This window comes from Tenacibaculum sp., assembly GCF_048269885.1.
Lineage (GTDB): Bacteria > Bacteroidota > Bacteroidia > Flavobacteriales > Flavobacteriaceae > Polaribacter.
Genome location: NZ_JBLWTZ010000001.1, coordinates 1 through 115,343, shown reverse-complemented (window position 1 = coordinate 115,343; position 115,343 = coordinate 1). Strand labels below are relative to the sequence as shown.

Annotated in this window: 92 protein-coding genes and 1 tRNA gene (1 of these 93 running past the window's edge); 56 read left to right on the top strand and 37 right to left on the bottom strand. The window is 32.4% G+C overall.

Annotated features, from left to right (window positions below):
* Positions 1-624: the 5' end (the start) of a catalase/peroxidase HPI gene (katG, locus tag ACN0WY_RS00465; RefSeq protein WP_417799206.1), read on the bottom strand. It extends 1,659 nt beyond the left edge of the window; 624 of the gene's 2,283 nt are visible here — the first part of the coding sequence; the start codon lies at positions 622-624; its stop codon lies off the left edge, out of view.
* Positions 625-1,055: 431 nt separating this feature from the next.
* On the opposite strand from katG, the gene ACN0WY_RS00460 reads away from it, so the two are divergent.
* The 8 genes from ACN0WY_RS00460 to ACN0WY_RS00425 all read left to right on the top strand — a co-directional run bounded on the left by ACN0WY_RS00460 (position 1,056) and on the right by ACN0WY_RS00425 (position 9,896).
* A complete protein-coding gene (locus tag ACN0WY_RS00460; protein ID WP_417799205.1) occupies positions 1,056-1,478 on the top strand; it encodes a helix-turn-helix domain-containing protein in 423 nt (140 codons plus the stop codon).
* A 185-nt stretch (positions 1,479-1,663) separates the two neighbouring features.
* Positions 1,664-2,212: a Crp/Fnr family transcriptional regulator gene (locus ACN0WY_RS00455; RefSeq protein WP_330488846.1), complete on the top strand. Its 549-nt coding sequence runs from the start codon at positions 1,664-1,666 to the stop codon at positions 2,210-2,212.
* Positions 2,213-2,318: 106 nt separating this feature from the next.
* Positions 2,319-3,032: a DUF4386 domain-containing protein gene (locus ACN0WY_RS00450; protein WP_417799204.1), complete on the top strand. Its 714-nt coding sequence runs from the start codon at positions 2,319-2,321 to the stop codon at positions 3,030-3,032.
* Between the two features lie 44 nt (positions 3,033-3,076).
* Complete coding sequence (locus ACN0WY_RS00445; RefSeq protein WP_417799203.1) at positions 3,077-4,330, top strand: alpha/beta hydrolase-fold protein; 1,254 nt, start codon at positions 3,077-3,079, stop codon at positions 4,328-4,330.
* A 35-nt stretch (positions 4,331-4,365) separates the two neighbouring features.
* Entirely contained in the window at positions 4,366-5,394 is a 1,029-nt protein-coding gene (locus tag ACN0WY_RS00440) for an alpha/beta hydrolase (RefSeq protein WP_330488843.1), read from the top strand.
* Between the two features lie 262 nt (positions 5,395-5,656).
* Positions 5,657-6,301 carry a type II CAAX prenyl endopeptidase Rce1 family protein gene (locus ACN0WY_RS00435; protein ID WP_417799202.1) on the top strand — a complete coding sequence of 215 codons (645 nt, stop codon included), beginning with the start codon at positions 5,657-5,659 and terminating at the stop codon, positions 6,299-6,301.
* Positions 6,302-6,557: 256 nt separating this feature from the next.
* Positions 6,558-8,063 (top strand): hypothetical protein, encoded by a 1,506-nt coding sequence (locus ACN0WY_RS00430; RefSeq protein ID WP_417799201.1) that lies wholly within the window; start codon positions 6,558-6,560, stop codon positions 8,061-8,063.
* A 618-nt stretch (positions 8,064-8,681) separates the two neighbouring features.
* Positions 8,682-9,896 (top strand): tyrosine-type recombinase/integrase, encoded by a 1,215-nt coding sequence (locus tag ACN0WY_RS00425; protein WP_417799200.1) that lies wholly within the window; start codon positions 8,682-8,684, stop codon positions 9,894-9,896.
* Positions 9,897-10,063: 167 nt separating this feature from the next.
* On the opposite strand, the gene ACN0WY_RS00420 is transcribed toward ACN0WY_RS00425, so the two are convergent.
* The 5 genes from ACN0WY_RS00420 to ACN0WY_RS00400 form a co-directional block, all read right to left on the bottom strand.
* Positions 10,064-10,759, bottom strand: a complete 696-nt coding sequence (locus tag ACN0WY_RS00420; RefSeq protein WP_417799199.1) for a hypothetical protein — start codon at positions 10,757-10,759, stop codon at positions 10,064-10,066.
* Positions 10,753-11,523, bottom strand: a complete 771-nt coding sequence (locus ACN0WY_RS00415) for a hypothetical protein (RefSeq protein WP_417799198.1) — start codon at positions 11,521-11,523, stop codon at positions 10,753-10,755. The genes ACN0WY_RS00420 and ACN0WY_RS00415 overlap by 7 nt, the downstream gene beginning before the upstream one ends.
* 1 nt (position 11,524) lies before the next feature.
* Positions 11,525-12,736 (bottom strand): hypothetical protein, encoded by a 1,212-nt coding sequence (locus ACN0WY_RS00410; protein ID WP_417799197.1) that lies wholly within the window; start codon positions 12,734-12,736, stop codon positions 11,525-11,527.
* A gap of 2 nt (positions 12,737-12,738) precedes the next feature.
* Positions 12,739-13,575: a hypothetical protein gene (locus tag ACN0WY_RS00405; RefSeq protein ID WP_417799196.1), complete on the bottom strand. Its 837-nt coding sequence runs from the start codon at positions 13,573-13,575 to the stop codon at positions 12,739-12,741.
* Between the two features lie 260 nt (positions 13,576-13,835).
* Positions 13,836-14,354: a TraM recognition domain-containing protein gene (locus ACN0WY_RS00400; RefSeq protein WP_417799195.1), complete on the bottom strand. Its 519-nt coding sequence runs from the start codon at positions 14,352-14,354 to the stop codon at positions 13,836-13,838.
* A 445-nt stretch (positions 14,355-14,799) separates the two neighbouring features.
* Here ACN0WY_RS00400 and ACN0WY_RS00395 point away from each other — a divergent pair, with 445 nt between their 5' ends.
* The 13 genes from ACN0WY_RS00395 to ACN0WY_RS00335 all read left to right on the top strand — a co-directional run bounded on the left by ACN0WY_RS00395 (position 14,800) and on the right by ACN0WY_RS00335 (position 32,685).
* Positions 14,800-15,405 (top strand): tyrosine-type recombinase/integrase, encoded by a 606-nt coding sequence (locus ACN0WY_RS00395; protein WP_417799194.1) that lies wholly within the window; start codon positions 14,800-14,802, stop codon positions 15,403-15,405.
* Positions 15,406-15,683: 278 nt separating this feature from the next.
* Positions 15,684-16,799, top strand: a complete 1,116-nt coding sequence (locus ACN0WY_RS00390; RefSeq protein WP_113786298.1) for a Fic family protein — start codon at positions 15,684-15,686, stop codon at positions 16,797-16,799.
* A 13-nt stretch (positions 16,800-16,812) separates the two neighbouring features.
* On the top strand, positions 16,813-18,453 hold the full coding sequence (locus tag ACN0WY_RS00385; RefSeq protein ID WP_417799193.1) for an ATP-dependent nuclease: 1,641 nt from the start codon (positions 16,813-16,815) through the stop codon (positions 18,451-18,453).
* The gene (locus ACN0WY_RS00380) at positions 18,450-19,562 is read left to right on the top strand and encodes a UvrD-helicase domain-containing protein (RefSeq protein WP_417799192.1); all 1,113 of its coding nucleotides are present in this window, start codon (positions 18,450-18,452) and stop codon (positions 19,560-19,562) included. The genes ACN0WY_RS00385 and ACN0WY_RS00380 overlap by 4 nt, the downstream gene beginning before the upstream one ends.
* A 12-nt stretch (positions 19,563-19,574) precedes the next feature.
* Entirely contained in the window at positions 19,575-21,167 is a 1,593-nt protein-coding gene (locus ACN0WY_RS00375) for a hypothetical protein (protein ID WP_417799191.1), read from the top strand.
* Positions 21,164-22,852, top strand: coding sequence for a hypothetical protein (locus ACN0WY_RS00370; protein WP_417799190.1), 1,689 nt, complete (start codon positions 21,164-21,166; stop codon positions 22,850-22,852). Before ACN0WY_RS00375 ends, ACN0WY_RS00370 begins: the two co-directional genes overlap by 4 nt.
* A 136-nt stretch (positions 22,853-22,988) precedes the next feature.
* A complete protein-coding gene (locus ACN0WY_RS00365; protein ID WP_417799189.1) occupies positions 22,989-23,261 on the top strand; it encodes a hypothetical protein in 273 nt (90 codons plus the stop codon).
* Positions 23,262-23,437: 176 nt separating this feature from the next.
* Positions 23,438-24,259, top strand: coding sequence for a hypothetical protein (locus tag ACN0WY_RS00360; RefSeq protein WP_417799188.1), 822 nt, complete (start codon positions 23,438-23,440; stop codon positions 24,257-24,259).
* Positions 24,229-24,918 (top strand): condensin complex protein MksE, encoded by a 690-nt coding sequence (locus tag ACN0WY_RS00355; protein WP_113786292.1) that lies wholly within the window; start codon positions 24,229-24,231, stop codon positions 24,916-24,918. The genes ACN0WY_RS00360 and ACN0WY_RS00355 overlap by 31 nt, the downstream gene beginning before the upstream one ends.
* Positions 24,911-28,087, top strand: a complete 3,177-nt coding sequence (locus ACN0WY_RS00350) for a hypothetical protein (RefSeq protein WP_417799187.1) — start codon at positions 24,911-24,913, stop codon at positions 28,085-28,087. Before ACN0WY_RS00355 ends, ACN0WY_RS00350 begins: the two co-directional genes overlap by 8 nt.
* A gap of 1 nt (position 28,088) precedes the next feature.
* Positions 28,089-29,009, top strand: a complete 921-nt coding sequence (locus ACN0WY_RS00345; protein WP_417799186.1) for a Wadjet anti-phage system protein JetD domain-containing protein — start codon at positions 28,089-28,091, stop codon at positions 29,007-29,009.
* A 53-nt stretch (positions 29,010-29,062) separates the two neighbouring features.
* Positions 29,063-31,591, top strand: coding sequence for a sacsin N-terminal ATP-binding-like domain-containing protein (locus ACN0WY_RS00340; protein WP_417799185.1), 2,529 nt, complete (start codon positions 29,063-29,065; stop codon positions 31,589-31,591).
* A 2-nt stretch (positions 31,592-31,593) separates the two neighbouring features.
* Positions 31,594-32,685 (top strand): helix-turn-helix domain-containing protein, encoded by a 1,092-nt coding sequence (locus ACN0WY_RS00335; protein WP_417799184.1) that lies wholly within the window; start codon positions 31,594-31,596, stop codon positions 32,683-32,685.
* Positions 32,686-32,921: 236 nt separating this feature from the next.
* Here the strand turns inward: ACN0WY_RS00335 and ACN0WY_RS00330 are convergent.
* Positions 32,922-33,005, bottom strand: a tRNA-Leu gene (locus tag ACN0WY_RS00330).
* 111 nt (positions 33,006-33,116) lie between these two features.
* Between ACN0WY_RS00330 and ACN0WY_RS00325 the strand changes: the two genes are divergently transcribed.
* From ACN0WY_RS00325 to pth, 3 genes are all read left to right on the top strand, one after another.
* Complete coding sequence (locus ACN0WY_RS00325; RefSeq protein WP_330488840.1) at positions 33,117-34,058, top strand: ribose-phosphate pyrophosphokinase; 942 nt, start codon at positions 33,117-33,119, stop codon at positions 34,056-34,058.
* 21 nt (positions 34,059-34,079) lie between these two features.
* Positions 34,080-34,655: a 50S ribosomal protein L25/general stress protein Ctc gene (locus tag ACN0WY_RS00320; RefSeq protein WP_330488839.1), complete on the top strand. Its 576-nt coding sequence runs from the start codon at positions 34,080-34,082 to the stop codon at positions 34,653-34,655.
* A gap of 138 nt (positions 34,656-34,793) precedes the next feature.
* The gene (gene pth / locus ACN0WY_RS00315) at positions 34,794-35,360 is read left to right on the top strand and encodes an aminoacyl-tRNA hydrolase (RefSeq protein WP_417799183.1); all 567 of its coding nucleotides are present in this window, start codon (positions 34,794-34,796) and stop codon (positions 35,358-35,360) included.
* Positions 35,361-35,393: 33 nt separating this feature from the next.
* Here pth and ACN0WY_RS00310 read toward each other — a convergent pair whose 3' ends face one another.
* From ACN0WY_RS00310 to ACN0WY_RS00295, 4 genes are all read right to left on the bottom strand, one after another.
* Positions 35,394-35,843 (bottom strand): 6-carboxytetrahydropterin synthase, encoded by a 450-nt coding sequence (locus ACN0WY_RS00310; RefSeq protein WP_330488837.1) that lies wholly within the window; start codon positions 35,841-35,843, stop codon positions 35,394-35,396.
* A gap of 184 nt (positions 35,844-36,027) precedes the next feature.
* Positions 36,028-36,201, bottom strand: a complete 174-nt coding sequence (locus tag ACN0WY_RS00305) for a hypothetical protein (protein WP_159611134.1) — start codon at positions 36,199-36,201, stop codon at positions 36,028-36,030.
* 2 nt (positions 36,202-36,203) lie between these two features.
* Positions 36,204-36,971: an enoyl-CoA hydratase/isomerase family protein gene (locus ACN0WY_RS00300; RefSeq protein ID WP_417799182.1), complete on the bottom strand. Its 768-nt coding sequence runs from the start codon at positions 36,969-36,971 to the stop codon at positions 36,204-36,206.
* Positions 36,972-36,992: 21 nt separating this feature from the next.
* Positions 36,993-38,327, bottom strand: coding sequence for an MATE family efflux transporter (locus ACN0WY_RS00295; protein WP_417799181.1), 1,335 nt, complete (start codon positions 38,325-38,327; stop codon positions 36,993-36,995).
* 83 nt (positions 38,328-38,410) lie between these two features.
* Between ACN0WY_RS00295 and ACN0WY_RS00290 the strand changes: the two genes are divergently transcribed.
* Entirely contained in the window at positions 38,411-38,866 is a 456-nt protein-coding gene (locus ACN0WY_RS00290) for a hypothetical protein (protein WP_417799180.1), read from the top strand.
* A gap of 2 nt (positions 38,867-38,868) precedes the next feature.
* On the opposite strand, the gene mutS is transcribed toward ACN0WY_RS00290, so the two are convergent.
* Positions 38,869-41,478 carry a DNA mismatch repair protein MutS gene (gene mutS, locus ACN0WY_RS00285; RefSeq protein WP_417799179.1) on the bottom strand — a complete coding sequence of 870 codons (2,610 nt, stop codon included), beginning with the start codon at positions 41,476-41,478 and terminating at the stop codon, positions 38,869-38,871.
* Positions 41,479-41,586: 108 nt separating this feature from the next.
* Here mutS and ACN0WY_RS00280 point away from each other — a divergent pair, with 108 nt between their 5' ends.
* The 7 genes from ACN0WY_RS00280 (at position 41,587) to ACN0WY_RS00250 (ending at position 48,027) form a co-directional block, all read left to right on the top strand.
* Positions 41,587-42,117 (top strand): RNA methyltransferase, encoded by a 531-nt coding sequence (locus ACN0WY_RS00280; protein WP_417799178.1) that lies wholly within the window; start codon positions 41,587-41,589, stop codon positions 42,115-42,117.
* Between the two features lie 217 nt (positions 42,118-42,334).
* Positions 42,335-42,481 (top strand): hypothetical protein, encoded by a 147-nt coding sequence (locus ACN0WY_RS00275; protein ID WP_417799177.1) that lies wholly within the window; start codon positions 42,335-42,337, stop codon positions 42,479-42,481.
* Between the two features lie 76 nt (positions 42,482-42,557).
* Positions 42,558-44,420, top strand: coding sequence for a tetratricopeptide repeat-containing sensor histidine kinase (locus tag ACN0WY_RS00270; RefSeq protein ID WP_417799176.1), 1,863 nt, complete (start codon positions 42,558-42,560; stop codon positions 44,418-44,420).
* A complete protein-coding gene (locus ACN0WY_RS00265) occupies positions 44,389-45,066 on the top strand; it encodes a response regulator (RefSeq protein ID WP_330488830.1) in 678 nt (225 codons plus the stop codon). Before ACN0WY_RS00270 ends, ACN0WY_RS00265 begins: the two co-directional genes overlap by 32 nt.
* Before the next feature lie 672 nt (positions 45,067-45,738).
* Entirely contained in the window at positions 45,739-47,223 is a 1,485-nt protein-coding gene (glpK, locus tag ACN0WY_RS00260; protein ID WP_330488829.1) for a glycerol kinase GlpK, read from the top strand.
* 12 nt (positions 47,224-47,235) lie between these two features.
* Entirely contained in the window at positions 47,236-47,790 is a 555-nt protein-coding gene (locus ACN0WY_RS00255) for a pyridoxamine 5'-phosphate oxidase family protein (RefSeq protein WP_330488828.1), read from the top strand.
* Positions 47,791-47,892: 102 nt separating this feature from the next.
* On the top strand, positions 47,893-48,027 hold the full coding sequence (locus tag ACN0WY_RS00250) for a hypothetical protein (protein ID WP_330488827.1): 135 nt from the start codon (positions 47,893-47,895) through the stop codon (positions 48,025-48,027).
* 100 nt (positions 48,028-48,127) lie between these two features.
* On the opposite strand, the gene ACN0WY_RS00245 is transcribed toward ACN0WY_RS00250, so the two are convergent.
* Both ACN0WY_RS00245 and ACN0WY_RS00240 read right to left on the bottom strand, forming a co-directional pair.
* Positions 48,128-48,793, bottom strand: a complete 666-nt coding sequence (locus tag ACN0WY_RS00245) for a hypothetical protein (RefSeq protein WP_330488826.1) — start codon at positions 48,791-48,793, stop codon at positions 48,128-48,130.
* Between the two features lie 13 nt (positions 48,794-48,806).
* Positions 48,807-49,985, bottom strand: coding sequence for an acyl-CoA dehydrogenase family protein (locus ACN0WY_RS00240; protein WP_330488825.1), 1,179 nt, complete (start codon positions 49,983-49,985; stop codon positions 48,807-48,809).
* Between the two features lie 109 nt (positions 49,986-50,094).
* On the opposite strand from ACN0WY_RS00240, the gene rnpA reads away from it, so the two are divergent.
* The 5 genes from rnpA to ACN0WY_RS00215 all read left to right on the top strand — a co-directional run bounded on the left by rnpA (position 50,095) and on the right by ACN0WY_RS00215 (position 55,868).
* On the top strand, positions 50,095-50,514 hold the full coding sequence (gene rnpA / locus ACN0WY_RS00235) for a ribonuclease P protein component (RefSeq protein ID WP_330488824.1): 420 nt from the start codon (positions 50,095-50,097) through the stop codon (positions 50,512-50,514).
* Positions 50,504-52,123, top strand: coding sequence for a S41 family peptidase (locus ACN0WY_RS00230; protein ID WP_417799175.1), 1,620 nt, complete (start codon positions 50,504-50,506; stop codon positions 52,121-52,123). The genes rnpA and ACN0WY_RS00230 overlap by 11 nt, the downstream gene beginning before the upstream one ends.
* A gap of 40 nt (positions 52,124-52,163) precedes the next feature.
* Entirely contained in the window at positions 52,164-53,843 is a 1,680-nt protein-coding gene (locus ACN0WY_RS00225) for a DUF6909 family protein (RefSeq protein WP_417799174.1), read from the top strand.
* Between the two features lie 160 nt (positions 53,844-54,003).
* Entirely contained in the window at positions 54,004-55,278 is a 1,275-nt protein-coding gene (purD, locus tag ACN0WY_RS00220; RefSeq protein ID WP_417799173.1) for a phosphoribosylamine--glycine ligase, read from the top strand.
* A 17-nt stretch (positions 55,279-55,295) separates the two neighbouring features.
* Positions 55,296-55,868: a sugar O-acetyltransferase gene (locus ACN0WY_RS00215; RefSeq protein WP_417799172.1), complete on the top strand. Its 573-nt coding sequence runs from the start codon at positions 55,296-55,298 to the stop codon at positions 55,866-55,868.
* Positions 55,869-55,906: 38 nt separating this feature from the next.
* Here ACN0WY_RS00215 and ACN0WY_RS00210 read toward each other — a convergent pair whose 3' ends face one another.
* Together ACN0WY_RS00210 and ACN0WY_RS00205 are read right to left on the bottom strand one after the other, a co-directional pair.
* Entirely contained in the window at positions 55,907-56,953 is a 1,047-nt protein-coding gene (locus ACN0WY_RS00210) for a sensor histidine kinase (RefSeq protein WP_330488819.1), read from the bottom strand.
* A gap of 135 nt (positions 56,954-57,088) precedes the next feature.
* Complete coding sequence (locus ACN0WY_RS00205) at positions 57,089-57,787, bottom strand: response regulator transcription factor (RefSeq protein WP_330488818.1); 699 nt, start codon at positions 57,785-57,787, stop codon at positions 57,089-57,091.
* A 173-nt stretch (positions 57,788-57,960) separates the two neighbouring features.
* Between ACN0WY_RS00205 and ACN0WY_RS00200 the strand changes: the two genes are divergently transcribed.
* Together ACN0WY_RS00200 and ACN0WY_RS00195 are read left to right on the top strand one after the other, a co-directional pair.
* Positions 57,961-59,721 (top strand): DUF4153 domain-containing protein, encoded by a 1,761-nt coding sequence (locus ACN0WY_RS00200; protein WP_417799171.1) that lies wholly within the window; start codon positions 57,961-57,963, stop codon positions 59,719-59,721.
* A complete protein-coding gene (locus tag ACN0WY_RS00195; protein WP_330488816.1) occupies positions 59,711-60,427 on the top strand; it encodes a 3'-5' exonuclease in 717 nt (238 codons plus the stop codon). The genes ACN0WY_RS00200 and ACN0WY_RS00195 overlap by 11 nt, the downstream gene beginning before the upstream one ends.
* Before the next feature lie 8 nt (positions 60,428-60,435).
* Here ACN0WY_RS00195 and ACN0WY_RS00190 read toward each other — a convergent pair whose 3' ends face one another.
* The 5 genes from ACN0WY_RS00190 to ACN0WY_RS00170 form a co-directional block, all read right to left on the bottom strand.
* Positions 60,436-62,298: an ABC-F family ATP-binding cassette domain-containing protein gene (locus tag ACN0WY_RS00190; RefSeq protein WP_330488815.1), complete on the bottom strand. Its 1,863-nt coding sequence runs from the start codon at positions 62,296-62,298 to the stop codon at positions 60,436-60,438.
* 75 nt (positions 62,299-62,373) lie between these two features.
* Complete coding sequence (locus ACN0WY_RS00185) at positions 62,374-66,621, bottom strand: GEVED domain-containing protein (RefSeq protein ID WP_417799170.1); 4,248 nt, start codon at positions 66,619-66,621, stop codon at positions 62,374-62,376.
* Positions 66,622-66,860: 239 nt separating this feature from the next.
* The gene (locus tag ACN0WY_RS00180; RefSeq protein WP_417799169.1) at positions 66,861-70,349 is read right to left on the bottom strand and encodes a M4 family metallopeptidase; all 3,489 of its coding nucleotides are present in this window, start codon (positions 70,347-70,349) and stop codon (positions 66,861-66,863) included.
* A 68-nt stretch (positions 70,350-70,417) separates the two neighbouring features.
* A complete protein-coding gene (locus ACN0WY_RS00175) occupies positions 70,418-73,114 on the bottom strand; it encodes a GEVED domain-containing protein (protein WP_417799168.1) in 2,697 nt (898 codons plus the stop codon).
* Positions 73,115-73,324: 210 nt separating this feature from the next.
* Positions 73,325-76,054 carry a GEVED domain-containing protein gene (locus ACN0WY_RS00170; RefSeq protein ID WP_417799167.1) on the bottom strand — a complete coding sequence of 910 codons (2,730 nt, stop codon included), beginning with the start codon at positions 76,052-76,054 and terminating at the stop codon, positions 73,325-73,327.
* Between the two features lie 298 nt (positions 76,055-76,352).
* On the opposite strand from ACN0WY_RS00170, the gene ACN0WY_RS00165 reads away from it, so the two are divergent.
* From ACN0WY_RS00165 to ACN0WY_RS00140, 6 genes are all read left to right on the top strand, one after another.
* Complete coding sequence (locus tag ACN0WY_RS00165) at positions 76,353-78,014, top strand: ABC transporter ATP-binding protein (RefSeq protein ID WP_330488810.1); 1,662 nt, start codon at positions 76,353-76,355, stop codon at positions 78,012-78,014.
* 57 nt (positions 78,015-78,071) lie between these two features.
* Entirely contained in the window at positions 78,072-79,088 is a 1,017-nt protein-coding gene (locus ACN0WY_RS00160; protein ID WP_330488809.1) for a sugar phosphate nucleotidyltransferase, read from the top strand.
* Entirely contained in the window at positions 79,066-80,064 is a 999-nt protein-coding gene (locus tag ACN0WY_RS00155; RefSeq protein WP_417799166.1) for a tetratricopeptide repeat protein, read from the top strand. The genes ACN0WY_RS00160 and ACN0WY_RS00155 overlap by 23 nt, the downstream gene beginning before the upstream one ends.
* Before the next feature lie 20 nt (positions 80,065-80,084).
* Entirely contained in the window at positions 80,085-80,852 is a 768-nt protein-coding gene (locus ACN0WY_RS00150) for a DUF4292 domain-containing protein (protein WP_417799165.1), read from the top strand.
* A gap of 2 nt (positions 80,853-80,854) precedes the next feature.
* The gene (locus ACN0WY_RS00145; RefSeq protein WP_330488806.1) at positions 80,855-82,072 is read left to right on the top strand and encodes a murein hydrolase activator EnvC family protein; all 1,218 of its coding nucleotides are present in this window, start codon (positions 80,855-80,857) and stop codon (positions 82,070-82,072) included.
* Between the two features lie 145 nt (positions 82,073-82,217).
* Positions 82,218-83,252, top strand: a complete 1,035-nt coding sequence (locus tag ACN0WY_RS00140) for an AI-2E family transporter (RefSeq protein ID WP_330488805.1) — start codon at positions 82,218-82,220, stop codon at positions 83,250-83,252.
* Positions 83,253-83,259: 7 nt separating this feature from the next.
* Here ACN0WY_RS00140 and ACN0WY_RS00135 read toward each other — a convergent pair whose 3' ends face one another.
* Positions 83,260-83,772, bottom strand: coding sequence for an acyl-CoA thioesterase (locus tag ACN0WY_RS00135; RefSeq protein ID WP_099214905.1), 513 nt, complete (start codon positions 83,770-83,772; stop codon positions 83,260-83,262).
* Positions 83,773-83,831: 59 nt separating this feature from the next.
* Positions 83,832-84,728 (bottom strand): SPOR domain-containing protein, encoded by an 897-nt coding sequence (locus tag ACN0WY_RS00130; protein ID WP_417799164.1) that lies wholly within the window; start codon positions 84,726-84,728, stop codon positions 83,832-83,834.
* 94 nt (positions 84,729-84,822) lie between these two features.
* On the opposite strand from ACN0WY_RS00130, the gene dprA reads away from it, so the two are divergent.
* Complete coding sequence (gene dprA, locus ACN0WY_RS00125) at positions 84,823-85,920, top strand: DNA-processing protein DprA (protein WP_417799163.1); 1,098 nt, start codon at positions 84,823-84,825, stop codon at positions 85,918-85,920.
* Here the strand turns inward: dprA and ACN0WY_RS00120 are convergent.
* A complete protein-coding gene (locus tag ACN0WY_RS00120) occupies positions 85,917-86,834 on the bottom strand; it encodes a hypothetical protein (RefSeq protein WP_417799162.1) in 918 nt (305 codons plus the stop codon). The two genes, dprA and ACN0WY_RS00120, sit on opposite strands and share 4 nt — an antisense overlap.
* Positions 86,835-86,915: 81 nt before the next feature.
* Between ACN0WY_RS00120 and ACN0WY_RS00115 the strand changes: the two genes are divergently transcribed.
* Positions 86,916-88,001, top strand: a complete 1,086-nt coding sequence (locus tag ACN0WY_RS00115) for a hypothetical protein (RefSeq protein WP_417799161.1) — start codon at positions 86,916-86,918, stop codon at positions 87,999-88,001.
* Here the strand turns inward: ACN0WY_RS00115 and ACN0WY_RS00110 are convergent.
* The 8 genes from ACN0WY_RS00110 to ACN0WY_RS00075 form a co-directional block, all read right to left on the bottom strand.
* Positions 87,998-88,858: a DMT family transporter gene (locus tag ACN0WY_RS00110; protein ID WP_417799160.1), complete on the bottom strand. Its 861-nt coding sequence runs from the start codon at positions 88,856-88,858 to the stop codon at positions 87,998-88,000. The two genes, ACN0WY_RS00115 and ACN0WY_RS00110, sit on opposite strands and share 4 nt — an antisense overlap.
* A gap of 295 nt (positions 88,859-89,153) precedes the next feature.
* Complete coding sequence (locus ACN0WY_RS00105; RefSeq protein ID WP_417799159.1) at positions 89,154-89,447, bottom strand: GIY-YIG nuclease family protein; 294 nt, start codon at positions 89,445-89,447, stop codon at positions 89,154-89,156.
* Between the two features lie 457 nt (positions 89,448-89,904).
* Positions 89,905-93,264 carry a transcription-repair coupling factor gene (gene mfd, locus ACN0WY_RS00100; RefSeq protein ID WP_417799158.1) on the bottom strand — a complete coding sequence of 1,120 codons (3,360 nt, stop codon included), beginning with the start codon at positions 93,262-93,264 and terminating at the stop codon, positions 89,905-89,907.
* 101 nt (positions 93,265-93,365) lie between these two features.
* Positions 93,366-93,785 carry a hypothetical protein gene (locus ACN0WY_RS00095; RefSeq protein WP_417799157.1) on the bottom strand — a complete coding sequence of 140 codons (420 nt, stop codon included), beginning with the start codon at positions 93,783-93,785 and terminating at the stop codon, positions 93,366-93,368.
* Positions 93,786-93,962: 177 nt separating this feature from the next.
* A complete protein-coding gene (locus ACN0WY_RS00090; protein ID WP_417799156.1) occupies positions 93,963-96,317 on the bottom strand; it encodes a DGQHR domain-containing protein in 2,355 nt (784 codons plus the stop codon).
* On the bottom strand, positions 96,318-97,154 hold the full coding sequence (locus ACN0WY_RS00085) for a DNA adenine methylase (protein WP_417799155.1): 837 nt from the start codon (positions 97,152-97,154) through the stop codon (positions 96,318-96,320).
* 453 nt (positions 97,155-97,607) lie between these two features.
* Positions 97,608-97,820, bottom strand: a complete 213-nt coding sequence (locus ACN0WY_RS00080) for a hypothetical protein (RefSeq protein ID WP_330487686.1) — start codon at positions 97,818-97,820, stop codon at positions 97,608-97,610.
* A gap of 62 nt (positions 97,821-97,882) precedes the next feature.
* A complete protein-coding gene (locus ACN0WY_RS00075; protein ID WP_417799154.1) occupies positions 97,883-98,044 on the bottom strand; it encodes a hypothetical protein in 162 nt (53 codons plus the stop codon).
* A 203-nt stretch (positions 98,045-98,247) separates the two neighbouring features.
* Here ACN0WY_RS00075 and ACN0WY_RS00070 point away from each other — a divergent pair, with 203 nt between their 5' ends.
* From ACN0WY_RS00070 to ACN0WY_RS00060, 3 genes are all read left to right on the top strand, one after another.
* Positions 98,248-100,080 carry a histidine kinase gene (locus ACN0WY_RS00070; RefSeq protein WP_417799153.1) on the top strand — a complete coding sequence of 611 codons (1,833 nt, stop codon included), beginning with the start codon at positions 98,248-98,250 and terminating at the stop codon, positions 100,078-100,080.
* Between the two features lie 2 nt (positions 100,081-100,082).
* On the top strand, positions 100,083-100,823 hold the full coding sequence (locus ACN0WY_RS00065) for a LytTR family DNA-binding domain-containing protein (RefSeq protein WP_330487689.1): 741 nt from the start codon (positions 100,083-100,085) through the stop codon (positions 100,821-100,823).
* A 96-nt stretch (positions 100,824-100,919) separates the two neighbouring features.
* Positions 100,920-101,639, top strand: a complete 720-nt coding sequence (locus ACN0WY_RS00060; protein WP_417799152.1) for a hypothetical protein — start codon at positions 100,920-100,922, stop codon at positions 101,637-101,639.
* A 66-nt stretch (positions 101,640-101,705) separates the two neighbouring features.
* On the opposite strand, the gene ACN0WY_RS00055 is transcribed toward ACN0WY_RS00060, so the two are convergent.
* Together ACN0WY_RS00055 and ACN0WY_RS00050 are read right to left on the bottom strand one after the other, a co-directional pair.
* On the bottom strand, positions 101,706-102,935 hold the full coding sequence (locus ACN0WY_RS00055; RefSeq protein WP_417799151.1) for an RNA methylase: 1,230 nt from the start codon (positions 102,933-102,935) through the stop codon (positions 101,706-101,708).
* Between the two features lie 360 nt (positions 102,936-103,295).
* Positions 103,296-103,802 (bottom strand): nuclear transport factor 2 family protein, encoded by a 507-nt coding sequence (locus ACN0WY_RS00050; RefSeq protein ID WP_330487692.1) that lies wholly within the window; start codon positions 103,800-103,802, stop codon positions 103,296-103,298.
* Between the two features lie 404 nt (positions 103,803-104,206).
* Between ACN0WY_RS00050 and ACN0WY_RS00045 the strand changes: the two genes are divergently transcribed.
* Both ACN0WY_RS00045 and ACN0WY_RS00040 read left to right on the top strand, forming a co-directional pair.
* Positions 104,207-104,641 (top strand): TerB family tellurite resistance protein, encoded by a 435-nt coding sequence (locus tag ACN0WY_RS00045; RefSeq protein ID WP_330487693.1) that lies wholly within the window; start codon positions 104,207-104,209, stop codon positions 104,639-104,641.
* A gap of 56 nt (positions 104,642-104,697) precedes the next feature.
* The gene (locus ACN0WY_RS00040) at positions 104,698-105,291 is read left to right on the top strand and encodes a hypothetical protein (RefSeq protein WP_330487694.1); all 594 of its coding nucleotides are present in this window, start codon (positions 104,698-104,700) and stop codon (positions 105,289-105,291) included.
* Between the two features lie 51 nt (positions 105,292-105,342).
* Here the strand turns inward: ACN0WY_RS00040 and gltX are convergent, their stop codons facing one another.
* The 3 genes from gltX to ACN0WY_RS00025 all read right to left on the bottom strand — a co-directional run bounded on the left by gltX (position 105,343) and on the right by ACN0WY_RS00025 (position 108,399).
* Positions 105,343-106,860, bottom strand: a complete 1,518-nt coding sequence (gene gltX / locus ACN0WY_RS00035; protein ID WP_330487695.1) for a glutamate--tRNA ligase — start codon at positions 106,858-106,860, stop codon at positions 105,343-105,345.
* 332 nt (positions 106,861-107,192) lie between these two features.
* Positions 107,193-108,038, bottom strand: a complete 846-nt coding sequence (locus tag ACN0WY_RS00030; protein ID WP_417799150.1) for a hypothetical protein — start codon at positions 108,036-108,038, stop codon at positions 107,193-107,195.
* Between the two features lie 127 nt (positions 108,039-108,165).
* Complete coding sequence (locus tag ACN0WY_RS00025; protein WP_330487697.1) at positions 108,166-108,399, bottom strand: hypothetical protein; 234 nt, start codon at positions 108,397-108,399, stop codon at positions 108,166-108,168.
* A 202-nt stretch (positions 108,400-108,601) separates the two neighbouring features.
* Between ACN0WY_RS00025 and ACN0WY_RS00020 the strand changes: the two genes are divergently transcribed.
* The 4 genes from ACN0WY_RS00020 (at position 108,602) to ACN0WY_RS00005 (ending at position 115,275) form a co-directional block, all read left to right on the top strand.
* Positions 108,602-111,886 carry a DUF4175 family protein gene (locus ACN0WY_RS00020; RefSeq protein WP_417799149.1) on the top strand — a complete coding sequence of 1,095 codons (3,285 nt, stop codon included), beginning with the start codon at positions 108,602-108,604 and terminating at the stop codon, positions 111,884-111,886.
* A gap of 88 nt (positions 111,887-111,974) precedes the next feature.
* The gene (gene ybeY, locus ACN0WY_RS00015) at positions 111,975-112,391 is read left to right on the top strand and encodes an rRNA maturation RNase YbeY (protein ID WP_330487699.1); all 417 of its coding nucleotides are present in this window, start codon (positions 111,975-111,977) and stop codon (positions 112,389-112,391) included.
* A 30-nt stretch (positions 112,392-112,421) separates the two neighbouring features.
* Positions 112,422-114,299, top strand: coding sequence for a tRNA uridine-5-carboxymethylaminomethyl(34) synthesis enzyme MnmG (gene mnmG, locus ACN0WY_RS00010; RefSeq protein WP_417799148.1), 1,878 nt, complete (start codon positions 112,422-112,424; stop codon positions 114,297-114,299).
* Positions 114,300-114,390: 91 nt separating this feature from the next.
* A complete protein-coding gene (locus tag ACN0WY_RS00005) occupies positions 114,391-115,275 on the top strand; it encodes a class I SAM-dependent methyltransferase (protein WP_417799147.1) in 885 nt (294 codons plus the stop codon).
* The last annotated feature ends 68 nt before the right edge of the window (positions 115,276-115,343 follow it).

Genomic DNA, 115,343 nt, shown 5'->3' with positions numbered 1-115,343 from the left:
TACCCAAACATCTTCTCTTCCTCCTGCAAATCCTATGGTTTTTAACCCCATGGATTCTATAGCCACATTTCCTGTTAAAATCATTAAATCTGCCCAAGAAATTTGTTTTCCGTATTTCTGTTTAATTGGCCATAATAATCTTCTTGCCTTATCTAAATTCGCATTGTCTGGCCAACTATTTTGTGGCGCAAAACGTTGAATTCCCATACGAGTTCCTCCTCTACCATCTCCAGTACGATAAGTTCCTGCACTATGCCACGCCATACGAATAAATAAAGGTCCGTAGTGTCCATAATCAGCAGGCCACCAATCTTGGGACTCTGTCATTAATTTTGTGAGGTCTGCCTTTAACGCTGCATAATCTAGCTTATTAAACTCTTCAGCATACTTGAAATTTTCCCCCATCGGATTGGATAATTCCGAGTTTTGTGCAAGTACATCTAAATCTAACTTATTAGGCCACCAGTCTTTGTTTGACTTAGTTTCTGTTAACTGTTCTTTTTTGTGCCCCTTATCAAAACCAAAAGGACATCCTCCCTTTTCTTTTTCTTCTCCATGGTTTTGTTTACCACTACAAGAAAAAAGTAAAGAAGCTACTGCTACACTTAAAATTATTTTTTTCATTTTTAAATTATTAATTGATTTTTAGCAAAACTATATTTGAAATAGTTATGTTTTAGAAAAAATTAATAGATATACCTTATAGTTGTGTAGCTTAGATTTATTCTTCTTTCTAGAAAAAATTAAGTACTGCCTTTTATTTTTTATACGTTCTATAAAAAGCTCCTTATTTTAGCTGTAAGATGGGTGTTATTTCTTCAAAAAATGGAACTGAGTATTAAAAATTCGACCTACACAACAATTAGTAAGATCCATATATTCTTTTAGAAGGTAAACGTACCAATGTAATTCCTAAACTTTAAAAAGGCTGAAACCTTATTTTATAAAGGAAATTAGACTCTAGGTCATCTTACTGTCACATTTCTGTCAGGTTACTGTCAATACCAATATGTTTTCAACTCTTACTTTAGTGCCAAGATTAAAAAATCATTAATATGATGAATTCAAATACAATGAATTTAAGAGATCTAAAAAAATGGAGATTAGATCGACATTGGTCTCAAGAACAACTGTCAGATTTGAGTGGATTAAGCATACGAACCATTCAAAGAATTGAAAATGGAGAAAATGCCGGATTAGAATCTTTAAAGGCTCTAGCCACAGTTTTTGAAACAAACATTGAAGATTCAAATAAAACAGAAGAATCAGAACAGGGTAGAAAAAAAAGAGCTTATATGCAAAAAGTACGTTTTTTTTATATGCTTTTATGCATCGCTATCTTAAGTATGGTTATACCAATTGTAATTGCACTTAATGGTACTTTTTCTTGGCTGTTTGTTTGTTGTATTTTGTTAGGGTGGGTTATAATAATTGGAATTTATTCTCTGAATACTTTTGTTTTTTTTTATAAAGAATAGAAAAAAAATTGAAAGCTACAGCCAATACTGTGTATCGTCGCTTCAGACATTTTCCAACGGAAAGTCTTTTCGGCTAAACTATAGATGTCGACCAATTGCTATCTTTACGATTAGTAACAACGCCTATACAAACCATTCGTCTTTCTTATATAAAGAACATTATGAAAAATGAGTTGATAAAATTTATGTCCCAATTTACAAAACTTACTGAAAAGGAAGCCCAAACAATGATTGACTTTTACCCTGTTAGATTATACAAAAAAGGGGAGGTATTATTACAAGAGGGACAAATTGCACAAGATTCTTTTCTTGTATTATCAGGGTGTATTAGAAAATATTGTATCGTAGATGGTACGGAAAAAACCATAGCCTTTTACACAGAAGAGCAAGTTGCTGTTGAGTTTGAGAGCATGTCTCAACAATCTCCATCAAAATATTATCTAGTTTGCTTTGAAGATTCTAAAATTGCTATAATCAATTCCAAAAAAGAGGAAGAATACTATAAAAAGTTTCCGCGGTTTGAAGAGCTTTCCCGAATTCAAATGGAAGTGATGATGGGCGAAAATTTACAAGCCTTCTCTAAATTTATAACATTAACTCCTGAACAAAGGTATTTAGACTTGTTACAAAACAGGCCTAAATTATTACAACGTGTACCACAGCATTTAATAGCAAGCTGTTTAGGCATAACACCTGAATCTTTAAGCCGAATACGTAAACGGATTTTTAAATAGCTTTTACATAAAACGGGGTTTTCTTAACTTAAGTCAACGAATCTAGTTCTGATGGTACTTTAAATTTGTAGCAACCAAATTTATTCGTGAAGCTAAAATTAAAATATTGAATACTAGAGAAAGAACATTAAATCGCCTATCGAGGAGTACATCAGCAATCATTGCCGGAGCTGGTATTTTAATAATGGCCATCATAGCACCAATTGTAAATTTTTTTATTTTGGAAGAAATGATAAAATCGGATACCCTATCAAAAAACCCTGAAAATATATTAGCTTCAGAAAACCAACTCCGACTAAGTATTGTTCTAAATCTTATAATTGTGATTCTTGACATAATTGTTGCGTGGGCATTATTTATTTTTCTATGCTCTATAAATAAAAGCTTAGCACTACTAGCTGCATGGTTCAGAATAGTGTATTCAATACTTTTTGTTGTGTCTTTATTTTATTTAATACATACATTACCACTAATAATTGATGGTAACCTAGAAGTAAAATATATACAATCACAGGTTGCCCTATCATTAAATAATTTCTTTTTATCATGGGATGTTGCAATGATTCTTTTTGGCTTTCATTTGCTATTAATTGGATACCTGTTTTTAAAAGCTAGGTATATGAAAAAGATTTTAGGCGTTTTATTATTAATTGCGTCGATTGGATATATAGTCGATGGTTTTGGACAGGTACTTTCTTCAGGTTATAAGATTAAGATAACGCTATATACATTTATTGGAGAGGTAGTCCTAATATTTTGGCTACTATTAAAAGGATGGAAAGTTAAAAGTAGTGAACAGAAACAAGAAACGTATTCATAAATAACTGGGAGTAAAACCAAATACAAACGATTAAAGATAATAAAATGGCCGAAAAGTTAAAAATTGTAATAACAATGGGACTCATTGTTTTCTTTCAACAATGTATAAGTGCTCAGGAAATTCAAAATCAGTATTTTTTACAAAAAGTAGGCATTTTAGATAGTCTCTACTCCAAAATACTAAAGGAATCAAGAAAGATTTATGTACAATTACCTACCAATTATAGTTCTGGAAGAAATCAAAAGTACCCTGTAGCTTATATTTTAGATGGAGAGATTTTACTTCCTACTGTACATAATGTGCAAAATTATTATAGTGGTGGTTATACCCCCGAAATGGTATTAGTTGGTATCTCAAATAATAAAAATAGAATAAGAGACCTAACTATTTCAACAATTACCACTAAATATGGAATGCCTTTTAATGAAAAAAATGGAGAGGCTAATAATTTTAGGAAGTTCATTGATACAGAACTTATTCCTTATATAGAAAACAAATATCCAGTTACCAATTACAGAACACTGATTGGTCATTCCTATGGAGGTTTATTTACTATTGCAACACTAATTAATCAACCCAACTTATTTAAAAATTACTTGGCCATTGACCCAAGCCTAGATTGGGACGACCAAAAACTATTGAAAAAGGCAGAAAAAACACTTGCTAATCAAAACTATAAAAACAAAGCTCTATTTATGTCATTGAATGGACAATTACATATGCAAAACTCGCAAATAAAAATAGACAATGTAATGCAAGATACAACAGACTTCACTGTATTCCCTCGTTCGAACATTACCTTTTCAACCATAGTAAAACAAAATGCTAATAATGAATTAGCTTTTGAATGGAAATTTTATCCCAAAGAAATACATGGTACAATACCTCTTCCTTCTCTCATGGACGGTTTAATTTCACTTTTTAAATGGTATCAAATGGAAAATACGGATAAAATAAATTCATTTGACACACCAAGACAAGAGCTTTTGAGTATAATAAAACATCGAGAACAGAAGCTCAAAGAGCATTTTGGATATGCAGAACCTCCTTATCCAGAAGAACTTTTAAATGTGTCAGGTTATATGAGTATGGACATGAAACAACCTGAAAAAGCAAAAATGTACTTTGAACTTGCTACTAAATATTATCCTAAAAGCGCCAATGCTTATGATTCTATGGCTGATTACTATGAAGCACAAGGAGACTTTACTAAAGCTATTAAATATGTAACAAAAGCGTATGAATTAAGTGGTAAAGACTCCTATAGGAACAGAATCCGAATATTGAAAAATAAATAATTAACAGCCCTGTTAGAATTAAAAGAAAATTGATTATGATGAAAAATTTCATTGTGACCCTATTTGTACTTATCAATTTGAAAGTATTCGCAATCCAAGATATCAAGACTATTAAACTAGAGTCAAAAGCATTGAATGAAACGAGAAATGTGATGATTCGCCTTCCTAAAGGCTACTTTAAAAATATATTGAAAAGCTATCCCATTTTAGTTACCTTGAATGATAATGACAATTTTTATTTTGCTTGTAATATAGTTGACATTCAGTCTTCTAGATTTGGCATAGAAGACATGATTGTTGTAGGGCTTCCACATACGGGTAAGTATGAAGAAGATAATTTTCCATATAATGATAATAATAGCGGATTAAACCCACAAGCTCTAAAATATTCAAAGTTTATCAGAGAAGAAGCTCTTACTTATATTCAAGATAACTATCGAACTAACGGAGGACGATTTATCATTGGACATTCACTTTCTGGGTTGTTTGTTTTAAAATTATTCATGCTACACCCAAAATCGTTTTCTTCCTATATTGTACTTAGTCCCTCTGCTCATTATGCTCCTACAATAGCAATAGAATTAACAGAATTTTTATCAACACATAAAGAATTAAATAATCTTTTATTTCTTTCGATAGGTGAAAATGAGCATTCAATTATCCAAAAAGGTTTTAATAATCTCTCTCAATCTTTACAGAAGAATGCTCCAAATAGCTTAAGCTGGAAAGTCTCTTATTTAGATAATACAGATCATCTACTATCAGCATATAAAGGCATTTATGATGGTTTAGCTTGGGTTTATAAAGATTGGTACATTAGTGAATCGAAAATGCAAAGGTATCGTGTAAATGATTATATCATTCATTATCAATCTCTTTCTCAAAAATTGAATTATAATATAAAACCAAGAAAAAAGCATTTAATCGGATTTAGTTGGTTTGCCAAAGAAAAGTTGAATGACTTAGGCTCTGCAATAATAGCGGTGAAAGCTGGCATCCATTTCTACCCCAATTCCGTTGAACTTACAAAAAGATTAACAGAGCTTGATAAGGCTAAAAATTAACAACCGGTTTTCCTTTGAATTTTATCTTTTTATAAAAAAACACAACAAATAATAGTCATTAAATGGCTCAAACAAAAACCAATAAGAAAGTGAAAAAATTATTTACATCATCAGTCGTACAAGACAAAGAAGAAAAAAAAAATATCGCTGGCAAGTCAGCATAAGTGTTTTGGTTATCTTCATTTTTGGTTCATTGCTAAATATCCCTTTCAGTAGAGAAGTAAAGCGATTAAATATCGCGGCGGGAAATACTTCCATTAAGTTGAATGAATCAACGATTAACGACCTAATTCCTGTTTTAATAAGCAGTTTAATTTTAGGCTTGATATTGGTTTTTATTGGTGTGTGGGTTTCTTCAAAAGCCAATTTGGGAGCTCCTGTGATTGCTAGAATGTTTTCAAAAAAACCAATTAGTAAATTAATAAACGGTACGTCAATCATATCAAGTATTCTTCTAGCAATTTTAGTGGCTCTGTTTTTATTAGGTCTTTTTGAGCTGCAAAGTGAATTTTATCCTATTTCAGGTAAAATTTCAAGACCATCCAAATCATTTTATGCCCTAGTATCATTCTCTGCGGGTATTAGCGAAGAAATAATGTTCAGATTAGGATTAATGTCCTTGATTATTGCAGGGATTCAATATTGGAAAAAAGTAGAAAACCCGTCGAATAAAACAATTTGGACTGGCATTATAATTTCTGCAATATGCTTTGGGATTATGCATCTCCCGTTATCTAAAAACTTTGTGGAGTTAACGCCTTTTACAATTGGTGTAACCATGATTGGAAACTTAATAACAGGGGCAACATTTGGGTGGATATTTTGGAAGCGTGGATTATTGGTAGCTATTATATCACATATTGCTTTTGATTTAGTATTTCACGTAATCGGAACACCCTACACATAGCAATAAGAAAAGCTCATACTGTATATAATTAATTGCTGGTATAAGTCTACTTTCAAAAAGTTATTGCGAGCTTACTAACAGTCATCTAATTGTTAACTTTAGTGTTTAAACACGCTACTGATCTTATACTAACCGTTACCTACAAGATAAACAGTACTAACTAGATTTAAAACAAGTAAGAGTATTCTCACAAACTATTTATTTAAATGAGCTGTAATATTAAGGCAGCTATCTTCCATAGATAACCTTTTTAAAAATGAAAAAACTAATATTAATCAATTTACTGTTTCCTTTATTTATTATTGGATACAAAACTGACATCAAACAACTTCAAAGTAAAGAAGATTCCATAAACAATGCATATGTTATAACTATAAGTAAAGACCAACCTCGAGTAGCAAAAGTTAGAGCTAAATTGCATCCAGATGGAAATCTAATTAAAATGAACGAATTTAATGAACATGGTTTAGAGAATGGTTGGGCCACTTTTGTTGAAAATGTTCAGGTAAGCGATAGCCATGGACGTTCTCTTAAAGTTATAGCAAAAAAGAATAGTCAGTGGGAGTTACCAGATTATAAAGAAGGTATTGTAAACCTTTCTTATCAGGTAAATCTTAAACACGATTTACTTGTTCCAGCAATTAAAGGCGGAGATAATGGAGCTGCTTATGCAAATAATGATGGAGTTATGTGGGCGGGAAGAGCTTTGTTCATTGGAGGTAAGCCAACCACGAATATCCGTGTTCAATTTGATTTGCCTACAAATTGGAATGTGACAACACAATGGAGAAAGTTAGCAAAAATAGGAGGTATTTTTAAAGCTGACACAAGCAACGATTTATTTTATTCAGCATTTTTTGCAGGAACGCACAAGCATACTGAACTTATAACAGGAAATGTTTCTTTAAGAATAGCGATGTCTGGAAACTTTACAGATGCAATGTCTACTAAGGTAAAGGAACAAGTTGAACTGTATTTTAAATATTACGGTGATAGGTATAAGTCTCCATTAAAGGCTCAAATGGTTTTAATACTGGGAGATAGAGATTATGGAGGTGGAGAAGTAATGGGAAAAGCTATTTCCATTTCGCTAAGCCCTAGAACAAAAAAAGAAATGGCAATTAATAATGGCATGACAAATAATACATCTCGCCTTATTGCTCATGAGCTTTTTCATAGTTTTGCTTTTGACCAACTTGAGGTTGATGATTCAGGCAAAAAAGCATCACTATATGAATGGTTTAACGAAGGTTTTGGGGCTGAATATGGAGCCTTTACAGCATTAGTTAGAACTGGTGTATTAACTGAATCTGAATTTCTAGACGAAGTTCTTTATAGGATGAAAGAATATCAAACAGCAGTTGATGGTAAATTAACGCTTGTTTCTGCAGGAAACGATAAGTTCAAGCATTCTACCACAGTATATTGGGGTGGACTCATGGCTGCTATTTCACTAGATTTTCTAATTCGAAATGAAACCAATGGTAAAAAAAATCTAGACGACTTATGGGCATACTTGTTAAAAACATATCCTAAAAAAGGTAAGGCATTAACATTCCCTAAGATTTATGATGCTACTTTAAAATTATACGGGAAGAAAATATCTGATGCTCTAAAAAATTATACATGTTCCCCTAATGAAATTCCTTTTTTTGAAAATGCAAAACTTATGGGGCTCAACTTTGAAAATGACAAACTGATTCTTTCTAAAAATACCACCGAAAGACAGAGAAGATTGTGGTACGGTTTTTTATCTAACTAATTTGAACCTCGCAAATACAATTGTTGAAACCAAGCATTGTAATAAAAAATTAAAAGACTATCAAATATACCACAATTTAAATGAGTTAAAATCAAAAGCAAAACACTAAATATAACAACATACATAATACATTGTTTGTTCTAGCTTACTCCTGAAACGCTTCCTTTGCAGGAACTTTAGCATAATAAACAATAATACATTCTTGATTTTGGCGGAGTTCTGCTGGTTTGTAGTCTGCAAAAATTTTTACGGAATTTTCATTTGTAAGCTTAGGTCTTTCTTTATTCCTTTACAAGGATTTGAAAAAGAATAATCAAAAGCCTCAATTCAAACACAGTTTTTTATCTTTAAAAAAATAAATTACTAACGTTGTTTGTGCTTATCACACAGTAATAGTACCAAAGGTGGGACTCGAACCCACACGCCCTTGCGAGCATCGGATTTTGAATCCAGCGCGCTTTGAAGTTATTCAGTTACATTTTTACTAATAATCAATCACTTATGTTGTTTTAACATTTAAACAAATTCGTTAAAACCCATATAAAACCATAATTTGTTTTAGGTATGTTTTAGGTAAAACCATCATTCTTTTATATCTTTATTGAAAATAAAAACGTTATGGCATCAATAAAGATAATACTTTGGAAGCATGATAAAAAGAAAGATGGAACATTTCCAATAGCACTGCGTTTAACTCAAAATAGAAAGACACGTTATATTTTTACTGGAAAGTATCTTTTTGAAAAAGATTGGGATGCATCTGCAAGTAAAGTAAAGAAATCACACCCTAACTCTACACGCTTAAACAACTTTCTTTTAACCAAATTAAAAGAAGCAAATAAAACATTATTAGATTTAGAAACAGAGGATAAATCTATTTCCTCAAAAGAGTTGAAGAAAGAAATTACCAACCCTCTTAGCAGTAAGAGTTTTAATGAGCTATCTCGAATATATCTCAAAGAACTTGAAGATAATAAAAAGCTTACACGGTTCTCTACAGATAGAGCAAGAGTGAACCATTTTATTGAATTTGCAAATTCTGAAAACATAAACTTTAGAGAAATAGATGAAGCTTATTTGCGAAAGTATATGACGTTTTTAAAAGTGCGAAAAAACAACTCTCAACGCTCTATAATCAATTCTTTGATTGTCATTCGTACAATTTATAACAGAGCAATAAAAATGGGTGTTATTGAGCGTAAATATTATCCATTTGGAGCTGATAAAATACGTATTAAATTTCCCGAGACAGAGAAAATAGGTTTATCTGTTGAAGAAATGAAATCATTAGAGTCATTAGAAAACTTAACCCCACAAGAAGAACACGCAAGAAATGTGTGGTTGTTTAGTTTCTTTTTAGCAGGAATGCGTGCCGCTGATATTTTAAAAATACGTTGGAGTGATATTTATGATGGGCGATTACATTATCGAATGAATAAAAATGAAAAAATCCTATCGCTAAAACTACCAGAAAAAATTTATCCAATCCTAAAAGTTTATGAAATAGAAAAGCGAAATGCTGACGACTTTATTTTTCCTGAAATGAAGAAAGCTAATCAAGAAAATCCCAAAGATGTTTTAGCTAAAACCAAAACCGCAAATAAAAAATTTAATAAATATTTAGAAAACATAGCGAAAAAGGCAAAAATCGATAAAAAGTTAACTATGCACATAGCACGCCATACATTTGGTAATATTTCTGGAGATAAAATACCTATTCAAACATTGCAAAGGCTTTACAGGCACTCTTCTATAACAACTACAATTCAGTATCAATCAAACTTTATTCATAAAGATTTTGACGAAGCGTTAGATAACGTAGTTAATTATTAATCTAACTCATTAGTTTTTATATAAATAATAATCTCTTTAGTAACAAAATTTAAAAGACTTAAATTTTACTTATTACTTAGGCTAAAACCTATCTGGGCAAAGCTTTAGAATAAGATTTAATTTAGTAATTAAAAATTCTGTAAAAATGTGATTTTGTAGAGTAATTTCTATCTAAATACTAATAAAAAAATTAGAGGAGAAAGAGCAGACAGTATTATATATAACACTGAGAAATCCTTAATAAAAAACCAAACGCTTCTGTAAGGAAATCTATATCTTGCAGCATACCATCTGAGTAAACCATGAAATAACAGTAAAATAGATGCTACTAAAGTTTGATTAAAGACGTTGGAAAACACAAAACAAATGGCCGTTAGTAATATAACTAAAGTGACAAAAAATTCTCTTTTTTGTAATTTGAAATTATTTTTATTGATTAAAGTTTTATGAATACCACAGCATTTTGATATAGAACAGACAGCTTTTGCCCCCAAATAAGCTAAATTAATCGCTATAGCAAAAAGAAAAAAAACTACTAGATCAACTCTCTTACTGATAATAAAAATGAATGGGATAGTTAATGAGGCAAAAAAATAGCTGTATGTCCAGCTATTTCTTTTTTCAATTGTTTTATTATTTATTATACCATGTATGATTTTTTTTATGTGTCCTCCAGAATAAAGGCTTGCTCCCCAATAAAAAAAGCAAAACGATCCTGTAAAAGCATCTTTCTTGTAGAAAGTGAAAAATACGTAAAAAAGTATTCCTCCAAAAACTCCGCAATAATACCTGTATAGTATACTAAGTTTTTTTCGATAGTGAATCGGAATACTAACATTATTAATTAGTATTAGGCCTAACATTCTTTACAATGACCTTTTTTGATTGCCATAGCTTCACGCTTGATAACACCTGGATGATTTAAATATCTCAGATGTGGAGAAGATTCATATTTAGTAGTTATGAAACAAAAGGGTTTACAGGGTTTAGATTCCCTTAAATTTTGTACAGCATACCAAATAGGTTCGTTCGGATCTCCATTACCACAATCAATATTTGAAGAATCGAAAGAAGAAAATTTTTCAATTCCTTCACTTCCCATTTTACCCATAAGGTTTGATGAACCTTTAGTTAAAGAAGCTTCTATCCAAATAAATTTGCTTGAGTCGATAGTGTCTTTCAAAATCGTTGTAGTTCCATCTAAATTAGAAATTACTTTTTCTAATAGCTGAAAGCTTGAGCGATTAATCCCTAATTCCGTAATTTCTGGGATTTCTAGCTCTAATTTTGAATCAAATTCAATTATAAACTCTTCACTTATATTATCCTTTGTATATTTCCCTGAAATAACTTCGGGAACATCTAAGAAATAGGAGCCAATAGCTGGGTCTGAAAGCTCCATGTTGAAAGCATCACCACTATTTTGGAAATTATTATTATCTAATTCAAAATCTCCTCTTTCTTTCACATCAGAAAGATCTTCATAGTAAAGAGGCATTAATTGAAACAAAAATTCGATGGATACGCTTGAAGATACTTCAAAACTTTCTATTATATATTTTCTACATGCTAAGACTTGATCTAGATGCATTGAAGCGTCCATACGCCAGTGAAAAACATTTCTCATTTTAATATAGTTTTGTTAAAAGTTCAAATCCTGTTTTAGTAAATTTTCCTTGAGATCTAGAAGCATATGAGGTTGTAGATCCTATGTATATATCATACTTTTTGGCATTGTTTATTAAAGGGGTTGAAGCGTCTTTTGCTTTATCAATTACGTCATTGCAAATTGGCCAACATCTTTTGGCTTCAATACTTCTTTTCCATTTTCTCCATCTGGCCTGAATGAAAATATTCCCATATTGAGTACTTACACGGAGATAATAATCCATCCAAACCCTAACGGTAGTACTTATGTGTAAACAACTAGTAGATTTTTTCTTATAAACTCCTAAATCAACATAGTTGTTTTTAAACTCAATTCTGTTTACTCTAACTGCTTGTTTTCTAACTTCTCGTTCTATAAGTGGAGAAAAAAATTCTTTTCTAATAAAAACATATTGATTGAAATATGATTGATGTATTAAGCGAACCAGAGGTAAAGGGTATGCTATTTTTCTTTTGACATCAGCTTTTACAAAGCAGTCTAAAGAATTAGTAATCATAATATCAAAAGGTGATAGTGATAGATTATTAGAGTTTAGTTTAATCGGAGGAATCGATATATTAACATTATTCAGTTCATCGCTTATTACTTTGAGAAAAGTATCACGAATTTTATTTGGATTATTTTGGGAAATTGGAATTGACTCAAAAGGATCAGTCAAATTCATTTCAAGGTCATAAAATACAGGAAGAGAATTTATAAAGAACAAAATATTCTCATTAACACTCTTAGCATAAAGAAATAACTTAATTTTTAAATGTTGAACTTCACTTATATTACCTTTAATAGTTATTGGGCTAAGTAAAGTAAGGGTATTTTCAAATCCATCATTATCTGTATTTCCCTGAATTATGATTCTATTTGAGAAACTAATCGAGTATTTGAAGTTTCCATATTCAAATTGAAAAATTGATTGTGATAATTTTTGACCAATTATATTTTGAACGTAACCAAACCCATAAGAATGAGAAACATCAAATGACCTTGAGGTAATGTTTTTAGACAATTGATTAATAGCTTTGAACTTTAAAGGGACTACTTCATGATTAGCTTTTAAAGCTTCTTTGATTTCAAATTCAGTCTTCAGGACATCTTCTACCACGTCCTGTGTCAATAAAACTTTTTGGTTTAAATCTTCGAGCAATGAATCAATCTCATTAAGTATATTATCCATAACTATCCGATGTTAGAAACATTTGAGTTAATCTTTTCTAAGGTATCTTTTGTAGCCTTATTCGATGTTTTTAACTCTTGTTCGTTTGTTTTTGCTAAAGAATATAAAGGAGTTAAATACTCTTGCCTCAATGTATCAATGGCTCTGGCAATTACTTTCACTGATGATAGAATCTGTTTTACCCTTTTTTCTAATGGGTTTATAACTTCTGTTGTTATTCCTACAAATAACTTTCCATTTGTTATATCTACCTGTGGATTAATTTCCTCTTGAGAAGGAGCAGGACCTGTAGAAAATGTCAAGGTAATACTGTCATCTTCAAAAACAGAATCAAATTCAACATCAATTTTTGTTAATATATTCTTTAATGATACAGCATCTATCTTAATGTATCTATACAGGAATGAAAAAGGGTGCATATTACCACTTCCTCCACCAAAACGTCTTTCTCCAATAGAAGAAATATCATTTATCCAATCTATATTATTATAGTATTTTTCAAGTAGCTCTTTATCCTTAATTAGTTTAGCTTGATCATGTTCAAAATGGGATGCAAACTTTAGGTAGTTTTTAGCACCTTTTCTATAAGCTTGAATTAGATATTCCTTATTTAATTTCTTTAGATTGAAAATTATTTCTTCAAATAAAAGATCAGTTACGTTCAAATTATTAATGTACAATCTAATATCGTTTGGAGATATTAAACCATATGAAGATATCATAGGATCAAGCGAAGGTTTGGTATAAAACGATAAATGAATATCTTTAATCTGAAAGTTTTTACTTTTTTGAACAGGAAATTGAACTTCTCTATTCAGCGGTGTGAAATTTATATCCATAAAGGATAAACTTTTAAGGTTACTCATATTAAAGCTTGTTTATATTAAAAGATTTTATATCCTTTAAGAGTGTTCATAACTATTATCTCGTGTTTCAAAAAGCAAATACTACAGATAAAAATACAAAAAATTGTTTTGTATATAGAATATAAATACGTTATTAAAAATGATATTCTCTCAATTTTAACAACCTAATTCTTTTATATTATTTCTCTATTCAATTGAGAAATTAATAAATACTCTTATTTAAATCAGGCTCATTAAAATCTATTTTGTCGAAATCCTACCAAAGCAAAGTTTTCCTCGTTCTTCCCCCAAGCCTTCCCTGCTTTGAAAACCACTGTTTCTACAATATAATTATTGACTTTTCTTCCTGTTTTTAAAATTGTAAAATGATCTGGTGTTACCCTATATTGCATTTGTTGATTTTTACTTTTGCTAATCTCCATATCCTTGCTAAAGCTTAAATGCTCAAAATCCACTTTATGTTGACCAATCATTTGGGAAGCCCAAACATTGGTATCGTAGTTATCGTTACTGGCAAAATATTTTAAATTTAGGTTCCCTAGTAAACTTTTAGCTCTAGCTTCTGGCTGTTCATTACCCATTATAAAATACATATTATTAATATTTTGAGTAATATAAACCGTTGCCCCCCATGAGCTTCTTGCTGTGGTTTGAAACAAACTATCCCTTCTTGGATTGCAAAAGTTTTGATATTCATCAATCCACAAACCAACAGGTTTTGGAGTTTGTTCAAAATGAGTATTTAAATGCACTTTTTATTGCTTTTAATGCTGATTTTATACCCAAATATATCCACGCCCCTGGCAAGAAGGACAGGTTTCACTTCCTTTTCGGGCATTGTAAATACACCCCGTTCCATTACACATAGAACATGTTTGCTTGTGGCTTGAGCTACACTCTTGTTTAGCTTTTTCCATGATTACAGATTTAAGAATTAGTCTTTTTCAGTTTTCAGGAGGGTTTAAAACACTTCTTTTTGAAAAATATTTTGTACCTCTGTCCTGAGTTTGTCCGAAAATTAGATATACTCTGCCATCATAAGGAGTATCAGAATGCTTTTTCATTAAAATCTCATGTGTTTAGGTTCTTAAAGACCTGATTTTTAGTTAAAATTGAAAAAAACACCTCTTTTTATTTGAATATATGACCGAATATATCTAATAATCAGACAGTTGAATTTTAACCCGAAAAACAAAAATGTATAAACCAACGATCTCCCTACATGACTCTAAAGGGCAGCGTAAATACTTAAACCATGCGGAACGTTTGCGATTTTTGAAATGCACAGCAAGTCGCCCTGTAGCTATAAAATTATTTTGTCAATTGCTCTACTACACAGGCGCACGTATTGCCGAGATACATAATCTTACAGTGGACAGTCTTGATTTATCTAATAAGACAGTAGTACTGGAAACTCTTAAAAAAAGAAAACGTGGAATTTATAGAGAAATCCCTCTACCTGATTTCCTATTGGAAAATTTGGAAACTTATATTCACGAGATAAAGCAAGGAGAAGAAAGTTATCAACGCCTCTGGAGTTTTTCATTACGTAGCGCATCAAGGCATATCAAAACCATTATGATTGAAGCTGGTATTACTGGCGTTAGAGGATGCGCCAGAGGGCTTCGTCACGGATTTGCAATTCATGCTTTAGATAAAGCTCCTATAACGATCGTTAAAAAATGGCTAGGTCATAGTGCCTTGGAGACAACAGCAATTTATTTGAATGTTATTGGTACAGAGGAACGAGAAATAGCGAAAAGGCTTTGGATTAATGGAGGCATTACAGATAACCTTACCTGATATGTTCATAGCTATATAGCCAATGAACTGGTAGAAAGACTACAACATTTTCAATGGTGTTTCTATGATTTTTGGAAAGTTACATTCAATGAATGATGGCTTTTACACTACTTAAACATTGATGTCAAGTATTTTTTTTGAAAAAATGTTGATTTATTTCATCAGTACCCATCCTTCATCCTTTAAATAATAAGTAAATTTTACTTTGAGCTAAAAAAACTTGAAATATGGCTCAAAAAATAGTTATATTTGAGCTATAAGTAAAAAGTTTATAGCTCATGACTGCTTTTAAATGGAATTGGCAACATAAAAATTGGCCTGAATTCACCTATGATGAAACGGCTTTAAAGGAACTGGAATATGAATTTGTTCAATCCAGTGGTATTGCGTTGGGAGCTTTTAAGCATGTTTCTGATGATGAAAAAGAGCAATTACTTATTGAAGTATTGTCTGATGAAGCATTAAAAACCTCTGAAATAGAAGGTGAATATCTTGACCGTGATAGTATTCAAGAATCCATTAAAAGAAATTTGGGGTTATCTATAGAAAACAGAAAGCTTCCTGCTGCTGAGTTTGGTATTTCGGAGATGATGGTAAACCTCTATCAAACTTATGATGAATCATTAACTGATGAATATCTTTTTCAATGGCATAGAATGCTAACAAATGGTCGTAGAGATTTAATAGATATTGGACGTTATCGAACTCATGAAGAACCTATGCAGATAGTCTCTGGCGGAAGAGTGGATAGAAAGACGGTGCATTATGAAGCCCCCCCCTCTAAAAACATGACTGAAGAAATGAACCTTTTTGTTAAATGGTTTAACAAGTTACATTCTAAAGAAAATTCCACAATGTTACCCTTAGCTAAATCAGGTATAGCTCACTTTTATTTTCTAGCCATCCACCCATTTGAAGATGGAAATGGTCGTATAGCGAGAGCTTTGTCAGAAAAATCTATCTCTTTAGATTTAAAGCGCCCTGCCCTAATCTCCCTATCTCAAATGATAGAGAGAAACAAAAAGGCTTACTATGCTTCACTTGAAGCTCACAACTTTAAATTGGATTTAACCGACTGGCTTCTTTATTTTGGACAAACTGTTATTGATGCCCAAAATAACACTATAAAAATTATTGAATTCCTGATTAATAAAGCAAAATTCTTTGATCGTTTTGCTTCAATGATGAATGAACGTCAAACGATTGTTATACGTCGTATATTTAAAGAAGGACATCATGGGTTTAAAGGTGGACTAAGCGCAGTAAATTACACACGTATCGCCAAAACTTCTGCCTCAACTGCAACAAGGGATTTAAAAGATTTAGTTGATAAAAATATTTTGACTAAAACTGGTGAATTAAAAAGCACACGATATTATCTTAATTTAAAATAATACTTATTAAACTATGGAAATCAAAAAAGTTGTTATAACAAATTTCAAAGGCTTTAAAGACAAATTTACTATCATATTAAATAGTGGATTAAACATTATTGTAGGCGACAATGAAGCTGGTAAGTCTACAATTCTTGAAGCTATAAATTTAGCTTTAACTGGTATGTTCAATGGAAGATACATTCGTAATGAACTTTCTCAATACTTATTTAATGAAAAAGCTGTAAGCGACTATATTAAGAGTATTAAAGATGATAGCCCTCTTCCGCCTCCAAGCATTTGTATAGAATTGTTTATTAACGGAAAAGCTGAAGTAGCTCCCTTAGAGGGAGATAAAAACAGTGATGGAATTGGTCATAGTGGTATTTCATTTAGCATAGAGTTTAATGAAATTTATAAGTCCTCCTACGAAGCATTACTAAAAACAGGAGATGTTAAAACAATTCCAATTGAATATTATCACGTAGTATGGAGAAGTTTTGCCAGAGACGCCATTATTGCCAGAAACATACCTCTCAAATCTGCCTATATAGATTCTAGTAGTTCAAGAAACAAAAACGGATCAGATGTGTATATAGGGCGAATTGTCAAAGAACTTTTATCTGAAGATGAGATTGTAAGTGTATCGCAATCACACAGACAAATGAAAGAACAATTTATGGATGCTCCATCTATCGAAGCTATCAATCATAAGATTAGTGAGGCAGGTAAAATTTCAAACAAAGAGATTAAAATATCTGTAGAGTTGTCTTCAAGAAACGCTTGGGAAACAGGGCTAACGACTTATTTAGATAATATTCCTTTTCATTTTATTGGTAAGGGTGAGCAAAGTATTATTAAGACTAATCTTGCTTTAGCTCATAATAAGGCGAAAGAAGCTAATGTTATTCTTCTTGAAGAGCCTGAAAATCATCTATCTCACTCAAAATTAAACCAGCTCATAGATGCAATTAAAGAAGGAGATGATGATAAACAGATAATTGTTACAACTCATAATAGTTATGTGGCAAATAAGCTGGGGTTAGATGATCTAATATTACTTAATGATAGGAAAACATTAAAGCTTGATGATCTTTCACCTGAAACCAAAACGTTTTTTGAGAAAATATCAGGCTATGACACATTAAGATTAATGTTGTGTAAAAAAGCAATCTTGGTGGAAGGAGATTCAGATGAGCTTATTGTTCAAAGAGCTTATCAAGATAGAAATGAGGGAAAGCTACCTATTAACGATGAAATAGAAGTTATTTCCGTAGGTGTGTCTTTTTTAAGGTTTTTGGAAATAGCAGAAAAGTTAAATCAACCCGTTAGTATTGTCACCGATAATGACGGAAATATCGAAGCATTAAAGAAAAAATATAAAGACTATTTAGGGGGTAATACCAAATTAAATATTAAAATTTGTTTTGATAATATAATTGATACTGGGACACTAAAAATTGGTGACAAGCCTTTTAACTATAATACATTAGAACCAAAACTTTTAAAAGCTAATGATTTGACTACAATAAATAAAATGTTTGGAACTGAATATGAAGAAATAAATGATCTTCATAAATTTATGAGGAACAACAAAACCGAATGCGCTTTGAAAATATTCCAAGCAAATGAAAAAATTAAGTACCCTCAATATATATTAGACGCAATAACATGAATAAATTGATTATTGCATCTGCTGGTGCTGGTAAGACAACTTTTATAGTAAAAGATGCGCTTCAAAAAGCATTTCAAGGTAAAAGAATCCTAATTACAACTTTCACCGAAGCTTGTGAAAGTGAAATTTACCAAAAAATCATTGATGAATATGGCTGTATTCCAGAGAACATATTTATACAGACTTGGTTTTCATTTTTAATATCTCATGGCGTGAAACCTTATCAAGGTCAATTGTTTTCATTTGACACTAAAGGTATGATTTTAGTTAATGGTAGATCTGGGTTAAAATTTAAAGGTCGCTTTCCCGTTTATTGGGGTGAAGAAGAAAACTTTGAAAAATTCTATTTCAGTTCTCAACGCAAAATATATTCTGACAAATTAGCTCAACTTGTGATTAAATGTGAAATAGCATCTAAAGGAAAGGTGTTTGATCGTATTTCCAGATGTTTTGATGTTATTTATATTGATGAAGTTCAAGATTTGGCAGGATATGATTTAGAGGTTTTAGACTATCTCTTCAAAATAACTACAAATATTACTTTGGTGGGAGATCCTAGGCAAGCTATATACTCGACTAATAATTCAAGAAAAAATAAAAAATACGTTAAGTCAGAAATTATAAACTTTTTTGAAGATAGTAAGCTTCAAATTGAAACAGATGATACCTCTTTAAAAGTTAATTATAGATGCCCTCAATCAATCTGTGATTATTCAAATCTTCTTTATCCTGATTTACCAAAAAGTAATTCAGAAAACAGTCAAATTACAGGGCATGATGGATTATTTCTGCTTTCAATCAAAAACTTGGATAAGTATCTAAAAAAATATAATCCACTTCAGCTTCGGGATTCTATTAGAACTAAAGTAAACGAAGAATATCAGGCTCTTAATTTTGGTAAATCTAAAGGGTTAACTCTAGAAAGAGTAATAATTTACCCATCTGGACCAATGGTAAAATGGCTCACCAACCAGGATACTTTAATTTCAAAAGCTGCAAGGACTAAACTATATGTGGCTTTGACTAGAGCAAAGCACAGTGTAGCAATAGTATTAAAGGATAAAGACATAAAAAAAATAAGCAATTTACCTGTTTATAACTTTGATTAAAAATGAAAGAAAATGAATGAGACGGAAAAATTCTTATTAGAGATTAGTATTGGCAAAGAGGTTGATCAATTTTGGGCGAAATACAGGAGGTTTTGTGATCAAATTGAGATTATCGAGATCGAAAAGTTAATTGAAATAATGCCGATTCTTATTAAATATTTAAAAGAACAAAATCATTCTACTTACCAATTTTACGAAGGTATAGAATTAGCTTCTTCAAAAGATCAACAGTATGCAGAGAAGCTTTATGAAGAGCTACTAACCCATAAAACTGATGATTTTCAAAATGCTTTAGGTAACATAATCTCTGGTTTATTTAAAATAGACCCAAATTCTGCAAAAGAAAAAACAAAAAAACTTATCACAGATACCGATACTGCTAAAATCGTTCAAGGTATATCTAGTATTGCTCATTTTGATTTTGATAAGCATCCATCTAAAGAGTTTTTAAATTATTTAGATAATAGGTTTTCAGAATTAATTAAAAATGATGAAAGTGTCGATATACTTGCAGCTATTCTATTTGTTTGTCGTTGTAAACGAAACTATCTTCCAAAGTGCGATCAACATATAACTGCATTATTAAATCATGAGCATTCTCAAATCAAAATTCATCTTATAGATATATTGAATTTTGCACTAGATATAAATACTGAAAAAGAATTCTATAAAACTATTTTAACCTCACTTGTCTCTTTTGACATTTCTTTCATTGGTTATTATAGGAGTTTTGATTATATGCTGAGTAGGCTTGTAAAAAATCATCTAGAATTGGTTATGGAGTTTTTGAATGAATGGATAACGTTCAGTAATGAGAATTCAAAGAATATTAAGTTATTTCAATCTGTTTTTAATGAGATCCATGATACATCAATGCCTGATTTTCAAGAAATAATTACACGTTGGCTAAATGATGATAATGTCTCTTTTCAAATAGCGACATTTAACCTTATGAGGGAAATGAGCTATAGAAATATTTCATCAATAGAATTATCTACATCACTTTTAAAAGATTATAGCTTCTATGACATTGAGTATATAACGTTTAAAATAATTGGTTTTGTTTATGACCGAAAGCTTTCTAGGTCAATGCTCTATTCGATATTAAATTCCAAGTATGAAGATCCTGAAATAATACCAATCATGAAATGGGTTTTTGTCGATTATTTAATCTTTAATTATTATTCAACTATTGATTTTCTTAAAGAAAAAAATAAAAAAGCTCCTTCAAAATTAAAGAAGGTTATTTCCCAAATTATCAAAGAAGGTGAAAAATTATACTTGGTTTATTCTGATTTAGACGTTCTAAAAGAGTTTGAACCTTCAAGAGAAAGGTTAAAGTATATCGATAAAATTCAAAATAAAAAAATGCAGAAAGCACATCAAGAAAATGAAAAAAATGATACTTCTTTCCTAAGTCAAATCACTTCACTTCACTTTCGAGCAGGCAAAAAAGCTTTTGGAAAATTTGGAGGAAAATATAGTCAAGAAATGGAGCCAAAGTTATTTTCACAAAGTGAAGAAATGCCTAGAGGTGAAAATATTGATCCAGTTGGGCAGGCAGTTTTAAGGTTGGAAAGCCAAAATTTTATTAGAAGACAATGAGATTTATACTAAGTGAATATATAACACTATTAAAAGAAGATGGGGAGCTTGACACGCTAATAACTGATTTATTGGTAGGAATGAAAATTACACCAATATCAAAACCACAAAGGGGTAGACAACATGGTGTAGACATAGCTGCTGTTGGTATTGATCCGATTGATAATAAGAGAAAAGTTTTTTTAATTGCTGTAAAGCAAAAAAACTTAACGAGAAGTAGTTGGGATAGTGAAGTTAATTCTGTACGTCCAAGTTTAAATGAAATTATTGATGTCTATATTCCAACTCTGTTGGATAAAAGGTATAAAAAATTACCTATAAAAATTATAGTGGCTACCAATGGTGAGATGGTTCAAAATGTTCAAACTAATTGGAAAAATTATGTAGATAAACATACTAAAAAGAAAAGAACATATGAGTTTTGGGGAACAGGTGAACTGGCTAATATGCTAGATATATACCTCGATAATGAAAAGTTATTTCCATCTAAGTATCAATCATTGTTAAGAAAAACATTAGCTTTTTTAGATTTATCCGACTATGACTATTCTCACTTCTATATACTATTAGACCAAATTTTAAGTAAACCTGAAAAACAGAAACAAAGAGTTCTAAAAAAGCTTAGACTTATTAGATTATGTACTGGAATCATTTTTAAATGGTCACAAGACATAGATAATTTAAAACCTTCACTTATTGCTAGTGAACGAGCATTGTTGGTCACTTGGAATTGGATTGAAGAAAATAATCTTTTTGAAAGAAATTACGTAAAAATCGAGTTCTATAATTTACATCTTTTAAAAAGAAAACTAGGAGTTTTCTATTTTAATAAAGTAGCAAATCACTATAAAACCAAACATAGTCTATCTAAATATTCAAAAAATTATTTAGAATACAGTTTAAATAGTTGGAATGAATTAGGTTTACTAGCTACAGTTGGTCTGACAGAAATACAAGAGTTGGTATTTAAAGCATCTACAAACCAAAATGAAGAGGCTAAACTACATTACACAAGTGCCTTATCAATTTCTAATGCGCTAGAAATATTTATTTTCAATACCCCCCCTCTTAATTATCCTCAGTATGATGAACATTCTATAGAAATTGCATTATCATTACAGCTACTATGGAAAACTGGCAAAACTGAAGTTATTAGAAAATGGATTTCTAATATGGTGGTGGCTTTTCATAATAATTTTCATCTATATAAATTCTTCCCTCTTTTTAGAACCAATTTTGATAAGTTGGTAGATATTCATAATGGAAATGAAATACATGAACCTGAATCGTCTATGATTCTAACTATTATATTAGAGTATGTCGTACTACTTGATAATGCTGAATTATATCAAAAAATAAGATCACTTATTCATGGGCAATTTCCAAAAATCAACCTTCAAATGTGGTTCGCTACGGAAGAAATTGAAAATGTTTTTTGTTCGAAAAATTACAGCGCTAGAGAAGGAAGACTAAAACATTCAATAGTAGTTTATGAAAACATGGAAGACTACAGAAAAGAAATCATTGAAGAAATCGATTTATTTCTTAAAGAAGATAAATTCGAATTTTATACTTCTGGTTTTCATCTGATGGGGCATTTAGCTAGTAGACATTTTAGAGCACAACCTTTCCCTGTATTTTGGAGGCTACCGATTAAAAAACTAAAAGAAACTCAAAAACTTTAAATACAACACTTTTTATAATTATCTTTAGGAGTCTTAACCAAGCCTATTAACTACCATAGATTCAAATATATTAGACATACACCAATTATATGTTCATCTGATTCCGTCGAAGGAGGCTGGAATAGTCATTTATATATTGGACTCAAAAATAAAGACCGGAAAATTATCAAAGCACTTTACTTATAGTGATATTGAAAAGTGTATTGCAGAAAGTTCAAAAATTGAAGTAGGCTCAACACCACAAACTGAAAAAATCGTCAAGAGCCTTCTGCACTTCTTTATTGAAAGACCACCAAATGATGAACTTAAATTTGCTATTACAGACTATGCCAAAAAGTTTATCGAATTAATTGATAAAAAATTACATAGTCCTTTAAAAAATTCACAAAATTTAAAGCTTCGGAAATAAAGAATTTAGAAGATTTTGAAATATGGCATAGACTGGAATTTAGTACTGCTGGCAAGCAGATTATCATAGACCACTTAGAGGCTCTAAAAGATGTAGTTAAAACATCAATTAGCAGACTTAACAGTCTTTTAAAGGCAGAATCTGAAGACCTAATAACGTTAACCAAGGAATTTGCTTTGGTATTTGAAGAAATTAGTAATAAATCAGAAGAAATAAAATACACCCTTAGATTGGGTAACACGCTAAGTATCGAGATTGAAAACGTAATTGATTTTTTCTACCATAAAATTGAATCATTTAAACATCCAGAAAATGAAGAAGAGCAAATAGCATTTGAACAGCTGAATGCTGACTATTCAAAAGCAGTAAAAATTAAAAACGATGTCATTAACTTTTTTAATGATGTAGATTACCGCTTGAAACAGTTAATGGATCGTTCGCTATATGCCAACAATCAATTAAGAAATCTTCAAAATAACTTTAGAAGTCAGTCGAGAATACGAATAAACTTAAAACGCCTATTGAAGTTTACATTGGAACAGGCCTCGTATTCTAAAAACGATATTGTAAAACTACCTGTATTATTCCCAAAAAAGATATTACCAATAGAGCGATTTAAATTTATTGAAGTACCCTATTATGACTCTTTTGGGATTAAAAAGAATAAAATCATTCCCGTCCTATATGACAAGGAACACGCACAAAAAGAGCAAAATAAGATTCAGAAGGATTTGCAGCGACAAGAAAATGTAGCAAGACTGTTCCGTGAATACAAAGCTATTCTTGAAAAAGAAAAGGAATTTGATTTTACCGAACACTTTTATAAAATTTTAGAAGAAGAAAACGATAGTGAGATTGCGTTAAGCCTAGGATTCGACCTGTTTCAATATGCTAACAGAAATCCCAGGTATGAAATTGATATTCAACGAGAACTATCTGATGTTTCTACAAAAAAAGACATCTTAATATGGAAAATGAAAATACGACAAATAATATAGAAGCACCTTTCAATTTTTTGGAAAACAATGATGTGAAAGAAAAATTTGCAGATCTTAATATTGAACTTTTGAGAGGTAGACATATTCAAAAAAGTGGTAATTATTACCTCTACCAACTGCTTAATAAATATTATGACAAGCTCAGATATTATTATGACTATTTCTACAACCTTAGACTTGAAAGAGAGTTTAAAGATAGTATCACATTTTATTTCCTCGATTTCAATGAGGAAACCAGAGGTGCGTTAAGTTCAAACAACCGCTATAAAGAATTATCCCCATCACAAACTGTAACAGGTTTAATGCTTCTTAACATGTACTATGACAAATACTTTGATGATGTAAAAGAAGTCACCTTTTTAGATATTAAAAAAGAAATTATCGAAGGCGAAAATAGCCAGAGTTATAAAAAACTATGGTTTAACGAAATACGTGAAGAATATTCACCTCCAGAGTGGAAACGTGTTAAAACCAATATCAAAAACACCGTTAGGGATTTTGACAAATTGGGCTGGGTAGAATCTATGACCCCAGACGAAGGTGAAGAAATTCGATTTAGGCTTAAAGAGCCTATATATCGCTTTCAAAAACTTTACGAAAAAGAGATTTCAAACTTTGATGAATTTATAGAAAACTATCTACTTCAAACCAATGATTAAATATCCACGCATATATTCTATCTCAACGGTTGGTGTTATTATGCATTACAACCAAGATTACTTATTACACCCTATACGAACTGACTTTACTGGTAAAAATGGTATTGGGAAATCACTCATTGCAGATCTACTGCAAATACTTTTTGTTTCCGACAAAAAGAAGATTGCCTTTGGTACAGAAAGTAATAAAAAAGACTCAAGGAAAATTGAGACATTACCCTATGAAACATCGGATGCTTATGTCTTTATCAACATAGAAACTGAACAGGACTATTTCATAACACTGGGCGTTAATATTCCTAATAAAAAAAGCAGACCGTTACGGTCTTTTTGGATTTTGAATCAAGCCTACGGAAAAGATGATAACGAAGAACTCATTGACTTGGTAATCCATAAGGACAACATCCCCTTCTACAAAGATTTTCTAATTGGCAATACTATCCCACCAATAGATAAGTTGATGATTCATCTTAGAGAAGAAAAAAGGTTGTTTCTCAGAAGTTTTTCAGACAAACCACAGAAAAAAGAACTCTACAGTTTCTTGTTTGAAAAAGGGATTCTACCTATAAACCTTGCACTAGATTCTAGCTTAGATGCTTTTGCCAAGGTGATTCAGTCTTTTTCCAAGGCAAAAACGTTGGATACAGATAGCGATGAAAGCCTAAAGCGTTTTCTTTTTGATGGTAAGATGGACGATATCCAATCTGAATACGAAAAACATAAAAAGAATCTAGAAAAGCTCATTACAGATTACAAAGACTTAGACACACTCATAGATACTCTTGAAAACAAACAGGAAGCTCTAAAAAATCTTAATGCGCTCAACGAATTATACCTTGACACTTTCAAGGAACATCTTTGTGTCGAGTACGTACAAATAAAGAAAGATATATCGGAAAAAGAGAAGCGTTTAAAGAAGATTGAAAAGGATTTATCGAAGGCAGACGAAACAGTTCGGGTTTTAAGAACTGGTAATCCAAGGCTAGAGACGCAAATAGCTCAGACTAAAAAGCGGTATCAGGAATTAGAGCAATCTCTAGAGTTTCTAAACCCTTATAAAGACATATTCGATAGGATTGAAGCCTTGAAAAAGGACATAAAGGAACTGGATGACATCGTCTTACCACCAATAGAAAATGAGGTTTTTATTAATATCCCGAATTTAGAGAATTATCAAACACCTGAAATAAAAAGAAGGGTTAAAGAATTTACTATAGTATACCAAAAGTATTGCTCTCTAACAGGTATCGAAGACAAAACGGAATTGCAACAGCAACAGCTAGAGGATAGAAAGAATATACTTTCTACGAAAAAGGCTGGTTTATACGACTTATTGAAACTGCTTACAAAAAAAGATAAAAGTTCCTTTTTTGGACAGCTGATATTACAACAAAAAACACTATCGCCTGCACAGGAAACCATCCTTTTCAAAGTGCTTCAAAATGTTAAATGGGAAAAGCCCGAAAATGTAGTTTCCGGAATTCGATACGTTACCGATTTCGAGTTTATTGATAAAAAGAACATTGAAAAAGACGAGGAACACAAGGGCTATTGGTACAATTTAGGTGGTGTACGGGAATTTGTGCCTGAAACCGATGACAAACGAATGTTTGGCGATATTAAAATCCTAAAACAAGCACTTAAAAATCAAAAAGATAAGATAAATAAAGATATTACTAAAATTAACAAAGAGCTATCAGAAATAGAATCATTTGGTAGGGGTGAAACTTACAATGACAGGTTGATTAATGTTGATGCATCTCTCGACCAGCGCATACGTGATTTTTCCCAGTTTAATGATTTAAAATTGACCTTGGGCTTGATGCAAAATATAGAGTATAAAAAAGAGACCTATCAACTTGAGATTTCAAAAGAAGAAAAAACGCTCTCTAAACTAGAAGCCAAGATTAATTTTCCAATTGAGAAAAAAGACATCGCTGCTCAAATTAAATCCTTAAAAGAGAAGATTGAAAGTCTAAAAAGAGAAGAAGTTGAACTTAGTGCTCAACACAAAGCAGATAAAGGTAGGCTTAGTGACAAAATGGAATTGATAACAACGCTTAAAAGTCAACCCAAAGAATATCAAGACACTATAGAAAAACTCAAAATCCAACTGACTACAGTAACCAAAAATTTCTTGGGTTTCTTCCCTGATTTTGAATTTAAAAAGATTGAAGAAAAACAATTCATAAATATCGAAAGAACATTTGTCTTTTCAGAATTCAATGATAAAAAAACCAATTACATAGGTGATTATAAAGGGATCATCAATAAATTTCCAACTATTGAGAACGCCCCTGAAATTATTGAACAGATAGAACAGAAAACTTTTAATTTTGAGGTTATTGAAAGCACATTACTTGGCCCCAAAATTAAACACACCCAGAATATCAGTGAAGAGCTGAAGCAACTTAACAGCAGTAGATATGGAATGTTTGAAGCTATACACGAAACTATGTTAAGCATTTTCAAGCAGACTAAAGGCAAGTATAACGAGTACCGCGATACCGTCAAGAATCTTAACAAATTCTTCAAGGGCAAAAAAATCAGTGATAAATATTATTTCCAAATAGAGTTTAACGCACCAGAAGATTTTGATATTAAATGGATTAATGAGTTACAAGTATCATCGCAACAAGTATATAAAAGTGACGAACTACCAGTTGGGGATTCAGTAGAAAAATTTGTTGAGGACTTCTTTATTAAAGCTACACCAAAATTCAACCAACGTATTAAGTTCTCTAACCTTCTCGACCCAAAAACTTATTTTGAGTTGAAGACCAAGTTTACAGATGAATTTGACGTTGAAAAACCCGATGGAAGTACTGGTGAAAACTATACAGCAATCGTTCTGCTTGGTATCGGTAGGTTATCTGTAGTGTTAGATGCAAACCGTCCAGGTCTTAAATTCCTTATCTTAGAAGAAGTGTCCAACTTGGATAGTTTGAACTTTAGCACATTTCCTAATATCGCTGAAGAGTTTGGGTATCAAATTTTAACAATGACCCCACGGCCTTTTGGCTCAGACACCAAACAAGGTTGGTATCTACACCACCTAATTGAAGGTGCAGGTGATAAAAACATCAACTATCCAACACCTAATAGTTACTTTAAAACTAATGAGGGTAGAGAGGATTTAGAAATCTACTTAAAAGCACAGTTAAATTAATATGAATTGGACTGTCCTCAAATCACTTAATGAGCTTTATCATCATAGGAAAGTCAAAAAAAAGGCTTCACTAAAAAATGATTCTGAATTCTGTCTCTTAATAGACACCAAAGAGATAAGAAGCAATGATAAATTCTATATACCTAACGAGCAGTTGTACAATCAATATTATGAAAAACATCATCTTGAAAACTTCGGTATTTACTATGGATTCCTAGAGAAATACAATCTTTTAAAAAAGCGTTTTGAGGAAGGTGACATTAAAAAATTGATTGAGCTGGAAACTAAGAATGATGCTCAAACTCTTATTCCTTCACGCGAGCAGTTGATTAAAGCACAAGAAACCGTAAGAGGTTTTTCAACTATGTTCTTTAAACACGACAAATATCTAGACAGGAAAGATTCACTTATTGATGCCATAAATACTATTCTAAATATAAAACTAGTCGAAAATAAAGACCAACAATATTTGTATATTCTTCAATGTGACAACCCTAAAACAATAGTACTCTGTGAGAATTTAGACTTTTTGAGAAAAGATAAAATGCCAAGAGCAAACAATATAGAATTATGGTATGCTGGTGGTAGAAATGTAAAAAAGCTAAAATACGCAGACACAAGAGGAATCCGTATTTTCTATTCAGGGGATTGGGATAAGGACGGCTTGGAAATTTTTGAATTGGCAAAAGCGATTATCCCTCAAATAGAATTGTTATATCCAACCGCTGAAGGTAAAAGTATAGTAGATACTGACCACAGTAGCTTATGGAAGCATCCAGAAAAGCCTGAACTACTTTCTGGGTTAAATAAATCGTTATATCCTCTAAATTATCAAGAGAAAATAAAATCGCTCATCAAAGCAGATCACTGGATTGTAGAAGAGGCCAATGACTTAAAAAAAATGATTGAAGCAATGCACTAAATTATTTTTTGAATCTCAGAGTTAGTAGATAATTTAAAATAAAACAACCAATAATGATAAAATCACTAGAAGAAGGTAGAAAAGAAGACGGTAATAGATCAATTGCTGACAAAATCATTAAAAGATTACATGATTTAGACAAAACAGTAGAATATAATCAAGGAAGATGGGCGTGGGAACTGTTGCAAAATGCAAAAGATAGTACTGTTGATCATAAAAATCATAAAATTTCTGTTCAAATAATATTAAACGATAATCAAGTTCAATTTAAACACAACGGAGTACATTTTACCGAACATGATATTAGAGGGCTAATTAATCAAATTTCTTCTAAAGAGGTGGAAGAAGGAGAACAAACAAGAAAAACTGGACGCTTCGGAACAGGTTTCTTAACCACACATTTATTATCTCGAACTGTTTTCATTAATGGTACTCTTGAAGCCAAAAATGGAATTTTTTATCGTTTTGAATTTCCATTAAATAGAGATGGTAAAACAATAAAAGACCTAACTCCAAAAATAGATATTGCTTGGGAAGAATTTCACAAATCAGCAACCGAAATAACTCCGGAGCTATACGATAAAAATGATTATAATACTTGCTTCAGCTATTCTCTTAACACTGATGAACAAAAACAAATTGCTAAAACAGGAATTGATGAATTTATTAAATTATTACCATACGTTTTAGCTTTTATACCTAAAATAGAAAGTATTCAAATCATAAATAATATTGAACAAAAAGATATTACTTTCAAAAATGATACTACGAAAATACAGAAATTTATAACCTCTATTAAAAAAACAGAAAATGGAATTGATTCTACAATCTATATTTTAAAACATTCTGGGGAGAATACATCTATAGCTTGTCAATTAGAAAAAATAAATGATTCCTATTATTTTAAAGAAATAGAAAATCTTCCTAAGCTTTTTTGTGATTTTCCTTTAATTGGTACAGAGAATTTTAGTTTTCCTATGATCGTGAATAGTTTTTATTTCAATCCGCTCACTGAAAGAAATGGCATATGGTTAAAAAAAGAAAACGATAATGAAGTTATAGAAAATCAAAATTTAATACAAGAAGCTCTTTTTTTGTATAAAGAGTTATTGGAAGAATTATCAGATAAAAATTATTCAAACTTCTTTAATGTGATTGAAACTAAGGTTCCTAATGTGGAACATATTAATAAAGAATGGTATAGAGAAAAAATTCAAATACCATTACGTAATTTTTTAACTAATATAAAGATTGTTGAATTAGAAAGTGAAGAGAAAAAAGCTATAAAAGATATCTGGTTTCCTTCTAAAGAATATACGAAAGAGGAAAAGAGTAAACTATGGGAGTTTAATTATGATTTATTTCCAGATGCTGTTTCTCAAAAAGAGCAAAGTGATAAATGGTTAAACAAATCTTGGAGTAAATGGAATTTCTTAGATTATAAAGAATTAGCAAAAGATATAGAAGAATATAAAAATGTAGATAAACTTACGAAAGCATTAAAGAATAAAGATTGCTATGAGTGGCTAAACAGTGTTGGAAAATTTTTACTTAAAGAAGATGCAAACAAATTTCTAATTGAAAAATATGCAATTGTTCCTAACCGTAATGGAGAGTTTCTTAAAAAAAATGAGCTCTTTATCGACAAAATAAAGGATGAACCACTTATTGAAATTCTTAAATTGTTGAAAGATGATTGGAATAATATTTTAATTAACAAAAATATTGGTTTTGGAAGATATCATGTTAAAGAAAAAAAAGACATTGCAAGTCAAATCACAGATAAAGTTAATCGTCCTAATCAAAGAGATGAAAATTACAATAAAGCTATAATTCTTCTTTCCGAATGGTTTGAATATAATAATCCTGATGATATAAAAAGTTTGTTTTCTGAATTGCATAGAAAAAAAGCTGAGCTATTCATGAATACTATTCCTGATAAAGAGAGTCTTTATCGAATAATGAAAAGTAGTACTGATTTATCCAAAGTTGCAGATGTAATTGATAAAAATCCTAAAGTTTTAGAAAATAATGGAGAACTCACATCACTCCTGAATGATTATAACTTGAATGATGTTACTGAGTTGAGAAGAATATTAGATTCATCTAAAAACGTAGGGAATTTCCAAAGTTCTGAGTTAACACAAGAAGATTTAGCTGGATTAGGAGTGACATCAATAGAGGAATTAGAAGAAGCTTTAAAGGATAAAGATCTTACCAAAATGTTTCATAGCTCTAATCAAAATGTTAATTCCTTTCTTTATGCTGAAAAACTAATCTCTAGAGCTAAAAACAGAATCATAGAACATTTGAAAAACCTTCCTGATGAATACGATTGCAGTGAATTGGATGTTGATATTTCAAAATCAGCCATTGGTGGTATTAAAAAAAATGGACAATCAATTTACATTGTTACTCGTCCTTCAGATAATGGTTTTATAATAGTTTATTATGGGTCGGAAAAAGATATTTTGGATTATGAAAATTCCGAATTATGGGTTGATAATGGTATTGATACACCTAAAAGAGTAACATTAGGAAAAATAATAAAGAATACCGGAATAAATAAAATACCAGTATAAATATGAGTATTGAAGACAAAATAATAAAGATTCTCCAAGAGAAAAAAAACAATAGCAATGAAATTGAGTATAAAGCTGTCTTGCCCCCAGCTAGAAATATAGCAAGACTAATATCTTCTTTTGCTAATGCTAACGGAGGATATATTATTTTAGGTGCATTAAACAGCAAAGAGATAAATGGTTTAAGTCAAGATTTTCATGCAAACAGTATAACTCATAAAGCACTAGATTTACTAACACCATCTCCAAAAGTTGAATACCAATATTTAAATTATAATAATAAAAAACTGTATGCTATCTATACAGAAAAATCTAATACCAAAATTAATTTAGAGGGGAAAATTTATAAGCGTATAGAGAATAAATCTGTATTAACCAACCCTCAAAAAATTGATTTCACTAATAATAGTTATACGAGGATTAAAACCTTAAATGATGAACTCAATAATTATAAAATAAATATTACTAATTCAAAATTAAGATTAATAGAACACTATCAAAGTATTTTGAGGATAATAGATGACCTGCAACATATTCTTTATCCTGAATCTCCTAAAAAACCTACTTCTAGTCAAGAGGGAAAGATTTTAACTAGAATACTTTATTCTTCTTTTGCAGATAATTTTGAGACATATCTATCTGAGCTTCTCTATGAAATATTTTTGGCAAACCCCTCTACTTTAAAATCTAAGCAGGAAGTAACGGTAGAGGAAGTTTTAAATTGTTCTGATTTACAAGATTTTATTAAGTATTGTGCAAATCAAAAAATAGGAAAACTTCAAAAAGGGAGTGTTAAAAATTTTATTAAAGATAACAAGCAAATAAGGGATTTGAATGTAATTGATAGAACTAAAGAAAAAGAAATCGAATTAATACTTCAAATAAGGCATTTATTTACCCATAGAAATGGAATTATTGATGAAAAATTTCTGAAATACTATAGAGGACAACTTAAACTAAATGATGAATATCAAATTCCAATAGACAGCCTTTGCGATAGTCTTATCCTTCTTTCTAAAATTGTTGACGAAATAGATAAGTCTGCAATTACAAAATATAAACTTGCTACAGAAAGTAACATTGAATTTGAATAGTGAGTGGTTAATTTTATCGAAGAATTTTAACAGAATCAGAAAATTTTCTGGAAAGTATAAAACAAAAAACTACCTGTTTACCGAAAAGCTTATTATTCTTGAGGTCACAACAAAACTTTATATAGTTACTTTCAGGTTATTAAGATTGATTATTTAACTCAAAAAAAGACTATTTGTTTTAGGTATGTTTTAGGAAAGAAAAAAGCCGATGCAAAAACACCGGCTTTTAAAAATTGTACCGAAGGAGGGGCTCGAACCCTCACGCTATTGCTAGCACGGGATTTTGAATCCCGCGTGTCTACCAATTCCACCACTTTGGCTTTTGATGAGTGCAAATCTATAAAATTTTTAATTTAAAATGTCTTTTAAACTCTTAAAATAGTTTTATTTTTGTCCCAACAACAACACTAACTAAAAATATCTTTTTGTAAATGGCTACAAATCAATTAAGCCCAAAAATATTTGCATGTTCTCAAAGCATTGAACTAGCAGAAGAAATTGCCAATGCTTACGGAACCAAACTAGGAAATGTAATTACTACACATTTTAGCGATGGTGAATTCCAACCTGCTTTTGAAGAGTCAATCAGAGGACGAAGAGTTTTCATTGTAGGGTCAACCTTTCCTTCTACTGATAATTTAATGGAAATGTTACTGATGTGTGATGCTGCTAAACGTGCATCTGCAAGACATATTACCGCCGTAATGCCCTATTTTGGTTGGGCTCGCCAAGACAGAAAAGACAAGCCTCGTGTAGCGATTGGAGCTAAACTGGTAGCTAAATTATTAGAAACTGCTGGAGCAACCAGAATTATGACCATGGATTTACATGCTGATCAAATTCAAGGTTTCTTTGAAAAACCAGTAGATCATTTATTCGCATCTACCATCTTTTTACCCTATGTTAAAAGTTTAGGCCTAGACAACTTAACCATTGCCTCTCCTGATATGGGAGGTTCCAAAAGAGCCTATGCCTATTCTAAATACTTAGAAAGTGATGTTGTTATTTGCTATAAACAACGTCAAAAAGCCAATGTAATTTCTCACATGGAATTAATTGGTGAAGTAGCTGGTAAAAATGTGATTCTTGTAGATGATATGATTGATACTGGAGGGACACTTACCAAAGCAGCTGATTTAATGATGGAGCGCGGTGCCAAAAGTGTACGAGCTATTTGTACACACCCAATTCTTTCTGGCAATGCTTATGAAAGAATTCAAAACTCGCAATTAACAGAGCTAATCGTTTCAGATACAATTCCTTTAAAAAAGAACATTTCTAAAATAAAAGTTGTATCTTGCGCCGCTTTATTCGCTGATGTGATGCATAAAGTCCAAGACAATACATCTATTAGCGATCAATTTTTAATGTAAATAAATTTAATAAACAACGTAATGAAATCAATTACAATCAAAGGATCTCAAAGAGAAAGCGTAGGTAAAAAAGCAACAAAAGCCTTACGTAATGCTGGAAAGGTTCCTTGCGTATTATACGGAGGAGACAAACCTGTTCACTTTTCAGCTGACGAAAAATCGTTCAAGTCATTAGTATATACTCCAGACGTATTTACTGCTACGATTGAATTAGATGGTGTAACATACAATGCTGTATTACAAGATATACAGTTTCACCCAGTAAATGATAGTATTTTACACGTAGATTTCTATCAATTATTCGAAGACAAAGCTGTAACTATGGACATCCCAGTTCGTTTAGTTGGATCTTCTAAAGGTGTTATGGTAGGGGGTGCTTTACGTCACAACTTACGTAAGTTAAAAGTAAAAGCATTACCAGCAAACTTACCTGATTTTATCGAAGCTGATATTACAGAGTTAGAAATTGGTAATAAGTTATACGTTACTAAATTAAAGAACGATAACTATACTATTTTACACCCAGACAACACAGTAGTTGCTCAAGTACGTATGTCTCGTAACGCGGCAAAAGCAGCAGCAGAAGCAGAAAAATAAGACTTATGTAGTCAAAATAATAAAAAGCGTTACCAAGTGTAGCGCTTTTTTTATTTTTGCCACATGATTTTTAATGCTTTTATAAACAAATTATGTGTTTTTAAAAAAACACAATCAACAGCTATAGAAGACAATACGATGAAGAAATTTTTAATTGTAGGTTTAGGGAATATTGGCGAAAAATATAACAACACACGCCATAATATTGGCTTTAAAATTGCTGATGCTTTTGTAAAAGAACATGAAGGTTCTTTCGAAACTGAAAAATTAGGTGATATTGCCAAACTTAAAATAAAGGGTAAAACAGTAATTGTTTTAAAACCTAATACCTACATGAACCTTAGTGGTAAAGCAGTTAAATATTGGATGCAAAAAGAAAACATCTCCGTTGAAAATTTACTCATCATTACCGATGACTTAAACATTGATTTTGGAAAAATTCGTATCAAAGGAAAAGGAAGTTCTGGTGGACACAACGGATTAAAAGATATTCAAGATAAGTTTAATACTGGTGCTTACCCTCGTTTTCGCTTTGGTGTAGGAGCTGAATACAGTAAAGGTCGTCAAGTAGATTACGTTTTAGGCAAATGGAGTACTGATGAAGAAAGTGCAATGATAGAGCGTATCCCTTTTTCTGTAAAAGCGGTTACTTCTTTTATTACCGCTGGTTTGGCCAATACCATGAATGAATTTAACGGAAAATAACTAATTTTACTCCATTAACTTCGTTTTTAAAGATTAATTATCAGAAGCATACCACTCAGCAAAACTAGTATCTGTTTCTTGTAGCTTAATAGCGTGTAGTTTGATATTTTCAGGAAGTCTACTTTTAATTTTTTTAGCGAAATCAATCACCATCATTTCACTTGTTGGTTGGTAATCAACTAAAATCACATGATGTCCACGATCTTTTAACTCTTGTGCCAACTCAACATGAGGTGTGTTTTTGTTAAATACAGTAGCGTGATCAAATACATCAACAATATCTTCTTTTACAATCTTCTTTAGATCCCCAAAATCAATTACCATACCGTACTTCACATTAGATGTGTCTGTAATTGGAGATCCAATTACGGTAACTGAAAGCTTGTAACTATGTCCGTGAACATTTTTACACTTGCCATCATAACCGTACAATGCATGTCCAGTTTCAAAAGTAAACTGCTTGGTAATTCGAATCTTACTCATAAATTGTCTATATCTAAAGAAGTAATAAAATAAGCTTTAAAAAAAAGATTACTTCTTTACGTTTGTAATAACTCCTATTTTCTTCTAAATTTTTTGTTTGCTCTGTATTTATTAAAAAAATAAATAACAGCAACACCTGCTGCTAAAATAGCAAAGAAAGAATTTCCCATTTTAATACTTGTTTTTATTCGCCAAAAGTACGAATTTGCTTTACAACTTTTGTTAAAATCCACACAAAACCTACCGAAACTACCGCTCCTGTAAACACGGCTAACATAGGGTTATGTGCTATCCATTGTCCTACTTCATACCCTGCCTTATAAGCTGTGGTACTTTTTCCATTTTGAATTACAAACATTCTTATTTTTTAAATTTTTCTAATGCTTTTTTGGTAAAATCAGACAACACTAATTTACCAGAAGTCTCTGCTCTTTCTGTTAACAATTCTTCCCAGTGTTCCGTTCCAATCCACAAGGCTCTTTTCATTTCAGCCAATGCTTCAGGATTATACGAAGCGAGTTTTTCTGACAAGATTTCAACCTCTTTATCCAGTTCTCTTTGCGTTTCAAAAACACGTGCATACAAGCCTTTTTCTTTTGCCCAATACGCATTTTTCCAACTGGTAGCATCTAACGTTAATTCTGCTAATCCACTCACGCTAATTTTTCGCTCTACAGCAGGCGCAATTACAAACGGACCAATACCTATTGTAAATTCAGAAAGTTTAATAGAAGCGTGTTCTGTAGCTAACACGTAATCACAAGTGGCTGCCAATCCAACTCCACCACCCACAGTTTTTCCTTGTACTCTACCAATAATTAGTTTCGAACAACGACGCATCGCATTAATTACATTGGCAAAACCTGAGAAAAAAGCTTTCCCGTCTTCTAAATTGTCTATCGCTACCAGTTCATCAAAAGAAGCACCAGCACAAAACGCTCGTTCTCCCTCTGATTTTAGTACAATTATTGAAACCTCCTTATTAGTTGAAAGCTTATCAAATTCAGTTGCTAAACGTTCTAATAACACACTTGGAAAGGAGTTACTTGCTGGATGCCCGAACGCAACCGTGGCAATCTTATTTTCAATATGCGTATATAAACTTCCATTTTCTCTAATTGTCGTCATGTATTTGTTGTTTGTTCAAAATTACGTTTTTTGAGCAAGTGGTAAAAACTTTCTTCTAAACTTTACAATTAATGGAGCTCCTCTAGCAATCATCCACAAGAAAAAAGCAATCCAAATAGCGTACAGTTTATAATCTAATGAATCAAAAAACAATAGGGTAGGTATAAACACCAATCCTGTTGCTAACAATAAAACGTTTCGTAGAAATTTCATTTCTCCCATTCCTTTGAACATTCCGTCATAAATAAAGGCGATAGAACATACAGGTTGCATGATTAAAATAATCCAAAAGGTATTGTAAAACTGCTCTAAAACTTCTGGTTCTTTAGTAAAGACTTTTCCTATAAATTGATATAAAACAAAACCGACAACGGCTAATAATAATCCGAAGAGGAATCCGTATGTAATTAATCTATTTCCTAAAATTACCAATGTTTTATAAGCCTTAGCGCCCAATAATTTACCTGATAAAATATTTCCTGCAGAAGAATAGCCATCAATCATAAAAGCACCTGTGAGCCATAAATTAAAACCAATGGTATAAGCCGCTATATAGGCATCTCCATAATCTGTAGCATACGAAGTTCCAAAATACAAGGCTACATTTAACGCTATGGTTCGCACAAATAAATTTAACACCATTATGATAAATTTTGGTATTTCTGCATTAAACGGCAAGCTGAATTTTAACGAAATATCCGTCTTTTTTATTAATAACACCCCCGAAATTATTGCCATCGTAACTTGCGCAACCACACTTGCATAGGCAGCTCCTTGAATATGCATAGCAGGAATAAACCCTTCTACTCCATACACTAAAACAACATCTAGTACAATATTAATAAACGTTCCAATGAGCGCAATTACCATCGGATAATACGTGTTTTGCAACCCTCTAAAGGTACCAAAAACAGCAATGGTAAAAAGCGTAAACGGGAATCCGAAAACACGAATTTTATAATACTCAACCGAATAGTCTAAAATGGTTCCTGAAGCATTGTATAGTTCAAAAATTTCTTTTGCAAAAGGATAACTCAATCCTAAAATAAGCGCACTTACTCCCAAAACGATTACAATCGCTTGTGCAGGCAGGTTTTTAACCTCGTCAAGCTTGTTAGCTCCTAAATATTGAGAAACAATAGAAGAAATTCCACTACGTGTTTGTCCAAACACCCAAATTAACATCGATAAAAAAGCTCCTACAATACCAATAGCAGCAATACTTTCAGTAGCATTGTGTTCTATATTCCCCACAATGGCTAAATCTGTAGTAGAAAGTAACGGTTCTGCCACTCCAGCAATTAGGGCAGGCATTGCTAGTTTGTTTATCTGTTTAAAACTAATATCGTGATTCATCATACAAAAATCAAAAATAATACTATTCAGTATTGATTTTGTAACTTTGGTAACACTTATTTTTAATTAATGAATCGTATTTTATGATCGACCTTATTGGTTGTATTTCTGAAGTTATTTTAGACATTCAGCAATTGTTATTTCGAAAGAAAAGGAGAAAACAGCACGCTTTTGAAAAAGAGCAGAGTCTTCCACAAAAAAGAACGATTTCTCCTTACCAAAGACTCGGCATAGCTCTTTTAATAACTGTAGTTATAGCTTCAGGTTTACTTGTTCTTTTTGCAAGTAGTTTTTCTTTAAAAAATAAAGACTCAGAAAAAATACAACAAATTTCCCTTCTACTCGAACAAGAAAAATCTACTTTAGGAACATACCCTGACAAGTTGCAAGGAATTACAAGAAACAATCCTCTATACCAGGATTTATTAATTGACTCTTGGAACACTCCTTTTTACTACAAAAAGATTGATGAAAATACTTTTATATTAATCTCTTTAGGAAAAGATAAAACATTACATACCAAAGACGATGTTAAGTAACTTTACTTCTTTGTTAACATTCGCTTAATTTCGTTCAGTTTCATCAAGGCTTCAATTGGGGTTAACGTATCAATATTTGTGGTTAAAATTTCTTCTCGAATACCTTCTAATAACGGATCGTCTAACTGAAAAAAACTCATTTGCATATCTTCATGCTGTGCTTCTTTCAAGGTTTCTTTTACCTCTTTGTGTGAATGTGAGTTTTCTAACTCTTTTAGAATTTTGTTTGCTCTATGAATTACCATACTTGGCATTCCTGCTAATTTTGCCACGTGAATTCCAAAGCTATGATCACTTCCTCCTTTTACCAACTTACGTAAGAAAATAATGCTATTATCCAATTCTTTAACCGATACATTGAAGTTCTTGATACGCTCAAACGTCGAGGTCATTTCGTTTAGCTCGTGATAGTGTGTTGCAAACAAGGTTTTTGCTTTCGATGGGTGTTCGTGTAAGTATTCTGAAATCGCCCAAGCAATAGAAATTCCATCATAAGTAGATGTTCCTCTTCCAATTTCATCTAACAACACCAAACTACGGTCGGAAATGTTATTTAAGATCGATGCAGTTTCATTCATTTCAACCATGAATGTCGACTCCCCCATCGAAATATTATCGCTCGCACCTACTCTGGTAAAAATCTTATCCACCATACCTATTCGGGCATTTTGAGCGGGAACATAACTTCCCATTTGTGCCAATAATACAATCAAAGCTGTTTGACGTAAAATGGCTGATTTACCCGACATATTCGGACCTGTAATCATGATAATTTGTTGCTGATTACGGTTCAACACAACATCATTGGCGATGTACTCTTCACCAATTGGTAATTGTTTTTCAATAACCGGGTGGCGGCCATTTTTGATTTCAATATCGGTACTATCGTCCATTAGTGGACGCACATAATTATTCTCGGTAGCTAAGGTTGCAAAAGATTGCAACACATCTATCTTAGCCACATTTTGTGCATTTTGTTGTACAGGTTGTACGAACCCAATAATGTACTGTACTAACTTGGCAAAAATCTCCGTTTCTAATTGCTGAATTTTCTCTTCTGCTCCTAAAATTTTAGCTTCGTATTCTTTTAATTCTTCGGTAATGTAACGCTCTGCGTTTACCAAGGTTTGCTTACGAATCCAGTCTTCAGGAACTTTATCTTTATGCGTGTTTCTAACTTCTATGTAATATCCAAAAACATTATTAAACGCAATTTTTAAACTCGGAATTCCAGTTCGCTCTGTTTCACGAGCAAGCATTGTATCTAAATACTCTTTTCCTGAGTTTGAAATACTTCGTAGTTCATCCAACTCTTCTGAAACTCCATTTGCAATCGCATTTCCTTTATTGATATTTACAGGGGCTTCTTCTAAAACAGTCTCGGTAATTTTATCAATTAATTCATCACAAGTATTAATTTTTTCTCCTAATAACCTAACGGCAGCGTTTTCGCTGCTTTCTGCGGATTCTTTTATCGGAAGAATCGCTTTCAACGAATTTTTCAACAAGATAACCTCTCTTGGAGACACTTTACCCGTAGCAACTTTTGATATCAATCGTTCGATATCGGAAATTTGTTTTAACTGATACGTTATTGTTTCAGAAAAGGCATCGTTATCAATTAAAAACTTCACTAATTCGTGTCGTTGCTGAATTTGGGCTAAATCTTTTAGCGGAAGCGCTAACCAACGCTTTAACAATCGCCCGCCCATCGGAGAAATCGTTTTATCGATAACATCTAATAACGAAACCGAGTTCACCGAGTTCCCACCGTATAACTCTAAGTTTTTTACGGTAAAGCGATCCATCCACACATAATTATCTTCAGCAATTCTGCTGATAGATTGTATGTGCTCTATTTTGTTATGCTGTGTTTCCGATAAATAGTACATAGCTGCACCTCCAGCTACAATTCCGTATTCTAACTCTTCAACTCCAAATCCTTTTAATGTTTTTACCTTAAAGTGATTTCGAAGTAATTCATCTCCATAATCTTTTTGAAATACCCAATCATCCAAATAAAAAGCATGAAAACGATTGGTAAAAGCTTCTAAAAACCGCTGCTTGTATTTTTTTTCTACCAAAACTTCACTTGGCGCAAAGTTTTGTAAAAGCTTATCGATGTACTCTTCATTTCCTTGTGCAATTAGGAATTCTCCAGTTGACACATCTAAAAACGAAACTCCTAACAGCTTTTTCCCAAAATGAACGGCTGCTAAAAAGTTATTCGACTTCGATTGTAATACCTCATCGTTCAACGCAACTCCAGGAGTTACCAATTCTGTGACTCCCCGTTTTACAATCTTTTTAGTCATTTTTGGATCTTCTAACTGATCACAAATCGCAACACGCAATCCAGATTTTACTAACTTAGGCAAGTAGGTATTTAAAGAATGGTGCGGAAAACCAGCTAACGCGGTTTCACTCTCGCTGCCACTTCCTCTTTTAGTTAAAATAATACCTAAAACTTTGGATGCTTTTACCGCATCTTCTCCAAAGGTTTCATAAAAATCGCCTACTCTAAATAACAACATCGCATCCGGATATTTTGCCTTGATTCCGTTATACTGTTGCATTAATGGAGTTACCTTTTTTGCCTTTGTTTTTGCCAAGTTTGTGGATTTTTTGGGTTAGTTTTGCGAAGATAGAAAAAAGTCTTTAGTCATTAGCTTTTAGTCATTAGCTTTTAGCTAATGACCTCAAAAAGTTACCCAAAAAAAATGAGAAAATTAAAAAACAGCGAACTCGGCAGAAAAACCGTTGAAGAGTTTAAACAAACCAATAAAACCCCAATCATCGTCGTATTGGATAATATTCGTAGTTTGAATAATGTAGGGTCTGTTTTTAGAACTTCAGATGCTTTTTTAATTGAAAAAATTTACTTGTGTGGTATCACTGCTACGCCTCCTAATAAAGAAATTCATAAAACCGCTTTAGGTGCCACTGAATCGGTAGAATGGGAATATGTTGAAAACACGGTGGATTTAGTTGAAAAACTACAAGCGGAAAGTGTAAAAGTATTGAGTATTGAGCAAGCAGAAAATAGTACCATGTTAGATACTTTTACTCCTGAAACTACCCAAAAATACGCGGTAGTATTTGGTAACGAGGTAAAAGGTGTACAACAAGAAGTCGTTTCTGCTTCTGATAGGTGTATTGAAATACCGCAGTTAGGTACCAAACACTCGTTAAATATTTCGGTAAGTTGCGGTGTAGTGTTATGGGATTTGTTTACGAAAATGAAAAAATAATATTACCTGACTAAGTGTTTTTTTGAGTGAAGTTGAAATAAAAACGAAGTAATTTGCTTATTTAGAGTTTATAACTTCTTTTTTACAGTAATACTATTTATTCTACTTTTAAAAGTAGAATGTTAAATTTTTGACTTTCTCCTAAAAACCTATTACATTAGACACTTGATTACCCCCATCCCCAAGTATTATATTGTAATTAAAAACCCTATTTAACATGGAAAACAAGTACTTAAAAGAAACCCTAATGAGTTTAAGCCCTGATGGAGATAATACAACTGTAACTACCGATACAGGCGGAACAGATAGCCCTACAACGGGTACCGATACAGGTGGTAGTGGTGGTGGCCAAGGAGGAGATTAAATAAAATATTTCCGTTTAACATAAAAATAAAAACCATTACATTTGAATGTAATGGTTTTTATTTAACTACTTGATAATGAAAAGATTTATTTTTTTTATTCTTTTTTCTCTTTCCTCTTTTCTTTTTTCTCAAGAAAACAAAGATTATTTTTCAACAAGAGATTCATTAATTGAAATGGGAAGACAAGCTTTTTTTAGTAAAAAACTCCCTTTATTAAAAAAAGTCACTACACAAGTTGATTCTTTTTACAAAGAAACAAAGGACTCTATTTTATTGGCCAAGTATTTTCATTTTAAAGCATTACAAAGTAAACTTACCTATACCAACGACAGCGCTTTTTACTATTACCATCGCTCTAAAGACATCTCTAAAAAGATACATGATTCCTTAGCTACAGGAAGGCGTTTATTAAGTTTAGCAATGTTACAGAGAGATGCTAAGGATTACCGAGGAAGTGAAATAAGTTTAATTGAAGCTTTACAATATTTAGAACCAATACAACATTCTATTTATCTAGAAAGGGTCTATAATGCCCTAGGATTAGTTTCAGAAGAATTAAATCAACAGAAAGATGCTTTAAAATATTACGATAAAGCTGTTTTTTATAACAAAAAAAACAAAAATAGCATAGGGTATACCTATATTATTAATAATATAGGCTTGTTGTATCAAAAACAAAGCCAACACCGAAAAGCTATCATTTACTTTAAAAAAGGACTATCTCAAGATAGTATAAAAGAGAAACACCCTCCCCAATATGCTTTATTATTAGAAAATTTAGCTGCTAGTAACTTTTTATTAGGCCAAAAAGAGAATGTTATGCAGCAATATAATGAAGTTCTAAACATACGTGAGAGAGAAAAAGATTTTGTAGAACTCAGTACAACTCATATAAACTTAGCGGATTTTTATAAAAGCTTAAATCAAACTGACAAAGCTTTATCTCACTTTAATAAAGCCTTACAATATGCCAAACAAACTTATAACAATAAAAAACGGTTAGAGGCATTACAAAACCTTTCAGACTTAACTAGTGGCGAGCAATCTAAACTGTATTTAAACGAGTATATAACTCTTAGTGATAGTTTATTTCAAAACGAGCGCAGGTTAAAAAATCAGTTTGCTAAAATTAGATATGAAACTGATAAAAAGGAAAAAGAAAATGTAGTTTTAAAAACCGAAAACCAGCAAAAGCAAGCAGAAATACTTTACCATAAACAACAAAAAACGATAGGTTGGTTAGCTGCAGCAATTGGTCTTTTACTATTTGGTTTTAGTGTTATGTTTTATTTTCAACGTAGAAGAAAATTATTGTATCAAGCACAACTACAACAGGTACAAGTAAGAGAACATGAACGCCAACAAATTGCTAAATCTTTACATGATGAAGTAGCAGGAGACCTACGCTTACTACATCGTAAGTTAGAAAAGTCTAATTTATTAGAAGAAGCTCAAAAATTAGATGCAGTAAAAGAAAATGTGCGTAATTTATCACATCAACTAAGTAGTGTTAGTTTTAATAAGGTTTCCTTTAAAAATCAAATTATCAATTTAGTAAGTGATTATTTTGAACCTGATTTTAAAATAAAAGTAAACGGATTACAAAACTATAATTGGGCTACTGTTGATAATTCCATAAAGCGTTTGCTGTACCTAAGCGCCCGTGAAAGCATACAAAACTGTAAAAAATACGCAAAGGCAAGTAAGATAATTATCAATTTTTCTGTACATAAAAAATACGTACATTTGGATATTATTGATGATGGTATTGGTTTCGATACCAACATTAGTAAAAAAGGAATTGGTTTACAAAACCTACAAGAACGCATTGAAGAGTTAAACGGAACGTTAACCATTAATAGTGAAGTAGGTAAAGGAACCCAAACCGATATTCAAATACCCCTAAATGGCTGGACAAACAAAAATACTTTTAGTTGATGACCATCAGTTAATTCTTGAAGGAATTCTTTCGTATTTGAAAGATATAGATGGTTTAGAGATTGAAACGGCAAATTCATGTGACGAAGCTTTTTCTAAAATAAAATCAAGTTTAAGCGAAAATCCATTTCATATTGTTTTTACCGATTTGAGTTTTGACAATCAAAACAAAAATGTTGTTTTAGATGGCGGAGAAGCTTTTATAAAGTCTATCCTTAAAGAAGAAATACCTATTAAAGTAGGTGTAATTACAGGGCACTCTGAAACAAACAGAATTTTTAATGTAATACACAACTTAAACCCTTTTGCTTACATTTTAAAAGGAAAGTGTAGTACTGACGAATTAACCTTTGCTATTCAAAAAATGTTAAAAGGTGAGGTGTATTACACCCATGAAATTCATCAAAAACTTTTAAAAAGAGCTTTAGTAGAAATACAAATGGATGATATTGCCATCCAAATTTTAAAAGAGCTTCCTAAACATGCTAAGATTTCTAACTTAGAAGGTTTGATTAAAAAAAGTGATGGATCATTAATAAAAGTACGATCTATAGAAAGCAAATTATCTAAGCTGAGAACAGATCTACAAGCTAATAACAATACAGACCTTGTGTTAAAAGCAAAAGAATTAGGTATTATAGATTAATTCGTTTTGCGGAAATACGCATTTATTTTTACGGTTATCCCTTTTTACACATTAGAAACAAAGAATACTTTCGCAATGGAATTCAAAACCATTGTTGGGAAGAATCTTGAAAGAGAGAACATATAAAAAAGCCTTTAGATATCTAAAGGCTTTTTTGTTTGAAAACAACTCCTTTTTAACCTCTTGCGGAAAACCACACTTTTTTTTGCGGAAATACCCTTTTTAAACCTTTAATCTCTCCTTACATTTGTAACATCTTCTTTTCAAGATTAATTGAAAAAAGACATTTAAGGGGAATAATAAACCTTCTAGAGTTTCTAGAAGGTTTTTTTTATGCTCTTTCGGAAAATTGCACTTTTAACTTCGGAAATCCCGTTTTATATATCTGATTATCAGCATATCTTTGACATGTTCATTCTTTAATGACAATTAATTTAAGGGGAATTAAATTATTTTAAAAATGGGAAAATTACTACTACGCAAGACGAGCAAAGGTTTAAACACTTTACTTTCAGTTTTAGCCGAATTCGGTAAAGGTGCTGGATATGCTCTGAGACACTAAAAGTTAATTAACCAAACTTAAACGTGTAAACCTTCTAGAATTTCTAGAAGGTTTTTTTTAGTACGCTTAACTAAAGTTGTAAATTAGGCGTTCAATCGTTTTATGCCTAAATGACTCAAAAATATATTATTGCTTTAGACCAAGGAACCACTAGCTGTCGTACAGTTATTCTTAATAAAGAAGAAAAGATTATTGCCAAAACTCAACAAGAGTTTCAACAAATATTCCCTCAACCTGGTTGGGTGGAACACAACGCTAATGAAATTTTACAAACTCAGTTAAAAACCTTACAACAGGCTCTTGAGCAGGCTAAAATATCACCTTCAGAAATAGCAGGAATAGGTATCACTAATCAGCGTGAAACAACTGTTGTTTGGAATAAAAATACAGGTGAGCCAATATACAATGCTATTGTTTGGCAAGACAAACGAACTGCTGATACTTGCGAGTTACTCAAAGAAACTGGACTCGAAAACTACGTGCGTAAAACTACTGGACTAGTAATTGACAGTTATTTTTCTGCAACTAAAATTCATTGGATATTAAACCATATAAAAGGAGCTCAAGAAGAAGCTGAAAAAGGAAATTTGTTATTTGGAACTATTGATTCTTGGCTCTTATGGAACTTAACCAATGGAAAAGTCCATGCTACCGACTATAGCAATGCCTCACGTACCATGCTATATGATATAAAAAACTTGTGTTGGGATGAAACCTTAGTAAAAGAACTAAACATTCCAATTTCAATGTTACCTGAAGTAAAACCTTCATCTTTTCATTTTGGAAACTACGAAGTAGACGGAGTTCAAATTCCAATCGCTGGAATAGCAGGGGATCAACAATCTGCTTTATTTGGACAAGCATGTTTTAAGAAAGGAGAAGCAAAAAACACCTACGGAACGGGATGCTTTATGTTGATGAACACAGGGGAAAACTTAGAATATTCTGAAAACGGGTTGATTTCTACGATTGCTTGGGGAATTAACAACAAGGTGTATTATGCTCTCGAAGGAAGTGTTTTTGTTGCTGGTTCGGCAATTCAATGGTTACGGGATGGATTACAAATTATTAATAATGCAGAAGAAAGTGAACTTTTTGCTGAAAAAGTTACCGAAGAAAACCCTGTTTATGTAGTTCCTGCCTTTGCTGGCTTGGGTGCTCCGTATTGGGACATGTACGCTAGAGGTGCCGTTTTTGGTTTGACTCGTGATACCGGAAAAAATCACTTAATTAAAGCCACCTTACAATCGTTAGCTTATCAAACCAAAGATATTTTAGATGTCATGCAAAAAGACAGCATGCTTCAACTTTCTTCTTTAAAAGTAGATGGTGGTGCCTGTGCCAATAATTTACTGATGCAATTTCAGGCAGACATCTTAAATGTAGCTGTAGAACGTCCTGAAGAGATTGAAACCACCGTAATGGGAGCAGCATATTTAGCCGGTTTCTGTGTTGGTTTTTGGCAACAAAACGACATAATTAACAAAAGAAAAATAGACAAAATATTTACCCCATCTTTCTCTAAAGAAAAAAGAGAAAAATTATACCGTACTTGGCAAAAAGCTGTTGAACGTACTAAAGATTGGATTGACTAAAAAATAAAAATCATGGCAAAGTTTTACGACAAAATAACGACTAGAGTTCAACAGTTTATCAAAGCTCAAAAACTCTTTTTTGTTGCTACTACTGCTAAAGAAGGACGAATTAATCTTTCTCCAAAAGGAATGGACACCTTTAGAGTACTTAACGAAAATACAGTAGCTTGGTTAAGTGTTACCGGAAGCGGTAACGAAACTTCTGCTCATTTGTTAGCCGACAACCGAATAACTATTATGTTTTGCGCTTTTGAAGGAGCTCCAAACATACTCAGACTATATGGAAAGGCAGAAGAAATTCTGCCTGCTCATGATAAATGGGAGGATTATATCAACTTATTTCCTAATCTTCCCGGTACTCGTCAACTATTTATTGTTTCTGTTCAAAGCGTGCAAACCTCTTGTGGCATGTCGATTCCTTTTTATGAATATCAAGGAGAACGAAATCAATTAAATGATTGGGCTACCGAAAAAGGAGAAGAGGGAATTAAGCAATATTGGAATGAGAGAAACCAAACTAGTATTGATGGATCGGACACCTTATTAAAAGAGAAAACATCTTCTTAATCTATTTTAAGAAATCTCTTCATCTTTTTAAAAATCCTGATAAAAATCATGTTTTTTCTTAAACTATGCTTGTATTTTTGAGACAATAAAGTATAAGAAGAAATGGTACAATTAATGAACATCCCAATGGTATCTTGGACAAACGGAACCATTATGATGATTATTTTCGGTTTGGTTTGTATAGGTTTAGTAACTACTCTTTTAATTCTTGTTAATGGTGGCAAAAAAGAAGAGTAGGTAAATTTAGTTTTAATAGTTGATTGAAGAAGCACTCTTTAATAATGTGTTAGTGGTTTAACGTTTGAGTGCTTCTTCTTTATTAAAATCAATTAAAAAGTTATTGTTTTACTAATCCTTTTCCGTGATAAGGACAATAGTTCCATTTTCCATTAAATAACTTATTCCCTTCAACACACTTCTTCTCCATCAATAAACTTCCTAAGGGCAATTCTATTTCTGGCTTAAATTTAAATAAATTAAAGGTTAAGTTACCCTCTTTATAGGGGTCAATCACACTATTTTCATTATTTTTAAAAACAATAAACTGCATGTTTTCACCCATTTGTCCTAACATATTTTTCATCATAGGCTTCATGAAACCAACCATATTTTGTAAGTCGCTCGGAATTTCTTCATTCTTTAATTTTTTCAATCTGTTTCCGTTGTAAAAAACAGTGGCGTTTTGTTCGATTAACTCCTTGTTTACATAGGTTACTCCTCCGAAAACACCTACTTTACCTTTTATAAAAACAACAAAAACATATTCTTTAAGAGTATTGATCATCAATTCTTTTTCGTTGTCCGCAATTGCTCTGTCTCTTGAAAGGGCTACTTGCCAAAACTCTGTAGGAATCCACCATATTACTTCTATTTCTCCAGAAGAATTAGACATTTGAGTTTCTCCTATTAACTTATCTATATTTACATCTACAAACTCTTTTTTTTGAGAAAAAACAGTTACCGACAAAAAAAATGATAAAATGATTAGGTATTTATTTTTCATAGCTATTATTTGTTTATTTAAATGCATTTAATCCTGTGATATCCAATCCTGTGATTAATAAATGAACGTCGTGTGTTCCTTCGTAGGTTATGACACTTTCTAAATTCATTGCATGTCTCATAATTGAGTACTCTCCAGAAATACCCATGGCACCTAACACTTGTCTTGCTTCACGTGCTATTTTCAATGCCATGTCCACATTATTTCGCTTCGCCATAGATATTTGAGCAGATGTTGCACGACCTTCATTTTTCAATACTCCCAAACGCCATGTTAGTAACTGTGCTTTGGTAATCTCGGTAATCATTTCAGCTAACTTTTTTTGTTGTAACTGAAACTGTCCTATTGGTTTTCCAAATTGTGTACGTTCTTTCGCATAACGCAATGCCGTATCGTAACAATCCATCGCAGCGCCAATAGCCCCCCAAGCAATACCATAACGTGCAGAATCAAGACACAACAAAGGTGCTCCTAACCCAGATTTATTAGGTAATAAATTTTCTTTTGGCACTTTTACATTGTCGAAAATTAACTCCCCAGTAATGGAGGCTCTTAACGACCATTTGTTATGGGTTTCTGGTGTAGAAAAACCTTCCATACCACGTTCTACTATCAAACCATGAATACGACCTTCTTCATTTTTTGCCCATACAACTGCTACTTCACAAATGGGCGCATTTGAAATCCACATCTTGGATCCATTCAACAAATAATGGTCTCCCATGTCTTTAAACTTGGTTTCCATTCCTCCAGGATTACTACCATGGTTTGGTTCAGTCAACCCAAAACTTCCCATCCATTCGCCAGAAGCTAATTTGGGCAAGTATTTTCGTCGTTGTTCCTCAGTTCCGTAGTTATAAATAGGCCCCATAACTAACGAAGACTGTACCGAAGCAGTAGATCGGATTCCACTATCACCTCGCTCTAACTCTTGCATAATTAACCCATAAGAAATTTGGTCTAACCCTGCACCTCCATACTTTTCAGGAATATAAGATCCGAAAGCTCCCACTTCTGCCAATCCGTTAATTAATTCCTTCGGAAATTCAGCGCGCTGTGCGTATTCTTCTATAATTGGAGACACCTTTTTCTTAACCCATTCACGAGCTGTATCGCGCACAAGTTTATGCTCATCGGTTAATAAATCATTTACTTGATAATAATCTGGTGCTTGAAATAAATCAGATTTCATAAATATATTTTAAAATTAATTTTACCAATAGTATAAGAGAAATGTAAAATTAATCGCGATTTGTTTTTTGTGGTTTCTTAAAAGAATTGTTTCAAAAATACTTAAAAAAATGGTTATTCGTGCAGGTTTACGTATGTTTGTACTAATGAGATTTACTTTAGGAAAAGAGGAGCGTTTAAAAAGCAAAAAGCTCATAGGAAGATTATATGAGGAGGGAAAAGTGATAAAGGTTTTTCCACTAAGAATGGTGTATATACAAACCGAGCATACCTCTAAATTTCCTGCACAAGTTGGCGTTTCTGTACCTAAACGTAATTTTAAAAAAGCGGTAGATCGAAATCGCATAAAACGATTACTTCGTGAAACCTACCGCAAAGAAAAGCATACTATTTATGAGACTGTAGATAAACCGTATGTGTTTATGATTTCTTATCTTGCAAGAGATGAATGGAAATATGCCGATATCGCGCATAAAATGAAGAAATTATTAACACAGTTTATTACAGAAGTTACTCAAGATGAAAAATAGAAAATTCCTTTTTTTTGGTTCCCTCATTGTCATCTCTCTTTTCTTTTCTTTTCAATCTCGTTTTTTTGAGATTGCGAAACAAATTGAAATCTACAACAACCTTTTTAAAGAGTTGAACATTAATTATATTGATGAAATTAACCCAGGAGACTTAACTGACAAAGCGATCAAAAATACCCTTAAAAACTTAGACCCTTATACCAATTTTTATAACGAACAAGACGTTGAAGATGCACGTATTCGTCGTGAAGGTGAATATGGAGGTATTGGTATTTCTACGTTTTACACTAAAAAAGGAATTGTGGTTTCTGAAATTTACAAAGGGTTCTCTGCCGATAAAGCTGGCTTAAAAGCAGGTGATATTATTACTACGGTAAACGGACAAGAATTAGCTACTTTGGAGAGAAGTCAATTTTCACAAATGCTAAAAGGAGTTCCTGGGAAACAACTTTCTTTACAGATAGAAAGAAACGGGCAAACAAAAAGTGTTTCTGTAAAACTTGATAAAGTTATTTTAGATCCTGTTCCTTTTTACGATATGATTGATGCCGAAACAGGATATATCGTTTTAACGCGATTTATCAGTCAAAAAGCTACTGAAAGTGTTGTAAACGCATTGGGAGATCTTAAAAAAAGAGGAATGAAAAAGTTAGTCTTTGACTTACGATATAATCCTGGAGGCTCTTTATTTGATGCTATCAACATTACCAATTTATTTATTCCAAAAGGCTTGAAAGTCGTAGATACTCGTGGAAAAACTCCAAAAAACAGTAGAACGTATAAAACAAATAGAGAACCTTTAGATGCTGAAATTCCTCTTGTCGTTTTAATTAACGGTCGATCGGCTTCTGCTTCAGAAATTGTTTCAGGTGCTTTGCAAGATTATGATCGAGCAGTAATTATGGGTGAGCGTTCTTTTGGAAAAGGACTGGTGCAACGCTACTTTGATTTGAGTTACGGAACACAAATGAAAATCACAATTTCTAAATATTACACTCCTAGCGGGCGCTGTATTCAAGAATTAGATTATGCCAATAGAGACCCAAAAACAGGTGAGGTTCCTAAGTTTTCTGATGCTACTGAATTCACAACTCAAAATGGACGAAAGGTATATGACGGTGGAGGTGTAACTCCTGACATAACAAGTAACTTTTCTAAAAAAACAGCACAAACAGATGAGTTACTAAAATCAAGAGCACTATTTAATTTTGTGACTGATTTCACCTATCAAAACCCTAATTTATCTGTTGAAAACTATACTTTTTCGCCTACAAACTTTAATCAGTTTAAAGACTATTTACTTCGTAAAGACACCGCTTTTGTATCTAAAGAAGAAAAACTTTTCCGAGAAGCATATGAATCAGTAGAAAACAACAAAAAAATTACTTCTGAATACAACGCAATTATCCAACAATTAAAAGCCGCTAAAGTTGCTAAAGTTTTGGTAAATGAAGATCTTTTATCAAAAGAAATTGAAAATGAAATTGTTGAGCGTTATGCCTACAAAGAAGGAATGTATAAGCATTTATTTAAAAATGATATAACGATAAAAAATGCTGTTACTTTACTAAATACCCCCAAAAAATACAACAGTATTTTAAAAAAATAGCTTCTTTAACATAATTTGTATATTTGTACTTTAAAAACATATGTCGAAACCTATCCTAAAAGAACGTACAAGAGCCCAAGAATCTACAAATGCTATTGAGCGTTTATACATTTCAATGCGACACTTATTTAGTCGCGGTTTTTACAAACCAATGGGAGTTTCTGGTGAAACCTTGCGCAAATCACTATTGTCTTTACGTCCAGAAATTTATGGTTCTATTGCAGAAAACAAAACTGAATTAAACGGACTCGTATACGTTATTGAACGTTTACCTGAAGGAATTGAAGAATGTCAGTTTATATATTTAACTGCAGACGAGGGGTATCGTAACTCAAAATTCAAGGCTATTGTTCCTCCTAAGAGAAGGAGAAACTGCTATCGTATTGATAAAAATCAAATGAATATTGAAATTACTAGAGGGCGCTCAGAAATTTATGATATTCTTACTCACTTAACTTTTTTATTCATCGAGTCTCACAAAATTAAAGACCGTGTGGTTATTAATAATGGAGAAAGCTTTATTCGTGAATGGTTACAATTAGAAGATATTGTTATACACAATAAAGCTCTTACTGATGAACAAAAAGATGTAATTGTTGTACACCTTGGTAATATTTTAGGGAGAACTTATGATGAGGTATACGACGCTTACAACACCTTTGCTACAGAAGAAAACCCGAATAGGTTTTTTCACCTAATTTATTGGTTAGGTAAACTCGCTATTAATGAAGCTTTATACGACCAAAAACGTTCTATTAAATTCAGTTCTGTTTTAATTGAAGAAATTGGACATCATTATTATGGTGAAATATGGGCTAACAATATTAAAAAAGTATTGTTAGACAACAAATTAATAGAGCGTCCTATTCATATAATTAGTGCAAATATGCACAGTGTAATGAATAGCATTTATGCTCAAAATGCGCTTCCGAAAGAAGCTAAAAAGTATAAAGGTTTCCAGCTTTTTGAAGTATTAAGTAATGCCAACAGTAGTGCTTTGCAATCTGCCGTTAAAAATTATGCTTCCGAAAACGGATTGATCTATATTAAAGATACATCAGGTACCAACATCAATGTTCAGGTAATTGATACCCAAAAAATTGATTTTGAAACAAACTCTTTTAACAAAGTTAATGCTGTTGGAAAAGATCCTGTAATTATTGTGATGGATTATGCCTTTGGTGAACAGGCTTTTGAAACGATGGATGAATTGTTAAAGCCTTATAAAACAAATGGAGAGAAAATTCATTTAGATGTTCAATCTGTTTCTATCATGGGAAAAGCTGGTATTTTAGAAGGTGGTAAAGGAGATATTATGATTCCTTCTTCACATATTTTTGAAGGAACTGCTGATAACTATCCATTTAAAAACGAATTATCAAAAGAAGATTTAGAGGGCTTTGGAGTTCAGGTGTTTGATGGTGCTATGATCACTGTGTTAGGAACATCCTTACAAAATAAAGATTTATTGCGATTCTTCCACGATTCTACTTGGAATGTAATAGGACTAGAAATGGAAGGAGCGCATTATCAAAAAGCGATTCAATCTGCCTCAAGAATTAGAGGAAATATTTCTGAAAATGTGAAAGTACGTTATGCGTATTACGCTTCTGATAATCCGCTAGAAACAGGTGCTACCCTTGCTTCTGGAGGTCTTGGAATGAGCGGAGTAACACCTACTTATGCCATTACGCAAAAGATACTAGAACAACTATTTTAGTCACAGGACGACTACCAAAAACCTAATTATACTATAAAAAGGCATCATTTCGCTTGAAATGATGCCTTTTTAGCTTTTTTATGCAATTTTAAAGACTGGTTTTGCTCATAGCCTTTTTTCTTATTTTATATTTGCACTCACAATACAACAACACACAACGATGAATATTCTAATTTTAGGATCGGGCGGTAGAGAACACGCCTTTGCTAAAAAACTTTCAGAAAGTACTAAAATCAACAACCTTTATGTTGCTCCTGGTAACGCAGGAACTGATGCAATTGCTACGAATTTAGCTATCAATCCAACTAATTTTACACAGGTAAAAGAAACCGTTTTGCAACACAATATCAATATGGTTGTAGTAGGTCCAGAAGCTCCTTTAGTAGAAGGAGTTCACGATTTTTTCTTAGCTGATGAAGAGTTAAAAAACATTCCTGTAATTGGACCTAAAAAAGACGGTGCTTTGTTGGAAGGAAGTAAAGATTTTTCGAAGCAGTTTATGGAAAAACACAACATTCCTACTGCTCGTTATCAATCTTTTACTACAGAAACCTTAGCTGAAGGAAAAAGTTTCTTAGAAACATTAGATGCTCCGTATGTATTAAAAGCAGACGGATTGGCTGCTGGAAAAGGAGTGTTAATCTTAAACGATTTAGAAGAAGCCAAAGCCGAATTAGAAGAGATGCTTTCCAATCAAAAATTTGGAAGCGCTTCATCAACAGTAGTTATTGAAGAGTTTTTAAAAGGAATAGAATTATCGGTTTTCGTGTTAACTGACGGAAAAAATTATAAAATATTGCCTTCTGCTAAAGACTACAAACGTATTGGAGAAGGAGACACAGGACTAAATACAGGCGGTATGGGCGCTATTTCTCCTGTTCCTTTTGCTACGGATGATTTTTTAACGAAAGTGGAAGAATTGATCGTTAAACCAACAATTGACGGTTTGCAAAAAGACGGAATTGATTACAGAGGATTTATTTTTATCGGATTGATGAACGATAACGGAAATCCATCTGTAGTTGAATACAACGTTCGTATGGGAGATCCGGAAACGGAAGTAGTATTACCTCGTATACAATCAGATTTAGTCGATTTATTTGAAGGAGTTGCAACGCAAACTTTAGGAGAAAAATCGTATGAAGTTACTCCGCAAACAGCTACGACTGTGATGTTAGTTTCTGGTGGGTATCCTGAAACTTACGAAAAAGGGAAGGAAATTACTGGTTTTGATACTGTAAAAGATTCGATTGTTTTTCATGCGGGAACTACTTTAAAAGACGGTAAAGTAGTTACGAGTGGCGGACGTGTTATGGCGATTACTTCTTTTGGAGATTCTATGGAAGCAGCCTTAGAAAAATCATACAAAAACATTGATAAAATAGCCTTTGATCAAATGAATTTCCGAAAAGATATTGGATTCGATTTAAAATAGCAACCAAAATAGGTAATGTGACTGAAAGAGAAAAAATGCTTAAGGGTGATTTTTATGATTCAAGAGATGTTGAATTAATAAAAATGTACCATAAAGCACGTAAATTATTGAAGCTTTATAATAACCTTGATTCAGAATTAACACAAGAAAAAGCATCAATTTTAAATGATCTCCTTCAGTTTAAAGGAAATGGTGTGTGGATTGAAACTCCTTTTTTTTGTGATTATGGCGAAAATATTTCAATCGGTGAAAATACCTTTGTAAATACAAATTGTATCTTTTTAGATACTAATAAGATTACGATTGGTAAAAACGGATTAATTGCTCCTTATGTTCAAATATATACAGCAATTCATCCTTTAAAAGCTTCTGAAAGAATAATTAAAGCACCTAGTACTCGATACTTAACAGCTACTAAACCTGTCTTTATTGGTGATAATGTTTGGATAGGCGGGAACTCCGTTATTTTACCTGGTGTTACTATAGGAAATAATGTAACTATTGGTGCTGGTAGTATTGTTACAAAAGATATTCCCGATAATGTATTAGCGTTTGGGAATCCGTGTAAGGTTATTAAAAAACTAGAATAAATTAAGGATAAAAAAGGAGTTGATAATCAACTCCTTTTTTATTTCATTGCTTTTTCAAGTGTAAACGAGAATTCAGACCCTTCTCCATGTACGCTTTTTAAAAGAATGGTTTCGTTGTGTGCTTCTATAATATGTTTCACAATAGAAAGTCCTAATCCAGACCCTCCTTGTTCACGAGACCTGCTTTGATCTACACGATAAAAACGCTCGAATAAGCGTGAAAGGTGTTCTTGTTTTATTCCCTCACCGTTATCATTTATTTTAATAATAAACTTATGCTGGTTATACGGCTCAACACTCACGGTAGTAATTCCTCCCACTCTACCATATTTAATAGAATTTACAACAAGGTTAATTAGTACTTGTTCTATTCGTTCAACATCGCCTTTTACCAAATGAGGAAAGTCATACACACGATCAAAACGCAACGTAATATTTCTCTTTTTTGCTTTCATTTCAAACAAGTCAAACACATTTTGAATAAGTTCAATAATGTTAAAAGTTTGAATGTTCATTTTCATTCCCTCAGTTTCTAACTTAGCAATCATGTCTAAGTCTTTCACAATTGACGTTAATCGTTCTACACCTTTGTTCGCTCTTTCTAAGTATTTTTCAAGAATTTCCTTATCATCTGCAGCTCCTTCGATAAGCGTTAAAATATATCCTTGTACTGTAAAAAGCGGTGTTTTAAGCTCATGAGCCACATTTCCTAAGAAGTCTCGGCGAAATGAATCTCGTTGTGTTAAGTTTGCTATTTCCTCACTCTTTCCTTCAACATACTCTTGCACACTTTTGGTAAGTGCTTCCATATCTGTCGTTACTTTATTTCTCTTTAAGTCGTTCTCGTCTAAAATAGAAATGTCTTCGTACATCTTTTTTACTCGTTGGTAAATAAAGTGCTCTGCTCTATATTGGATTACAAAAAAAGAGATGATAAACATTACAATACCAAAAATTACAATGGTTATAAGCCCTAAACTGTTTAGTAAAAACAAGTACGATAATACTGCTATAACTATAGATAATAGTGTTGAGTATAAAGCTGACCAAAGTGCGTAGTTATAGGTTTTTTTTATTTTTTTCATCTGTTTGTTTCTATTGTATTTTAAATGTCAGATGTTATTCGCTATTAATTGTACTAGAAATTAGTAGCGCTCATTTCACGATAAAAAAATAGATTGCTAGCTAGCAATCTACTTATTAATTTTTGAGTTTGAAAATTATTTGTCTGTTTCATCTAGCACAAACTTGTATCCAACCCCTTTTACCGTTTTAAAATAGTGATCTCCTATCTTTTCTCTAAGTTTACGTATATGTACATCTATCGTTCTACCTCCTACTACTACTTCATTACCCCAAACACTATCTAAAATAACTTCTCTTTTAAATACCTTGCCCGGTTTGGAAGTTAGTAAAGAAAATAATTCAAATTCTTTTCTTGGTAAAGAAATTTTTTCTTCTCCTTTAAAAACTACATACTCGTCTCTATTAATTACAATATCTCCAATTTTTGTGGTCGTATCTGCCTTTTCTTCTGTCTTTAAACGACGTAATAACGATTTAACTTTGCTTATTAATACTTTCGGTTTTACTGGTTTGGTTATATAATCGTCTGCTCCAGCATCAAAACCTGCTACTTGTGAATAGTCTTCTCCTCTAGCAGTTAAAAAAGAAATTAAAACATCTTCCAAAGACTTTATGTTTCTAATTTTTTCGCATGCTTCGATACCATCCATTTCAGGCATCATAATATCTAGTAAGATTAAATGTGGAGTTACTTTTTTTGCTGTTTTAACAGCTTCTGCACCATTGTTTGCAGTAAAGACCTGATATCCTTCTGATTTTAAATTGTAACCTACAATTTCTAAAATATCTGGTTCATCATCAACTAGTAAAATTTTAATGTCGCTGGTGTTCATTATTCATTTTTATTGTGTTACTCAAAAGTAATCATAAAAAAATAAACCCATTATATGCATGCTTAACTTAACGTTCATTTAATATTTACTAAACTTTTGCTTAAAAGGAATTAAGAAATTTCTTTTGTTTTTCTTTTTTGGTTGTTTTTGTATCTTTATACAAATTGTTTCTTATGAAAATCATTTCTTCCCTTGGAGAAATTACTTCCAATGCTAAAGATACATTTAAACGATTTCCTATAACTCTTTGTTGGGCAATTGTAGGCACCCTTTTTACTTTATGTACAATTGAAACGAATACTTTTGATAGTGCTTTTTACGGCAAGACTATTTTAATTTTTACCTTGGGAATTAGTTGGTTGATTGCTACTCGTTTTTTTGAAGAACAGTTTACAAAAGATAAAACGTGGGTATTCTTACTAACTTTGGGCTTTCTACTCTTATTTTATTTTAGTGTTGATATTGATGGTTCAGAGATTCATCAAAACTCTATCATCCGTTTTGTGCTTTACTTTCTAACTGGGCATTTACTTGTAATGGTGGCTCCCTTTGTTTTTAGCTGGAATAAATCTGCGTATTTCAATTACTTAAAATCTGTTTTTATAGCTTTAGTTAGAAGTCTTTTTTTCTCCCTGATATTATATTTAGGTATTGTGTTAGCACTTCTGGCTATTAAACATTTGTTTGCTATTGATTTTAAAGGAGAACGTTTTTTTCAGGTTTTTGTGTTTTGCATAGGAATTGTAAACACCTGGATTTACCTTTCTGATTTTCCTAAAGAAGTTCATAACCAACTCGCTATTAACTATACCAAAGCTCTAGAGGTATTGGTTAAGTACATCTTAATTCCGCTAGTAATTTTATACCTCATCATTTTATACGCGTATGGGTTAAAAATAATAATCAACTGGAACTTACCTAAGGGATGGGTTTCTTATTTAGTTATTGCCCTTTCTTTTTTAGGGTTTATTGTTCAAATACTTATCAACCCCATTCAAAAAACCATAAATTCTCGTACAATTAGCAGGTTTTACCCGTGGTTTTATTACTTATTACTACCACTAATTGCTTTACTTTTTATTGCTATTTTTAGACGTATTAATGAATATGGTGTCACCGAAAACCGTTATTTCGTACTTGTTTTAGCTTGTTGGATTTTGGCCATGTGCCTCTACATACTTTTTAGTAAAGGTAAAAAAATGAAGGTCTTTCCTTTTAGTTTGGCTGGTATTGCTTTTCTCGTTTCTTTTGGTTTTTGGGGCGTTTTTTCGATATCAACAAAGAGTCAGCTTCTTCAATTTAAAAAGGTATATACTGCTATTAAAAAAGATAACTTTTCTACCACGTTTGAAAAGAAAAATCAACTTCGTTCCATCGTGAGGTACCTGAACAATAAGCAAGAACTACATAAAGTAGAACCTATTTTAGGCTATAATCCAAAAACAACGTTTAAAACTGATAGCCGTTGGCAACTGCAAAACAGGTTAATGGATAGTTTAGAGATAAAGGTAACAAACTCTCCTCATAAAACACATGGAAACGATTATTACAGCGTTGATGAATTTAATTTAACTATCAACACTAAGAAATACGATTTTTTAAAAAGACTATTTCTTAACAACTACAATAAGAAGAATATAATTCAGGGATATCGTTTTTATTTGAGTGAAAAAATAAATACTATTAACGTTTTAAAAGGTGATACTTCTATTGGTGAAATTGATTGTTCTGAAATGATTAAAAAACTTAAGGCTCAAGAAAAAAACTATACTATATCACCTGATTTAATGACCATTGAACATGACTTTAAAACGCTAAGCGTAAAATTTATTTTCCATAGTATTGGTTTATCGAAAATAGATGATAATGCAACCAAAAAATATTTATCTAGTGCCGATGTTTATGTTTTAATCAAAGAAAAAAATGCTGAATAAACTCCATTTACAAAACATCTTGTTTTTAGATATTGAAACCGTTCCTGAAGTAGAATTGTTTGCTGATTTATCTCCTGAAATGCAAGAGTTGTATGCTTTAAAAACACAATACCAACGTAAAGATGAATTTACTCCTGAAGAGTTTTATCATCGAGCAGGAATTTGGGCTGAGTTTGGGAAAATCATCTGTATTTCAGTAGGGTATTTTGTAGAACGTAAAGGTGAAAACCAACTACGAGTTACTTCTTTTTATGGCGATAATGAGCACAAACTTTTGCTTGATTTTAAAAATTTGCTCGATACACATTTTAACCATCCAAACCACCTATTATGTGCACATAATGGAAAAGAATTTGATTTTCCATACATCGCACGACGAATGATTATTAATCGAGTAGATTTACCAAACAAACTCAATTTATTTGGTAAAAAACCTTGGGAGATACCACATTTAGATACAATGGATTTATGGAAGTTTGGCGACTATAAACACTACACTTCTTTAAAATTACTGACTGCTATTTTAGGAATTCCCTCTCCCAAACAAGATATTGATGGAAGTGAGGTTGCTAATGTGTATTACCAAGAAAAAAACCTATCACGTATTGTTGAATATTGCGAACGCGATACTGTAGCGGTTGCACAACTCCTGCTTCGTTTTTTAAATAAACCTTTAATTGATGAAGTTGACATTATAAGGGTGTAATATCACACCTATTCTCCTTCCAACTTCATCGAAAGCTCAAACCAACGTTCTTCTTTTTCTTCTAAACTATCTATAACTTCTTGTAATTCGAGTGATTTTTCATTGATATCATCCATCGCTATTTCTCCCTTGGTGAATTGCGCTTCTAATTTTACTTTCTTCTTTTGTAGCCTTTCAATATCAACCTCTAGTTGACCAAACTCTCGTTTTTCGTTATAACTCAACTTTCCTTTTTGAGGTGTTTTTTCTTGCTTTTCAGCTACTTTTTTCTCTTCCTTAGGTTCTGGTGGTAAAGAGCTTTCATATGCTCTGTAATCAGAGTAATTTCCTGGAAAATTCTCTACTTCTCCATTTCCTTTAAAAACAAATAAGCCATCAACTATCTTATCCATAAAATAACGGTCGTGCGATACCACCATTAGGTTTCCTGGATAATCGAGTAAAAAGCTCTCTAACACATTTAACGTTACTACATCCAAGTCGTTGGTAGGCTCATCAAGAATTAAAAAGTTAGGGTTTTGAATTAACACCGCACACAAATACAACCGCTTTTGCTCTCCTCCGCTTAACTTTTCAACAAAATCGTGTTGTTTTTTTCGGTCGAATAAAAAACGTTCTAATAATTGAGCTGCAGAAATTCTTCTTCCTTTCGTTAACGGAATTTCTTCTCCAAACTCTTTAATAACTTCTATTACTTTTTGACCTTCTTTTATTTGGATTCCTTTTTGAGTGTAGTAGCCAAATTTTACCGTTTCACCTACAATTACCTTACCGCCATCTACAGGAATTTTACCTGTTAATATATTTAAAAAAGAGGATTTTCCTGTTCCGTTTTTTCCAATAATTCCTATACGTTCTCCTCGTTTAAAAACGTAATCAAATCCATCTAAAATAACTTTATCTCCAAAGTTCTTTTTTAGTTTATGAAGCTCTACAATTTTGCTTCCTAAACGCTCCATGTTAATTTCTAACTGAACTTCATGCTCTTTTCTTCGTTGATGTGCTTTCTCTTTAATTTGGAAAAAGTCATCTATACGTGATTTAGATTTGGTCGTACGCGCTTTTGGTTGGCGACGCATCCAATCCAGCTCTTTTTTAAACAAGCTTTTTGCTTTGCTTAAGTTCGTTGCTTCTAAAGCTAATCGCTCTTCTTTATTTTGAAGATAGTACGAATAGTTTCCTTTGTATTTATAAAGCTTTCCGTTGTCTAATTCAATAATCTCATTACACACACGCTCTAAAAAATAACGGTCGTGTGTAACCATAAACAAGGTAATTTTTTCTTTCGCAAAAAAGGCTTCTAACCACTCAATCATTTCCAAATCTAAATGGTTAGTTGGCTCATCAAGTATTAATAAATCAGGTTTATTAATTAGAATGATTGCTAACGACAGTCGCTTTTTTTGCCCTCCAGAAAGCTTTCCTACTTTTTGTGACAAATCATCAAGCTTTAACTTAGAAAGTATTTGTTTGTACTGTGTTTCAAAATCCCAGGCATTATGCTGTTCCATTAGTTCAAATGCCTTTTGATACGCTTCTGTATCATCAGGATTTTGTAATGCTTTTTCGTACTGCTGAATAATTGGAAGAATGGTGCTTTCTGTTGAAAAAATAGTTTCTTCAATAGTTAATTCAGGGTTCAAGTCATCGTCTTGCGCCAAATACGCAATATTAATTCCTTTTCTGCTGATAACTTGTCCTTCATCTGGTGTGTCCTTTCCAGCAATAATGTTTAAAATAGAGGTTTTTCCGCTACCATTTTTAGCAACAAAGGCTATTTTTTGATCTTTATTAATTCCAAAAGAAATAGCTTCAAATAAGACCTTTTCGCCATACGATTTTGCTATGTTTTCTACTGATAGGTAATTCATTCTCTATAATTTTATGCAAAGAAACAAAAAACCCGAGCAATTGCTCGGGTTTTGTTATAATTAAAAGAAAAGCTTTTATTTCTTCATTAATTTAATGGTTTCTGATTTTTTACCATCGTTCGCTTCCAATAAATAAATTCCTGTTTTTAAGCTAGAAACATTTACAGTACCGTTAACTGTTTTTCCTCTTAACACAACTCTACCAATGGTATTTGTTATTTTATAACTTACATTTTCGTTGCTTCCAAATCTCACAGAAACATTACTTACAGCTGGGTTTGGATATGCTATTAAACTCAATTTTGCTTCTTTGTCTAATGGCTCAGCAAACGCATCACTTGTACCTGAAATTGCTACTGAAGATGATGAATTAACAATATTCACTGTATAATCTTCTACTTCTCCATCTGCAAAAGTTTCACAAGCTGTTGATGCTCCGTTGTATTTCATAGATACACGCATTCTTGTTTGTCCTAATAACGCACTTGCTGGAATAGAGATGTTTGCTGATCTATTTGCTGCTGTACTAGACGAACCTAAAGAAGTTTGTTCACTACTTTCAAAAGTTCCATTACGGTTATAATCAATCCAAACGGTGAAATACTCAGTATATGAAGAACCACTAAATCCTGCACTTACAATAATTTGATTCGTTGTTCCTTGAGTAACTGTTGCTATTTTGTTTGTAAAATCACCATATCCTCCATTTGCAGCAGTGGTATTGGTCATTCCTCCAAAAGAAACATAATCTATCCACTCATAGGAAACTCTATTTCCTTTTGAAGTACAATAAGTAACAACATTGTCTAATGTAGTAACATTTACTGTATTGCTTGCTGAAGAGATATTTCCTGCTGCATCTGCTGCTTTTACTGAGAATGTATACGCTGTATTAGCGGTTAACCCTGTTACGTTGTAAGATGTTGTTGTAACAGTTGTTAACTTAGTTGCTCCTTGATATACATCGTATCCTGTAACACCTACATTGTCTGTTGATGCGGTCCAAGATAAAGTTAATGTAGTTTGTGCAACGTTTGATGTAGCCAAACTACTAGGTGCTGTTGGTGCTTGTGTATCGGCTACAGCAGCTGTAATATTCACTGTGTAATCTTCTACTTCACCATAAGAGAATGATGCCTCACAAGCTGTTGGTGTTGCATTATACTTCATAACGATTCTCATTCTTGTAGCTCCATCCACCGCTGAACTAGGCACTGTAAACGATGTACTTACAGGAGTATCTTTCGATTTAGCTTTTGTCCAAACCGTTTCTCCAGCATCAGAAAAATCTCCATCTTGGTTGTAATCAATCCAAACTCCATACCCTTCGTCATATTTTGTTCCTGTCCAGGTTGGTGTAATCGTAATGGTGTTTGATTTTCCTTTTTCTAAATCGGTAGAAATTCCAGTGTGGTCAGAGTATCCATTTCCTCCTCCTGAAGAATTATCAATACTTCCTAACTGAACTCTTCCAATATACTCATCTGAAACGCTATTTCCTTTAGAGGTACAATACGTAATTGTTGCTGCTGTAGTAGTAGCATTTGCTGTATTGCTCACTGCTGAAATATTTCCTGCAGCATCTTTAGCTTTTACAGTAAATGTATATGCTGTACTTGCTGTTAAACCGGTTACATTATATGAAGTTGTTGTTGAGCCTCCTATTTTAGTTGCTCCTTGGTATACATCATACCCTGTAACACCTACGTTATCTGTTGATGCGGTCCAATTTAACGTTAAACTTGTTGCTGTTATAGAACTCGCAGTTAAATTAGTTGGAGCAGAAGGTGCTTCTGTATCGGCAGCAGCATTGCTTGTAAACGAACCTGTAAATACCCCTCTACCATAAGTAGATGCGATAACTTTGTTAGTAACATGGTCTCCACTTACATTCCAATAATCTAATGAAGTAACACTCACATCGCTCATTCCGTTATACGCTTGATTCCAATTAGGATTTGCATCATTAAAGTTGGATGTTGACCAAACTCCTAATTGTGTTGCTAAAATAGCTTCTGTTCTATCTAACGGATTTTGTAAAATATCTCTTACTGGAATATTTGGTAAGTTTCCTTCTTTGCTTACCCAATTTGTTCCTCCATCAGAAGTAGCCCAAACACTCGTTACTCCATAGTTATGTATCGTTACAAAAATATCATTTTCTGTAGCTCCAAACCTTACTGAAGATACTGAACCAACAAAAGGAGTATTGATATTTGACCATGTCGCGTTAGAATTTGTAACGTTTGTTAACTTTAATAGTTTACCGTTCGCTAACCCTACAAACCATACATTATTTGTAAAAGGAGATGCTTGAAAAGCTGTTGGGCTAGCATCTAATAATGCATTTGTTATGTTTCCTTTTGAATTTGATGCTACATTAATACTCAAAATCGAATTAGCTGAGCTTGTAGATGCATTAGATAATAAACGATTTGCATCATTATCATAACCCATAGGGTTTACGAAATCGCCTGTATTTTGGTCACTTGATAATGTTGTAGCTCCTCCTTGTTGCCTTCCCAAACCATTCCAAGGTAAGCTAAACCTATATATTACGTTATTTACGTAGGTAGCAATCATATAGTCTCCATCTTTATCAACGAAAGTGTAAAATCCATCACCATCACTTAATTCTGTTGAGCTATTAACTCCTGCTGCTGCATTTCTAAAGGCTTGAGTACCGTTATCTTGAGCACCCGCACTAAAAATTCCATCAACATCACCTACTCCGTCAGGACCAATTCCTGCCTTTACAAACTGGGTTACGTTATACCCTTTGTTTCGTACACTAATTGTACTTCCTGCATTTCCTGAATAATAGATTCCTCCATCATTTCCAAATAGCATTCTTGATGAGTTGTTGTTTCCAAATGCTATTGAGTGTTGATCTGCGTGAACATTTTGATGACCAAAACCTCCATACCAGTGTGATAATTGAGACCAAGAAGATCCTCCGTTTGTGGTTTTAAATAAGTCGATACCTCCAACATATACAATATTATCATTTGTTGGATCTGCTTCAATTACTAAGTCATAAAACGCTTGTCCTCGACAAAAATCGTTTGCCGAAATATTTGTATCTGCATCATTTGGCAATGATGTTGCACTTGCTGTTGAAAAAGCATTGGTTGTTTTATAAATATGAACAGGAGCAGCACTTGTTGTTCCTTGTGTTAATGCGTAAATCTTATTTGCATCGGTAGCAGAAGGTTCTATTTCAACTCTATTAGATTCTGTTAAAGGTGAAGCTGCTGCCTCTGTCCAAGTACCTCCATTTGTAGAGCTAAATACTCTACCTCCACCTTCTCCTAGAGCAGAAGCAATCGTTCCCATCCATAAAGTATTGTTAGCACTTACTTCTAAATCATTCGCTATATAATAATAATCTTTTCCTCCAAAAGTATACTTCATATTGGCAGCTTCTATTCTGTTCCAAGTATTTCCGTTATCTGTAGAACGGTACAATCCTGCAGACTGCAATCCTAACCAGTTTCTAGGGCTAGAAGAATCTCCGTACACATGGGCTCCAACTGCAACGAATAATTCTGTTGTGGTTCCATTATCCCATGCTAGTACATCATTTACATAATGAATTCCAGATAAGAAAACATTGCTTGCATTGTAATTAATAATTGCATCTCCTGCCGCTGGTATATTAACTGCGTTCCATGTTGTACCACCATCGGTAGTTACATAAACACCATTTCCTACTACGTCTCCTGCTGTATATTGTTCCCCTGTGCCCACATACCATCTGTTTGAGTTTCTTGGATCTACTGTAATAGAAGTTACCGATAAGTTTCCTGGTACATTTTGTATTCTTGTCCACTGCGAGTTCGCATTGCTAATATCTGTGTTTTTCCATAATCCTCCACTTACTCCACCAGCGTATACGGTATTGTTTGTAGCGTCATTTGGATCAAATAAAACAACTCTTGTACGGCCTCCTACATTGTTAGGTCCTCTTTCAGTCCATGAATTTCCATTGTCTCCAGGATTTTTCTGTTGTGCTCTTTTTTTCAACAGCTCTTCTCTCAACCCTGCTAAACTTCCATCCTCCATTTTTCCTGTAGCTGGATTCATGGTAAGTAATTGCATTTGATCAAAATACCTGTTCGGTGGTAATCCTTTAAGTTTTCTTTCTTTTTTCCCCCATTTTAACGATTCATTTAAAGGACTTTCCTTTAAAAAAGTACTGTGTACTTTACGTTGTTCGGCCAGTTTATCAGCAACATCTTGCTTTTTAAGATAATCTGAACCAATAATTGAAACTGCTGCAACAGACAGCCCTCCAATCAGAAATTTAAACTTTTTGTTCATTTGAATTAATTTAATTAAATAATTAAGTTTTTATTTCCTAGCTCTTTTGTCATGCTACCTTTTCTTCGTCTCTTACCTTTTTGAATAGACTCATTTTAACCCTTTTTAAACCAATTTTAATAGTTCAGCCACCCCTAGCTAAGTCAAAGATGTATTCTCAATGGTGTTTACAATTTAAAACAAGCAAAAGCCTGAGTAAGAACTCAGACTTTTGTTTTTCTTTAATGTTTTTAAAAAACTTACTTTTTAAACAGTTTTGTTGTAAGTAGTTTTTGTCCGTCATTTACCTCTAAAATGTACATTCCTGTATTTAGTTTTGAAATGTCTAGATTAGAAGATTTTAAACGACCTTCTTTTACTACTTTACCAACAGTGTTTATCACTTTGTAACTAATTTTAGCTGCTTTTGAAGCTAGTTTTACTTGTACAAAATCTACTGCTGGATTAGGATATGCTAATACGTCTAAACTTTCTTCATTTCCTATTACTTCTCCACCAATATCGGCTGAAAAACCAGTTATGGCAGGTACTAAAGAACCTGAAGAAATATTAACAGTGTAATCTTCTACCTCTCCATAAGTAAATGTTTCACAAGCTGTTTGAGCGCTGTTAAACTTCATAGAAACTCTAAGTCTTGTTGTTCCTGAAACGTTTGATGGAATTGTAAAATCTTCATAAAGTTCTCCAGCACTTGAAGAAGAACCACTTAACACAACTTCTGTATCTTCAAAAACACCATCTTTATCGTAGTCAATCCACGCTTTCCAATACTCTGTATAAGAAGAACTACTAAAACCAGCACTTACATACAGTCGGTTAGATCCTGGAGCCACATTCATGGTTAGGTTGGTATAATCTTTATAACCACCATCGTTTCCTGTATTGTTGTCAACTCCTCCCATAGAAACTCTGTCAATCCATTCGTAAGAAGAATTGTTTCCTTGAGAAGTACAATACTCTACTGCAGACACTTCTTTTGTTGTAAAAGTGGCTGTGTTACTTGATGCTGAAACGTTTCCTGCCGCATCTTTTGCTTTTACTGTAAAGTTATATGTAGTATTTGCAGTTAATCCTGTTAAGTTCATAGATGTACCACTAACAGTTCCTGCACTTGTAGTTCCGTTAAATACTTCATAGCTAGCTACTCCAACATTATCTGTAGACGCAGTCCAACTTAATGTTGCTGTTGTTTCTTCAACATTAGATGCAGCTACTGAAGAAGGTGCTGTAGGAGCTTCTGTATCAGGTGTAGCATTTGTAATAGTAACTGTATAATCTTCTACTTCACCATAAGAAAATGTTGCTTCACAGGCTGTTGGTGTAGCATTATATTTTAATACAACTCTCATTCTTGTAGCTCCTAAAGTAGCTGAAGCTGGCACTGTAAATGAAGTACTTACAGGAGTATCTTTCGATGCTGCTTTTGTCCAAACAGTTTCTCCAGAATCAGAAAAATCTCCATCTTGGTTATAATCAATCCATACTCCATAACCTTCACTGTAAACAGTACCTGTCCATTTAGGCGTAATAGTTATTGTATTAGAATCACCAATAGATAAATCGGTTGAGATTGTAGTGAAATCAGAATATCCTCCACCTCCATCTGAAGTATTATCTATACTTCCTAACTGAACTCTTTCTATATATTCATCAGCAACGCTATTTCCTTGCGAAGCACAATAGTTAAGTGGTGGTGTACCTGTGGTTGTTACATTCATTGTTGCTGATGTTCCTGTTCCACCTGCTGTACATTTGGCTGCTACTGATACCGTATATTCTGTTCCGCTTAACAACCCTGTAGCGTTAAATGATGTTCCTGCTACATTTGTTGTCGTTCCTCCAATGGTTACATCGTAGGAAGCGGCTCCTGAAACTGCTGTCCAAGTTACCGTAAATCCGTTATCACCAATATTTGAAGAACTTAAATTTGTTGGGGCTGCTAAAGCACATGTTTGTACAAATTCTTCTCCTACATTGACTGCATAAAACGCATTGGTTGTAGAAATTACTTCTTGAGAATTTGCTCCGTATAAGTCGGTAGCTGCTTGTATAGCTCCTGTTCTTGCATCGGCAAAAGTAGAACTAGCTGATAAATAATTAGCTTCGGTACGATACGCAATTTTAGCTGCTTTTGCGATTCCTATTCCTGTTACATTATAGGTATCACTTGCATCGTTTGTTCCAGACCCACCAACTGATAGTAAGTAAAACCATTTGTTTAAAACTCCTGAGTTTGTATGAACTCCACAGTAATCATTAAATCTTGTTGGAGTACCACAATTTGGGTTCTTCCAATAAGTTCCTCCGTAGGTATCTGGTTGCCCTTGTGATTTTGGATCGTTCATAGAACGTAAAGCAGCAGAACCACTACGTCTATCAATTTCATCTCCAATTAACCAAACTGAAAGGTCTGGGTTTAAATCGTTTCCATTTCCTTTTGCAAAATGTTCAACAGCTGCTCCCCAAATATCTGAGAAACCTTCATTTAAAGCTCCTGATTCTCTTTGGTATGCTAAATTTGCTGTATACGTACATACTGCATGTCCTATTTCATGAGCAGCAACATCAATAGAAGTTAAAGCATCAAAACTACCATTTCCTTCCGTTCCATTCGATGAACCGTCTCCATAAGACATTACCGAACCGTTCCAAAAAGCATTATCATAATTAGTATCCACATGTACATAGCTTCTAATTTGAGCTCCACTGTTGTCATAACTATTTCTGTTATGCTTCTGTAAAAAATACTCGTAGGTCATCATGGCTCCCCAATGAGCATCTAATGCTGCATCATCTTTGTTCGCACTATGTTCTGCTGTGGTCCAATTATTATCATTATCAGTAAACTGATCGTAATTTGTAACATATGGGTAGGTAGAGCCTGGCGCTTGGTTTTTTGCATCTCTGGTATATATTTTTCTTCCAGAATCACTTAAAATATAGTTTCCTCCACTTAGTGATGTTTCTATAGTTCGTGTTCCGCTATAACGAGTTTGCGCAGTACCAGACACAAATGCAGCTGTTATTGCTTCTACATTTTTTTTACTTTTTTTTGCGTGCTCGGTAAGCTCACCTACATGACCAAATTCATCTAAGTGCTTAATAATAGCATTGTAAAACAATGCTTCTCCTGTATGAGCATCTATATATAAATATCCTCTACTTAATGGCTTTGTAGCGAAAATGTCGAATTTATAAGCGAGTCTGGCTTCTTTTTTTCCTATAATTTCTCTAGGAAGAATTAACAACTCTCCTTCTGGCTTTTTATAATTATCCATTTCTTTGGCTGCCTCAGGAAACTCCCATAAATACTTTTCTGCTCCTGTGTGTGATAGCGCTTTTCTAAACGCTTGCGCTTTTGAAAGTTTTGGAATTACTTGTACTTTTCCAACATCATAAAACTCACCATTCATACTCATTAAAGCACCGTTCTTTGCATGTGCTGTATACGTGGCAAATTCTACTTTTATTCCTTTAAATTTTTGTTGAAATTTTTCGTGTGTAAAACCTAAATCATCTCTGTTTGACTTAATTTTTTGCAAGCCATCATTTTTAAATAGTTTTAACTTTTGCTTAATTAAATCTGGTGCTTTTTGTAAAGACACTTTTGAAGACTTGTCGAACTTAATGTGTTTTAACTCTCTGTTTTCTTGGGCGTTTATCGTATAAACTCCTGCAAATAGAAAAGCAGATAAAAACACAGCTCTTACATAATAATTGTGTTTCATTTTTGAAGGGTTTAGTTAATTGATTTTAATTAAAAAGCCTGAGAAATAACTCAGGCTTTTGGTAAGATTTATTTTTTAAATACTTTAGTTGTTAGTAATTTTTGACCATCATTCACTTCTAAAATATACATCCCTGTGTTTAATTTTGAAACATCGATGTTTGAAGAGTTTAAGCGTCCTGCTTTCATTACTCTACCAATAGTATTTACAATTTTATAAGTCATATGATCAGCTCTCGTCGCTAATTTTACTTGAATAAAGTCTACTGCTGGGTTAGGATACGCCATTAAGTCTAATGTGCTTTCATTACCCAATCTTTCTCCATTTACACTAGCTGAAGATTCTTGTCTTGTACTAGAAACAATATTTACTGTATAATCTTCTACTTCTCCATAGGTAAATGTTTCACAAGCTGTTTGAGCAGCGTTATATTTCATAGAAACACGCATTCTTGTGGCTCCTAAAGTGGCTCCTGCAGGAACATCTACTGTAGCTGTTAAGTTATTAGCACTTGACGAGGATCCTGTTACAACCTTTTCACTACTTTCGAATGTTCCGTTTTGATTAAAGTCAATCCAAACAGCCCAATATTCTGTGTATGAAGAACTGCTAAATCCTGCACTAATAGTCATTTGGTTTGAGCTTCCTAAGGCCAAGGTGGCTGTTTTTGAAGTAAAATCAGCATATCCTCCATTATTTCCAGTTGCATTAGTCATTCCTCCTAATTCAACATTATCAATCCACTCATATGAAGAGTTGTTTCCTTTAGAAGCACAATACGATACTGAATTTGATAAAGTAGTTACATTTATAGCACTACTAGAAGCGGAAACATTTCCTGCAGCATCTTTTGCTCTCACTGAGAAAGTATACGTAGTAGCAGCTGTTAATCCTGTTACATTCATTGTAGTTCCTGTTACAGAACCAATATTGGTAGTTCCTTGATAAACATCATAACCAGTTACTCCAACATTATCTGTTGATGCTGACCAATTTAACGCTAATGTTGTTTGTGTTACACTAGATGCTGCTAAACTTGTTGGTGTAGTGGGTGCTGTTGTATCGGGTGTTCCTGCACCGATTACTACTGTATAATCTTCTACTTCACCATAAGAAAATGAAGCCTCACACGCTGTTGGTGTTGCATTGTATTTTAATACGATACGCATTCTTGTTGCTCCTTCTGTTGCAGAAGCTGGTACTGTAAAAGAGGTACTAACAGGTGTATCTTTAGAAGCTGCCTTCGTCCAAACAGTCTCTCCTGAATCTGAAAAGTCTCCATCTTGATTGTAATCGATCCAAACACCGTATCCTTCATTGTATACAGTTCCTGTCCAAGTTGGAGTTATCGTAATCGTATGAGAAGTTCCTTTTGCTAAATTTGTTGTAATTCCTGTATGGTCTGAATACCCATTTCCTCCTCCTGTGCTATTATCAATAGTTCCTAATTGTACTCTTCCAATATATTCATCAGAAACACTGTTTCCTTTTGAAGAACAATAAGAAATTGTTACTTCAGGAGTGGTAAAAGTTGAAGAGGCACTGTATGCTGAATTTGATCCATCTGAACATTTGCTACGTACTTGTACTTCGTATTGAGTTAAAGCTGATAATCCGCTTAAAGATGTTGAAGTTCCAGAAACTGCATTGGTTGTCCATGACGAAGTTCCTGTTTGACGGTATCTTACATCGTATGTAGCTCCAGAAACTGCTGTCCAAGATACTGATGCACCTGAAGAAGTAATACTAGAAACAGCAACTCCTGTTGGCACTGTTGCTGTACATGAAGTAGAACCTCCTGTTTTATCAGACAAGGCTAAACTTCTACGTACTCCTCCTGATTCTAAAACCGCACGCATTCTATTTTTTTGACCTAAAGTAAATAGGTTCATACAAGTATCATCAGAGTAATCCATGTAGTTTTCAACCATATCTGCCGAACCGCAAGAAGAGTGACTTGAAGCACATCCGTAGTTTGCAGCATCAGATTCTGGAGTATCAGAAACAAAATCGTCAACACCACAACCACCATCACCCCAGATATGTCTAAGGTTTAAAAAGTGACCTACTTCGTGAGTAGTTGTTCTTCCTTTATCGAATGGAGATGATAAGTAGAAACCTGATCCTTTATCTGAACTACCAAAATATTGAGGTCCCATCACTACTCCATCAGTAGCAGCACTACCTCCTGGGAATTGTGCATAGCCTAAGATTCCACCACCAATATTACAGACCCACATGTTAAGGTACTCAGAGGTATCCCATGGATCTACTCCTCCTTGTGATGATTTTTTCATCGCATCACTCGTTCCCCATGAAGTTTTAGATGACGATTTTCTTGTAATACCTGTTGTTGGATTACCATTTGGATCTACTTGAGCTAAATAAAATTCTATTTCTGTATCAGCTGCTTGAGACCATTTATTTGTTTTGTCTGAGTTCGTTCTTCTGTAATCTTCATTTAAAACGTCTATTTGCGACTGAATTTGTGCCACACTGATGTTTTCTTGAGAATTACTGTAAATAACGTGTACAACTACTGGAATTTGAATAATACTTCCTACTATTTTTCCTTGGTAGTTCTTCTTTTCTGCAATTCTTTTTTGAGTAAAAGACTCAATTTCTTGCATTTTACTTTTTAAAGAAGGATTGAGGGATTGCCTGTACTCTAAATTTTCCATGGAGTGACAGTTTCTTTTTTCTTGGGCATACGAAGCACCAACAAAAAATAAGCACAGAAGTGCTAGGGTAATTTTGTTTTTCATTTTTGAAGGGTTTTTTAAGTTTATTAAGAACTCGTTTTTTACTAAAAAAAGTTGTTCTTAATTTTTTGTTAAAACATTAGCAAATATATATTTTTTTTACTAAAAACCTATAAAAACAAAAAATAAATTCACTATAACATGCTAATAACCAGTAAAAAGCCTTAGAGGAGTCTCTAAGGCTTTTATTTTTCTATACTTTACTTTTTAAGTTTATTTCTTCAAAAGTTTAGTTTTTAATAGCTTTTGGCCATCATTAACTTCAAGGATATATACTCCTGTTTTTAATTTTGAAACATTAATGTTTGTAGCATCTAAAGTTCCTGATTTAACTACTCTTCCCCTAATATCTACAATTCTAAATGTAGTCTTTTCTACGAAAGAGTTTAGTTTAACATTTACAAAATCAATCGTAGGGTTTGGATATACCGTTACGCTTTGAGTTGCTTCATCTCCCAATCTTTCTGCACTTACTATGGCATCTTGTCTTGCACTCGAAACAATGTTTACTGTATAATCTTCTACTTCACCATAACTAAATGTTTCACAAGTTGTTTGAGCTGCATCAAATTTCATTGAAACACGCATTCTTGTTGCTCCTAGTGTAGCTCCTGAAGGTACAGCTACTGTTGATGTTAAATTGTTTGCACTTGATGAAGATCCTGAAACTACTTTTTCACTACTTTCAAATGTTCCATTTTGGTTAAAATCAATCCATACAGCCCAATATTCTGTATACGCTGTACTTTTAAAGCCTGCGCTAACAATCATTTGGTTTGAACTTCCTCTTGCTAGAGTAGCTGTTTTTGAAGTAAAATTAGCATACCCTCCATTATCTCCAGTTGCATTCTTCATTCCTCCTAATTCAACATTATCAATCCATTCATAAGACGAATCATTTCCTTTAGAAGTACAATACGATACCGAATTAGATAGTGTGGTAACATTTACTGTACTTGATGCAGAAACATTTCCTGCTGCATCTTTAGCTTTTACTGAAAACGTATATCCTGTTCCTGCTGTTAATCCTGTTACATTTGTGGTTGTTCCTGTTACTGAACCTATTTTAGAAGCTCCTTGATATACGTCATACCCTGTAACTCCAACATTGTCCGTTGATGCTGACCAATTTAAAGTTAACGAAGTTTGTGTTACACTAGCTGCGGTTAAATTTGCTGGTGCGGTTGGTGCTTGAGTATCTGCTTGTGCAGTACCAACGACTACTGTATAATCTTCTACCTCCCCATCAAAGCTGGTTGCACAAGAGGTAGGATCTGAATTGTATTTTCCTGAAATTCTCATTCTTGTACTTCCTAATTTCGCAGTTGCAGGAACAACGATCGCTTTTGCAGGTAAAGCTCCATTAGAAACATTACTAATATTACCTAAATCGTATGCTTCTCCACTATCAGTAAAGTCTCCATCTTGGTTCCAGTCAATCCAAGCAAAAACATCAATTCTATAATTTCCGTCCGTATTTACGGATACTGTAAGATTTGTTGATGAAGATGGAGAAACTGTCGTACTTAAATTTGTAAAGTTTTCATATCCCTTATCTTTTGCAGTACCATCTGCATTATTTATAGTACCAAAAACCACTTTTGTTATTCCTGTTTCATAGCTAGTATTTCCGCTTGAAGTACAATATGAAATGGTTACTGATGGTGTTGTAAAGTTTACAGAAGCACTATAGTTTGAGTTTGTTGAAGAACACTTACTGCGTACTTGTACTTCATATTGAGTAGATGCTGATAATCCGCTTAATGTTACAGAATTTGAAGTAGCAGCAACTGTTGTCCATGAAGAACTCGTTGTTGCTTTATATCTTACATCGTATGTTGCTCCTGAAATCGTAGTCCAAGAAACTGTTGCTCCAGTAGCAGTGATTGAAGATGTAGTTACACCTGTTGGTACTGTCGCATTGCAAACTGCTGGTGTATCTGCCTTATCAGACAAGGCTAATGAACGTCTTGCTCCTCCTACTTCTAAAACGGCACGCATTCTGTTTTTTTGTCCTAAAGTAAATAAGTTCATACATGCATCATCTGAGTAATCCATATAGTTTTGAACCATATCTTCTGTACCACAAGAAACATGTCCTGTTTTACAACCATAATTCGCTGCATCTGATTCTGGAGTATCTGCTACAAAATCATCAACACCACAGCCACCGTCACCCCAAATGTGACGTAAATTAAAAAAGTGTCCTATTTCATGAGTTGTTGTTCTACCAAGGTTGAATGAAGGATTAAGTGTTCCTGTAGAACCAAAAGCATCATGAATCATTACTAAGCCATCGGTAGAAGCGTCTCCTCCTGGAAACTGTGCGAACCCTAAAATAGTTCTATCTCCTACTGGACTTGTATTGGTCATTTTTGGAACAATCCACATATTCAAGTATTCAGCAGTATTCCATGGATCAACTCCTCCTGATGCAGAGCTTTTCATTGCGTTGTATGCTTTGTACTTTGTTCCCCAATCTGAACTGTTTACCTGTTTTCTAGTAATTGCTGTAGTTGGGTTGCCACTTGGATCAATTGTAGCCATAGCAAACTCTATTTGAGTATCTGCTGCTTGTGCCCATTTGTTTGTTCTATCTGTATTTTGTCTACGAAAATCCTTGTTTAATACCTCAATTTGTGAAAGAATTTGAGCATTACTAATGTTGTTAGTCGAATTTGTGTATAAAACGTGTACTACGACCGGTATGGTAATAATATCACCCGCTATTTTTCCTTGGCGATTTTCCAAATCTTGAATTTTACTCAGAGTAAATTTTTCGATTTGATCCATACGGTTTTGAAGATTAGGATCTTTAGATTTTCTATATGCTAAATCTTCCATCACTCCACAAGTTCTTTTTACTTGCGTCTGATTTTGTTGAGAAAAGGCACCAACTACCATAAAAAAGCACATAAGTACTAGGGTAATTTTTTGTTTCATTTTGAAGGGTTTTTAATTAAATTTTTCTTTAGTTTTTTGCTTTCTTTTCTTTAAAAGCGGGAGCAAATATATGTTTTTATTAAGAAATTCGTAATAAAATTTTAAAAACGATGTGTTTTTAACAATTATACATCTTTTTATATGATAAAAAAACACTTGCTTAAACCTCATTTTTTGCTTCTTTTTACCCTACTCAAACCCTCATTAAAACACTTACTAACAATCAGTTATACGCTACTTTACTTTTTTAAGAGTAAAATACCAATATTAATTGTACTTTTATTAAAATTTATGATTGATGCTTGACGTTAAAAACTTAGAAATTTCCTTTAAAAACTCTCATCCTGTAGTTCAACAGGTTTCTTTTAGTGTTGAAAAAAACAAAACATTAGGAATTGTAGGAGAAAGTGGTAGTGGAAAATCAATAAGTTCTTTAGCCATTTTAGGGTTGCTTCCTAAGACTGCAACGGTAAAAGGTAAGCTACTTTTTAACCAACAATCTTTGTTAGATTTTGATGAACAAGATTTTCAAAAAATACGAGGCAACCACATTGCCATGATTTTTCAGGAACCTATGAGTTCTTTAAACCCGACCTTGACTTGTGGTTTTCAAGTTGCTGAAATGTTACAACAGCATACCCAGCTATCCAATCATGAAATTAAAGAAGAAGTTCTCTCTTTATTTTCAAAAGTAAAACTTCCAAGACCTGAGGTTATGTACAATTCGTATCCTCATCAAATAAGTGGTGGACAAAAACAACGTGTAATGATTGCTATGGCAATTGCTTGTAAACCTCAACTTTTAATTGCTGATGAACCTACCACAGCATTGGATGTAACAGTACAAAAAGAAATAATTTTACTATTAAAAGAACTCCAGCAAGAGTTTGAAATGGGCATTATTTTTATTTCACACGATTTAGCATTGGTTTCTGAAATTGCAGATTCTGTTGTGGTAATGCATAAGGGAAAAACAGTAGAAAAGGGGAGTGCTAACCGTGTATTTTTACACCCAAAAGAAAGTTATACAAAAGCTTTAATCAGCTCGAAACCAAATACAAAAAAACGATTAAAAACCTTACCTACGGTTAACGATTTTATCAATGAAACTATAAATTCTACAGTTTATACAGATGAAGAACGCACAGCTTTTCATCAAAAAATATACAATCGCCCTCCCTTATTAGAAATAGTAAATCTGCACAAAGATTTTATTCGCCATGCTTCATGGTTTTCAAAACCAACTGTTGTTAAAGCAGTAAATGATGTTTCTTTTAAAATTTACGAAGGGGAAACTTTAGGACTCGTAGGAGAGAGCGGTTGTGGAAAAACCACTTTAAGTAGAACTATTTTGCAACTGGAAAAAGCTACTTCTGGAAACATATTTTATAACGGAACAGATATTACCAGACTTTCGAGAAAAGGTTTTAAGAAACTTCGAAAAGAAATTCAAATTATATTTCAAGATCCGTTTTCTTCATTGAATCCAAGAATTACTGTTGGCAATGCTATTTTAGAACCTATGAAAGTTCATACTATTTTAACCTCCAATAAAGAACGAAAAGAGTATGTGTGCAACTTGTTAGAAAAAGTAGGTTTAGAGGCAACCCATTTCAATCGTTACCCGCATGAGTTTTCTGGTGGCCAACGTCAACGTATAGGAATTGCTCGTGCTATAGCTTTGCAACCAAAACTAATTATTTGTGACGAATCCGTTTCTGCGCTCGATGTATCAGTACAAGCACAAGTATTGAACTTATTAAATCAGTTAAAAACAGAATTCAACTTCACTTATATTTTTATTTCACATGATTTATCTGTCGTAAAATACATGGCAGATCAATTAATTGTTATGAACAAAGGTAAGATTGAAGAAATAGCTGATGCTGACGAAATTTACCAACATCCAAAGACAAAATACACCCAAACATTAATAGAAGCTATTCCAAAAGGACTATAACTTTTTTCACTGCGTTATTAATGGTATATTGCACCGTTAAAAACGAAAAGAAAGATTATGAAGATTATAGTACCAATGGCTGGAATAGGTTCTCGATTAAGACCTCATACATTAACAACTCCTAAGCCATTAACAGTTATTGCTGGTAAATCTATTGTACAACGATTAGTGGAAGATATCACTGCTGTTGTAGATCAACCTATCGAAGAAATTGCTTTTATAATTGGCCCTGCAGCTAAGGGATTTCCTACAGATACAAAAGACAAATTAATAACAATAGCAGAAAATTTAGGCGCTAAAGGTTCTGTTTATGTTCAAGAAGAAGCTTTAGGGACTGCACATGCCATTTACTGTGCTAAAGCATCATTAGGAGGGTCTTGTGTGGTTGCTTTTGCTGACACCTTATTCAAAGCTGATTTTACTTTAGATGCTAGTGCTGATGGGGCTATTTGGGTGAAGCAAGTAGAAGACCCAAGCGCTTTTGGTGTGGTAAAATTAAAAGACGGTTTTATTACAGATTTTGTTGAAAAACCTAAAGAATTTGTTTCTGATTTAGCTATTATTGGTATTTATTATTTTAAAGATGCAGATAAATTACTAGAAGAAATAAGTTATTTAATCGATAATGATATTAGACCTTCTGGCGAATATCAGTTAACAGAAGCTTTGGAGGCTTTAAAAGTAAAAGGAGCTAAGTTTATTCCTGGAAAAGTAAATACTTGGATGGATTGTGGTAAGAAGGATCCAACAGTAGATACTAATAAGCAAGTTTTAGGTTTTGAACAAGCAAATGGCAACAATTTAGTATCTGAAGACGTTGTATTAGAGAACGCTGAAATTATTCAGCCTTGTTATATTGGAAAAAATGTAGTGTTGAAAAACACTAAAATAGGGCCCTTTGTTTCAATTGGTGAAAACAGTATTGTTGAAAATTCAACCATTACCAATTCATTAATTCAAACCAATGTTCGTATTTCCAATGCCAATTTAGAGAATGCAATGATTGGTAACCATGCAAAATACAATGCTAATTATACATCGGTAAGTATAGGTGATTATACAGAACTTACATAAAAACTCAATAGAGAAGAGAAGCGAGAAAAGAGAAAAAAACTTTTTTTCTAAAGCAATATTGTCTTTTTTCTTTCTTTTCTTTTCTTTCTTTCTAAACGCTCAAGACAGCATTCCAGCATCTGTTGATATTGCTGAAAAAAACAATATTGAATTTCAACAATATTTTTTTAGCGCTCTTTCAGACAAAGCCACTTTTAACTATCAAAAGGCAATAGAAAGTTTGGAAAAGTGTAACAGAATACTTCCAAACAATAAGGCTGTTTTATTTGAGCTCTCTAAAAATTACGAAAAATTAGGCAGAAACCCAGAAGCTTTAACATACATTGATTTCGCTTTAGAAATAGAACCTGCTAATGTTTGGATGCTTGAACACAAAGTTTTTATTTTAAGAAAGTTAGCTAATTTTGAGGATGCTATTATTGCGCAACAAAAAATAGCTGCAACATACCCAAAGAAAAAACAGTTACTTGTTTTTTTGCACCTCCAAAACAACGATGTTAACTCTGCTAAAAAAGTGTTGGCAGAGTTAAAAGATGCCAAATTATTAACGGCCAGACTTCGCTCTATTGAAAGAAAAATAAATACTCAAAAAACAACCGAAACACCTCCCAAAAAACTTACGGAAAATCTTGATGCTAAATCGCTTTTTGAAAAAGAAAAATCGTACAACAACTTAAAAATATTACTCGATAAGTTAGCTACAAATAACGACACTGACTTGTTAAAATACAGTGAGCTAGGATTGACTCTTTTTCCTGCACAGCCTTTTGTATACTTAATGAACGGGAAAGCGTTTAACAACAATAAAGAATATAAAAAAGCATTAGAAACCTTACAAAACGGCATTGATTTTGTTATTGATAACAACGAAATAGAAGCTAAGTTTTACTTAGAGATGTCTAAAGCTTATCAAGGGTTGAATAATGTTAAAAAAGCCAATTCTTACAAAAACAGAGCTGAAAAAATTTTAAAATAAATTTCGTTAGTACTAAATTTATGAAATACACCACTATATTACTTATACTATGTTTAGGTTTAACCTCTTGTAAATCTACCAAAAACGTTACGGGCGATATCACTATTAAGGAAATGTCGGCACGTAAAGTAGCTAAAAAACATATTGCTACAAATTTTGACAAAAAAACAGTAGATGCTCGTTTAAAAGTTAATTACAAAAACAATAAAGAAAGTTTAGGCTTCTCTGTACGAATGAAAATTAAAAAAGATGAAGTTATTTGGTTAAAAGGAACCAAAATCATCTCTATTTTCAAAGCTAAAATCACCCCTACAAAAGTTCAATTTTACTCTCCGTATGAAAAGAGTTACTTCGATGGAGATTTTGAAATGCTAAAAAAACTACTAGGAACCGATATTAACTTTCAACAATTACAAAGTATGTTGCTAGGAGAGGCGTTGATGGATGTGAAATCTGAACGTCAAGAAATTCAAATTCAAGAAAAATCATATCAATTATCTCCTAAAAAACAACCTACTTTATTCGACTTGTTTTTTTATGTAAATCCAAAGCACTTTAAACTAAACAAGCAATTAATTGTAAATTCGTTAAAAGATCAACGTTTAGATATTACTTATCCAAAATATTATAAGAAAAATACTACTCTTTTTCCTGAAAAAATTAACATAAGAGCTAAAGAAAAAAATAAGTTTACTATTATTGATATTACGACTCGCTCGGTAGAATATGACACGAAGTTAAATGTAAGTTTTAACATTCCTAACGGATATAAAGAAATTCAATTATAATTATGAAATACCCTGTTTTTTACATCTCTTTTATATGCCTGTTTTTTGTAGGAATTTCTTCTTTTGCTCAAAGTAGGAAAGAGCTTGAAAATAGGCGAAAAAAACTTAAAAATGAAATAGAGCAGGTTAACAATCTTTTGTTTAAAACAACGAAAAAAAAGAGCAATGCTTTAGACGATTTAAAAGATTTGAATCAGAAAATAAGCGTAAGAGAACGCTTAATTGAAACTATTGAATTAGAAACCAAATTACTTTCAAAAGAAATCAAATCGAACGAGCAGCAATTAAAAAAATACAATGACGAACTAGAGAAATTGAAAAACGACTATCGAGACATGGTTGTTAAATCATACAAGAGTAAATCACAACAGAGCAAAACCATGTTTTTATTGTCTTCAGAAAGCTTTTACCAAGCCTATAAGCGTTTAAAGTACATGCAACAGTACAAAGATTTTAGAAAAAAGCAAGGAGAAGAGATTATCGTAAAAGCAAAAGAAGTAGAACAGTTAAACGACTCGTTAACGGCTCAAAAAAAATCAAAAGAGGCCTTACTTTCTGATGAGAAAAGTCAGAAAAAAGAAATTGAAGACGATAAGAAAAACCAAGAGCAACTTATTTCAAAAATTAAAAAAGAAGAGAAGAAATACAAAAGTGATTTACAAAAAAAACAGCGAGAGGAAAAAAGAATTGCTGCTAGAATTGATAAGTTAATTAGGGAGGCAATTGCCAAAGCTAACAAGGGTAAAAAAACTACCCAAGGTACAACCAAAAGTTCTGGTTTTATTTTAAATGCCGAAGAAAAAGCCTTGCTTGCTAACTTTGAGCAAAATAGAGGTAATTTACCTTGGCCAGTTAAAGGAGTAATTACACGAAAATATGGCGTTCAGCCTCATCCAACATTTCCTGGAATTAGCATCAACAGTCACGGATTATACATTGCTACCAAAGCAAACACTGATGTAAAGAGCATTTTTAACGGTAAAGTATTGGTTATTCAGCTACACTCTGACGGAAGAAAATCTGTTTTAGTACAACACGGAAACTATATTTCTGCTTACAATAAGTTAAAAGAAGTGTATGTTAAAAAAGGAGATGTAGTGAAAACTGGTGAGAAGTTAGGAAAAGTATTTACCAACAAAGTAACGGGTAAAACACAACTTAGCTTTATGCTGTATAAAGATCGTAACCGGTTAAATCCTGCCCAGTGGATTCGCTCATAATACTACGAAGTAACCATTAATTGGTTTTAAGTCCTCTTTGCAAAAGGAGAATATTTAACCTTTTTAATGAGAGCGTAAAACAAGTTATACTCGTTCTCAATTTTATAATTAAATTGTAATCGCCTAATTACTAAAATTTACACGTGTGAAAAACGCATCAAACTTTATTATTGTAACTGTAGCTATTATTGCAACATTGGTTATTGGAAAAGGAATTTTAATTCCGTTTGTTTTTGCGCTTATCTTTTGGTTTTTAACACGAGAAATTCGCAAAACCATTTATAAAATACCTTTTGCCAAACGTTTCATTCCTTTTTGGCTAAGCAATGTATTTGTTTTTACACTTATTATTTTAGGTTTTGGATTTATTTCGGAAATCATTACCAACAGTATCTCAAATTTAACTACGTCGTACTCTAAATATCAACCCAATGTTGATGCTATTATAAAACGTTTAGATGCCTATTTTCATATCGACATTATCAAGTCGGTACAATCAGTAGTCGGAGATTTTGATTATGGCTCTGTTTTAGGCGATATCGCGAACGGAATTAGCAGTTTGCTAGGCAATACCTTTATGATTATTATTTATGCCTTATTTATCTTCTTAGAGGAAAGTAATTTTAAAAAGAAGTTACAAAAGGTATTCTTGAGTTCTCAAAACAATCCTAAAAGCTTTCAAGTCATCTTAAAAAAAATTGAAGTCTCTATTTCAAATTATTTGCGATTAAAAACCTATGTAAGTTTACTAACAGGTGTACTTAGTTATTTTGTCTTGTTGTTAGTAGGAGTAGACGGGGCTCCATTTTGGGCTTTTCTTATTTTTTTATTGAATTATATTCCTACTATTGGTTCATTGGTAGCTACTGCTTTCCCTGCCATTTTTTGTTTGGTACAATTTGGAGAATTTCCTCCGTTTTTAATTGTGTTATTTGCTGTGGGTAGTATTCAAGTTGTCGTTGGTAATATTGTAGAACCTAAAGTTTTTGGAAAATCACTAAACTTAAGTCCGTTAGTTACCATACTTTCCTTAGCTGTTTGGGGAGAAATTTGGGGGATTACTGGAATGATTCTTTCTGTACCTATCACAGTAATTATGATTATTATCTTTTCGCAGTTTGATAAAACAAAAAACATTGCCATTTTCTTATCTGAAAGTGGCAATGTAGACGATATATAAGCTAGTTTTAATCCATAAAGATAGATTTCAACTCTATGGCTTCTTTAGGGTCCATTTTACCTGCCAAAACTAAACTTAACTGTTTTCTACGCAAGGCTGCTTCGTAACGTTGTTTCTCTAACTCGGTTTCTGGTTCAATTTGAGGAATTGGTACTGGTTTTCCTGTTTCATCAACAGCAACAAAGGTGTAAATTCCTTCATTTACCTTCGTTTTTTCACCCGATTGACGATCTTCAATCCAAACATCTACATAAATTTCCATTGATGATTTAAAAGCACGTGAAACCTTTGCTTCTAAAGTTACCACACTTCCTACAGGTACCGATTTGGTAAACGCTACGTGATTTACAGAGGCTGTTACTACAATTCTTCTCGAATGACGGCGCGCAGCAATACTACAAGCTCTATCCATACGAGCTAATAATTCTCCTCCAAAAAGGTTATCTAAATAATTTGTTTCTCCTGGTAAAACTAAATCGGTAAGTACAGTTAACGATTCTTTTGGTGATTTTGCTCTCATCAATTAAATTTTGCTGCAAAGATACAGCAACAAAAAAATCTACCTAAAATAAATGCAGTTTATTTAGCCAATAACCAAGCCTCTTCGCTAACAGATTTTTTGATAATTTCTAAGGCTTTTCTAGCTTCTTCTTTGGTTGCATAGCTTGCAAAAGCTACTTGAGTTAAGCCTAACCCGTTCTTTCCAACAATAGAAGCATCATACCCTTTTTCTTCTAACTCTGCCAATTTGTTTTCAGCATTATGCTCTTCTTGAAAAGCACCAGCTATGATATGAAAATTTCTATCTTCTTTACTAACGTTTAAGTTAATGGTTGGTAACGGATTCTCAATGACAAAAGTTGCTGATTGAATCTTCTTCTCAACAGCTTCTTCTTGATTTGCTAATACTTGTTGTTGTTGGTTTTGAACACCATTCCAACCCACATAGGCAATTCCTACAAAAACAGCCGCAGCTGCAGTTCTTTTTAAGTACAACGGAATTGTTTTTCTGTTTTCTTTAGTAGCAGCAGGTAATGACTTAATTGTTACTTCTTTTACTCTTTCTACAGATGGTGTTGAAACCTCAGCCAAACCAAAAGATTCCGTTAAAAAGTTACTTGATAGATTAGGTTCAAAAACAACTTGCTTCGCTTCGTTTAAAGACAAACTTCCTACAGAAGCAACAGTAATACTTGTAGTTTCCAACTTCTCATTCCATTGTGCAACTTCCTCAGCAATAAAAGTAACAGCTTCTTCAAAAGAACTGTTTTTACTCGAAGCTATATAATTAGCCAATAAACCATCATTATGCTGTAAATACGCGTTGAACGTTAGTTGTTTTTTTGGTGGATAAAAAGTATGCGTAGTAGTATTTACTCTAGCTCCAATTTTATTCGTTACAAATCCTCCAAAATTAGGAACAATTACGCAATCGTATCTATATAATAAATCGTTAATGTAGTTGGCTAATGTCATAATAACAAATATAGCTTTTTAGTGCATTACTTTCAAGTAATCTTGTAATTTTTATTAACAGTTTTTTGTATATTGATACTCAAATTATTGCTATATGAATTCAGAAAAATTGCTAGCCATTCTACGGTTACAGGCAACAAAAAACGTAGGTGATATTTTGGCAAAAAAGCTAATTACCTCCGTAGGAAGTGTTGAACAAGTGTTTTTAGAGAAGAAAAATACACTACATAAAATTAACGGAATTGGAACTCATATAACTCAACATCTTTTTGATAAAAACAACCTAAAAAGAGCAGAAGAGGAGCTAAGTTATATTCAACAAAACAATACCACATTTTCTTATTTTTTAGATGATGATTACCCGCAACAGCTAAAACATTGTATTGATGCTCCTATTTTACTTTTTAAAGACGGCAACCTTAACTTAAACAATGATAAAATTATTTCAATTGTAGGAACTAGAAAAATGAGTTCGTACGGACGCGATTTCTGCAATCAACTTATTGAAGACTTAAAAGAACACAATCCCATAATTGTAAGCGGTTTTGCTTACGGAGTAGATATTTGCGCACACAAAGCTGCTGTAAAAAACAACTTACAAACTATTGCTGTGTTGGCACACGGATTGGATGAAATTTATCCAAAAACACATAAAAAATATATTCATCAAGTGAATGAAAATGGTGGTTTTATTACTGAGTTTTGGCACGATGAGCAGCCCATGAGAGAAAACTTTTTAAAACGAAATCGTATTGTAGCTGGGTTATCTAAAGCAAGCATTATTATTGAGTCTGCTAAAAAAGGTGGTTCGCTTGTTACTGCTGATATTGCTAACTCTTACAATCGTGATGTATTTGCAGTACCTGGTAGAGCAACCGATGTATATAGCAAAGGTTGTAACAATCTCATTAAAAATAATCAGGCACATTTATTAACTTCTGCTGAAGATATTGTAAAAATGCTCAATTGGGACGTACAGCAAACTGCTGTAGCCAAGCAAGAAAAGTTGTTTATTGATTTGAATGAAACCGAACAAAAAATACACGATTATTTACAGCAAAAAGGTAAACAGTTGTTAGATGTTATTGCATTAGATTGTAATCTTCCTACTTATCAACTATCATCTATTTTAGTTCAAATGGAATTAAAAGGAGCCATAAAACCTTTACCCGGAAAAATGTTTGAAGTTTAATCTACTTCAAAGGTAATCGGTAATGTATATCGCACACTTACATTTTTTCCATCAATCTTTGCTGGTATTATTTGGGGTAAATCTTTAACAAAATTTATTATCCAATCTTCTACTTTTTGGCGTGGTGTTCTTGTTTTTATGTTAGAAATATTACCCATCGTGTCTATGATAAATTGTGCATACGCTCTTTCATTCTTTTTATATACTTCAAGTTCGTTGAGTAGGTTATTATTGAGTTTTTTTTCGATAAAATGATTGATATCTTCTTCAAAACTAACTTTAGAGTTTTTGAATTTAGGCTTGATATCAACTTGAAAAAAAGCGTACGTTTCATTTGGTTCTATTTCAATTTCTCCCTCAATAATATCTCCCATAATTACAACTTCTGGAATACTATCTTTTGGCTGTAATATAATATCTTCTTTTAATTTAGTTTCAATATTATTGATTCCTTTAGTTGCTGCTAGAGGAGTTTTATACTCCCTTTTTTGAACAACAGGCTCCTTATCAGTATGTAAAGAATCAATCAATATGCTTGTTTCTGAAACAGTATCTATAAGCTCAACCTTTTCTATTTTTTGTGTTTTTCCTGTATCAGTTTTACAACTAAACAACGTAGTTCCCATTACAAATAACAACGATAAAATAAACAGTTTTTGAAACGTCAACGGTTGATAAAAAGTTGTTTCTGGTAGCTGAATTACAATACTATCTAATTGCTTTCTGTAAAAGTGACCACAAACTCTTTGTTCTTTATTTGTTAGTAAATATTCTTGAATTTCTTTTGATGATTTTTGGGTAAAATCAACGACTGTTTTTGCACAAGATCTGCAAAATTTTCCTTTTTCATTAGGTGTCATAGCATTCCAATCTTCATGACATGGTTTTGGAATCGTGAGTTTGTAGCTTTTCATAGCAAGTAGTTTTTGTTAAGAATCAACAAATATTATTCCAAAAAAATAAATTGAATTATCTTTGAAAAAAAAGGCTTTTTAATGTCAGAATATAAACTCATATCACAAAAAAAACCAGCTTTTCCTGTTACCAAAAAATTAGGAAACTACTTGAAAAGGCATAACAGAACTATTCAAATTCCTATTTTTTATGATGATTTGTTACGTTTTCAAGGATCTGTTTCTGTGTATGATAAACACGATAACGATACCTTGTGGATACGTGTTTTTTATAATGAGTTTGAGCAGGCAGAAATTGATTTATACCTAAAAAAAGTATATAATATCTTACACTCTAACGGTTCTGACGCCAGTATTAAACACTTAAACGTTGATGCTATCGATTTTTGTACGTTTGGTAACTCTAAACCTTTTCGTATAAAAATTCGAAATATTTTAAATGATAACTACACTTATTTTTATGTAAAGAAAACCGATGCTTCTCGTATTTACGGTCTAGAGTTAGAGGATATTTTATCACCTTATAACCTAAACTTTTTGGTATATGAAGACACGTTGATAGAAGAGCATATATCAGGAATTCCAGGAGATGTTTTTATCAATGATTATTTAGAAGATTGTTTAGATATTGAAAAAGCACAACTGGCTAAAGAGTTTGTTAAATTTAACGAGCGTTGTATGATTCGTTTGTTAGGCGATATGCGTTCGTATAACTATGTGGTGGTGCCAACACACGATTTTGAAAATGTTGTGTATAAAATTCGTCCGATAGATTTTGACCAGCAATGTTACGAAGGTAAATTTAAAGTATACTATCCACAGTTTTTTAAGGAAAATTTAAAGCTAGTTCAGCTGGTAGGAGACAAACTTACTTCAGAGTCAATTGAACAATATCAAATAGAAGAGCGATCAATTGTTGCTAAAAGAATTTTAGGTTCTCGTTCTCGATTGAATCGTTTGCTTACTGCTATGAAATCAGATAATATTTCTACTCCCAAAAATATTGAACAATTAAAATTAGAAATTTTTGAATTTACAGGAGATATTAATTTTAGAGATAGTGATGGTATGGGAGAGGTTTTAGACAGTGCACTAACTTTTGTTCGTAGAAATTACGAAGATGTTAGCATGAAAACTATTATTCAACAACAACAAAGACTACACTAGCCTTTTCTACTTCGAATACTTTCAATAATCACCGTTGCTAAAATTAAGCTTCCTCCAACAAAAGTGTTCCACGTGGGGATTTCGTTTAAAAAAATAAACGCTAACAAAATTCCGAAAACAGGTTGAATACTACTAATTATACTTGCGGTTGATGCCGAAAAAAACTGTAGTGAATGTACCATTAAACTATGTCCGATAGCCGTAGTTAACAAGGCTAATAATAGTAAATAGGGGAGTTGCTCTTGAAATCCGGAAACATCCATAAAAAACAATACTGGAACTAATAAAACCGTAATTATTACCGTTTGGTAGAACATCAACATTACTCCATTGTATTGTATTACGTATTGCTTTAATATTAAAATTCTTATAGAATACGATAGGGCAGAGAGTAAGCCAAACAATACTCCTTGAACTTGGGTGTTTTTAATATCAAACTCAGGAGCTAGAATGTATAACCCTAACAAAACCATCAACCCTAAAACAATATGAATCGGGTTGAATTTTATCTTTAAAAATAGCGGTTCTAAAAAAGCAATCATTACTGGGAAAGTGTACAACGACAACATTCCGATAGCTACATTCGATAGTTTTAACGCGTAAAAATACGTTATCCAATGCGCTCCCATAAAAATTCCACCCATTAAAAACGGAAACAAGTGTCTTCTTGATTGTATGGTTAAATCAATCTTTTTGAATCGGCAAAACACATACAAAATCACCATAGCAAACACAGAACGGAACCACACAATAACTTCCGAGGGCATTGCAATATATTTACCTAATACACCCGAAGTACTGATAAACAGGGTTGCTAAAATAATTCCTGATAGGTTTTTAATGTGGTTGTTTTGCATGGGCGTAAAAGTATGTCATTTCGAGTGAAACGAGAAATCTTAAGAATATGAGTTACTCCTTTGGATGAGATTTCTCCCTATGGTCGAACTGACAACTTCTTCCTTAATTACAAATGGACACTAAGTACAATCGAAGTGGAAATCAAGCAATCTTTAAATCGTGAGTTTACATTGTCACATCGAGTGAATTTCTTTTTCGATAGAGGAAAGAAATTTGTATCGAGATGCATATAAACTAGTTCTCGATACAATTTTCTCTCATTCCAATCGTGAAAACCACTCGAACAGACAAGGCTTAATTATTAAACTTCTTCTTTGCTAAATTAGGTAGTTTTTCAAACTCATTATTTATAAGAGATTCTTTTTTTGCTCTTGACCATTTTTTAATTTGTTTTTCTTTTTCAATAGCCATTTCTACGTTAGTAAACTCACAATAAAAAACTAATGAAACAGGTCTTCTTTTTGAAGTATAGCTATCTTTAAAAGTTCCGTTTTGGTGTTGAAATATTCGTTGTGATAGGTTTGAAGTTACTCCTGTATAATAGGTTTTGTCTGAACATTGTAATATGTAAACAAAGTATATTTTCATTTTAAAATTTATCAACGAATTAGTTACCCTTTTTACAAGAATAACAATTCTTTATTCCGTCATTGCTAAGGGAGCGTGCCCATATTTTGGTTATGAGTTTAATTGTCACATCGAGTGAATTTCTTTTTCGATAGAGAAAAGAAATTTGTATCGAGATGCATATAAACTAGTTCTCGATACAATTTTCACTCATTCTAATCGTGAAAACCACTCGAACAGACAACTTCTTCCTTAATTGCAAATAGACACTAAGTGCAATCGAAGTGGAAATCAAGCAATCTTTTTGTTATGAGTTTACATTGTCACATCGAGTGAATTTCTTTTTCGATAGAAGAAAGACATTTGTATCGAGGTGCATACAAACTAGTTCTCGATACTATTTTCTCTCATTCCAATCGTGAAAACCACTCGAACTGACAACTTCTTTGTACCGTCATTGCGAGCGAGGAATGACGTTTTATACTTTCTGTAAGGTTTCTAACGCCTTGTGTACACTATCAATTTTAATAAACGTGATGAGTAAGCGCAATCCATTTTTGGTTTTCTTTTCTTTCATTACACAACTCTTCGGATTGTGCTGTACATACCTCAACATTTTGGTAAATGCTTCGGTTTGGTAAAAAGCACTTTGCTGATCAGATACAAAATATCCAATTAATCGTTTTTGCTTTAAAATCACTTTTTCTAAACCTAATTCTTTCGCCAACCATTTGATACGAACACTGTCTAATAAATCGGCCACTTGCGTTGGATACTCTCCAAAACGGTCGATAATTTCGGTCTCAAAGGTTTGTAATTCTTCTTCCGTAGTTAAGGTTCCTAATTTGTTGTATAAACTCAACCGTTCGGTAACCGAATTCACATAATCATCTGGGAACAGAATTTCAAAATCGGTATCAATTTGTACCTCTTTTACATACTCTTTTGGTGCATTTTCATCCGTAGGATATAAGTCTTTAAACTCATTTTCTTTCAGTTCTTCAATCGCTTCATGTAAGATTTTCTGGTAGGTATCAAACCCAATATCGTTGATAAATCCGCTTTGTTCACCTCCTAATAAATCTCCAGCACCACGAATTTCCAAGTCTTTCATGGCAATGTTCAATCCGCTTCCTAAATCAGAAAACAGTTCTAATGCTTGAATTCGCTTACGCGCATCATCAGTCATGTGATGATACGGTGGTGTGATAAAATAACAGAAGGCTTTTTTGTTCGAACGCCCTACACGACCACGCATTTGGTGTAAATCCGACAACCCAAAATTATTGGCGTTATTGATGAAAATCGTATTGGCATTCGGTACATCCAATCCACTTTCAATAATGGTCGTTGACACTAGTACATCAAACTCATTGTTCATAAAACCAAGCATGAGTTCTTCTAACTTTTTCCCTTCCATTTGTCCGTGACCAATACCAATTTTTGCACTTGGTACTAAACGTTGCAATAATCCTGCTACCTCTTTGATATTTTCAATACGGTTATGGATAAAAAATACCTGTCCACCACGAGAAATTTCGTACGAAATCGCATCGCGAATCGTTTCTTCGCTAAAGCGAATTACATTGGTTTCTATGGGGTGACGGTTGGGTGGTGGTGTTTTAATTACCGATAAATCTCGCGCCGCCATCAAACTAAACTGCAAAGTACGCGGTATCGGCGTTGCCGTTAAGGTCAATGTATCTACGTTTTCTTTAATGGTTTTTAGTTTGTCTTTCGCTGCTACTCCAAATTTTTGTTCTTCATCAATAACCAACAATCCAAGATCTTTAAACTGAACTGCTTTATTGGTTAATTGATGCGTTCCTATCACAATATCTACACTTCCATCAGCAACCCCTTCTAACACGCCTTTACGCTGTTTTGTGGTTCTAAAACGGTTTAGGTAATCAATCGTAACCGGAAAGTCTTTTAATCGCTTAGAAAACGTTTTAAAATGCTGAAATGCCAAAACCGTGGTTGGTACAAGTACCGCAACCTGTTTTCCGTTATCTACTGCTTTAAAAGCCGCTCTAATGGCTATTTCTGTTTTTCCAAAACCAACATCACCACACACCAAACGATCCATCGGTTGTTCTTTTTCCATATCGGCTTTTACCTCTTGGGTAGAAGAGAACTGATCGGGTGTATCTTCGTATAAGAAACTCGCTTCCAACTCGTGTTGCATATGTGTATCGGGTCCGAAAGCAAATCCCCTTTGTAACTTACGTTTTGCGTATAACTGAATTAAGTTGAACGCAATATGTTTTACACGGGCTTTAGTTTTTTGCTTGACTTTTTTCCAAGCATTCGACCCTAGTTTATATACTTTAGGCGGTTTCCCGTCTTTTCCGTTAAACTTGGAAATTTTGTGTAGCGAGTGAATACTTACGTATAAAATATCGCGGTCGCCATAAATTAACTTAATGGCTTCTTGCTTTTTACCTTCTACATCAATTTTTTGGAGTCCGCCAAACTTTCCAATTCCGTGGTCGATGTGTGTTACATAATCACCTACATCTAATTTAGTAAGCTCTTGTAGCGTAATCGATTGCTTTTTCGCGTATCCGTTTTTAAGTCGGAATTTGTAATAACGCTCAAAGATTTGATGATCGGTATAACAAACAATTTTACTATCAATATCCACAAATCCTTGATACAACGGAAACACAATGGTTTCATACGAAACTTTACTTCGACTACGCTCAGCACCAGCTTCTTCGTGGTCATCAAAAATATCGTGGAAGCGTTGTGCTTGCTGTTCGTTAGAACATAAAATATAATTGGTAAATCCTTTGGCCGAAAATTCATTGAAATTCTGAATTAACAGATCGAATTTTTTGTTAAAAGAGGGTTGGGGGTGAGTATTAAAACTTATTTCTGTGAGGTCTCTCGCTTCCGCTCGAGATGACAAATGTGCTAATGTAAAATCTTGTAGTTGATTACGAATCAGCTCTCCGTTGCAAAACAATTCTTCGGGTTTTGCGTGTTTGATTTCGGTAGATAATTCGTTAAACGACAGTTCTGCTTTTCGGTAGAATTTATCCAACGAATCGCTTAATAAGTCTACATTCTTCACAAAAACAGCCGTTTTAGACCAGATGTATTTTAAAAAGCTTTCTCGCGATTCCTGCAATGTTTTGTTTTCTACATTGGGCATAATACTCACTTTCTTCAGTTTTTCTTTAGAAAGTTGCGTTTCTACATCAAACGTTCGGATGCTGTCTACCTCATCACCAAAAAACTCAATACGATAGGGTTCGTCGTGAGAAAACGAAAATACATCGATAATTCCACCACGTACTGAAAACTCTCCTGGTTCGGTTACAAAATCGACACGTTTAAAATGATATTCAAACAGTACTTCGTTGACAAAATCGAGCGATACTTGCTCACCCACTACGACTTTTAGCGTGTTTTTTTCCAGTTCCTTTTTTGTGACTACTTTTTCGAAAAGGGCAGTAGGATAGGTAACAATAATCGCAGGTTTTTTACGCGAATTGATACGGTTTAACACCTCAGAACGCAAGAGTACATTGGCGTTGTCAGTTTCTTCTATCTGATACGGTCTGCGATACGAACCCGGATAAAACAACACGTTTTTATCGCCCAATAACTGCTCTAAATCGTTTAGATAATAAGCAGCTTCTTCCTTGTCGTTACAAATTAACAAGTAAGGTTTATCGGCTTGTTTAAAAGTTTCGGAAATGACAAAAGACAACGAAGAACCGACCAAATTCGTTATTTGAAAATGGTGTGGATCTTGTTGAAGCTGATGAACAATCTGTTTTACATTCTCAGATTGTTGGTATTGGTTTACAATTGCTTGCTTGCTCAACGTACAAAAATTTTACGCAAATGTACGAGGATTATTTTTTGTGTGGGAATTTTGTTTTTTAACTCTTACTTATGTTATTTGATGAAGTGGAAAATGCTTTTTTATTCAAATATTTTCTCTCTAATATACTCTTTAAAGGTTTTGCCTGTTTCGTGAATAGTTTCATCAACCCCTGGAGAATATTCAATAACTAAACAGTCTTTAGTTTTTAAATCAAACCCAAAATATTCATCTTCATAATCATCTCCAAAAAACTTTATCTTGTCATTCACATCAATCGAGGGATAAATACCCAGTTCTTCTAAATAAAATACCCCTTCATATATTCTGAATGTCTTTTCTCTAAAACTTCCAGCTCCAATATTTTTTAAAAAATCAATATATTCTACGGGCAAATTCTCATAGTACATTCTAAGTTTGCGAATTTCTTTTTTACCAAGTCGTTGTCTTGTATTTTCAATACCTTCTTTTTCCTCTACTTTTTTAAGGTGGCTTATTTCTTCGTAAAAAATAGTTTTCATGGTTTGTTATATAGAGTGATTACTGCTTTAGAAAAGTAAATAAATACTCAAAACTGTGTTAGTAAGTGTCTTTTTGAAGCAGATTTACAATAGATTATTTACTCAACGTACAAAAATTTTACGCAAATGTACGAGGATTATTTTTTGTGTGGAAGGTTTGTTTTTTACTGGAAAAAGCTAATTATAATGTTCATCAAAAAAGTTCTTATAAATATTTTCTAAAAAATCAACCTCTTTTTTATTTATTCCTTTTTCTTTTGATCCTTCATGAGCCAAATGATTTCGGTAAGAATTAAACAAAGAAATCCATTTCAAAACATCTTTTTTGTTTTTTCCTTGACCAATGTCTATAGAAAAGTGTTCTTGAAAAGTTTTAAAATCTGCATTTTCTTCTTCAGGTTTTTTAGACCAATATTTTTCAATAATTACCTTGTAATCATTTATATTAAACATTTCAGTCCACTCAACTCTTTTGTCAATTCCTTCTTTATAATTTTTCTCATTTTCATTATTTGCTCTTTCTTGACAAGCAGTTTTTATTTTGTTTATTTCAAGTTCCCAGTTTTTACCAAAAAGTACTTTTATGTTATCCAATACAACTTTTTTCATATGTCTTTCTACCACTTTAACATATTGGCGACCTTTATCTTGATAAACTTCATTTTGTCTTTCTTTCCAATCAATTAATTCAATAGGATTATATTCACTAAATTTTGAGTTAATAAGATTTTGAAAAAAGCGTAACCATTTTGTATCTGCACCTGCACCTAAAAGTGTTAAGTGTTTTGATGCTTCTTCATTAGATAAATTTTTAAGGCTAGTCATTAGAATTTCTAAATAAGGTTTTATAGTATTAAACCTTTCATTATTGCTAGTGCTTTTATCTACTAAACCTTTTTCTGTCACAAATTTATTTAGACTTCCAATAATTGAAATAAATGCGAATGTTCCTCTATTTGATACTATGAAGTATTTTTCTTTATTGAATATATCAGGGAAGGTTTGTTCAACAAAATCATAACACGAAATTATATAGTCAACTATTTTCTTTTTTGCCCTTAACATTTCTTGATTGTGATCTTGATTATTGGTGTCATATAGTGAGCCAACTAGAGAATCTGGGTTGTATTTATTTCCTTTAGCTATTGGTAATAAGCCAGAAACGTTCAAAGCTGTCATAAATGGTTTAAATGTAAGAAGTGCTTTATCTTCTCCAACTGAAATTTTATTGAAAAGTGGGCTTGATTCTGAATTTGCTATGTTTTTGGTAATGGAAGACTTTAAGGCAAGAAGTCTAGAATCTGCTCGATCAGAATCCCAATTTAAATCTTCGGCTAGATCTAACCTTAAACTGGGGCTAACTGCTTTTTGATTTTCATTAATATCCATAAAAATCTCAAGTTGTTCTATGGTATCTAAACTTACAAAACCAACTACAGGAATTGTATTATTTTCTTTAAAAAGAGAGTTAGCATATCCATATACTCTATGTTGACCGTCTATGATATAAGCAATACCATATGAGTTAGGTATTTTTAAAGTTCCTGAACAAGAATTTGAGTTTGTTTCTTTTGAATTAGGCTCAAAAATAATTTTACGCTTTTTAGCATTAAAATTTATAATAATTGAATTAGGAAAATAACCACCATCGTCAATGTATTTAGTTATTTTTCCTAATCTACTAGGAACTAAAAGCCTTTGATAGGTAGGGAATTCTGATTCATTAGCTCTTGTTCGATGTAAAATGAAACCCATTTTTAGAAGTAAAGAAGGTTCAATAGAGAACATATAATATTCCTTTTTTCCCATTTTACCTTTTACTGCTGGAATCTCTATTTTTTTATTGTTAATTAGTTCGTTTTTAAAAACTAAACCAAGAAACTGGTAAAAAGCAGCATTCTTATAATTCTTAATAAGACTATTTACATAATCGTAAGTGTTATTATTGTAATAGAAAGAGTTAGTATTTTCTAACCTTTCTAAGTGGGTACTGTTTACGGGTATTCTTAAATTTCTTGTAGCAAAGATATATTTGATTTTTCTTTCTTTTCCAAAGATCTGCCAAAGAGCTTTTTTGAAGCCATCCAACCTTATGCCTAACAAATCAAATTCATCTTTTAATAATCTTGCTGATGTTTGTTTTTCACTTGATTTACACTCAATTAAAAAAATTGTCTCATCATTTATAGCGATTACATCAATTTGTTTTTTGTCACCTGGATTTTTTGAAAATGGGAGAATAAAGTTTTCATCAAAATTTAAATGTCTATATCCTAAATTGTAAAACTGACACCAGACATCATCTTCAAATTGTTTTGAATGTTTTTTCCTTTTTCGAAGCTTAGTTTTAGTTTTTAGAGGTTTTCCAAAAGTTTCCCAACCTTTCTTTTCATAATCTTCTACCAAAGAATGATCAACACTTATTACTTGATATTCACTCCTTTTAGCTTTATAAAGTTTTCCAAGAATTGATTTATCATTAAGTAGCTTTCCTTTTATTTCTTGTACTTGATAATCTTTTAAAAAAGCCATTTATTTATTTATATTTGTGATAATAATTTCTCTATATTTAGCCCTCTTTGCTCCTTTACCTCCAACAGTAGAAGATCTTGAAAATTGTTTTTGAGCACTTGTTTTGTATAATTCTTCTATACTATCATGCTTAGCATTTGTAATAATAAAAAATCCGTTTTTATTTTTTATATCGTCAGTAAGATTTGAAAGTTGCTCTTGATTTTCCCAAGAAAAAATGGATTGGTTATACTGAACAAACCCATTATTTTCATGTGCAACAGTATAAGGTGGATCAATAAAAACAAAATCATTTTCTTTTATAGTTTTACATCTTTCTTTAAAATCTAAAGTTGATAAAAAGGCACCTTTCAAACTTTCAGAAACCTTTTTTAAATGATTAAAATCATATAGCTTTTTCAAATTTCTTTTCCCGTAAGGAACATTATACTTTCCTTTTCTATTTACTCTATATATTCCATTGAAAGAAGTTTTATTTAAATATAGAAATTGAGCAGCTTTTTCAACATCATTTGTCAATTGTAATTCCCTTATCCTGTAATATTCTTCTTCAGTATCAAAATGTGATTTAAGAATATCAAAGAGTTCATTTGGTCTACTTTTTAAAACTTTATAAGTATTTATTAACTCAGCATTAGAATCTGATAAATAAGCCTTGTTCTTTATATATCCTTTTGATTTTAAATAAAAGAAAATTGAACCACCTCCTAAAAATGGTTCATAATAATCATTAAAGGTTTTAGGAATATGGTCATCAATGTGTTTTGTTAGCCATGTTTTTCCTCCTGCCCATCTTAAAAAAGGCTTCGTTATTTTATTTTTTTTATCTGTTGTCAACTTTCTTTAGCTTATTAAGTCTAACACAACTTATTTACATAAATCTCATAGCTTTTTCTCATACAACTTTTATATCTCCTGTAAAGATATATGTTTCATTTGCATATATATACATATTTAACCATAAACCTTTACGGCAACCCATAAAGAAGTGTTTGTTGTTACTTTTTAAATAAAAAAATAGTTGAGATAAGGGGTAGTACTACTTTTTACTTTTTTAGCCTGTTAAACATAGTAAAAAAAGAGGAGGGAGGCAAGGGGTATTTATTTGTGTGTGAGTTTGTAAGGGGGGTGTAGCTTTTAAGAGTATTGAATGAGATTTAGCTACACTGAATCTTACGGTTTATCGCTATGGCTCGAAATGATACCACAAAGGAAACTGTTGTTCTGTAGAAAAAAGTTTGTATAAAAAAAGGTGTTTTTTCAAACACCTTCTTTTTCTGTTGGTTTAGATTATAGTCCGCATGGATTTTCACCAAAGATTCCAGGGACACAAATACCTGTATCTCCTCCTTGTAACTCACATACATAACCATACGATGAGTTGTGTTGAAAATTACAGCAATCACTATCTGTATAGCATGCTTGGGTTTTAAATCCTCCTAGAATTTCTTTTTGGGCTGTTTTACCTAAAACAGTTCCTAAGTTTAAAATTGTTTTTTTCATTTGTATTTAATTTTTAATGAGTCTTTGAGCTATTTATAGACCGTCAAAGATGATGTCTGTTTTTATTCTTTTGGAGGTTCTTCATTTCCGCAGGGAACACAGTGTGGTAATCCTCCATGTATATTAATGCAAGTTCCAACACAAACAACACGTCCACCCCCGTTGATTGATTTTTGTGTTGTTTTGTTTAAAACAGTGCCTAATTGGGCTATAATTGTATTCATAATTAAAAAGTGTTAAGGTTTTATTTCTCCACTAAAGTAGCAGCCTTAACAATTACTTTTTAACTATTTCAAATTTGTAAGTAACCGATTCATAATCGTTTACTCTACTTTTTTGTAAATGCTAATATTAAGTTAATGGATGACTACTTTTTATCGTCTTCTATAAATTTTGTTAATTTTAGCTTCGGTTATTATAAAGGAAAATGAAAAAGGTTTATTGTTTGTTATTGTTTTGTGTGGTATTTGCTTGTAAGAAAAAGTCTTTAAATACTATTTCTAAACCTCCTAACTTTTACTACAAAAAAACCAAAGAAGGCATTTCTAAAGACTCATTACTCTTTTACTTAAAAGAGCTTAAAAAAATTCCTACCAATCATCTTTCCGATTCTTTAAAGGCTGAATACGCCTATATGTCTTCCCGCTTTAATTATAAACTGCAAAAGCATGACGAAGCCATTAGTGATTTAATTTATGCAACTTCGTTTGCATCAGAAAAAATTAAAAACAATAGAGAACTTTTGTATTTCAGAGCCTTATATGCTATGTATTTTACAATAAAAAATGATTATTTAAATGCTGCGGGTATTAATGAAAAACTAAATTCTTTATTAGATCCCACAGATTATGCAAAAAAGGCCTATGTGTATAGTAACAAGCAACAGGTAAAAAAGGCTTTAAAAAAATATGAAGAGGCTTTGCTTGCTAGTAAAAAAGCGGCTACACTTTATTTAAAAAACAAAGACACTGTTAATTATTTAATTTCTGTAATAGACAATGCAACCTTATACAGCAGTTTATCCAAGCCTCTAAAAGCGACTCAAGAGCTTCATAAAGTTCTTCCTTATGAGCAACTCTTAAACTCCAAAACTAAGTATCAATTATATAGTGCTCAAGGGTATGCTTACAATCAAAAAAAGGAATACCATAAGGCTATTGTTCCTTATAAAAAAGCCTTGTTTTTTTCTAAAAAACTTTCAAAACAATCAGGTTCTCAGCGGTTAATTAACACATACCTTAATTTATCTACTACTTATTTTAAGTTAAACGATTATAAAAATGCTGAAAAGTATATTGGTTTGATTTTTGATATTGGATTGGTAGATGTTGCTTTTGTTGATACAAAAGAAATTTTAAAAACAACCTTAGAAATTGCTTACAAACAGCAAGAAGGTATTGATATTGTGATGCCTAAATTAGATTCTCTTCTTTTGTACTTAGAGAAGAATTATAATAGTCGAATCAATAACGAACTTCGGGTTTTGCAAGAGTCTTACGAAAAAGAAAAAACATTACAACTCGAAAAGAATAAAGCTGAAATTAAAAGTATTATGCTACAACGCAACCAATACCTTTTATTGTTGTTATTATTAGTAATTGTTGCTCTTAGCATATTTGTTTTAAATTTTTACAAACAACGAAGGTTTACAATTGAAAAACAAAATTTCTTGTTACAACAACGTTTGTTGCGTTCACAAATGAATCCACATTTTATTTTTAACAGCTTAGGTCTCATAAAACAAGGGGTTGAAAATAATAAAACACATTATGCTAACTATATTGTTAAGTTTTCGAGACTCTTGCGAACAGTCTTTGATAATTCTACCAAAGATTATGTTCCTTTAGAAGATGAATTACAATCGCTACAAGATTATATTGAACTGCAACAGTTTCGTTTTCCTGACAGGTTTAATTATACTTTAAAAAATAATATTGTAACAGCAAACGAGTTGCATATTCCTCCTATGCTATTACAGCCCTTTGTTGAGAATACCATTATTCACGGCTTTGGAAAACTAGATTGTAAAGGAGAATTAGATATTGAAATTTCTTGTAAAAAAGAATACCTTGTATGTGTTATTGATGATAATGGTGTTGGTTTTAAGAAAAAAAAGAATCCTAAAGAATCATCTATTAATTTAATTAATCAGTTTCTAACCAAGATGACGGGTAAAGAAGTTTTGATAACAAACAAATTAGCAACTACTGGTAAACGCGGGGTTAGCGTTGAATTAACAATTCCATATATAGAATTATAAATATGTTAAAAGGATTAATTATTGAAGATGAAAAGCATGTTAGAGATGAGCTTAAGCAGTTGTTAACTAAAGGTTTTCAACAACAAATTAGTATTATAGATGAAGCCTCTTCAGTAAAAGAAGGTATAAAATCTATCCTTACACATAGCCCAGATCTTGTTTTTATGGATATTGATTTGGGTGATGGCTCAAGCTTTGACATTTTAGCTGTTTTACCTGAGTTAAATTTCGATATTATTTTTGTTACCGGATATGACTCTCATGCTATTAAGGCGATTAAACTTGGAGCTTTAGATTATTTATTAAAACCCATTGATAATGATGAACTAAAAACTGCTGTTAAAAAAGCCATCCACAACCATCGTAAGTTAAAAACCAAAGAACATTTAGTAACAGTTGCTAACAACTACTACACAAATAATATTCATAATAAAATTGTATTAAAAACTTTAGAAGCGCAACATTTAGTTGATTTTAAAGATATTATTTATTGTAAATCCGACGGAAATTATACTACTTTTTATTTAAACAATGAACACATAGTTGTTTCAAAGCCTTTGAAAAAAATTCAGCCCTTATTAAACAGCCAATTCTTTTTAAAGTGTCATCAATCATATATTATAAATACCTCTTACGTTACCAAATACCTTAATGAGGGCTTTTTAGTAACTAAAAATGGATACAATATTCCTGTAGCTACCAGAAGAAAAGATGAAGTTTTGCAAATTCTTTTTAAGAAATAAACGTTTTAGCATTTGTTCCTTGCAAATTTGAATTCTTCGATAATAATTTACATACGTTTGCTATTTTTAGTTGATTTAAACTAAAAAAATAAGAGTATGAGGTATTTACAAATTATGTGTTTTAGTGTGCTTTTAGCATGCATGTCTTGCAATGAGGAAACTGAAAATATTCATCTATCAAATACTGTTGAAAACGATATCGTTAATATTATTGCTTCTAAAAACACTTCTGGTATTGTAACCAACATTCCTATTGTACTACAACCCCAAGAAGTTCATAATATGATGTATATGACTTCTTTTTTAATTGGGCGTACATTAATAGAAAACGAAGATGCAAGGGAATACTTTTACAGGTTATATACTGGAAAGTCTTTAAAAGTTAGCCTTAGAACTTTGTTAGAAAATAATAGAAATGCGTTTGAAATTGCATTTAAGCAACAATATGGTAATTATAATAGGGGAACAGATCCTGAAGGAGAGCCTACACACCCCATATCATCTCCAGAACCAGATCCTTTAGAAAGGGGCTACGACGTTTTAAATGACTATAGTTTGTATTATTATTATATACACAACTCCTATGACTGGGAGGTTTATATTCCTAATAAGTTGATTTTATACAACTATAGTAGTTTTACCAATTATCTTAATGATAAAGATCGTATTATAAATTTATGGTCGCTAAGTACCAACTTATATGATGATGGAGTTTCTTTAACTAGTAGTAATGGTGTTTTTATTCCTTCTAATTTTAACTACTTACAAGAGTTAACTACTTCTTTAATTTTAACCTTAAGAAATAGCAAAGGTTAGTAGATTTTTAAAGTAATTGTGAGAAAAATATTTACATCAGTAATAACAAAATATAAAAACACAACCTTATTCCTTACAAATAACAATCGCTTCAGTTCGTGCTAACTGACTTACAAAATCAAATACATCCATCAATTCCCAAGTAGGAGTGAGGGCCTTTTGTAATTCATCAAAATGTAGGGTTTCTCCTGTATTTAGTTTCTCTATAAGTGTGTTTAACTGTGAGTTGTTGCTAACAATAACCTCATTTCCTCTTGCTATAATGCAAGTTTTCTCTGTGTTTTCTGTATGTATCATCAACGGGAAAATTGTTTTTCCCGTAATTTGAAACGGCGGATTGGGTAAACCTTCTTTGTTTTCAGGTATTGAAGGTTGTAAAACTCCTGCGTTACTTTTTAGTTTCGTTATGTATTTTGTAAGTGTTTTTTGGTATTGCTGTTCCCACGTTTCACGGTTTAATAAGCTATTCCAATCCAATTCATCGGTGTTGATATCTACTGGTGGTAAATATCCTACTTTCGGATTTTTTGGTAACTCTTTTGAGGCTATTTGTGTGGCAATTGTTTTTTCTAAATAGTCTCTCGACGGATTGATATAATCCATTACCACACTCAACGAAAATTCATCGGTTTTGGCAATATGATATACATGATGCGGAATAAACATGGCCGATTTTGCTTTTAACGGATATGTTGTAGATGTTGGTAACATTGCATCTACCTCGTGGAACACCTGAGTATTGTGTTCTATTTGGTTGTATTCTTCAATATCCCAAGTATAAAAATCTTTAGGGTTGGGGCCTAAATGAAACAAAAAACCTTCTTCTCCTTTGGCTTCTTTATGAATTCCGAAAGGGGTAAAACCATAGTTGCCCATAAAAAATAAAAAAGAGAGTCCGCCCAAAGGCATTCCTGCTTTTTCAAGTAGTGGAGCAACAATATGGCACATTCTCTCGGTAAATTCATTGCTAAAGCTTTCTAAACTATTGAAAACAACTCCGAATTTTTGATTTCCGAATAGTTTTACACACCATTGCTCAATGCTTTCATTTTCTTCGGGTCTATTGGCTGCCATTTCTTCAGCAATTCCGTTTTGAAGCTCGTGGTTTATATATACTTTAATGCCTTTATGCAATTCTCCTTTGTCTAAAAACCGATTGATGATGTTTTTTAATTCTTGTTTTAAGAAGGTTAGATCGTCATCAGATAGGAGATTATCTATCGAAGTTGGTTTGGTGAGTTCTTGTGAGTTTTGGTAGAGTTTTTTCCACGTTTCGGAATTTTTCTCGTTGTTCATAGACGGGTTTTAAAGCTTGTATCGTAAAAATAAGAAATTTTCAAGGTCCTTTTTATGCTTTTATTCCTTTATTTTACTCAGTTATACCAGTTCAACCTTCTTATGATTTAAGTGAACCATCAAGAAGCCTTTTAGTTGTGCATTGGATGCTTTTTAGGATGTTTCTGACTATCTTAAATAAGAGCTAGCTCTAATGAACTTTTACGATTTCCTTCTACGATTAAAATGTCAACTCAAAGGCCTTACAAAAGGGTGCGATAAGGTAATTTGTTTGTTGAGAGCGTTCTACTTAAAAATTGCTTTAACATGACCTGTTTTGTACAACAATTGAAAGGCTTGCAATGACGTAACTGATGGTGATTATTTTGTATTTAAGCAGCTACCCGATTCAAAATCTTCTTTGGTAATTAACTTTCCATTCATGGTGTCAGTATCCCAATCTTGTGCAATTAACCAAGTACCATTCTTTTTATTTAATACCACGTGAAACCTACCATACACTATGCGAGATTCTTTATCTTTTTCAGTATATATAACTCGGTAATACCCTACTTCGTAACCTGTATTTTCTTTGTAAGTTCTTTGATTGAAACAAAAATCGATTTGTCGCTTTTTGGTTGTTGGTTTTTGATAAGATACTTCAATTGAGTTTTTGTATTCGGCTCCTGTACGAATTCCATATTTATTTACACGTAAGACTTCATCAGAATGCAAACGATTGAAAGATTTCCAATCTCTGGTTTCAAAAGATTTTTTAAACGGTTTCCATATTTGTTCATTAACCTCTTTTTCTATTTCTTGCTTATGTTGTGAAAAGCTCAGCGTTACCGAAACTAAAAAAATTAAAATAGTATATACCGTTTTCATTTTTTGATAAGATTAAAAATTCGTTTGTTAACAAGTTAATCATTTTTCAAGAGTAAAACTATTTTAAATTTTATTGATTCTTTTTTAAAACTTTATAAATATTGTTTATTCTTTTATTTTTTTCTCTATCTTTTTTATTGAAACCCGTATAATCGCTATTTTAAAGGATTAAAAGCAGCTTCCATAAGTATTTGTATTAGTTAAAAATAAAAACTCTTTAAAACAGATAAAAAAACACTGTTTTTTATTAATAGATTTTATGTGTTTTTTAATTACAATAAAAAAAAATAATACTTTGTTTTTGGTTAGAATTGTTAACTTTCGGCGGTATTTATATGACTTTATTTAAATTTTACTTCTAAAAATAAATACTACTTACTTTCAATCATAAAAAACAAAAAATTATGTCAATATCAGATTTATATTCAAGCGGAAAACACAAACAAGAAATAGGGCACTTTGCTAGTGTGGTAAAAATTGCTGAAACTGATGGAATTATTTCAGAAGGAGAACAGTTGTTATTAGACCGAGCTGCTAAAAAATTAAACATTAGTGAAGAAGAGTACAAACTTATTTTAAAAAATCCAGAAAAGTTTCCAATAAATGCTCCTGTTAGTTATGATGAGCGTATTGAACGTTTGTTTCTTTTAACCAAGATGATTTTTGCAGATGAAGATGTAGCCAAAGAAGAAGTGGGGATACTTCGTAAGATTGCTATTGCTTTACACTTCTCTACAGAAAATGCTGAAAAAGTTTGTGATGAAGCCGTTCATTTAATTTTAAACAATAACGACTTGGATGATTTTACCGCAGCTATTAAAAAAGTAAATGCCAATTAACTTAATTATACTAAAAACTTATTAAACCAGTTATTACTCTAAACACTATTCTCCCGATGAAACATAAAATCTTATTCATAGCAATCTTTACTTGTTTAACAACTTCCGTTTTTTCACAAAATTTAAACGACTCTTGGCAAATAGGTGTAGGTTTTGGAATAACTAAATTTAACGAAAGTGATGCTGCTTATATTGGTGATCAATACTTGTTTCAAGTTCCTACATTGAGTTTAACCATGCCTATAGGTGATCGCTTTTCTTTAGACGGTGCCATGTCGTTTAATACTATTGATGATGTTGGGTTTATTTCTAATTCTGCTAAGTATTTCTCTATGGATGCTTCATTTCGTTATAATTTTAATGCCGTATTTAATAAGCTAGCTCCTTATGTTTTTGTAGGGGGTAGTTTGGTTGATTCTGAACGTAAAATGACTCCTACATTAAATATTGGAGGTGGTGGAATTTACTGGGTTAGTGATAAAGTAGGTATTAATCCTCAACTATACTACAAACATTCTTTTGAGGGATATGAAAGTATGCGTTCACATATTCAAGGAACATTGGGTGTTGTATTTAAGTTAAACTGGAATAACGGTAGTGCTAATAGTGGTCGTAATGCTGCCAAACATTTAGGAGGTTGTATGTTTTAAACCGCTATTTAATATATAAAAAAAGCCGCTTAAATAGCGGCTTTTTTATTTTTATGATAGTTCGTTTATCGCGTTTTGTATTCTAGTAATCGTGGTTTGCTTACCTATCATTGTCATAATATCAAACAAATCTGGGCCCGCTAGCTTTCCTACCAAACTTAAACGTAGGGGTTGCATTACTTTACCAAAGCCTATTTCTTTTGAGGTAATCCAGCCTTTAATTTCAGTCTGTGCATTTTCAACTGAAAAATCTTCAATTTTAGAAATCACTTGAATGAGTTCTTGCATTAATTCACTTGTAGTGTCTTTCCATTGCTTTTTAACCGCTTTCGCTTCGTATTCTGAAGGGTTTTCAAAGAAAAAGCTAGATAACTCCCAAAAATCAGCGACAAACGTCGCACGCTCTTTTATTAAAGAAACTACTTTTTTTACGCAATCTTTATCTGCCGTTATTCCCTTTTTCTTAAGAATTGGTAAAAACAACGCTGTAAGTTCTTCGTTGTCCTTTTGTTGTAAATACTGTTGATTAAACCAGTTGGTTTTATCTGGATTAAACTTCGCTCCTGATTTACTCACACGCGCTAAATCGAACGCTTCTGTTAATTCTTCTAAACTAAAAATTTCTTGTTCTGTTCCTGGATTCCATCCTAAGAATGCTAACATATTGATAAATGCATCAGCAAAGTATCCGTCTTCTTTGTATCCACGTGAAACATCTCCTGTTTGTTCGTTGGTATATGCTAACGGAAATACTGGAAAACCAAGTTTATCACCATCGCGCTTACTTAATTTTCCTTTTCCTACTGGTTTTAAAATTAATGGTAAGTGTGCAAATTTAGGTGCTTTCCATTCAAATGCTCGATATAATAATTCATGGAGTGGAAGAGAAGGTAACCACTCTTCTCCACGAATTACATGTGAAATTTCCATTAAATGGTCATCTACAATATTTGCTAGGTGATACGTTGGCATACCGTCAGATTTAAACAATACTTTATCGTCTAAGGTGTTTGTTTCTACTTTTATGGTACCGCGGATTTCATCTTGTAAAATCAACGTTTCATCTTGTGGCGTTTTAAAACGAATCACAAATTTTTCTCCTGCATTAATCTTAGCTGTAACTTCATCAGCAGAAAGAGCCAAGGAATTGTTTAATTTTTGACGATTATGCCAATTGTAGATAAAGGTTTTTCCTTTTTCTTCGTGATCTTTACGATGTGCATCTAGTTCTTCAGCTGTATCAAAAGCATAATATGCCCAACCAGTTTCAATTAGTTGATCTGCGTATTTTTTATACAAATCTTTACGTTCTGACTGACGGTAAGGTCCGAATTTTTCGTTTTTACCTGGACCTTCATCAAATGGAATAGTACACCACTCTAACGAATTGATGATATATTGTTCTGCATTGGCTACATAACGGGTTTGATCTGTATCTTCTATACGTAAAACAAAGGTTCCGTTATGTTTTTTAGCAAATAAATAATTGAATAAAGCAGTTCTTACACCACCTATGTGTAAAGGTCCTGTCGGACTCGGAGCAAAGCGTACTCTTACGTTCTCAGTCATTTTTTTATTGATTTGAAAGCGCAAAGATAGTTGTATGTTAATAGAAAAGAAAAAGGAGGAAAGAGAAAAAAGAAAAAAAGCGAGTTAAACTCGCTTTTTTAACTGTTATTTATATTGATAGGCTTTATAGAAAGTAATATAACGTTTCTTGAACAATCTTGGTCGTACTGACTCCTCATAAGTCCAAAACGACCCTGTTTAGTTAATGCCTAGATTTAAATTTGAAATACTGCCTAAGAACTGTATCGTTTTTAAAATTAATACGAGCAATTTGAATTGAATTTTAAAAGCCCATACTTTTGTCTTAAAATAAGTAAGAGGTCTTTTACTTTCTAAAATTTATGATACAATCCGAAACTCAATGCTGGGGCTTTGGCCACATTTCTTCCCGAAAAAGCACCTCCAAACCCAACATTAGCTCCAAAAGATTTATTGAACTCTCCTATAAGTTTTAATCCAAAAGCAGCATAGCTTTGATTGTTTACATACAAGCCTGTAGCTAGGTTTTCTTGAGGCAATACTACATCACCATTTTTTAAAGAGGCAACACCGTCTAAAAAGCCTGCTACCCACAACCAATTTAGAGCTTTGTAACCTATTTCTCCTCCTAATTTATAGTTAGAACTATAGTTATTTGTTCTAATATCAAATCCTGTAAATGCTTGTATATACCATGAATCAAAACCTCTTCCTGTTAAAAATAACGGTGTGAATGTCCACGCATCATAACCACTTCGTATTCCTGAATTTTCTTGATAACTGCTTGTATTCGCTTCAATAGAAAGTTGTCCTGATAACAACCATTTATTATTAGAAAAGTTGTGTTTTATTCCTAATTGAATATTTCCTAATAAAGTTTCAGAAGCTTCATCAATAGTAAAAGAAGGAAAAATAACAGACATATCTTCGGTAAAATCGCCCGTTTTTATCATTTTTAACGGAATGGTAGCAAAGAATGTTGTTTTGTCTGTTACTCCATATTCTCCGTATAGTTGTAATGTATTATCGGTTATTTCTCGTTGGGGTTTATAATCTGGATTCCCATAAATTTTATCATAACTTCCAATAGTAGTAAAAGAAGCTTGAAGATATCCTTCATTTTTATTTTTTGTCCACGGACTTTGAGAAAAAGCATTAAATGTAATTAAAAACAATGCTGGTAAAACTAGTTGTTTCATACTAAAATATTTTTTGTATTAGTTTGCAAAAGCTTAGATTCCTTACAAAAGACATATTATTTAGCATTTTTTTATTACTCTTTAAAAAAGCAGTATTTAAGTAAATACTGCTCTGTGATATTCGTTTTTAACTTATACAACATAAATCGTTTTGTATAATTCCAACACAACTTACACCTGTAGGGGTATCAAATGCACATGGATTTCCTTCGCCACGACCAACATACCCACTTCCTCCTGGGTAACTTTCATGACATCCTGTAATATCACATTCGTTCGTTCCAGAAAAGAAACCTCCGTTAATGTTTTGTTGCGCTACTTTATTTAGTAGTGTTCCTAAATTTGAAATGTTTTGTAACATTGTTAATGTTTTTAAAATTAGCACTAGCAATTTAATTCAACTTTAAATACTCATTGTCTTTTTTACCTTATAAAAGGTATGGTAAATCCTTATTTTTTCACCTTGCATAGGTTATATAAAGTAGTTTATTAATGAAATAGAAGTGTTTAAATAAATCTTTAACTAAGATTTTCTCATAAAACATGTATTTTTATACTTAGATATGGGAAATTTTAATAAAATACAGCAAAAACTAAAGCAGTTTAGTAAGAGGTTTTACACAAATGAATTGATAAAAGGAAGCATTTTGTTTGTTTCGTTAGGATTAATTTATTTGCTCTTCACGCTGTTTGTTGAATACTTTTTATGGTTACAACCAACGGCTAGAACTATTTTATTTTGGTTATTTATTGCGGTAGAAGTATTCTTATTTTTTCGTTTTATTTGTTTTCCTATTTTTAAAATTGCAGGCTTACAAAAAGGTATTTCTTTTGAAGAGGCTTCTAAAATCATCGGAAATCACTTTCCTGAAGTAAAAGACAAATTATTAAATGTTTTACAATTAGAACAAAACAATCAGCAATCGGATTTATTAGTTGCCAGTATTGAGCAAAAATCGAAAGAATTGCAGCCAGTTTCTTTTAACAGAGCTATTGATTTTCGTGCAAATAAAGCATATTTAAAATACGCCTTGATTCCTGTGCTTATTTGGGGAATTTCTATGCTCACAGGTACCTCTTCTAAACTCTCTCAAAGTTTTAATCGCGTAGTAAATTATTCGGTAGCGTATACTCCTCCAGCTCCCTTTTATTTTAATTTAACAGCAAAAGATTTACGTGTTATTAAAGGAAAAGACATAACGGTGTACATACAAACCGAAGGGGAGGTGATACCACAGGAAACCAAAATTCATTTTAACAATCAGCAATACTTTATGGAAAATGAAGGAAATGGTTTGTTTTCATATACGTTTTCTGAAGTTCAACATCCCATCTTATTTTATGCAAGTGCCAACGGAATTGAATCTAATGAGTATAGTATAACAATTATTAAAACTCCTTCCATTCAAAATATCTCATTAAACCTAACCTATCCGTCATATATAGGCAAAGCTTCTGAAAGAATTAACAACACAGGAAACTTAAATGTTCCACAAGGAACAATTATAAAATGGGACGTAAAAACTTCTGAAACCGATACAGTTACCTTTATAGAAAAAGAAAAAAGAACAATTTTTAAACAAAAAGAAAACAATGAATTTGAGTTTACGAAACGTGTACTAAACACTACGAATTATCAAATTACAACATCTAACAAAAACCTAATAGATTACGAACAATTGCAATTTTCTATAAGTGTTACTAAAGATGAATATCCAACTATTAATGTAAATTCAAATATTGATAGTATTGCAAGAGGAAATGCACAGTTTGTAGGTCAAATTGCTGATGATTATGGTTTTAAGAGGTTAGAATTGATTTATTACGATAAAAACAACAATCAAAATACTGACAATCAATTAATTAACATAACTAAAGAAAACATTCAAACCTTTTATTTTGAATTTCCTGGAAATTTAGATTTAAAAGAGGGAATAGACTATGAAATGTACTTTCAAGTATATGATAATGATGTTGTAAATGGTAGTAAAAAAGCCATGAGTAAAAAGTTTAGCTACCGACAAAAAACAGAAGATGAAATAGAAGAAGAGCTATTACAAGAACAAAAAAACTACATAGAAAACATAACTAACTCACTAGATCAACAACAAAAAAGTAAGAAAGATTTAGAGAAAATTCAGTTTGATTTACAAAACAAAAAGAATATCAACTGGAACGATCAAAAGAAAATTCAGAATTTAATAAAGCGTCAAGAGCAATACAAGCAAATGATGCAACGTCAGACACAAAAATTACAAGAGAATTTTTCTGAAAAGAAAGAGGAAAATGAAAGTCTTGAGCAGAAAAAAGAAAACCTTAAAAAGCGTATTGAAGAACTTAAGAAGTTAGAAAAGCAACAAAAATTATTAGATGAATTACACCAACTAGCAGATAAACTTAAGAAAGAAGATTTAATTAAAAAGACAAAAGAACTGGCTGAACAAAACAAACAACAGGAACGTAGTTTGGAACGTATTTTAGAAATGACTAAACGCTTTTATGTAGAACAAAAGATGAATCAATTAGCAACTAAACTCGATGATTTATCAAAAAAACAAGAGGAGTTAAGTAACAAAGAAGCTAGTAAAGAAGAACAGCAACAAATTAATGAAGAGTTTCAAAAAGCAAAGAAAGAGTTAGATGATTTAGAAAAAGATAATCAAGCTTTAAAACGCCCCATGGAAATGCCTTCTATGGAAGATTTAGAAAAACAAACTCAAGAAGAACTCAAGAAAGCTGAAGAAAATTTAGATAAGAATAACGCTTCTGAAACAAAGAAAAATCAAAAAGAGGCTGCTAAAAAAATGCAGCAAATGAGTCAGAAGATGCAACAATCAATGCAATCAATGAGTGCAGAAATGGAAGAAGAAAATATGGAAGGTTTACGTCAAATATTAGAAAACCTTATTACTTTTTCATTTGATCAGGAAGCTTTGATGGATGAGTTTTCTTCCGCTAATTCATCACATCCAAACTTTGGTAAAAACCTTCAAAAACAACACCAGCTTAAAACCTATTTTGAACATATTGATGATAGTTTATTTGTACTTTCAATGCGAGTTCCTAGTATTTCATCAACGATTCAAGATCACCTAGCACAAGCGCATTATAATTTAGATCAATCTTTAGAAAATTTTGCAGATAATTATTTTCAAAATGGAATTTCTAATCAACAGTATGTAATGACTTCAGCAAATACATTAGCAGATATGTTGAGTAATACTTTAGACGCTATGCAAAATCCTAAACCTGGAAATGGAAAAGGGAAGGGGAAAGGTAAATCGTTTAGCTTGCCAGACATCATTCAAAAGCAAAATGAATTAATGGAGAAGATGAAACAAGGTATGCAAAAGAAAAATCAAGGAAGCCCAAAAGATGGAAAAAATAAAGGTGATAAAGAGGGACAAAACGGGGAACAAAATGATGATTTAGATGGTGAATTATATCAAATTTACAAAGAGCAATCTCTATTAAGAGAACAATTAGAAAATGCTATTAAAGAAGGAAACGGTGCTAATAAAGAAGCGAAGAAAGCATTAAAGAAGATGGAAGAGCTAGAAAATGAGATTTTAGAAAAAGGATTTAGGCAAGAGAGCCTTAATAGAATGCAGCAGCTACACTACGAGTTACTTAAATTAGACAAGGCTACATTCGAACAAAATAGAGAAAAACAACGTAAATCGAACACCAATTTACAAGAGTTTAATAACAATACAACTAAGGAATTGAAGTTTAAAAAGTTGTTTTATAACCAAACTGAGATATTAAACAGACAATCACTACCTTTGCGCCAAAATTACAAAAAGAAGGTGCAAGAGTACTTTAGCCTTCCGAAGGATAAGAAATAGCCTATTAAAAAGCCTTTAAATTATATTAAATACTGTTGCTTTTTAATTGAGTTAAAGAAATAATAACAATAGTATTTGATATAAAGAAATGATTGCATTTAATTACGAAACCGAGTTTCAATTAAACAATGAAGAAAACACTTCTAAATGGATACAAGAATGTATAGAAAGAGAAGGTTTTGAATTGGGAGAAATCAACTATATTTTTTGTGATGACGCTTATTTACATAAAATAAATATAGAGTTTTTACAACACGATACCTTAACAGATATTATCAGTTTTGATTACACATTAGGTAAGTTAGTTGGGGGTGATATTTTTATTTCAGTAGAAAGAGTAGAAGAGAATGCAAAGGAGTTTGATACTTCGTTTGAAAATGAATTACATCGCGTAATAATTCATGGTATTTTACATTATATGAAATACAAAGATAAGACTGATGAAGAGAAGCAAATTATGCGCTCTAAAGAAAATGAATGTTTAGAAATTTTAGATAAAAAATAAAAGAGTTCCACGTGGAACTGATTATAAAAAATGAGTTTATTTAATACAACATACGATGTAATTGTAGTAGGAGGTGGACATGCTGGTAGCGAAGCAGCAGCAGCTAGTGCAAACATGGGAGCACACACTTTGTTACTTACAATGAACTTACAAAACATTGCTCAAATGAGTTGTAATCCTGCTATGGGTGGAATTGCAAAAGGGCAAATAGTTCGTGAAATTGATGCGCTTGGGGGGTATAGCGGTATTGTAACTGACAAGACTGCAATTCAGTTTAAAATGCTAAATAAATCTAAAGGGCCTGCTATGTGGAGTCCAAGAGCTCAATCAGACAGAATGCAATTTGCCGAATGCTGGAGAACCATGTTAGAGCAAACTGAGAACTTAGATTTTTATCAAGATTCTGTGAATGGGTTAGTGTTTGAAGGTGATAAAATTACAGGAGTAAAAACAGCTCTAGGTTTAGAAATAAAAGCCAAAACAGTAATTGTAACCGCGGGTACTTTTTTAAATGGATTGATTCATATAGGTGAAAAAACATTTGGTGGAGGTAGAGCAGGAGAAGGAGCTTCAACAGGTATTACTGAAGATTTAGTTGCCAAAGGTTTTGAAGCTGGTAGAATGAAAACAGGAACCCCTCCTCGTGTTGATGGTCGTTCATTAGATTATTCTAAAATGACTGAACAACCTGGTGACGATACTCCAGAAAAATTCTCTTATTTACCCCTAACAAAACCGTTGGCAAAACAACGCTCTTGTTACCTCACTTACACCAATCCAGAAGTACACGATTTACTTCGAGAGGGATTTGAGCGTTCCCCTATGTTTAATGGTAGAATTAAATCTACAGGACCACGTTATTGTCCATCTGTAGAAGATAAGATTAATCGTTTTGCAGAGAAAGAACGTCATCAAATTTTTGTCGAACCTGAAGGATGGAATACCGTAGAAATTTATGTAAATGGATTTTCTACATCGCTTCCAGAAGACATTCAAGACAGAGCCATACGTTCGATTCCTGGATTTGAAAACGTAAAATTTTTCAGGTACGGTTATGCTATTGAATACGATTATTTTCCACCTACACAATTAAAACACAACTTAGAAACTAAGTTAATTAATAACTTATTTTTTGCTGGTCAAATTAACGGTACAACAGGTTATGAAGAAGCAGCGGCTCAAGGTTTAATGGCAGGTGTGAATGCAGCTTTAAAAACCCAAAATAAAGAACCATTTATCTTAAAAAGAAGTGAAGCTTATATTGGAGTTTTAATTGATGATTTAATTACTAAGGGGACAGAAGAACCGTATCGAATGTTTACTTCTCGTGCTGAGTATAGAACATTATTAAGACAAGATAATGCCGATTTGCGTTTAACAGAAAAAGCTTATAAATTAGGATTGGCTTCTCAAGAAAGAATGAATAGAGTAGAAGAGAAGAGAAATAAAACTAAAAACTTAATCGATTATATAAAAGGATTAAGCGTAAGCAAAGAAGAAATCAATCCTATTTTAGAAAGTAAAAATTTAGCAACAATTAACCAATCTATGAAATTGTATAAAATTGCTGCTAGGCCTCAATTAACGTTTTCTGATTTTAGATCTATTGATAAACTTGAAAACTATATTCAAGAAAACAAAATTGATAATGAAATAATAGAGCAAGTTGAAATCCACTTAAAATATTCGGGTTACATTGAAAAAGAAAAAAACAATGCTGATAAATTAAACAGGTTAGAAAACGTGCCTATTCCCGCTACTTTTGATTATAGTAAAGTAAAATCTTTATCCTTTGAGGCGAGAGAAAAACTATCTAAAATACAACCTACAACCATCTCACAAGCAAGTAGAATAAGTGGAGTATCGCCAAGCGATATATCGGTTTTACTGGTTTACATGGGTAGATAATTTTTAATTTAGATTTACAAAAAATAAAATGTTCCATGTGGAACGTTTTATTTTTTTATGTATAATTGTTCAAACAAAACTGATGTTCCTTGTGGAACATTCAACACAATTTATTAATTTGATTACAGATAAAGAGTTCTATAAGAACTTAAAACCTTTTTTAAACTGTATTGATCATACGGTATCGAAAGAGAGTTATGAGGTAATGATAAATGAAGATTACGACATGCTAGTAACTTCACCTGTACCTAATAACTTAGAAAAATATTATGCAAGTGAAGAATATATTTCACATACAGATAGTAAAATCACTCTTTTTGATAAAACATATCAATTTGTAAAAAACTACACCTTAAAAAAGAAACTAAAATTGATTAATTCTTTTAAAACAGAAAATAAATCAATTTTAGATGTTGGTGCCGGTACTGGCGATTTTTTAAAAATATGTGAAAACGGAGGCTGGAATATTACAGGTGTTGAACCTTCAGAAAAAGCAAGGGCTGTTGCTAAGAATAAAAAGATATATCTTTTAGAAGATATTCTAAAATTAGAAAATGAGCAATTTGATGTTATTACACTTTGGCATGTATTAGAACACATTCCTAATTTAACAGCATACGTACAACAATTAAAATCGCTTTTAAAACCAAAAGGAGTGTTAATTATTGCCGTTCCTAATTATAAAAGTTTCGATGCTAAACATTACAAAGAATTTTGGGCTGCTTATGATGTTCCAAGACATTTATGGCATTTTTCAAAAACAGCCATGTCAAAACTATTTTCTTTGGTTGAAATGAAGGTAGAAAAAATACTTCCTATGAAATTTGATTCTTTTTATGTTTCCCTACTATCTGAAAAATACAAGACAAAAAAAGCAAGACCTATACATGCTTTTTTTACGGGATTAAAGTCAAATATAAAAGCAAATCGTTCAGGTGAATATTCTTCTTTAATATTTATCTTAAAAAACAGCTAAAACTTAATTTAAAGCTATTTTAACGCTTTAAAAATAGTAAACCATATAAATACCTTACTAAAATATAA

Excerpts from the sequence above, each read along its gene's own strand:
- ACN0WY_RS00370 (WP_417799190.1), top strand. The coding sequence starts at position 21,164 with ATGAGATTTATACTAAGTGAATATATAACACTATTAAAAGAAGATGGG.
- pth (WP_417799183.1), top strand. The coding sequence starts at position 34,794 with ATGAAGAAATTTTTAATTGTAGGTTTAGGGAATATTGGCGAAAAATAT.
- ACN0WY_RS00290 (WP_417799180.1), top strand. The coding sequence starts at position 38,411 with ATGATCGACCTTATTGGTTGTATTTCTGAAGTTATTTTAGACATTCAG.
- ACN0WY_RS00415 (WP_417799198.1), bottom strand. The coding sequence starts at position 11,523 with ATGAGAAATGTTTTTCACTGGCGTATGGACGCTTCAATGCATCTAGAT.
- ACN0WY_RS00380 (WP_417799192.1), top strand. The coding sequence starts at position 18,450 with ATGAATAAATTGATTATTGCATCTGCTGGTGCTGGTAAGACAACTTTT.
- ACN0WY_RS00390 (WP_113786298.1), top strand. The coding sequence starts at position 15,684 with ATGACTGCTTTTAAATGGAATTGGCAACATAAAAATTGGCCTGAATTC.
- ACN0WY_RS00105 (WP_417799159.1), bottom strand. The coding sequence starts at position 89,447 with ATGAAAATATACTTTGTTTACATATTACAATGTTCAGACAAAACCTAT.
- ACN0WY_RS00095 (WP_417799157.1), bottom strand. The coding sequence starts at position 93,785 with ATGAAAACTATTTTTTACGAAGAAATAAGCCACCTTAAAAAAGTAGAG.
- ACN0WY_RS00060 (WP_417799152.1), top strand. The coding sequence starts at position 100,920 with ATGAGGTATTTACAAATTATGTGTTTTAGTGTGCTTTTAGCATGCATG.
- ACN0WY_RS00075 (WP_417799154.1), bottom strand. The coding sequence starts at position 98,044 with ATGAATACAATTATAGCCCAATTAGGCACTGTTTTAAACAAAACAACA.
- ACN0WY_RS00210 (WP_330488819.1), bottom strand. The coding sequence starts at position 56,953 with ATGAAAAAAATAAAAAAAACCTATAACTACGCACTTTGGTCAGCTTTA.
- ACN0WY_RS00270 (WP_417799176.1), top strand. The coding sequence starts at position 42,558 with ATGAAAAGATTTATTTTTTTTATTCTTTTTTCTCTTTCCTCTTTTCTT.
- gltX (WP_330487695.1), bottom strand. The coding sequence starts at position 106,860 with ATGACTGAGAACGTAAGAGTACGCTTTGCTCCGAGTCCGACAGGACCT.
- ACN0WY_RS00340 (WP_417799185.1), top strand. The coding sequence starts at position 29,063 with ATGATAAAATCACTAGAAGAAGGTAGAAAAGAAGACGGTAATAGATCA.
- ACN0WY_RS00045 (WP_330487693.1), top strand. The coding sequence starts at position 104,207 with ATGTCAATATCAGATTTATATTCAAGCGGAAAACACAAACAAGAAATA.
- ACN0WY_RS00180 (WP_417799169.1), bottom strand. The coding sequence starts at position 70,349 with ATGAAACACAATTATTATGTAAGAGCTGTGTTTTTATCTGCTTTTCTA.
- ACN0WY_RS00135 (WP_099214905.1), bottom strand. The coding sequence starts at position 83,772 with ATGAGAGCAAAATCACCAAAAGAATCGTTAACTGTACTTACCGATTTA.
- ACN0WY_RS00430 (WP_417799201.1), top strand. The coding sequence starts at position 6,558 with ATGAAAAAACTAATATTAATCAATTTACTGTTTCCTTTATTTATTATT.
- ACN0WY_RS00040 (WP_330487694.1), top strand. The coding sequence starts at position 104,698 with ATGAAACATAAAATCTTATTCATAGCAATCTTTACTTGTTTAACAACT.
- ACN0WY_RS00185 (WP_417799170.1), bottom strand. The coding sequence starts at position 66,621 with ATGAACAAAAAGTTTAAATTTCTGATTGGAGGGCTGTCTGTTGCAGCA.
- ACN0WY_RS00410 (WP_417799197.1), bottom strand. The coding sequence starts at position 12,736 with ATGGATAATATACTTAATGAGATTGATTCATTGCTCGAAGATTTAAAC.
- ybeY (WP_330487699.1), top strand. The coding sequence starts at position 111,975 with ATGATTGCATTTAATTACGAAACCGAGTTTCAATTAAACAATGAAGAA.
- ACN0WY_RS00385 (WP_417799193.1), top strand. The coding sequence starts at position 16,813 with ATGGAAATCAAAAAAGTTGTTATAACAAATTTCAAAGGCTTTAAAGAC.
- ACN0WY_RS00055 (WP_417799151.1), bottom strand. The coding sequence starts at position 102,935 with ATGAACAACGAGAAAAATTCCGAAACGTGGAAAAAACTCTACCAAAAC.
- ACN0WY_RS00395 (WP_417799194.1), top strand. The coding sequence starts at position 14,800 with ATGTATAAACCAACGATCTCCCTACATGACTCTAAAGGGCAGCGTAAA.
- ACN0WY_RS00020 (WP_417799149.1), top strand. The coding sequence starts at position 108,602 with ATGGGAAATTTTAATAAAATACAGCAAAAACTAAAGCAGTTTAGTAAG.
- ACN0WY_RS00250 (WP_330488827.1), top strand. The coding sequence starts at position 47,893 with ATGGTACAATTAATGAACATCCCAATGGTATCTTGGACAAACGGAACC.
- ACN0WY_RS00275 (WP_417799177.1), top strand. The coding sequence starts at position 42,335 with ATGGAAAACAAGTACTTAAAAGAAACCCTAATGAGTTTAAGCCCTGAT.
- ACN0WY_RS00280 (WP_417799178.1), top strand. The coding sequence starts at position 41,587 with ATGAGAAAATTAAAAAACAGCGAACTCGGCAGAAAAACCGTTGAAGAG.
- ACN0WY_RS00310 (WP_330488837.1), bottom strand. The coding sequence starts at position 35,843 with ATGAGTAAGATTCGAATTACCAAGCAGTTTACTTTTGAAACTGGACAT.
- ACN0WY_RS00110 (WP_417799160.1), bottom strand. The coding sequence starts at position 88,858 with ATGCAAAACAACCACATTAAAAACCTATCAGGAATTATTTTAGCAACC.
- ACN0WY_RS00190 (WP_330488815.1), bottom strand. The coding sequence starts at position 62,298 with ATGAATTACCTATCAGTAGAAAACATAGCAAAATCGTATGGCGAAAAG.
- ACN0WY_RS00375 (WP_417799191.1), top strand. The coding sequence starts at position 19,575 with ATGAATGAGACGGAAAAATTCTTATTAGAGATTAGTATTGGCAAAGAG.
- ACN0WY_RS00205 (WP_330488818.1), bottom strand. The coding sequence starts at position 57,787 with ATGAACACCAGCGACATTAAAATTTTACTAGTTGATGATGAACCAGAT.
- purD (WP_417799173.1), top strand. The coding sequence starts at position 54,004 with ATGAATATTCTAATTTTAGGATCGGGCGGTAGAGAACACGCCTTTGCT.
- ACN0WY_RS00050 (WP_330487692.1), bottom strand. The coding sequence starts at position 103,802 with ATGAAAACGGTATATACTATTTTAATTTTTTTAGTTTCGGTAACGCTG.
- ACN0WY_RS00230 (WP_417799175.1), top strand. The coding sequence starts at position 50,504 with ATGAAAAATAGAAAATTCCTTTTTTTTGGTTCCCTCATTGTCATCTCT.
- ACN0WY_RS00225 (WP_417799174.1), top strand. The coding sequence starts at position 52,164 with ATGTCGAAACCTATCCTAAAAGAACGTACAAGAGCCCAAGAATCTACA.
- ACN0WY_RS00255 (WP_330488828.1), top strand. The coding sequence starts at position 47,236 with ATGGCAAAGTTTTACGACAAAATAACGACTAGAGTTCAACAGTTTATC.
- ACN0WY_RS00145 (WP_330488806.1), top strand. The coding sequence starts at position 80,855 with ATGAAATACCCTGTTTTTTACATCTCTTTTATATGCCTGTTTTTTGTA.
- ACN0WY_RS00170 (WP_417799167.1), bottom strand. The coding sequence starts at position 76,054 with ATGAAACAAAAAATTACCCTAGTACTTATGTGCTTTTTTATGGTAGTT.
- ACN0WY_RS00335 (WP_417799184.1), top strand. The coding sequence starts at position 31,594 with ATGAGTATTGAAGACAAAATAATAAAGATTCTCCAAGAGAAAAAAAAC.
- ACN0WY_RS00080 (WP_330487686.1), bottom strand. The coding sequence starts at position 97,820 with ATGAAAAAAACAATTTTAAACTTAGGAACTGTTTTAGGTAAAACAGCC.
- ACN0WY_RS00160 (WP_330488809.1), top strand. The coding sequence starts at position 78,072 with ATGAAGATTATAGTACCAATGGCTGGAATAGGTTCTCGATTAAGACCT.
- ACN0WY_RS00030 (WP_417799150.1), bottom strand. The coding sequence starts at position 108,038 with ATGAAACAACTAGTTTTACCAGCATTGTTTTTAATTACATTTAATGCT.
- rnpA (WP_330488824.1), top strand. The coding sequence starts at position 50,095 with ATGGTTATTCGTGCAGGTTTACGTATGTTTGTACTAATGAGATTTACT.
- ACN0WY_RS00175 (WP_417799168.1), bottom strand. The coding sequence starts at position 73,114 with ATGAAAAACAAAATTACCCTAGCACTTCTGTGCTTATTTTTTGTTGGT.
- ACN0WY_RS00420 (WP_417799199.1), bottom strand. The coding sequence starts at position 10,759 with ATGTTAGGCCTAATACTAATTAATAATGTTAGTATTCCGATTCACTAT.
- ACN0WY_RS00345 (WP_417799186.1), top strand. The coding sequence starts at position 28,089 with ATGAATTGGACTGTCCTCAAATCACTTAATGAGCTTTATCATCATAGG.
- mnmG (WP_417799148.1), top strand. The coding sequence starts at position 112,422 with ATGAGTTTATTTAATACAACATACGATGTAATTGTAGTAGGAGGTGGA.
- ACN0WY_RS00130 (WP_417799164.1), bottom strand. The coding sequence starts at position 84,728 with ATGACATTAGCCAACTACATTAACGATTTATTATATAGATACGATTGC.
- ACN0WY_RS00425 (WP_417799200.1), top strand. The coding sequence starts at position 8,682 with ATGGCATCAATAAAGATAATACTTTGGAAGCATGATAAAAAGAAAGAT.
- ACN0WY_RS00195 (WP_330488816.1), top strand. The coding sequence starts at position 59,711 with ATGCTGAATAAACTCCATTTACAAAACATCTTGTTTTTAGATATTGAA.
- ACN0WY_RS00405 (WP_417799196.1), bottom strand. The coding sequence starts at position 13,575 with ATGGATATAAATTTCACACCGCTGAATAGAGAAGTTCAATTTCCTGTT.
- ACN0WY_RS00455 (WP_330488846.1), top strand. The coding sequence starts at position 1,664 with ATGTCCCAATTTACAAAACTTACTGAAAAGGAAGCCCAAACAATGATT.
- glpK (WP_330488829.1), top strand. The coding sequence starts at position 45,739 with ATGACTCAAAAATATATTATTGCTTTAGACCAAGGAACCACTAGCTGT.
- ACN0WY_RS00440 (WP_330488843.1), top strand. The coding sequence starts at position 4,366 with ATGATGAAAAATTTCATTGTGACCCTATTTGTACTTATCAATTTGAAA.
- ACN0WY_RS00065 (WP_330487689.1), top strand. The coding sequence starts at position 100,083 with ATGTTAAAAGGATTAATTATTGAAGATGAAAAGCATGTTAGAGATGAG.
- ACN0WY_RS00305 (WP_159611134.1), bottom strand. The coding sequence starts at position 36,201 with ATGTTTGTAATTCAAAATGGAAAAAGTACCACAGCTTATAAGGCAGGG.
- ACN0WY_RS00150 (WP_417799165.1), top strand. The coding sequence starts at position 80,085 with ATGAAATACACCACTATATTACTTATACTATGTTTAGGTTTAACCTCT.
- ACN0WY_RS00265 (WP_330488830.1), top strand. The coding sequence starts at position 44,389 with ATGGCTGGACAAACAAAAATACTTTTAGTTGATGACCATCAGTTAATT.
- ACN0WY_RS00300 (WP_417799182.1), bottom strand. The coding sequence starts at position 36,971 with ATGACGACAATTAGAGAAAATGGAAGTTTATATACGCATATTGAAAAT.
- ACN0WY_RS00460 (WP_417799205.1), top strand. The coding sequence starts at position 1,056 with ATGATGAATTCAAATACAATGAATTTAAGAGATCTAAAAAAATGGAGA.
- ACN0WY_RS00320 (WP_330488839.1), top strand. The coding sequence starts at position 34,080 with ATGAAATCAATTACAATCAAAGGATCTCAAAGAGAAAGCGTAGGTAAA.
- ACN0WY_RS00200 (WP_417799171.1), top strand. The coding sequence starts at position 57,961 with ATGAAAATCATTTCTTCCCTTGGAGAAATTACTTCCAATGCTAAAGAT.
- ACN0WY_RS00090 (WP_417799156.1), bottom strand. The coding sequence starts at position 96,317 with ATGGCTTTTTTAAAAGATTATCAAGTACAAGAAATAAAAGGAAAGCTA.
- ACN0WY_RS00070 (WP_417799153.1), top strand. The coding sequence starts at position 98,248 with ATGAAAAAGGTTTATTGTTTGTTATTGTTTTGTGTGGTATTTGCTTGT.
- ACN0WY_RS00350 (WP_417799187.1), top strand. The coding sequence starts at position 24,911 with ATGATTAAATATCCACGCATATATTCTATCTCAACGGTTGGTGTTATT.
- ACN0WY_RS00120 (WP_417799162.1), bottom strand. The coding sequence starts at position 86,834 with ATGAAAAGCTACAAACTCACGATTCCAAAACCATGTCATGAAGATTGG.
- ACN0WY_RS00325 (WP_330488840.1), top strand. The coding sequence starts at position 33,117 with ATGGCTACAAATCAATTAAGCCCAAAAATATTTGCATGTTCTCAAAGC.
- ACN0WY_RS00165 (WP_330488810.1), top strand. The coding sequence starts at position 76,353 with ATGCTTGACGTTAAAAACTTAGAAATTTCCTTTAAAAACTCTCATCCT.
- ACN0WY_RS00025 (WP_330487697.1), bottom strand. The coding sequence starts at position 108,399 with ATGTTACAAAACATTTCAAATTTAGGAACACTACTAAATAAAGTAGCG.
- ACN0WY_RS00240 (WP_330488825.1), bottom strand. The coding sequence starts at position 49,985 with ATGAAATCTGATTTATTTCAAGCACCAGATTATTATCAAGTAAATGAT.
- ACN0WY_RS00445 (WP_417799203.1), top strand. The coding sequence starts at position 3,077 with ATGGCCGAAAAGTTAAAAATTGTAATAACAATGGGACTCATTGTTTTC.
- ACN0WY_RS00355 (WP_113786292.1), top strand. The coding sequence starts at position 24,229 with ATGGAAAATGAAAATACGACAAATAATATAGAAGCACCTTTCAATTTT.
- ACN0WY_RS00115 (WP_417799161.1), top strand. The coding sequence starts at position 86,916 with ATGTCAGAATATAAACTCATATCACAAAAAAAACCAGCTTTTCCTGTT.
- ACN0WY_RS00245 (WP_330488826.1), bottom strand. The coding sequence starts at position 48,793 with ATGAAAAATAAATACCTAATCATTTTATCATTTTTTTTGTCGGTAACT.
- ACN0WY_RS00295 (WP_417799181.1), bottom strand. The coding sequence starts at position 38,327 with ATGAATCACGATATTAGTTTTAAACAGATAAACAAACTAGCAATGCCT.
- dprA (WP_417799163.1), top strand. The coding sequence starts at position 84,823 with ATGAATTCAGAAAAATTGCTAGCCATTCTACGGTTACAGGCAACAAAA.